This window comes from Ruegeria sp. AWH4_226, assembly GCF_056159225.1.
In genome coordinates, this window is record NZ_JBSWUU010000003.1 from 1 (window position 1) to 110,211 (window position 110,211).

Sequence of the window (110,211 nt, forward strand, 5' to 3'; positions counted from 1 at the left end):
CCAACGCATCCGGCGGGTTCCCCTATACCCCGCCATTGCAACTGATTTACGGTATGCGTGAAAGCCTGAATATGCTGTTCGAGGAAGGCTTGGACAACGTCTATTCACGTCATACCCGACTGGCCGAAGGCGTGCGCAGGGCCACTGCCGCATGGGGCCTGGACCTGGTGGCGCAATCGCCCGAGCTTTACTCGGATACGGTTAGCGCGATTTATGTGCCCGAGGGCTTCGACAGCAATGCCCTGACCGATCACGCCTTTAACACCTACGGCGTCAGTTTTGGCGTCGGCTTGGGTGAAATGAACGGCAAAGCCTTCCGCATCGGTCACTTGGGCAGTCTGACGGATGTCATGGTTCTAAGTGGTCTGGCCACAATCGAGATGGCGATGGCTGATCTGAGCTACCCGATCGACCTCGGCAGCGGTGTTGCGGCGGCGCAGGAGTATTTTCGCTCGGGGCGCACGACCCCCATGAAAACCGCGGCATGAGGAGAAGCCCGATGTTGGACGCACTGACCACAGCCGATAGCCTGACCCTCGCCGATATGCGTGAGGCGCACGACCGTATCCGGCCCCATATCAACCGTACACCCGTGTTGCGCTCGGACTATCTGGACGATCTGACCGGCGCGCGGCTGTTTTTCAAATGCGAAAACTTTCAGGAAGCCGGCGCATTCAAGGTGCGCGGTGCTTGCAACGCGGTCTTTGGCCTGAATGAGGCGGCCGCCAAACGCGGTGTGGCCACTCATTCCTCGGGCAATCACGCGCTCAGCCTGTCTTACGCGGCCAACCGGCGTGGTATTCCCTGCAACGTGGTCATGCCACGCACGGCGCCACAGGCCAAAAAGGACGCTGTGCGCCGCTATGGCGGGATCATCACCGAATGCGAACCATCGACCACCTCGCGCGAGGCGGTATTTGCCGAGGTACAGGCGCGCACGGGTGGTGAATTCATACACCCTTACAACGACCCACGCGTGATCGCAGGTCAAGCGACCTGTTCGGCCGAGTTTCTGGAACAAACCGACGGTCTGGACGCGGTGATTGCGCCTATTGGCGGCGGCGGCATGATCTCGGGCACTTGCCTGACGCTTTCAAACCTCGCGCCCGAGGTTCAGGTTTATGCCGCAGAACCCGAACAGGCTGACGACGCCTATCGCAGCTTCAAGGCCGGTCATATCATCGCCGATGATGCGCCGAACACCATCGCGGATGGCCTTAAGGTGCCGTTAAAGGAAAACACGTGGCACTTCGTGTCAAACTTCGTCAGCGACATCCACACCGCCAGCGAAGACGAGATTGTCGCGGCGATGAAAACCACATGGAAGCACCTGCGCATCGTGATGGAGCCAAGCAGCGCCGTGCCTTTGGCAACGATCCTGAAGCACCCCGAGGTGTTCAAGGGCAAGCGTGTCGGCGTGATCATCACCGGCGGCAACGTGGATCTGGACAAATTGCCCTGGACCCGGGGTTGAGGAGGAAAACATGAACAAGCCCGTAAACATCGAACAGCTTGAGGTCGGCTTTGACATACCCGCCGCCATCGGCATGGACGTATCCGAGATCCAGACACCCGCATTGGTTCTGGATTTGGACGCACTGGAACGCAACATCAAGAAAATGGGCGACTATGCCAAGGCCCACGGCATGCGCCACCGGGTGCACGGCAAGATGCACAAATCCGTCGATGTGGCGCGGCTTCAGGTCGAACTTGGCGGCGCGTGCGGTATCTGCTGTCAGAAAGTGTCAGAGGCCGAAGTTTTTGCCCGTGGTGGTATCAAGGACATTCTGGTCTCGAACCAGGTGCGCGATGCGGTCAAAATCGACAGGCTTGCGCAAATGCCCAAGCTGGGGGCCCGGACGATTTGCTGCGTCGACGATATAGACAATGTGTACGACCTGTCCGAAGCAGCGCAGCGCCATGGCACCAAGATCGAATGTCTTGTGGAAATCGACTGCGGCGCGGGTCGTTGCGGTGTGACCACCACGCCCGACGTCATCGCCATCGCCAAGGCCATCGACGCGGCCCCGGGCCTGAAGTTTGCAGGTATTCAAGCCTATCAGGGGGCGATGCAGCATTTGGATTTGTACGCAGACCGCAAGGCCAAGATCGACATCGCCGTAGCGCAAGTGAAAGACGCTGTAGACGGGTTGAAGACCGAAGGGTTGGATTGCGATATCGTCGGCGGTGGCGGCACCGGGTCCTACTACTTCGAAAGCACCTCGGGTGTTTACAACGAGCTCCAGTGCGGCTCATACGCGTTTATGGATGCCGATTACGGCCGTATTCTGGACAAGGACGGCAACCGGATCGACCGGGGTGAGTGGGAAAACGCCTTCTTTATCCTCACCAGCGTCATGAGCCACGCCAAAGCGGACAAAGCCATCGTGGATGCCGGACTCAAGGCGCAGTCGGTGGACAGTGGGCTACCGGTGGTCTTTGGGCGAACGGATGTGGAATACGTCAAATGCTCGGACGAGCACGGCGTAGTCGCCGACCCCCACGGCGTTCTGAGGATCAATGAAAAGCTGTATTTAGTGCCCGGCCACTGCGACCCGACCGCCAATGTCCATGACTGGTACGTGGGTGTGCGTGACGGCAAGGTCGAAGCCCTCTGGCCTGTTTCTGCGCGCGGCAAAGTCTTCTAGGCGAGGGGAGGATAATGAAAGATATGTCAGATAATGGCCTGCTGATTGTCAGCGAAGACCTGTGTCAGCAGCTGGTTGGCCGCAAAGAGGCGTTCGACGCGGTACAAGACGTATTTGCCGCGATGGCGCGCGGTGACGCGTACAACTTCCCTGTTATCCGCGAGGCGATCGGCTATGCCGATGCCCTCTACGGTTTCAAGTCCGGGTTTGACCGCGCGGGTCAGGTGCTGGGCGTCAAATCCGGTGGATACTGGCCGGGAAACACCGAGAAAGGGTTGACCAACCACCAGTCCACCGTCTTTCTGTTTGACCCCGACACTGGGCGGCTGTCAGCGCTGGTTGGCGGCAACTACTTGACTGCTGTCCGCACAGCGGCGTCTGCGGCCGTGTCCATCGCCCATCTGGCCCGCAGAGACTCCAAAGTGCTGGGGATGGTCGGCGCGGGCCACCAATCCACCTTCCAGCTTCGGGCCGCCGCTGAGCAGCGTGACTTTAAAAAGGTGGTCGCCTGGAACCCACACCCCGAAATGCTGCCGCGTCTGGAAGCCGTCGTGCATGAGGTCGGACTGGAGTTTCAGGCCGTCACCCAAGAAGAGCTTGGCGCACAGGCAGATGTCATCATTACGATCACCTCGGCTTTTGAACCCTTGTTGATGAAGGACTGGATCAAACCCGGCACCCATCTGGCATGTATGGGCACCGATACGAAGGGCAAGCAAGAGGTCGATGCCATGCTGGTGGCCCATGCCACCGTATTCACCGATGAGGTAGCGCAATCCATTACCATCGGAGAGACTCAGCACGCTGTCGCCGACGGTCAGCTGACCAAAGACCAGATTACCCCGATCGGAGCCGTTATCAACGGCGACCACCCGGGGCGTGGGTCAGACGAAGAGATCACCCTCTTCGACGGCACGGGGGTCGGACTGCAAGACCTCGCCGTCGCATCAGTTGCCGCAAAACTCGCGGACAAAGCCGGGTTAGCAGATCGGGCGATTCTGTAAAGCGAATCCCGAAAACGAAAAAGCGCGCCTCAATCGGGCGCGCTTGCTTTACCGGAATAAGCGCTGGTCAACTGCGGATCACTTTGGCGAATTGGTCAAAGATCGGCTCGTTCGAACAGATCACCTCACCATCGTCAATAACGCTTCCTTCCGGATTCAAGGCCTGAACAAGGCCACCGGCTTCTTTCACGATGATGATCCCGGCGGCCAAATCCCATGCGTTCAGGCGACGCTCCCAAAAGCCTTCATAGCGGCCCGCAGCCACGTAGGCCATGTCCAGCGCCGCAGCGCCCCAGCGGCGTACACCGGCACAAACCGGCATCAAACGTGCAAGGTCCTGCAGAGTAGCAGGCAGGTCCGAGCGGCCACCAAAGGGCAATCCGGTCGAGAAAATGGACTCGATCATGCGGTGACGGCCAGAGACGCGAATGCGGGTGTCATTCATCCACGCGCCCTCGCCTTTTTCGGCAAAGAACATCTCATCCTTAGCGGCGTCATAGATCACACCAGCCACGATCTTGCCCTTGTGTTCCAACGCGATAGAGATCGCCCAATGCGGAAGGCCGTGCAGGAAGTTCGTGGTGCCATCCAGCGGGTCAACGATCCAGCGGCGGGTTGGGTCCTCGCCATCGATGGCGCCGCCCTCTTCGGCCAGCCAGCCATAGGTCGGGCGCGCACCAAGCAATTCCTCTTTCAGGATCGCCTCGGCGGCGATATCGGCCTTTGAAACAAAGTCACCCGCACCTTTCATCGACACCTGAAGGTTCTCGACTTCACGAAAATCCTTGACCAAAGAACGCCCCGCCTTGCGCGCGGCTTTGATCATGATGTTGAGGTTTGCACTGCCAACCATTGTCCAAAGGCTCCTGTCCGGTCAAACCGCGCGTATACTGGGGCTATGCGACCTTGCCAAGAGGAATGATGCGCATAGCTGACCGGCGTTTGGCGCCTACTGCGCTTGTAACTTGCGCGCCTCGCTACCGGCCAATTCGATCAACTCTTGCACGTAGGGTTTTTCAAGGTCTTCGGTACGTACCGCTGCGTACAGCCTGCGGGTGATTCCGTTCTTGGTCAGCGGTCGCGTGACATAGTCGGAATTGTACTTGACCTCACGCACTACCCAGTCAGGCAAGACTGATACACCACGGTTTGACGCGACCAGCAACAGGATCACCGCAGTCAGTTCGACCTGACGGATCGCTGCAGGTTCAACCCGAGCAGGGATCAGCAACTGGCTGAACACATCCAGACGTGTACGCTCAACCGGATAGGTGATCAAAGTTTGACCACGGAAATCATCGGCCTCAATGTACTTTTTCTGCGCCAACTTATGTGACGAGGCGGCAACAAAAACCGCTTCGTAATCAAACAGTTCAATGAACTCGACACCCGGAAGGCTTTCAGGGTCGGATGAGATGACAAGGTCAACTTCTTCTTTTTGCAATGCAGGCAGCGCGTCAAATGCAAGGCCGGGACGGATATCAACGTCCACATCCCCCCAGGATTTACGAAAAGCCTCTAGCACGGGGAACAACCACTCAAAACAGGCATGACACTCGATAGCAATGTGCATGCGACCAGTACGACCATCCCGAAGGGACGAAAATTCCTGTTGCGTTGCCTCGACTTGCGGCAAAATCTGCTCGGCCAAACGCAACAGCCGCAACCCTGCCGCTGACAGCTTCATCGGTTTGGACCGGCGCAGGAACAGCTCGACCCCGGCCTGATCTTCCAGCCCCTTGATCTGATGGCTCAGAGCGGATTGGGTGATGTTCAACTGATCCGCGGCGCGGGCTAGGCCACCGCATTCGTGGATGGCCTTGATCGTACGCAGGTGCCGAAATTCAATGTGCATTGCTGTGAGGCTCATGTTGTTCTTGAGTAATATGAGTTTGTCTCACAATGCCCAAACTGGCACAAGGGGTACAGATTGGACCTGTGAGGCTAACATGACGAAACCAGAAATTTCATTCGAGTTTTTCCCGCCGCAAACGCTCGAGGCCTCATTCCGCCTGTGGGATACTGTTCAGACATTGGCTCCGCTTGAGCCGCGCTTTGTGTCCGTTACCTATGGCGCAGGTGGCACGACCCGCGAGCTGACCCGCGATGCTGTGTCCACCTTGCACAAATCTTCCGGCCTGCCAGTGGCCGCGCACCTGACCTGCGTTGATGCCTCGCGCCAGGAAACGCTGGAGATCGCAGAAACTTTCGCAGCCGCCGGCGTGCAGGATATCGTTGCGTTGCGTGGTGATCCGCCGAAAGGTCAGGACCGGTTCGTGCCACATCCCGACGGGTTTGCGCATTCGGTCGAACTGATCGAAGCCCTGGCCGAAACCGGGAAGTTCAACATTCGCATCGGCGCATATCCCGACCGGCACCCCGAGGCGCAGAATTTCGCTGCTGATATCGATTGGCTCAAAGCCAAGTTCGATGCGGGTGCCGACGAAGCCCTGACCCAATTCTTTTTCGAGGCCGAGACTTTTTTCCGCTTTCGTGACGCGTGCGAGAAGGCTGGGATCGACAAACCCATCGTGCCCGGCATCCTGCCGATCGAAAACTGGAAAGGGGCTCGCAACTTTGCCCGCCGCTGCGGGGCGTATATTCCGGCGTGGATTGAGAATGCTTTTGACAAGGCACTTCGAGACGATCGCGAAGACCTGCTGGCCACTGCCTTGTGCACCGAATTATGCTCGGATTTGATCGAGGGCGGTGTGGACAAGCTGCATTTTTACACCCTGAATCGACCGGAACTAACGCGTGACGTCTGCTTTGCCTTGGGCATTACGCCTAGGGCCGCCTTGCAGAACGTCGCCTGAGGTAATCCCCTGTTGGTCACCTTGCCCGGAACCCATTGAGGTTCTGGGCTTTTTGCGACGTCTCACATCATTCTCTCGCACCATGAATATGTAAACAATCCCTCAACCAAAACAGTCACTGTCCCCGTGGGGAGGATAAAAATTCGCTAAAGTTTGACAAATTCAATGGCCTCCGCACACTGAGAGCGTTGTATTTGTTTAACGAGTTATTTGGGTATGGAGCCTGTTGAAAAAATTAATGCCCGCGCTGACGCGCTTGCGGCGCTTGGACTGGACCAGACCGCCGGATCCGATGATATCCGGGATGCCTGGCGACATATCGCCTTTCACGCACATCCCGATCACAAGAATGGTGACTGCACGCATTTTGCCCGCGCCAAGGAAGCCTATGATTTCTTGCGTCGCGAAGGCCTGACGGCCAAAGGCCCGACCACCGGCAAACCGCGACGCCCAAAGCTGCGCAAGCGTGTGATTGAGTTGGAGAGCGAAGATATGAACGCCTGCCGCGTGTTGTTGAACACAGCGCTGGCGCATAGCTCAGATCAATCGGACGTGGCGTCGCCCACGCAAAACGAAACGGACTCGGACCATGTTCCGGAAGCCGTGGGGTTTTATGGCCGTCACCTGACGTATTTCGTTCCCACGCCTGTCTGTGAAGGATCTAATCGGGTGGCGTTGCCGACCTCTTTCCTGGCCTCGGCGCGGCGCACGGAAACCGAGGTGCTGAGCTTTCAGTCCAACGATGCGGGCGCAGGCGAGGTCGTAGTGCCGGAAGCGATTATCACGTCCAAATTTCCGGGCGCAAAAAGCGTCCGCATAAAGTTCGACGCGGATCAGCAGATGCGGGACGAGTTCTGGTTACCGAACTGATACGAAAAACCCGGCCAAGTGGCGGCCGGGTTAATCTATTGGAAAATCTCGATCAATTAGAAACCGGGCCTTCCGAAGTGAATTTGGGGATGACGCTGGTCGATGCGGCATTACTTTCGATTTCAGGCCAGTTGCCTTCGGCAATGTTGATGTTTCCGGGGACATCTTCTTCCCAGAAACCCACAACCACATCTGTGATGTTCAGATAAAGTTTGTCGTCAACGATCCGCCACAGGTTTGGGTTTGCCGGAACCTTTCCGCCTTTCGATACGCCATAAGCGCAGTGGCCATCATACTGAGGCGCATAAAAAGCTGGGTTTTCCAAGAATTTGTCGCGGTTTTCCTCGGTTGCGAAGGCCCAGGTCGCGCCATTGTATTCCGCAGTGATATCAGCGTGGCCGCGCACGCCTTCAGGCTGGGACTGGCCCACAGGTGCCTGATCCAGGCTGCGATAGGCGACAACATCATAGCCCGAAACGGCAAAACCAGTGCCGTCTACATATTGGTCACCGGCAAATGCCGGAACGGCGAGGGTCAGAGCAGTCGCTAGGGTCAGGGCGAAGCGTTTCATTCGGTTAATCCTTTTATCCACTAGGGTTGGCGTCTGCTGGAAGGATAGACTTTTTTATTCTTTTGGGCAGTCCCGCTCGCGCCGGTGTGACCGCTCAAGAGGAAACGTTAGACCTGCGCACCCAATTGTTACAAAACTAACCGAGCGTCCGGGGTTGGACTCAGGGCGTTGCAATATTAGCTGTTTGGTTTGACTGACCTGTAAACCGAACTTTGCTGAGAGAGAGACCAGATGACCGAGCAATCCCAATACGAACCCCCCAAAGTCTGGACATGGGACAGCGAAAGCGGCGGGCAATTTGCCAATATCAACCGTCCCATTGCTGGCGCGACCCACGACAAAGACCTGCCGGTCGGAAAGCACCCGCTGCAGCTCTACTCTCTGGCGACCCCAAATGGCGTCAAAGTGACCGTGATGCTTGAAGAGTTGCTGGCACTGGGGCACGAAGGCGCAGAATATGATGCCTGGCTGGTCAAAATCGGTGACGGTGATCAGTTCAGTTCGGGTTTTGTCGGGGCCAATCCGAACTCAAAAATTCCTGCATTGTGGGACCGTTCAGGCGACACGCCTGTCCGTGTATTTGAAAGCGCATCGATTCTTTTACATCTGGCTGAGAAATTTGGTGCCTTCCTTCCGGAATCCGGACCTGAGCGCACAGAAGTCATGAATTGGGTATTCTGGCAAATGGGCAGTGCGCCTTACCTTGGTGGCGGGTTTGGTCATTTCTACGCTTATGCCCCAGAGAAAATGGAATACCCGATCAACCGCTTCACGATGGAGACCAAGCGGCAGTTGGATGTTTTAGACCGGCAGTTGGCCGATAACACTTACGTCGCGGGCGAAAACTATACGATTGCCGACATGGCAATCTGGTCGTGGTATGGCCAATTGGTTTTGGGTCGCCTCTACAGTGCGGCTGAGTTCCTGGACGTTGAAACCTACAAAAACGTATTGCGGTGGGCCAAAGCGATTGACGAACGGCCCGCCGTAAAAAGGGGCCGGATGGTCAACCGCACGTTTGGTGCGCCTGAAACCCAACTGCACGAGCGTCACGACGCCAGCGATTTCGAAACCCGTACACAGGATAAGCTGGAACCCGCCGCAGAATAACGTGAGCGCCCCGCGGCCCGGAGGAACGCGGGGTTTCTTACTTCAGTACAGGTGGTTTTTCCGGATCACGACCCGGAGCAACCTGTTCCACAACACGCCGCTCAGGCTGTGGCAGGTCGAACCGCAGACCAACCCGCGCCAGTGCTGCTGCCGCCGGGTCATGCGGTTTAAAGAACCCAACATCCATCGCACCCGCTTCGATCCCTGAAAATGTCAGGGCTTCGGAGGCGGCTTTGGCCAAAGCGGGCTCGGCCCCTTCGACCGCGCCGACAAATCCAAGCAAGTGCCCCGATCCCCCGTCTTCTGCCTTGGTTCCCACCAGAAACGCGGTCTCGGCCAGACCAACAGCTGTTGCCAGCTTTGCATCCAGCGCCTGTAGCAGATCTTCCGGCAGGCCAACGGGTGGAAGGAACTGGGCCAAACGCTGTTGAACCTCTTCCGGTGCATGTTTCAGTGTAGACGCGAGCCACCCCAACGCCTCGGCCGGGATCAGCATCGACGACGGCGCGACCTCAAGGTTCAGGCCCAGACCGATCCCCTGCCCCGACAGCATCGACGACAAGATCCGCCCCGACAGGGCCACATAAGGCACGGGTTTTTCGGCGAAACGGGCCAGCCTGTCCTCACGATCGAAGGCCAAAACAAAGCGGCCATCAGCGACATCGAATAACTCGGGCGAGATGCTTTCGCCCTGCGCCTCTTCGGTCAGCATCAAAAACAGCTCGCTATCCGCAAGGCGTTCAAAAAAGCGCAAGCGCGCTGCATCGTCTTGCGGGTTGGCCTCCATGGCGGCATGCGCTGAATCAAGCGCCGTTGTATCAGTCATTCAAAACCTCTTGGACCCGCGCACGCAAAACCGGCAGAAGTTCTGCTTCGAACCACGGGTTTTTCTTCAGCCATGCCGTATTGCGCCAGGATGGATGAGGCAAGGGAAAGACGCGCGGCGCATAGTCCCGCCAGCGTTGCACCGTATTCGTGACCGACCCTTGAACATCCATGTGAAACTTTTGCGCGTGGCCGCCAACCGTTATCGTCAGCGGCACCTCTCCAAGCGTTTGCATAACCCGGTCATGCCACGTCTTGCCACAGATGCGCGGCGGGGGCAGGTCAGCTTTTCGCTCATTATACCCCGGAAAGCAAAAGGCCATCGGAACAATCGACACGCGGGTGCGGTCATAAAAAATGGTTTCGTCAATCCCCAACCAGTCACGCAGGCGATCCCCCGAAGGATCGGTGAACGGACGCCCCGAGGCATGAACGCGTGCGCCCGGCGCTTGGCCGGCAATCAGCAAGCGCGCGCCAGAGCTGAACCAGACCACCGGTCGCGGCTCGTGCGCTGTATGCGTGGCGCGGAACTTTTCTGCACATATTTGGCAGGCCTCTATCTCTTCCTGTAACGAATTCATCAGATCGAAAGACTTCCTGCAGCACGGTGTTTGATGGTTGGAATGAAAGATAGTGAACAGATAGCCAGGGTCCAACAGGTTCAAATGTCACAAAAACGAAAAGGCGGCTTTGCTGGACATTGATCATTTGTTTCAAAATTCGACATAATGTAGCCAACATAAACAAATAAGGTGACCGCGCTTACATCAGCCTGAGCGCTAAACCAAACAAACGTCAGAGCAGCAGGCCGAGAATGCTTGAGTTTGAGAATGTCAGTAAGTCCTTCTGGACCGGGACCCGCCGCAAGGTGATTCTGGACAGGGTCTCGTTCCGGATTGAGCTGGGGCGTTCGATTGGCATTCTTGCGCCAAATGGAACCGGGAAGACAACGCTGATCAACATGATGGCCGGGCTTGAAAAACCGGATGAGGGCGTGATCAGAAAGAATTGCAGGGTTTCTTTTCCGATGGGGTTTTCAGGCGGAGTTGCAAAAAAGCTCTCGGCCCTGGAAAACGCGCGCTACATCGCCAAGATCTACGGGATGGACCCCGACTACGTCGAAGCCTATTGCAAATGGCTGTGCAATCTGGGTGAGTATTTTACCCAACCGCTCGGGACATATTCAACGGGTATGCGGGCGCGTTTCACCTTTGCGCTCATGCTGGCGCTGGATTTCGACATGTATTTGATTGACGAAGGCATGCCCGCATCAACCGATGTTGAATTCAACCAAAAAGCCGGTGACATTCTGAAAGAGCGGCTGCGGACAACGACATTGGTGATTGTGTCCCACAACCCCAAAGTTCTTGAAAAATTTGCACAGGAAGCCGCCGTTCTTCTGGATGGCCATCTTTACATGTTCGACACCTTGGAAGAGGCGAAACAGCTATATGACTACCAAACCCAAGGCTAAAAAATACCGCTGGCGCCACAGCCGAACGGACCCGGCCTCGGCTGATGCCCGTGCTGACGCGATTTCGCGTATCAGAGCGGCGACGCAACCGGCCGAGGCCGCGAATGACTCGGCCCCGGCGACTGACATTGAGACGATCAAAGGCGAAGGGCTGACGGGTCGGCAGTTGCGTGTAGCAAGACGCCTCGCGCAGAAAAATGGGCTTGAGGCGACGTCAGACTACGACGCGGTGCGGCTGTTGCGCCTGAAGGGGATAAATCCTTTCGAAAGGGCCAACCTCTTGGATCTGGGTGCCAATAAGAAAGACCCCGAAGAACAGGCAAAGGACAAGATCACGATCCAGTTGCCGCAAACCGTTTCGGAAAAACCGCAGATCCTACCCGGCCCTAACCTAAGCCCTGCGGAACGCCGAAATCTTGAGATTGGACAGATACAAAAGGACATCGCGCGCCGCCGCAGACGCAAGCTGTTTGCCCTGTTTGCACGACTGACAGCTTTTGTTCTGCTGCCGACGTTGATTGTGGGGTTTTATTTCTACAGGTACGCGACACCTATGTACGCAAGCAAGTCTGCCTTTTCGATCTTGCAGGCAGATGGTGGTGGGGCCGCTTTTGGCGGGTTCCTGGCGGGGACGCAATTCGCCACAGCGCAGGATTCGGTTGCTACACAGGAATTTCTGGAGTCCAAGGATGCGCTTGTACGATTAGAGCAGGACACCAATTTCTCGGAGATCTTCAAGCAAGAGTGGATAGACCCGATTCAGCGCTTGCCGCAGGACGCATCGCTTGAAGAGACCCACAAGCTGTTCAGACGAATGATAACTATCGGTTACGACCCAAGCGACGGGATCATTCGCATGGAAGTCGCGGCGCCAAGCCCTGAGGTCTCAGTCCTACTGTCGGAACGCCTGCTATCTTACGCGGAGGAAACCATAAATGGGCTGAGCGAGCTGAAGCGTGAAGACCAGATGCGTGATGCAATCGCTGCGTTTGAAAACGCACAGACAGAACGCAAGAAGGCGCAGGAAGAACTGATCGAACTGCAACTGCAGGGGGCTGTTCTGGACCCTGAAAACGTAATTGCGGGCCTCCGCATGCGGATCAACGCGATCGAAGTTGAGTTGCAGGAAAAGGAGCTGCAATTGGCAGCGCTGATGGACAACTTGCGCCCGAACCAGGCCAAGGTGGATGGCGTGCGCGCCGATATCCAGAGGCTCGAAGCGGTTCTGGCTGAACTGAACGCCGAAATGGTTGACGTCTCGGCTGGCGAGAACTCGTTGGCGCGGCTGAGTGTTCGTATTCAGATGGCACAGGCCGACCTCGTTGCGCGGGACATGATGATGCAGACCGCCCTTGAGCAAGTGGAAACCACCCGCACCGAGGCGAATCGCAAGGTGCGTTACCTGACGGTGTCCGTGAACCCCGTTGCCAGTGAAGAACCCGCCTACCCGCGCAAGTTCGAAAATACGATTTTGGCTTTCCTGTTGTTTGCTGGTATCTACCTGATGATCTCGCTCACCGCGTCGGTCCTTCGTGAACAGGTATCCTCGTAAGACACATGAAACATGTAAAAATCTCCGACCTCACGGTCGGCAATGATCTGCCTCTGACGATCATTGCCGGCCCCTGCCAGCTTGAAACCGCCGACCATGCCCAGATGATCGCCGGTAAAATGAAAGAGGCCTGCGATGCCGCCGGTGCGCAGTACGTATTCAAAGCTTCGTATGACAAGGCAAACCGAACATCATTGTCCGGCAAACGAGGCATGGGGATAGATGCCGGGCTGAAGGTTCTCGACGACATCCGCAAAGGGATGGGTATTCCGGTCCTGACTGACGTTCATACCGAAGCTCAGTGCGCGCAAGCTGCTGAGTCGGTAGATATTCTGCAAATCCCGGCATTTCTGTGCCGCCAAACGGATATGCTGTTGGCAGCGGGAAACACGGGCAAGGCCGTGAACGTCAAAAAAGGCCAATTCCTCGCCCCGTGGGAAATGCCGAATATTGTTGAGAAAATCGAAAGTACGGGCAACCAGAATATCCTGTTAACGGAACGCGGCACGTCGTTTGGATATAACACACTTGTCGCCGACATGCGGTCGCTGCCGCAGATGGCGCAAACCGGCTATCCGGTTGTGATGGATGCAACCCACTCGGTTCAACAACCCGGCGGCAAAGGTGGGTCATCCGGCGGCCAGCGTGAGTTTGCTCCGGTCATGGCCCGCGCCGCAGTGTCGTTAGGTGTCGGTGCCGTGTTTATCGAAACGCACCAAGACCCGGATAATGCACCATCCGACGGACCCAACATGATCCCCTTGGAACAGATGCCACAATTGGTTGAAACGTTGATGCGTTTTGATGCGCTGGCAAAGGCCAACCCGATTCAGATTTAAGCAGAGCGATAGCATGACCAAACCCATCCCAGAGGTGACCCCAAACACCTGGAGCTTTCTACGCGACCCGATGATCAAGCCCACCGGCTTTCGCGAGTATGACGCCCGCTGGAAATACCCCGACGAGATCAACTTGCCTGGTATGACAGCGCTGGGGCTGGGATTGGGCACGCAGATGCACAAACGCGGGATCGAGCCGGTGATCGCGGTTGGCAACGACTATCGCGACTATTCGCTGGCGATCAAGAACGCGCTGATCCTGGGCCTGATGCAGGCGGGGATTCAGGTCAAGGATATTGGCCCGGCCCTCAGCCCCATGGCCTATTTCGCGCAGTTCCATCTGGATGTTCCAGCGGTCGCCATGGTCACTGCCAGCCACAATCCAAATGGCTGGACCGGTGTAAAGATGGGGTTTGAACGCCCACTGACCCATGGCCCCGATGAAATGTCAGAGCTGCGCGATATCGTGCTGAATGGCGAAGGCGCGCCGCGTGGAGGTGGGTCATACGAATTCGTTGATGGCGTGAAAGAGGCATATCTCGACGATCTTGTAGGCGATTTCAGAATGTCCCGGCCGCTAAAGGTTGTCTGCGCGACCGGCAATGGAACCGCTTCGGCCTTTGCGCCCGAACTTTTCGAAATGATGGGGGTCGAGGTTGTGCCCAGCCACAGTCGTCTTGACTACAGCTTCCCCAACTACAACCCAAACCCCGAAGCGATGGAGATGCTGCACGACATGGCCGACACCCTGAAATCCAGCGGTGCCGATCTGGCACTGGGTTTTGATGGTGATGGTGACCGTTGCGGCGTTGTGGATGATGAGGGTGAAGAGATTTTTGCCGACAAGGTCGGTGTGATCATGGCGCGCGATCTGGCCAAGATTTACCCCAACTCGACATTCGTGGCGGACGTGAAATCGACCGGATTGTTTGCCAGTGACCCCGAACTGAAAGCGCATGGCGCAAAGGCCGATTACTGGAAAACCGGGCACAGCCACATGAAGCGACGGGTCAAGGAAATCAACGCTTTGGCAGGGTTCGAAAAATCGGGCCACTACTTTCTGGCCGAACCGATCGGCCGCGGCTATGATTGCGGCATGCGGGTGGCGGTTGAAATCTGCAAGCTGATGGACCGCAATCCGGACCAAAGCATGTCGGACCTGCGCAAGGCGTTGCCAAAGACATGGTCGACACCCACCATGTCACCCTATGCCGCCGATACTGAGAAATATGACATCCTCAGACGGTTGGTCGATAAGCTGGTTGCCAAGGCCGATGCCGGTGAAAAACTGGCAGGTCGTGCGATCAAAGAGGTTGTCACCGTCAACGGCGCGCGGGTCATTCTGGACAATGGCAGTTGGGGTCTGGTGCGCGCGTCCTCGAATACCCCAAACCTTGTTGTGGTTTGCGAAAGCAGCGAGAGCGAGGATGAAATGCGCGCAATATTTGCGGATATCGACGCGGTTATCCGGACCGAACCCGGCGTTGGGGATTACGACCAGACAATCTGAAGGATTGTTTTAGGGCGCCTTTGGGCGTCCTAATCCGCACCAAGCAGTTTGAGCAGACCTTTCTTCGCCTCTTCCTCGAGCTTCTTCTTCAACGCATCTTCGGCGCTTTCTCTATCAGTCACCACGGCGTCCAATTCCTCGCTGACCTTGTCCAGAACCTTTTGCTTGGCGTCGTCCTCAAGGTCTTTGAGCTCCCCCTCTGCGGCGGCCTCAATCACTTTGGTCAGGTCCGGTTTGATCGAGGGGCTGCTCCACGGTCCGACAATACGAACGGGCACTGACAGGCCCTGTCCGGAATTGGCCCGCAGCGCGGTAGGCGTGAACAGATAGCCAAGTGTACGCTCCCCGATATTGACTGTTCCGGTCCCGTCTGCGCGAAAATTGTCCAGTGACATCAGAAGATCAGTGTTCGTTAACACGCCCTGACCCATCGTGAAACTGGCCGAGAGACTGTTGAAAACCGTGGTCCCGCCTGCCCCCTCGCCACGCCCCATCAAACGATCCAGGTCGAAGCCTGAGATTACGCCCGGACCCACCTTCAGACTGCCCTTGCCGCTGAGGGATCGCATGATCTGGTCTTCGGTTTGCCCAACGCCCAGAAATTCGAACTCACCCGACCCTGTACCGGACAAGCGCTCGACGCCGGCCAGCGCAGTCAGGGCCTGTTGGACATCCATGCCTTGCGCCGTCAGCTTGCCGCCAACCGAAAGACCATTGCGGTTGTTGGCCACCACCTGCCCAGTTACTTTCCCAGAAAACAGCGTGGCCGGGTTCATGCCAAGCACGGCGCGGGACCGATCAAGGCTCAGCGTCAGGTCGCTGGGGCCAAGTTTGATTTCGGGCATAACAATGGATGAGGCCGTCAAGCGAATCTCTCCATTCGCCAACGAAAGGCTTGAAGCATCAATCGGCGTAGTGGACCATCCATCGCTTGGCGTTGACCCGGCGCCTGCGCCCGTGCCAGCCCCAGACGCCGCGGGCGCGGAACTGTATCGGGACAGGTCGATATCGCCACCATTGAGCCGCGCCGTGACTCTCGGTGGGTCCGATATCTCGATATCTGCCTCACCGGTAAAACGGTTGTTGTCCAGCTGCGCCACCATGTTGCGCAGCGAGATACGCCCGGCACTGGTGTAGGTCATCTGCCCGGACACATCGGCCACCCGACCCAATCCCAATGGCACTCCGACGCCTGCCTGCCCAAAAACCGCCAGCATTTGCTCGGTGTTTGTCGTTTTCACCTCTAACGCGCCATCCATTTCACCAGCGAGGTTAACGCGCCCGTCAAAACCAACTTCACCCCCTGGTGCGGTCAGCGCCAATTGCAGCGGCGTAACGGCACCAGAAGCGTAGGCTGGCAGATCCGGGATTTTCAGGTCCACACTTACTTTGCCGCCTGGTACAGCCATCTGAGCCGCCATAATCATCGGCGATGCCGGTCCTGGCCAGCTTGCAGACAGATCGACATTGGCAAAGTCGAATTTGGTTGAACCATTTTCCGTATAAATCAGCCGCGCATTGGTGAGTTCCAGTTGATCCAGAGTCACAGCACGCTGCTGTGATGTTTCAGGCGGTGAGCTACCTGCGCTGTCTGTCACGGCCTTCGGCTCAATCGGCTGAAGCTCCCAATTGCCACGCCCTTCCGACAGCTCCAGCCGCAGCACCGGGTCGTCCGCGACCACACGCCGAATCCTTAGATCGCCGTTCAACAACGCTGCGGCGTCTACACCCAATGCGAGGCTTTCAGCGCTCAACATCGGCTCGGACCCGGCCCAAGGCGCATTTCCAAAAGTCACCGGACCGGCCTCAAGCCCCAATACCGGCCAGAACGACAGTTTTACGTCCCCCGACAACTTTAACTCGCGCCCTGTTTCGTTCTTGACCTGTTCGGCCAGAATCGCAGCTAATTTATCGCCCGGCATCAGCAACAAGGCGCCGATGACCAGCCCGAATGCCGCGACGAAAATAAATAGAATGCGCAATAGCCACTTCATTTAACTGCTCTCCGCTTGTTCGGCATGCGTTGACAAGATCATTCAAACCCTGCGTCGCATTTGCAAGAGGAAGCGTTCCCCACTATATGCCGCGCCATGACCACGAACCCGCCAAACCTCCGCCCAGACCTGGCGCCCGCCGCCCGGATGCCCGAGTCGCCACGTTCGAACCAGCCTATGATTGGTATGGTATCTCTGGGCTGCCCGAAAGCATTGGTCGACAGCGAGCGTATTCTGACCCGCCTGCGTGCAGAAGGATACGGCATTTCACCGGATTATTCCGGGGCCGATGCCGTAATCGTGAACACCTGTGGGTTCCTCGACAGCGCCAAGGCCGAGTCTCTGGAAGCCATCGGTGAGGCATTGGTGGAAAACGGCAAGGTCATCGTAACCGGCTGCCTGGGCGCTGACCCCGACTATATCCGCAAGCACCATCCGCGCATCATGGCTGTGACGGGGCCACATCAGTATGAGCAGGTGTTGGACGCCGTCCATACGGCGGCTCCACCCAATCCCGACCCCTTTGTCGATCTTCTTCCAGCGAGCAGCGTGCAACTTACGCCGCGGCATTACAGCTATCTCAAGATTTCCGAGGGCTGCAATCACAAGTGTAAGTTCTGCATCATCCCAGACATGCGTGGCAAACTGGCCAGTCGTCCGGCGCACGCTGTCCTGCGTGAAGCCGAGAAACTGGTCGACAACGGGGTGCGCGAGCTACTGGTGATCTCGCAGGATACCTCGGCCTACGGGTTGGACCGAAAATATGATGTGAACCCGTGGAAAGACCGCGAAGTGCGCAGCCATATCACCGATCTGGCGCGCGAATTGGGTCAACTCGATGCCTGGGTGCGTTTGCATTATGTCTATCCCTACCCGCATGTGCGCGAGTTGATCCCCCTTATGGCCGACGCAGGTTGCAACGTTTTACCGTACCTGGATATTCCGTTCCAACACGCCCATCCGGATGTTTTGAAACGCATGGCACGCCCTGCCGCCGCCGCCAAAACGCTGGACGAGATTGCCGCGTGGCGCGCAACCTGCCCCGATATCACGCTGCGCTCGACCTTTATTGTCGGCTATCCGGGTGAGACCGAGGCCGAGTTTCAGACCCTCCTCGACTGGATGGATGAGGCACAACTGGATCGCGTCGGTTGCTTTCAATACGAAAACGTCGATGGCGCGCGTTCCAACGACTTGCCGGATCATGTTCCGGCCGAAGTCAAACAAGACCGCTGGGACCGCTTTATGGAAAAAGCGCAGTCGATTTCCGAGGCGAAACTGGCCGCCAAAGTTGGTCAAGTCGTTGATGTGATCGTGGACGAGGTCGATGACGAGGCCGCCACCTGCCGCACCAAATCGGATGCGCCCGAGATCGACGGCAACCTGTTCATTGATGAAGGGCATGAAAACCTGAAGTCCGGCGACATTGTCCGCGTTGAGGTGGACGAGGCCGGTGAATACGATCTGTGGGGTAAGCTGGCCTGACACTGTCACCTTCAATGGCCGAAATCTGACGCAATTTACTGGCATTTTTCAGCGGAAGCGTAGATCATACGGGGGCATTCAACCAACCAGGAAGGAGGGTTCAATGCCCGGTTTGCGCCTCTTTGACCTGAAATATGTAATGGCCATCCTGGCCGCCCAGCTTTGCGCCTTACCCGCAATTGCCGAGTCTTACCGATCGGGCGGATTCATAATCATAGGCTCCACACCGCCAAGCCTTTTGGACCATAGCAAACACAAGGTGCATCGGTACTATGGTGCCCCAAGTGTCTATCACCCGAAACCCCAGCATGAGTACAAGGCCAAGCCGGACCACTACCACCACAGGGCCAAGCCCAAACTCCGCTATTTCAAACCGGTCAGGCGTCACCATCAAACGGTACGCGGCTTCCGCAACAAACACGCCTCACCGTATTTCATTCAAAGACGTTATGGCATTCAGCGCCGCGGGTTACGCTTTGGCGGCGACTGGCGAAAACACTAAGCGTGTTACACCAGACTCAGCAGCCCGATCACCCAAGCCACTGCGGCTGCCACCGCCGTGACAGCAACAGCCGCACTGGCGGTGTCCTTCGCTTGGCCGGCTAACCTGTTGTGATCGGTTGACGTGTGATCGACAGCACGCTCAATCGCGGTGTTGAACAGCTCGGCGACCAAAACAAGCAGTCCCAGAACCAGTATCAAAGCACGCATCCCGTCGCCCAACGGCAGCCAAAAAACCAGCAGTGCCGACAAGATGTTTGCCCAGACCCAAGTACGAAACGAATACTCTTCACGCCACGCGACAACCAGCCCCTGCCAGCTCCAGCGCGTGCGATTCTTGAGGCGGACAAAAAAGGTTCTCATTTGCCGTCGATATCCTGTTGTACTGAGTTCCGGCCCTCAACGCAGTGTATCAGGCACGAAAAAGCCGCCCGACGGCGGCCTGATCTTTGAACGTATGCGAGCGGCCCGGCAGAGCCGCCCGCGTCATTCTTATTGCGAGACCGGGTTACAGACGGTCTGGCCCGCTTCGGTCGTTGCAAGCTCGGTCCCGGCCGGGCAGCTTGGCGTGCCGAATTTGTCATACTCGGGGGTGATGAAAACCGGTGCCGGTTCCTCTTGTTGCGAGCAAGCCGCCAAAACAAGGGCAAATGCACCAACGGCGACAAATTTGAGTTTCATGTCCGTCATTCCTCTATTAATTTTCTGATATTGCCCGAGTATTTGGGGCCGAAGGCAGGATACGACCTGAATGGTATTTTTGCAACGCGCTCTATCACAAAGTCGTGAATAAAGGCGGAACAACGCCGGTAACCCCCTCAGAAACTGCAAGTTTATGAGCAAACGCTACCGTTTTCCGCATGTCGCCCTAAACTGTTGCCATGACATTTGCGAAAGACGGAGTAGCCACATGCCAGACCAACCAGCCATTGCGCAAAAAGGACCCTACGCGGTCGATGTGACCGAAGGGAAAAGCTATTTCTGGTGTGCCTGTGGACTGTCCAAACGCCAGCCTTTCTGCGACGGGTCCCACAAAGATACCGACTTTGAGCCCGTCAAGTACACGGCGGAAAGCAGCAAGAAAGTCTTTTTCTGTGGCTGCAAACGTAGTGCTAGTCCGCCGTTGTGCGACGGGTCACACTCTGGGTTGTAGTCAGGTTTTTAACGGGTTCAAAAGATCGGCGCTGGCACAAAATTCCGGAGCTTCTGCAGCCTCGGACTGCTGCTGTGACAACCATAACGCACACTTATCGCTGCACTGTGCCGCTCGACAACGACCGACCATTTCTGCGTAGCAGTCCGGCGTTAGTCGTCCTGCCGCCATAGCTTCGGTCAGTGAGATATTCATGCATCGCGCCACCGAGCGGGTAAGCCAGAAATGTTGCTCAACGTCCTCTAAACTGTCTTTTGCCATCAGACTTCTTGCCTTGAACGGGTTTGCAACGCCGCAAACCGTTGTCGATTCCTGCAGGTCTGTGGCGCATTTTTCACGATTTCATGCCGATCCAACCAGTCAGGGCATCGATTGGCCCAGTCGCATCCCCGGCACTGATGAACCATCTCAGCCCAGTCCTGCTGTGTCAGATGCCCCTGTTCATGCGCCGCCACGATATCCGTGCCGGTTACCTGCCCCATCCGCAGGACAAGACGAAGATGGGTCATGATCTCACCGAGATGGGGCATGTAACACTCCTGTCGTTAAGGGATCAGTTTGCCGAGCAGCTCTTGATTGCGGCAATACTCCGGCGTTTTGTCCACTTGGCCGGATTGCTTCAGATACCCCTCGCAATGTCCGGGGTTGGCGCATCCGGTGCATCGCAAGACGGCTTCGGAAAGCTCGTCGAGCGAAACGTCGCCATCTATCGCCGACTGTTGCAGGTCCACGCCAAGTTTGGTCGCCATTTGATCGACCAGACCCGCATGGTGTTTCAGAACTTCACGGTTCGGCATTAGCAGATTTCTCCCTGTCGCACGTCCAGAACAGGGTATCGCAACCTTGCGCGCAGGCATTTGACTCAGGTCAAAGCCCGGCCCCGACGTGATCCAGATAGGTGCGGGTGGCATCCTGAACCCGGCGAAAGCGGTCCCCACCCAGTTTTTTGCCACCATACCATCGGGTGACGACCACCACATGCCCGTCCAGTCCGGCCCGCTCCAGCATACGCAGAATTACCATACCGGCACCACTTTCCCCATCATCCGCCTTGAGCGCACCCGTCGGCAAAATGGCTGCCCAGGTGTTATGCGTCGCCTTGGCATAGGCTTTGTCCGATTTAAGATCCTGCAACACCGCGTCAATATCTTCCCGTGTGCGCACCGAGGCGCCAGAAACAGCATATTTCGACCCCCGATCCGTCAGGACCACACCCATCTGTGTTACAGATGTCATTCCGTCAGACCCAGCTGCTTCGCCGTTTCGACAACGATCTGAACACGCTCGGCATTTGGGGGGTGGGTGCTTAGAAACGCATCTCCGGGATCGGCAAGCCGATCAAAATACTTGGCCCCGATCAAAGGGTTGTATCCCGCATTGTAAGCGATGATCGTTCCCAACTGGTCTGCCTCAAGCTCAAACTCCTGAACATTAACCTGCACCCCAACCTCAGCGCCCAGTTTCTGGGACCGTTCAAGCTCTTTCCCGTCCTCGCCATGCAACTTGCCCAGATCATTGAAGATTGCAGCGCTTTCCTGAGCGATTTCGGTCTGTCGGGCAATATGTCCCAACACGTGATGCGCGGCCTCATGCGCCATGACAAAAGCCAGTTCATCCGAATTCTTGGCGGATTGAATCATCGAACGGGTGAAGATGATAACTGGCTGATCCTCTTTATCGAGGGTCTGGAACGCATTGGCAGGCGCACGAGGGTTGAGGTCAACCAGAATTAGAAAATCACAATTCTTTACCCTGGCCTGGCGCAGGCATTCGGCGCGCGCTTCTTTGCCGACGGCGCGGCTGATACCCTGGAACGCTGCGGCATCAACCGCAAATTCATCCGAACCCGGCGACCACTGCTCTGCTGGCTGCACGCGCAGAAAACCGGCGCTACAAGCCGCCAGCACCAGTGGAAACAGCAAAAAGGTCAGACGGCGCATAGATATTCCTTTGAAACGGCTACCCGTTTCAGGAATCATAGCTCTGTCCTGGCGGTTCCGCCACTGCCAGATTGTGCGGCAACGGGTTGCATTGCGGCTCGACACCTTGCACTCTGCCTGCATGTTTTCGATTGAGCATGAATTCGACGCGACGGTTATCACCTTGGTAGACGAAGGCCCTGCGCCTTTGCAGGAAGATGTCGTCATTAACAGCTTTGCCGAATGTGTAACGCTAGAGCAGTTTGACCCACGGACAGAGCAGATACAGAAGATAACCCTGTCGCCCGAACAGGTTCGCGATCTGGCCGCTGCGCTGGATTTGCCGGAAGGGGTATATCAAATTCACGAACGGCCAAGTCAGGGCGCATAGACAAACAGCTTGTCACGCGCGCTATGCCCTTTTTTCAGGATCAGCTCGGACGGGGCAACGCCCATCGCGATCGCGAGTATCCGGCGCACAGCGTCATTGGCTTTGCCGTTTTCGGGCGGCGCGGTCACAGCTATCCGGATCATTCCTTTGTCTGACGCGATACTGTCTCGTGCGGCTTTTGGCGTTACCTTCACACGAAGCGCGGTGCCCGGTGTCGCGTGACTGCTAAGGTCAGGTACATTTCGCAATTTTGGTTTAGCCAAGTTATCCCCCCTGCTTCCGATCACTGTTGCACAGGCGGCAGAGGCGTGAAATTGATCCCGAGCGTCCAGCGTAGTGCACTTGAAACGAGCCAGATGTTCAACCAGATACAGACTGTTCATGTGAAGGAAGTTAACATATGTCCTTGAAGAATCCGGCCGCTCTGGAATTTCTGCACTCGCGTCGGTCGCGCCCTGCGAAGACACTGATTGCCCCGGCGCCCTCACGGGACGAGCTGTTACCCCTGCTGACCGCCGCAGCCCGCAGCCCTGATCACGGCAAGCTGGAACCGTGGCGCTTTATCGTGCTTGAGAAAGGCGCAATGCCGCGCTTGTCTGCGCTGACGCAAGACCGGGGCGTTGCCTTGGGCAAAACCCCTGAGGAGATCACCAAGGCTCAAAGCCAGTTCGAAATGGGTCATCTGGCCGTAGCGGTGATCGAAGTGCAAAAGCCGTCGGAGAAGATTCCCGCAATCGAGCAGACCTATTCCGCAGGTGCTGTTTGTCTGGCTCTTTTGAACGCGGCCCTGGCGGCGGGTTGGGGCGCGAACTGGCTGTCCGGCTGGCAGGTTCACGACCCCGAATTCTGCCATAAGGCGTTTGATTTGCAGGACAATGAACGTGTCGCTGGCCTGATCCACATTGCAACCGAAGGCACGACCCCGCCGGAACGTCCCCGGCCGGATATTGCGGCCCTCACAGAATGGGTCTCTGAGTGATGATACTGAGTGCTTTCTTCGCAGCACTGGGCCAAATCGGCGACCCCAAGTTCCGCGCCGTTCTGTTTCGGGGTGTTGGTCTGACGATCATACTGCTGATCCTCGCCTGCGCCGGGGCAATCTGGCTGATCAATCGGTTGTCGGGGGATGAGATCGCTCTGCCGTGGATCGGCACTGTCCCGTGGTTGAACGACGTCCTGAACTACTCTGGCATCTTTGTTGTGCTGATATTGCCGGTGTTCCTGATGGTGCCGGTTGCCTCGGCGATTACATCCATGTTTTTGGAAGAGGTCGCGCAAGCCGTTGAGGACAAACACTATCCCACCCTTCCCACAGTAGCCGGCATCCCGTTCAGCGAAGGGTTAAGGGATGCGATAGGGTTTATGGGGGTGCTGATCGTGGCCAACCTTCTGGCGCTGATCCTCTATGCGATTTTCACGCCGTTGGCACCATTCATATTCTGGGCCATGAACGGATTCCTGCTGGGCCGTGAATATTTCACGCTGGCTGCCATGCGCCGCGTTGGGCGTGAAGGTGCGCGCAAGTTGCGGGCCAAGCACTCCGCAACTATCTGGTTGGCGGGAACGTTGATGGCTATTCCCTTGTCGGTGCCTTTGGTGAACCTGTTGATCCCAATACTGGGGGCCGCAACCTTCACCCACTTGTATCACAAGCTGTCAGGGTCCACCGCCTGACAGCTACTCGCGCGGTTCCAATTGGTTCAGCCAGTCAAAATCGCGCACCGAAATCACGCCCGAGATGATGATCCCTGCTATAATGGCCCAGAGCACCACCGATATCCCGGTGGTGATCCACATTTTCTTCTTCATGTGATGGACTTCAGGCGCACCCGCATGCGTACCCGGCACGATGTCTCCCAGGTCGCCCTGCGTTTTGATGCGGATCGGCAATACGACCAACAAAGTCATGAACCAAATGACGGCGAACAAAACTAATGCAGCAGTGATCGTCATGACAGCCCCTTTTCAGATTAGACCTGCTCAAGCTCAACCAGGCAGCCGTTGAAATCCTTGGGATGCAGGAACAGCACCGGCTTGCCATGCGCACCGATCTTGGGCTCACCCGACCCCAGAACACGGGCACCGGTTTCCTTCAGATGGTCGCGGGCAGCGATGATGTCGTCAACCTCATAACACACGTGATGAATGCCCCCGGCGGGGTTCTTTTCCAGAAAGCCGTTGATCGGGCTGTCATCGCCCAGCGGATAGAGCAGTTCAATCTTGGTGTTCGGAAGCTCGATGAACACAACCGTCACGCCGTGATCAGGCTCATCCTGCGGCACGCCGACCTTGGCACCCAGCGCATTCCGATACTGCTCAGACGCGGCCTCAAGATCAGGTACGGCAATGGCAACGTGGTTCAGGCGACCAATCATAATACTCTCCTCCGTTCTGCGTTGCAGCGGTTATGAGGGCTGCAGAGACAAAGAACAAGTGCGCCAAATTGCCGTTAACCCTGTGTTAGCCAGAAGTTCCTAGCTTGAGGCATCTGCTGATTAGGAGTTCTGCTATGGATGATTCGAGCCCCTTCGCCTCTCCCGCTCAGCCAACGGCCACGCGGCCGCTGCTGGGTCAAACCATTCTGGTTGTTGAAGACAGCCGTTATGCCTGTGACGCCATCCGGCTGATGTGTTTACACAGCGGCGCGCGCATCCGACGTGCGGATTGTCTGAAATCAGCACGCCGCCACCTGCAGCTTTATCGGCCTTCGGTCATTCTGGTGGATATCGGACTGCCGGACGGCTCTGGCGACGAACTGATCGCTGAACTGTCGCAAGCTACGCCGCGTATCGGCGCCATTTTGGGAATGTCGGGCGATGACCACGCGCAGGATATAGCCCTTCGCGCAGGGGCGGATGGGTTTCTTGCCAAACCGCTAAAGTCGCTATCATATTTTCAGCAACTTATCTTGAACAGTCTGCCCGAGGATCGCCGGCCCAACAGCCTGCACGCCGTTCGGGATGAAGTCATTTGCCCAGATCCAATGGCCTATCAGGATGACATGGCTCACATTGCCGAAGTGCTGACCGAGCCGAATGATCGCAGGACACTGGACTATGCCGCCCAATTCCTTCGGGGGGTTGCCGAACATGCCGAAGACGCCGTGTTGGCGGATGCGGCGCAAAAACTGGCCGAATCCCATGCCAGCAGCACACCCGTGACGGCCTTGACGGCTCAGGTTGCCGGCATCGTCCAGACAAGGTTGCAACAGCGCGAGGCGATTTGAGATGCTAACGGCCTATTTCCTGACGGTCACGATCGTGAGCATTTGGATTTACTTCCAGGTCCGCGCCACGGCACACGGCATCAGGGTTGCGCGAAAGTCGCTCCCATTCTCACAGGACATCCTACTTGAAAACGGACAGGATCAGGGTTTGACACTGACGCGGTTGCGCGCGCTTGAAGGCCACACCCCAGGGAAGAAACCCGCCGCGGGGGATGCGGCGGGTACGTGATCATTCCTGTGGGATGATGCGTAGCCCAAGTTCCATCAACTGATCCGAGGTTGGGTCGGATGGCGCGTCCATCATCAAGTCTTCGGCCCGTTGATTCATCGGGAACATCATGACCTCTCGGATGTTGGCCTCATCAGCCAAAAGCATCACGATCCGATCAATTCCCGCAGCGCAGCCACCATGTGGCGGGGCGCCGTAGTGGAACGCATTATAGAGCGCGCCAAAGCGGCTTTTCACCTCATCCTCACCGTAGCCTGCCAGTTCAAAGGCCTTTAACATGATTTCAGGCTTATGGTTCCGGATCGCACCCGAGACAATCTCATACCCGTTACAGGCAAGGTCATATTGGTAACCCCTAACCTCAAGCGGATCGCCATTCAGCGCATCCATCCCGCCCTGCGGCATTGAAAACGGGTTGTGTTCAAAGTCGATGGCACCGGTTTCTTCGTCCTGCTCGTAAATCGGGAAATCCACGATCCACGCGAAAGCAAAACGGTCTTTTTCCATCAGGCCAAGCTCTTCGCCAATCACATTACGTGCCTTACCGGCGACTTTTTCAAAGGTTTTAGGCTTGCCGCCGAGGAAGAACGCCGCGTCGCCTACGTCCAGACCCAATTGCTGGCGGATCGCCTCGGTGCGCTCAGGGCCGATGTTTTTCGCCAACGGACCTGCGGCTTCCATCCCCTGACCTTGATCCCGCCAGAAGATGTAGCCCATGCCGGGCAGACCCTCTTTCTGGGCAAATGCGTTCATGCGGTCACAGAATTTGCGGCTGCCCCCGGTGGGCGCAGGGATAGCGCGAATTTCGGTGCCCTCCTGCTCAAGCAGCTTTGCGAAAATCGCAAAGCCAGACCCGCGGAAGTGGTCAGAGACCACTTGCATTTTAATGGGATTCCGCAGGTCGGGCTTGTCGCTACCATACCACAGGGCCGCGTCCTTGTAGGAAATCTGCGGCCAGTCCTGATCGACTTTACGACCTCCACCGAATTCCTCGAACACACCGGTCAGAACCGGCTGGATGGTGTCGAACACGTCCTGCTGTTCGACAAACGACATCTCAAGGTCGAGCTGATAGAAATCGGTGGGCGAACGATCCGCACGCGGGTCTTCATCGCGAAAGCAGGGCGCGATCTGGAAATACTTATCGAAGCCCGACACCATGATCAGCTGCTTGAATTGCTGCGGAGCTTGCGGCAGCGCATAGAATTTGCCCGGGTGCAGGCGCGACGGAACCAGAAAGTCGCGCGCACCTTCTGGCGACGACGCGGTAATGATCGGCGTCTGATATTCGCGGAATCCCTGATCCCACATGCGGCGGCGCATTGAGGCGACAACGTCCGAGCGCAAGGTCATGTTGCGCTGCATCCCCTCGCGGCGCAGGTCCAGGTAGCGATGGCGCAGTCGCGTTTCCTCGGGGTATTCCTGATCGCCAAAGACCATCAGAGGCAATTCCTCTGCCGCGCCCAGAACCTCAAGATCGCGCACGTAAACTTCGATCTCACCGGTGGGCAGTTTCGAGTTCACAAGTTCCGCGTCGCGGGCTTTGACGGACCCATCAATGCGGATGCACCATTCAGAGCGCACTTTCTCAAGCTCTGCAAAGGCCGCACTGTCACCGTCGCACAGTATTTGCGTCACGCCGAAATGGTCGCGCAGGTCTATGAACAGGACGCCGCCGTGATCTCGAACACGATGCACCCAACCAGACAGGCGAACGGTTTCGCCAACATTGGCGGCGGTCAAAGCGGCGCAGGTGTGGCTGCGGTAGGCGTGCATGGATCATATCCCTTCGGGCGCAGAATTCGTCGCGCCGATACACCGCGTCAGGCAGCGAAAGTCAAGGCGGGTCTACCGCTCAAAACGGCCTTTGCACGTTACCTGAGTAGAAATAGACACCCAGACCGGCAGCAAAGATGATGTTGCCTGCGATTGCGTGCAGCAGAACCGCGTAGAAAAACGATCCGCGCCTGCGGTAGGCCCAGGTGAACAGCAGCCCTCCGGCAAAGGTCATGGCGGCGACGATCCAGCTCCAGTACATCAAATGCGCCAGAGAAAACACTGCCGCATTCAGCAGATAGGCCGCCCATCCATTCGGCAGGATCGCGTGATAGCGGCGGAAGAACAAAGACCGGAACAACAGCTCTTGCGGCAGGGCCGACAACACAGGGTAGCCAAGCCAGATAACCAGCAGGAATTCCGGCCGGTTGCGTAGCAGGAAAAACGCTGCATCTGGTCGTGTAACCATGACAACGGCGGCACAGAATGCGGTCATGAAAACAGCAAACACGGCGAGTTCGGGCCAGGACCAGTTGCGCCAATTATACCGCAACTCGGCCCAGGCAAAGCCGCGCGTGAAATGCAGCAACACGATGCCAAGGGCTGTGAAGGTGAACAAAGACGGGAACATCCAATTGGGTGGAAAGAACACCGCAATCAGCACTGGGGCAGCAATGAAAAACAACCCAAACTCCAGCCGCAACCGCAATTGCGGCGCCGCGCTGTCGGCCCAATCGGTTTGTTTGCTCACTGTAATGCCAACTCCGCCCGGATCAGACCACGCAACGAATTCCCTACGTAAAGCTTTTCCGCGTTTTTTAGGTCGGTCAAGGTCAGGGTGGCTTCGGTTACCTGTTTGTTATCAAGTAATTCTTGACGCAGTATTCCCGGCAATACGCCACAGGTCAGAGCGGGCGTCAGGCGGCGTCCATCCGGCATGTGTACGAACAGATTGGTGATCGTGCCTTCGCATAGCTCGTTTCTTTCGTTCAGAAACAGCATTTCGTCTATGCCTTCAGGCAGTGCTGCGCGGGCGGTGTCGTAAACTGCGCGTTTCGTTGTCTTGTACCTGAGCCAAACATCTGCCGAGCAAAGCCGCGTTTCGGCAACAGCTAGGCGCCAAACTGGAGGGTTTTCGACTAATTCTCCAGTTGTCAGTTCAAACTTGCCTGACTGGTCCAATGTCAAGCGGCATCGCAATGGTATGTTTCCCCAAGCTGCTTTTAAGGCAGTCAAAGCAGCACGCGGGTCAAAATCTATCCCCAAGGCCTTGGCGCTGCGATCCATGCGGGCCAAATGACGCTTCAAGCGCACAAACCCGTGCTTCGGCCGATACGCAAGCGTTTCGATTATGCGGAAGTCAGGGTCAGTTGGTGGGCAAAGCGGGCTTTCCATAGCGCTTCCTCGTATTCTGATGGGGCCGTGCTGTCCCAGACCACGCCGCCGCCCACGTTAAGGGTGGCCTTGCCATCCTCGACCATCAAGGTTCGGATCGCCACGTTGAACTCGGACCGTCCGTCAGGCGCTGCCCAACCAATCGCTCCGCAATAGATATCGCGGGGCCAGGGTTCGAGGTCAGACAAAATCTCCATCGCGCGAATCTTGGGCGCACCGGTGATCGAGCCGCAAGGAAACAGCGCGGTCAGAATGGTCGAAAGCTCTGCCCCCAGATGCAATTGCGCCCGCACCAATGAGATCATCTGATGCACGGTCGCATAGGTCTCGACCTTGAACAGTTCAGGTACTTTGACCGACCCGGGTAATGCAACGCGACTGATGTCGTTGCGCAGCAGATCGACAATCATCAGGTTCTCGGCCCGGTTTTTCGCGTCGGTCGACAGAAAGGCACGGCGGCGGGCATCTTCGGCCATGTCCTCACTGCGCGGCTGGGTGCCCTTCATCGGACGGGTTTCAATCCCGCGCTCGGCGTCGGTGCGAAAGAACAACTCGGGCGAGCGGCTCAGCAAGTCTGGCAAGCCGTCCTGCTGCACCAACGCGCCATGACCAACCGGCTGACCGGCGGTCAACGCGGCGTAGAGCGACGCGCTGTCGCCCTTGGCGATCAGGTCGATCGGAAAGGTCAGGTTTGCCTGATAAATGTCCCCTGCCCCGATGGCATCATGAACCTGTTGAAAGGCTTCTGTATACCGCGCCTCATCCCAACGCGGGACAAAGCCGCTGACCTCGCCGCGTGCTGGCGGCAAGGCGCGCTGCGTCGGCCCCTGATACACGCCGAAGCACAACAGGGGCAGACGGCGGTTCTTGGGTAAACGTTCGGCAAGGCGCGGTTCCAGGGTATAGCCAAGTTCATAGCTGGCATATCCAGCCAACCATGCCCCGTTCGCGCGCGCGCCGTCCAGCGCCGCCAAGGCCTGGGGCACATCATCCGGCTCATCTGCACGGATCACATCGGCCGGCCGGTCGAAACTGGTTCCCGACCCGACTGGCCCCTGATCGAAACGAATACGCAAGTGCATCCTCATTTGTCGTGCTGCGCGATATAGAGGATACGGCGGCGAGGGAAAGAGGGGAAAGCGGCAATTTCACCGCTGTTTCCGATACCTCTTGAACCTTTTCGCGCGGTCCCTATAACGCAGGACAATTTGGGCGCTTGGGGGTGCCCTGACTCGCGGATAATCGAAGGAACAAGGCCATGCCCAGAAGAACCGACATCCAGTCGATCATGATCATCGGAGCGGGGCCCATTGTTATCGGTCAAGCGTGCGAGTTCGACTATTCCGGCGCTCAGGCCTGCAAGGCGCTGCGTGAGGAAGGATACCGGGTCATTCTGGTGAACTCAAACCCGGCCACCATCATGACCGACCCGGGATTGGCGGACGCCACTTACATCGAACCAATCACCCCCGAGATTGTCGCCAAAATCATCGAAAAAGAACGCCCCGACGCGCTGCTACCCACGATGGGTGGTCAGACCGGCCTTAACACCTCGCTGGCCTTGGAAGAGATGGGCGTACTGGAAAAGTTCGGGGTCGAGATGATTGGCGCCAAACGCGACGCCATCGAAATGGCCGAAGACCGCAAGCTGTTCCGCGAGGCGATGGACCGGCTTGGTCTGGAAAACCCCAAGGCAACCATCGTGACCGCCCCTAAAAAAGCAGACGGCAGCGCAGATTTGGACGTCGGCGTGCAGATCGCTTTGGATGAGCTGGAAGAGATCGGCCTGCCCGCCATCATCCGCCCCGCCTTTACCCTTGGCGGCACTGGCGGTGGCGTTGCCTATAACCGCGAGGATTATATCCATTTCTGCCGTTCGGGCATGGACGCCTCGCCCGTCAACCAGATCCTTGTCGATGAAAGCCTGCTGGGCTGGAAAGAATACGAGATGGAGGTGGTGCGCGACACCGCCGACAACGCCATCATCGTCTGTTCGATTGAAAACGTCGATCCGATGGGTGTGCATACCGGTGACTCGATCACTGTGGCCCCTGCCCTGACGCTGACCGACAAGGAATACCAGATCATGCGCAACGGTTCGATTGCTGTTCTGCGTGAGATTGGGGTCGAAACCGGCGGCTCGAACGTGCAATGGGCGATCAACCCCGATGATGGCCGCATGGTCGTGATCGAAATGAACCCGCGCGTGTCGCGCTCGTCCGCCCTAGCCTCCAAAGCGACCGGTTTCCCGATTGCCAAGATCGCGGCGAAACTGGCCGTGGGCTACACGCTGGACGAGCTGGACAACGACATCACCAAGGTTACCCCTGCCTCTTTCGAGCCCACCATCGACTATGTCGTGACAAAAATCCCGAAATTTGCGTTCGAAAAATTTCCTGGGTCCGAGCCCTACCTGACCACCGCCATGAAATCGGTCGGTGAGGCCATGTCAATCGGGCGCACCATCCACGAATCGATGCAAAAGGCGCTGGCTTCGATGGAGTCGGGGCTTACCGGATTTGATGAGGTCGAAATACCCGGACTGAACGTTGGTGTCTGGGAAGAAGCCGACGACAAGGCCGCCGTGATCAAGGCGATCAGCCAGCAAACGCCCGATCGTCTGCGCACCATCGCGCAAGCCATGCGCCATGGCCTGTCAGACGATGAAATCTTTGGTGTCACAAAGTTTGACCCTTGGTTCCTCGCCCGCATCCGCGAGATTATCGAGGCTGAGCGCGAGGTTCGCAAAAACGGCCTGCCTATGACTGAAGACGGTCTTCGTCGGCTCAAGATGCTGGGCTTTACCGACGCACGTCTGGGCAACCTGACTGGCCGTGACGAAGACAACGTGCGCCGTGCCCGTCGGAACCTCGGCGTTTCTGCCGTCTTCAAACGCATCGACACCTGCGCCGCCGAATTCGAAGCGCAAACGCCCTATATGTATTCGACATATGAAGCCCCGATGATGGGCGAAGTCGAGTGTGAGGCCCGCCCCTCCGACCGCAAAAAGGTTGTCATCCTGGGCGGTGGCCCCAACCGGATCGGTCAGGGTATCGAGTTCGACTATTGCTGCTGTCACGCCTGTTTCGCGCTGACCGACGCCGGGTATGAGACCATCATGGTCAACTGCAACCCCGAGACGGTTTCGACCGACTATGACACATCGGACCGACTGTATTTTGAGCCGCTGACCTTCGAACACGTCATGGAAATCCTGACGAAAGAGCAGGAAAACGGCACGCTGCATGGTGTGATCGTTCAGTTCGGCGGCCAGACCCCGCTGAAACTGGCGAATGCGCTAGAGGCCGAAGGAATTCCGATCCTCGGCACCACCCCAGATGCCATTGACCTTGCCGAAGACCGCGAACGGTTCCAGGCGTTGGTCAATGAGTTGGGATTGAAACAACCCAAGAACGGCATCGCCGCGACGGATGCGCAGGCTCTGGAAATCGCGGAAGAGATTGGCTTCCCGCTCGTGATCCGCCCCTCTTACGTTCTGGGCGGGCGCGCGATGGAAATCGTCCGCGACATGGAGCAGCTAAAGCGCTACATCAACGAAGCTGTGGTGGTTTCTGGCGACAGCCCGGTTCTGCTGGACAGCTACCTTGCCGGTGCTGTGGAATTGGACGTAGATGCTCTGTGTGACGGCACCGACGTCCATGTTGCAGGCATCATGCAGCATATCGAAGAGGCCGGCGTTCATTCTGGCGACTCGGCGTGCTCGCTGCCGCCTTATTCCCTCTCCAAGGAAATCATTGCGGAGATCAAGGAACAGACATTCAAACTGGCCAGAGCACTGAACGTCGTTGGCCTGATGAACGTTCAGTTTGCGATCAAGGATGATGAGATCTATCTGATCGAAGTTAACCCGCGCGCATCGCGCACGGTGCCGTTTGTCGCCAAGGCCACCGACAGCGCGATTGCATCGATTGCCGCGCGCATCATGGCGGGTGAGAAACTGTCGAACTTCCCGCAGCGCCCCCCTTATCAAGAGGGTCAGGATACAAAGATTGCCGACCAGATGACTTTGGCCGACCCAAACATGCCGTGGTTCTCGGTGAAGGAGGCCGTGTTACCCTTTGCCCGTTTCCCCGGCGTCGACACCATCCTGGGGCCGGAAATGCGATCCACCGGCGAAGTCATGGGCTGGGACCGCGACTTTCCGCGCGCTTTCCTGAAGGCACAGATGGGCGCGGGCATGGTGCTGCCGTCCAAAGGTCGGGCGTTTATCTCGATCAAGGATGCCGACAAGACCCCTGCGATGCTTGAGGCCGCCCAAGTCCTTGCGGAACAAGGGTTTTCGTTGGTGGCCACACGCGGCACCCAGTCCTGGTTGGCCAAGCACGGCGTTGCCTGTGATGTGGTCAACAAGGTCTATGAGGGTCGCCCGGACGTGGCCGACATGCTGAAAGACGGTCAGGTGCAGCTATTGATGAACACCACCGAGGGCGCGCAGGCGGTTGAAGACAGCAAGTCCATCCGCTCTATTGCCCTCTATGACAAAATCCCCTACTTCACCACCGCAGCCGCAAGCCATGCCGCAGCACTGGCGATCAAGGCGCAGGCCGAGGGGGATGTTGAGGTAAAGTCGCTGCAGGGCTGAACAGTCCTGCAAATGGCCAGAGTGTCCAAAGCGTTGGTCCGGCCTGATCAGCATCCGGCATTCTCGCTGTCTCGGCATCGTCAGTGCGTGAGAGCGGCATTGGATCAAATTCGGCATATTCCCTTAGGTAACCATCCCTTGATCAAATCCCATTGTGACTGCATTTTAGGCGGATTCGAAACCTTCAGGACCCGCCATGTACACGCCCGCAATCACAGGCACAGGTGTTTTTACGCCCGAAAACATCATCACCAATGCTGAACTCGTCGCAGCCTTCAACGCATATGCAGACAAGCAAAACGCTAAGAATGCAGACAAAATCGCAGCTGGTGAGACTGAGCCGCTGCAGCATTCCTCGGAAGAGTTCATTCTCAAGGCATCGGGCATCGAAAACCGGTACGTGATGGACAAATCCGGCGTGCTGGATCCCGACGTGATGCACCCCCTTTTGCGCCAACGAAGCGATGACGAACCGGGCATCATGACCGAGATGGCGGTAGACGCGTGCAAAAAAGCCTTGGCACAGGCTGGACGCAAGGCCGAAGACGTTGATTTGGTGATTTGCGCAGCCTCGAACCATGAACGGGCCTACCCCGCGATTGCTATCGAAATTCAGCAAGCGCTGGGGATCAACGGTTTTGGATTTGACATGAACGTTGCCTGCTCGTCGGCCACGTTCGGCATTCAGGCCGCAGCGGATATGATCCGCTCGGGCTCGGTCAGATCGGCGCTGGTGGTGAACCCCGAAATCTGCTCGGGCCACTTGGAATGGCGCGACCGCGATTGCCACTTTATCTTCGGGGACGTCGCTACGGCCACCCTGATCGAGCGGATCGAAGACGCGCAAGGGCCACATTTCGAAGTCCTCTCGACCCGCTGCGCCACGTCTTTTTCGAATAACATCCGGAATAACAATGGCTTCCTGCGCCGCTCGCGCCCCGCTGGCGTGGTTGATCGGCGCGATATGCAGTTCATGCAAAACGGCCGCAAGGTGTTCAAGGAAGTGCTGCCGATGGTCAGCAAACACATCTCGGATCACATGGAAGCCGAAGGTGTAACCAGCGGCGACCTAAAACGCCTGTGGCTGCACCAGGCCAACAAAACGATGAACGATTTCATCGGCAAAAAAGTATTGGGGCGCGAACCCGAGGCGGACGAGCAACCCAACATCCTGCAGGATTATGCCAACACATCCTCAGCCGGTTCCATCATCGCGTTTTCCAAGTATTCAGATGATTTGGCAAACGGCGATATCGGGCTGATCTGCTCGTTCGGGGCTGGCTATTCGGTGGGGTCAGTGATTGTAAAGCGGCACGGTTAAACGAACCACAAGCAATCTCAGGAGCTTAGTCGAAACTCTAGAATTAAGACTTCGGATGTGGCAAGCCAGTCTCGATGGCTCGCTCGAATGAAAATACCATATCCAACTATGAAACCGCCGCGCCGCGTTGGCGCGACAAGATGCGCGTCTTGGGGTATTACGACGCCTACCTTGGTTTTCTTTCCACACCCCGTCTAGAACCCCACTCTGACTTGGACGTAGTAGATATCGGTTCAGGTTCAGCTGCGTTCGCCGAAGCTTGGGTCGCGATCTATGGATCGCCCGGCGCACTCACCCTGCTTGATCCAAGCAAATCGATGCTGCAGCGCGGACAGGCCGCTTTGCGAATACGTGGAACTGAACCCCTTTTGGTACAGGATGTCTTAGGCGGCGCCCAACTGAAACCAGCCGATATTGCGCTTGCCGCACACGTCGTCGAACATTGCGATGATCCTTTAGCTGCACTCATCCAAATGCGCGACCTATTGCACCCCGGAGGACGACTGTTTCTTGTTGTATCAAAGCCGCATTGGTGCAACGCGATAATATGGCTGCAATGGCGCCACAGAACGTTTCACAAGGATGAAATAACCGCGTTGTTACATGCGGCTGGGTTCAGCATAGAGCAGTTCTATACTTTTCCTGCAGGCCCACCATCGCGTACAAGCCGCGGGATTGTTGCCGTACGAACAGGTTGAAGGCCGTATACATCGGCACTCTTCCTTGCCGCTCAATGCAATGATTAGCTCACGCTTTCTTCTTCCAGATGTAGCTTCATCTCGATCAACACCTGTTGCAGCAGACTGGTTTCCCGCAGCAGGCGTTTGGCTTCGTTTACAGTGATAATCCCGTCCTCGATAGCGGCTTGGTATTCGGTCATCAGCATCGCAAAGCGCTGGCTCAGCGCGATAACGTCCGAGTTAACCCCCCCGGTACGCGGCGTATTTGAGTTCCGACCGTCATAGGACAATGTGATGTTCTTCAAATCGGCCAATGCCGATGTCACATGCGGGAAATTCGAAACAGCCTCCAGCCGGGCCACGGCGTCGACGGGCATGAACCGGTCAGCGTGTTCGGCATTGTCTGAATAATACCGACCTAAGGTTGCCTTGGACTTGCCGGTAATCTCGCACGCAGACTCTATGCCAACGTCTTTGACCAACGCTTCTGTGTGCTTCTTCAGATAGGCTCCGATATCTGCCATATTTTTACCTTTTCTGCCTGCGTCACCCACAACATCTGCCCGTGTGGGGGAAAGGGACAGGAAAATTCCCATACTCCAGTCATAATTGAAATGCCATAAATTGGCTATCCCTCAGATATGCAGGGGTTTTGTGAGTGAGTGGTGGCCCTTCCGGCCAGTAATGAGTGATTGCGAGGCGCTATTTTTTGGCCCCGCTGTGTGAAGGCCCATGTTGGCCGATGACGTCGCTGGTGTGGGCGCAGGGGATCCATCCCCTTTGAGCGTAAGCTCTGCCTCTGCAACGACAGCGGCGACGTCACTTTTATGCATGGCTGTTATAGCCTTGCCGGGACACGCAAGGCCATTTAGACCCGGGCGCATGGCAAAGCTGTACTTCAACTATTCCACGATGAACGCGGGCAAATCGACCGTGTTGCTGCAAGCCTCGCACAATTATCGCGAACGGGGCATGGAAACTTATCTGATGACCGCAGCGCTGGACGGGCGCGCCGGGATTGGAAAGATTGCGTCACGCATAGGCATTTCCGCTGATGCCGACACGTTTTCTTCAAGCGACGACGTGTTTGCGATGATCCGACAGCGGCTGGACCAAGGTGAAATCGCATGTGTCTTTGTCGACGAAGCGCAGTTTCTTTCAGAAGAGCAGGTCTGGCAGCTGGCGCGCGCCGTGGACGACCTGAGCGTGCCGGTGCTTGCCTATGGTCTTCGGGTAGATTTTCAGGGTCGCCTTTTCCCGGGATCAGCAGCCTTGCTGGCCCTCGCAGACGAGATGCGAGAGGTGCGTACCATCTGCAAATGCGGGCGGAAAGCGACGATGGTGATTCGACAGGATGAAAACGGCAATACCATCACCGAAGGCGCACAGGTACAGATCGGCGGCAATGAAACCTACGTCTCGGTTTGTCGCAGGCACTGGCGCGAGGCGGTTGAATCCTAGACCGGGTTCGGCAGCGGTCGCCCCGCGACGAAAGCCGCAACGTTGTCCAGCGCCATAAGGCCCATAGCGCTACGCACCTCTTCGGTCGCAGTGCCCAGATGCGGCAGCAGGGTCAAATTCTCCATCTCGCGCAGGGCTTGCGGGACAGCAGGTTCAAACTCATAGACATCCAGACCAGCACCGGCGATCTGGTCCGATTGCAAGGCGGCGATCAGGGCGGCTTCGTCGATGACCTCGCCGCGCGCGATGTTGATCAGGATGCCGGAGGGTTTCATGGCCCCCAGCACCTGTGCATTGATCAGATGGCGCGTTTCGGCCCCACCGGGGACAGCAAGGACAAGAAAATCGACGTCTGCTGCCAGAGTGGTCAGGTCAGCGACATACTCGGCAGGGTAGTCCACCTGTTTCGGGCTGCGCGATTGATAGGCCACCTGCATTTCGAACCCAAAGTGGCACCGGCGTGCAATGGCCTGACCAATCCGCCCCATGCCAACAATGCCTACGCGTTTGCCGGTGACGTGATGGCCCAGCATCTGCGTTGGGTGCCAGCCCTGCCAGTGACCTGCACGGACCAAGCGTTCGCCCTCACCCGCGCGGCGGGCGGTCGATAGCAGTAAGGTCATGGCGATATCCGCCGTCGCATCCGTCACGGCACCGGGCGTGTTAGTGACGGCGATACCCACAGCTTGCGCGGCGTCTACGTCGATGTGGTTGTAGCCGACGCCAAAATTCGCCAGCAGCCTACAGCGGGGGTCCGCGATTTCGGTAAAGACCTGAGCCGAAAACTGATCGCCCAAAGTCGGTACAACCACGTCAAACTCCTTCAACGCGCGCAGCATCTCATCACGCGTCATCGGTACGGTCTCCTTGCGGATTTCCACGTCAAACTCAGCGCGGGCGCGGGCCTCAACGGCGGGAGTCATCGGGCGTGAAATCAGCACCTTCATCAATGCATCCGCCCACCGATGGGAACCTCGCCATCCGGGCCGATAAGGACAACCTCACCGTTTTCGTCTGGCAGGCCCAACACCAGAACCTCGGACATGAACCGGCCGATCTGGCGTGGGGGGAAGTTCACGACGGCCATCACTTGTTTTCCAACCAGAGTCTGCGGGTCGTAATGCGCCGTGACCTGAGCCGAGGTCTTCCGCTCGCCAATCTCATCCCCGAAGTCGATCCACATCTTGATTGCGGGTTTGCGGGCCTCGGGGTACGGCTCGGCACGGGTTACTTCGCCTACGCGGATATCGACCTTTAGAAAGTCGTCGAATGTAATCTCACTCACGAGACAGCTCCTTGGATCGGTCTGTTGCAGCTTTGACTGCGCGGCGCAGCAGGTCAGGGAAACCAGTTTCTTCGTGCATTAACACCTCGAGCGCAGCTTGGGTGGTGCCGTTCGGGGAGGTCACGTTGATGCGCAATTGCGAAGGGGCTTCCTCGGCAGCCACGGCCAGCGCACCGGCTCCAGCCACGGTGGATTTGGCCAGTTTCATCGCCAGTTCGCCCGGCAACCCCTGGGCCTGACCCGCCGCCGCCAGCGTTTCGATCAGGTGAAACACATAGGCCGGGCCCGAGCCGCTCAGCCCGGTGACGGCGTCCATCTGTGCCTCATCATCCAGCCGGACGGTCTCACCGATTGCAGATAACAGGTTTTCCGCAAGGGATACGTCTGCATCTGATGCCTGTGTGTTGCCGATCAGAGCAGTGATCCCCTTGCGGATTGCCGCAGGTGTGTTCGGCATGGCGCGCACGATCGGGGTGTCATTTCCCAACACGCTTTTCAATGTTGCAATAGATGTGCCTGCTGCGACCGAAACAAACAGGGTGTCGCCACCGCCCAGCGCCTTGATCGCTGGCAGGGCCTCACCCATCATCTGCGGCTTGACTGCAACCAGCACCACGGCGGGGGCCTCGGGCAATGGTGTGTTGATGTTGACGCCCTGCGCCTTCAGCCAGTCCGAGGGGTTCGGATCAATGACCCAGACAGCGGATGCGGGCAGCCCATGCTCTAACCATCCGGCGAGCATGGCTGATCCCATTTTGCCGCATCCCAGAAGCACAAGCCCCTGCTCGGCGACGCGTGACATGTCCATGATTGCCCCTCTCCTTAGTCGGTTCGGGGCAAAGCATTACGCGCGGCCGTAGGCCTCTGCAATGGCGACTTGCATCGCTTCTTCCGGATCACGGTTGCCCCAAGTGACCAGTTGGATCGCCGGGTAATACCGCTCAGCGCTTAGAACTGCGGCTGTGATCATGGTGTCAATCTGCTCCGGGCTGGCCATCTGGCCGCCGGCCAGAACCAAACCATACCGATAGACCATCAGCTTCTGATTGGCCCAGTACGTGAACGCCCCGGCCCAGCACTGATCATTCATCTTGTTCAGAAGTTCATACAGTTCGGTCTCACGCTCGGCCGGTGGCTCCATTTCAAACGAGCACACCATGCGCAGCGTTTCATCATAGTTGGACCAGGCCAGAGTGATTGAGTATGTGCGCCACTGCCCCTCGACAGCCATGGCGATCTGGTCATCCCCGATCCGGTCAAAATCCCAGTCGTGATGCTCAGCCAAGTGCTCGACTATATCAATCGGATGAAGGTCTTCTTCGAGAAACTGCTCGGAAAGGGCCATAATGCCACCTCACTTTTCTCTAGCATTTTGGGGCTGGCAGTGCCCCATTGCTAGTTGCCTGCTCTACAAGCCGGGCTTCCCCCTTGGGCCTGTACTAAATATGGTGCGATGCGAGACACGGGTCTGGCAACCCTATTTCTTGGGGATGACTGCAATAAGTTGTGGATAGTCAGCAACGGCACTCAAAATATTGGCACAGACCTCAGCTTTGTCTTGATTAAATTCCGTAAGGCGTCAGAATGCACCGCACCGTACAACCCAAGACGGGATTGCGCGGCGCGCTACCTTGCCCTGAAAATCAAGATCGTAAGGAACGGGACGGCTTTACTTGTCCAGCTTCGCCTCAAGCGCGGCGATGCGTGCTTCCAGCGCTGCGTTCTCTTCGCGGGCTTTTTGCGCCATCGCGCGGACGGCGTCGAACTCTTCACGGGTCACGAAGTCACGATCGGCCAGCCAACGATCAATCATTGACTTCATCGCATTCTCGGCCTCTTCCCGCGCGCCCTGAGCCACCCCCATGGCGTTGGTCATCAACTGGGAAACGTCATCCAGGATTTTGTTGCGGGTCTGCATATCTTTACTCCGGTCTGTCGGTTGGTCTTTATATGGGGGACGATTGGCCCGGACTCAAGGTTGACTTGCCCCTCAAACCCCGGGCAATGAGACGCACATGCAGGCTGTTCTGAATTTCCCCGATCTGTCACCCGAGCTTTTCTCGATCTCACTCTTCGGGATGGAGTTTGCCCTTCGGTGGTACGCGCTGGCCTATATCGCCGGTATCCTGATTGCATGGCGGATGGGGGTTATGGCGTTGCGGCGCCCTGCCCTGTGGCCCGAGAAAACGCCGCCGATCAAGCCTGAACAGCTTGAGGACCTCATCACATGGATCATCCTTGGCGTGATTGTAGGTGGGCGACTTGGGTTTGTCCTGTTCTATCAGCCCGCATATTACCTTTCGAACCCCCTTGAGATCTTGAAGATCTGGCAGGGCGGAATGGCATTTCATGGCGGGTTGCTTGGGGTGGTGGTCGCCTCGTATCTCTATGCGCGGCGTCAGCAAAGCCCGGTTCTGTCCTTGGCAGACCTGATTGCGCACACGGTGCCACCCGGATTGCTGCTGGGGCGGCTGGCGAATTTCATCAATGCCGAGTTGTGGGGGCGCCCCAGTGAATTGCCCTGGGCCGTGATTTTCCCCGGTGGAGCCGCGCAGGATTGCCCGGGCGTCCTGGCTGGGATGTGCGCCCGGCATCCATCGCAATTGTATGAGGCTGCATTAGAGGGCTTGCTGCTGGGCCTTCTGCTTTTGTGGCTGGCATATCGGCGCGGAGCATTCCACAAGCCCGGACTGATCACAGGTGTCTTCCTAGCCGGGTACGGCGCCTCGCGGTTCTGCGTCGAATTCTTCCGGCAGCCCGACGCGCAGTTTGTCTCTCCCGGCAATCCGTTGGGGCTGGCATTGCACATCGGCGGGTACGGCCTGACAATGGGACAATTGTTGTCGCTGCCGATGATTGGCCTTGGCCTGTGGCTTGCCCTGCGTGCAAGGCGGGTCGCATGACTTTGATGGATCATCTGCTTGAGCGAATCGCGCAAGATGGCCCAATGAGCGTGGCCGACTTCATGACTGAATGCCTGCTGCATCCGACTTTTGGCTATTACACGACTCGCGATCCGCTTGGCACACAGGGCGATTTCATCACTGCCCCGGAAGTCAGTCAGATGTTTGGAGAGTTGATTGGGCTGTCGCTGGCACAAAGCTGGCTGGATCAGGGCCGCCCAGATCCTTTTGTACTGGCCGAACTTGGCCCGGGTCGTGGCACGTTGATGGCGGATATGCTGCGCGCCACCGCTGGTGTGCCCGGTTTCACGGATGCCGCCCAGATTGTGCTGTTTGAAGCTTCGCCCACATTGCGCGACATCCAGGCACAGACGCTGACAGGCTATCAACCGCGCTGGGTCGACTCAGTTGCAGACCTGCCCGAAGCCCCCTTGTTTCTGGTCGCAAATGAATTTTTTGACGCCCTGCCCATTCGCCAGTTTCTGCGCGATAGCACGGGTTGGCGTGAACGGCTTATTGGCACCGATGGCAATACGTTGACCTGGGGGTTGGGCCCGCAATCAGATCAGGTTGCGCTTACCGATCGGCTGAGCGACACCAAAGATGGGGATTTGGTCGAGCTTTGCCCTGCAGCGATACCCATCATTGCCGTGATCGCCCGGCGGATCGGCACGCATGGCGGGGCTGGGCTGATTGTGGACTATGGTGACTGGCGTTCGCTGGGAGATACATTCCAGGCGCTTCACGGGCACACGCATACAGACCCTTTGGAAAAGCCCGGTCAAGCCGATCTGACAGCGCATGTGGATTTCGAACCTTTGGCGATTGCGGCGCGCGCCGCAGGATGCGCGCATACGCGGCTCACCCCTCAGGGGATGTTTCTGGAACGGCTGGGTATCGCAACCCGTGCGCAATCCCTTGCAGCGAGTCTCGGCGGGTCCGAGCTGGAAGAGCTGGTTGCCGCACATCGCCGGTTGACGCATCCAGACGAAATGGGAAACCTGTTCAAAGTGCTGGGCCTGTACCCCTCGCCCTCCTCGCCGCCACCGGGACTTGAGCCATGACCTTGGAAATATTGACCTCAGACTTGCTCAACCCCGTGCATCACGGATTCTTCAGCCGCCGAGGCGGCGCGTCATCGGGTATTTTCTCGGGCCTCAATTGCGGCTACGGCTCGTCCGATCAAACCGAAGCCGTAACGCTGAATCGAAAGCGGGTCGCACAGGCGATGGAAGTTGCGCCAGACGCCCTGGTCGGAGTCCATCAGGTTCATTCACCAACTGTTCTGACGGTCGACGCGCCGATAAATGGGGATAAGCCAAGGGCAGACGCCGTCGTCACCGCCACGCCGGGATTGGTTTTGACGATTCTGACTGCCGATTGTCAGCCGGTCTTATTTGCCGATACGGACGCACACGTGATTGGAGCTGCACACGCCGGCTGGCGCGGCACTCTGGATGGAGTGTTGGAAGCCACGCTTGACGCAATGGAAGCCCTTGGTGCAACGCGGGAAAACATCACTGCCGTGATTGGTCCTTCGATATCACAATCGGCTTACGAGGTTGGCCCCGAATTTTTGGACGAATTCGCTGCGGACTCACCGGACAACCTAAGGTTTTTTGCAAACGGACAGGGCGATCGGCTGCAATTTGATCTTCCCGCGTTTGGGCTGCACAGATTGCGTCAGGCGGGCGTGGGTCGGGCTGAATGGACACGCCACTGCACCTACTCCGATCCTGAAAGATTCTATTCGTACCGCCGGTCCACCCACACGAAAGAAGCGGACTACGGACGCCTGATTTCCGCCATAAAACTTTAAGCAAAACCCGAATTAAGGCAATTTCGCCGCTTTTTCGCCACAATTGTTTGGCTAGCTAAGTCACTACAATTTGATAATTTTTGTCCGCTCTCAGGTGTTTATCTGTCGGTACCCCCGCAGGGCGCGACTCGCTTAATGAAGAGGAATCGCATTGTCTCGTTTGTCCTGAATTCATCCCGGATCAGCCTTATCGCCGCCGCAATGGCCAAGCAAATTAGGACCCCAGAGGAAAAGGGACGCCGGTCCCATAGCGAGCAGGACAACGAAATGAAGAGGAAATCACGCTTTCTCTGCGCCGTTCTTGCGGCCACCAGAGAGCATCAGCTGGAGATGCCGTGGAAACGGGTTTCCAGCCAATCCGTCAGGGTCGCCCGCCGTATGGCGGCACGTCGCTGAGAATGAAAACCCCGCGAGCCAAGCTGCCGGTTCCGGGACGAGACGCACGTCGGAGGGGTGCTCCGATCCGGTGTGTGGCCTGCCGCCGATATTTTGGGCGGTCCAGGTTAGGAGCCTGTTTGCGTAGGCAATTTCGCCTGCGTTTGTATGAGTTTGCAGGGGGGGTCAATGTGATGACCAACAGCGTTGAGGTTTCTGTCGCGGCTCGCGGTCGAGATGCCTGTGGTGCTGCGATCATCGATTTCTTGCAAGCCAAAAGTGAATCCGATCAGGCGCGGCTGTACGGGGGTTCAGCCTACCTGTTCGTTTCTTAGAGGGGACGGAATTGTAATGACTATCCCAAATTCTTTATCGCGCGCTGCCAGGAATGCCGTTGGAACGTCGGCATTACTGCGCGATGGGCCAAGACCAAAAACACAGAAAAAAGCGCAACTTAGGCGCTATGAAGTCAGTACACTGATGAAAAATGGGGATGTCGTTCAGACACGTCATATCGCCCCTGCCCTGCCAATGTTCGAAGACGCGTTTTGTGCCTTTACGCGTGGAGCTTTGGTCGAAACCGAATCCGGCCCTATGGCCTTTGAAGACCTGTTGCCCGGCGATACTGTCCTGACCCAGACCGGCGCTTCGGAAACGGTCCTTTGGAAAGGGTCGGTCACGTTGATTCCCGGACGCCAGGATTCGCACGGCCGCACGCGACCTTTGACGCGGATCATGGCCGACACATTTGGCATGCAAAAGCCGATGTCTGGCGTGATCGTTGGCCCTTCTGCACGGTTGCTGGGAACGCCTTCCCATTTGCGGCATGTCAACGGAGAAGGACCGGTGCTTACGCCTGTTCATGAGTTCCAGGACGGTATGAGTGTAATCGAAACCCTGCCGCCAACTCCGATTGAGTTGTTTCACATCTGTTTGAAACGGCACGCGGTCATCAATGTGGATGGATTGCAATTCGAAACCTACCATCCGGGCGTCAACGCCGTGCGTAGGGTCAGCCATTCTCTGAGGTCAATCTACCTGAATTTGTTTGCGCATATCGACACGCTCAGTGATTTCGGACCTTTGGTCATGCCGCGGGCTGGCGACGGAGAGGTAGATGCGATAACAGCATAAACTTGAATACAGTCTGCTATTTGGGGGCAATATGCAGCTACTCATCAGTTGGGTGATCTATGTCACGGTGGCAGCCGTTCTGCCACCCGTAAAACCACATCCAAAGCTTGTAGGGATCAGGCCGTCCGACTCATCCGGTCTTCGAGGACGTCGAATGGCACGCCTGGTTCATCTTTTGCGCCGCGAATAACCAACGATGTCTTGACGCTTGCAACATTCGAGGTGGTCAGCAATTCGCCGGTCAGGAACTGCTGAAAACTGCTTAGATCAGGGGCCACGCATTTCAGTATGAAATCCACTTCTCCGTTCAGCATGTGACATTCCCTGACCAAGGGCCACTCGCGGCAGCGTTCCTCGAACGCGCTCAGTTCGGCCTCGGCCTGACTTTCCAGACCGACCATAGCAAAGACCTGAACCTCGAATCCCAGCTCACGCGAGTTGACATCAGCGTGGTAGCCACGGATCAGTCCTGATTCCTCAAGAGTTCGTACGCGCCGCAGGCATGGCGGGGCTGAAATACCCACGCGTTTTGCCAGTTCGACATTGGTCATACGACCGTCTGCCTGCAGTTCCGCCAGAATCTTGCGGTCAATCTCATCCAGCCGTATCGCGACCATCAAATACTCCTGATTTTTCGGTTGTTATATCAGTAGCCAGCGGATGCGCAATAATATTTCACAACTGCGCAATATTGTTTATTCTTCCCTCCCCTCTTCGCGCGGTATTCGCAGCGTGCATAGCGGGTACAAAACACGAAGGGGCTTTAAGGGCGGCTGGTGGGCCGCTATATGCCACCGTCAGGGGCCAGGCGGCCCAATCAGGCAGATCGAGTTGGGGGTACCATGGCCGAAACACGTCACACTAAGGTTCTGATCATCGGATCGGGGCCGGCTGGTTATACCGCGGGCGTCTACGCAAGCCGCGCAATGCTGAATCCCATTCTGGTTCAAGGCATCGAGCCCGGCGGTCAGCTGACCACCACGACCGAGGTCGAAAACTGGCCCGGCGATACCGAGGTTCAGGGCCCGGATTTGATGGTTCGCATGCAAGACCACGCCAAGGCGATGGGATGTGAGGTTATTGGCGAGTTTATCAGCGATCTGGACATCTCGAAACGTCCGTTCACTGCCAAGGGCGACAGCGGCACCACCTATACCGCCGATGCAGTCATTCTGGCCACCGGTGCGCGCGCAAAATGGCTGGGTCTCCCGTCAGAGGACAAGTTCAAGGGTTTTGGAGTTTCAGCCTGCGCCACCTGCGACGGTTTCTTTTACCGCGGGCAGGAGATCGTCGTGATTGGCGGCGGCAACACCGCCGTGGAAGAGGCGCTGTTCCTGACCAATTTCGCCAGCAAAGTCACGCTGATTCATCGCCGCGATGAACTGCGGGCCGAGAAAATTCTGCAGGACCGATTGCTCAAGCACGAAAAGATCGAACCACTTTGGTTTCACGAACTGGAGGAGGTCATCGGCACCGATGCCCCCTTGGGTGTCGAAGGCGTGCGTGTCAAGAACGTAAAAACCGGCGAGATCACCGAGATACCCTGCAAGGGCGTCTTTGTCGCCATTGGCCACGCGCCTGCAAACGAGCTGGTCAAAGACACGCTGGAAACGCACATGGGCGGCTATGTGGTCACCAAGCCGGGATCAACCGAAACATCGGTGCCGGGTGTGTTTGCAGCGGGCGACCTGACCGACCACATCTACAGGCAGGCGGTAACAAGCGCCGGAATGGGCTGCATGGCCGCCCTGGACGCTGAGCGTTTTTTGGCGCAACACGATTAAACGACTACGGAAATTCTCCGAACCCTTCGGGGAATTCCAACGCCTCCTCGGGCACAACCTCAGCTTGACCCATCCGCGCGCACGTATCAGACTCGGGCCAGGATAAGCGAATGCAGGTGGCCTGAGTGAAAAGTGTGTTATGGCAAGGCGGGTGGGCAACCCGACTGCGGATCAGCAGTGGTCTGATCCTGTTCGCATATGCCTTTTTTCACTTCATAAATATTGGGTTGGGCCTGTTCCACACCGATTACCTGCACGGCATGCAGGAAGGCCGCCATGTGGTCACGCGGCACGACATTGGCAGCGTGATCCTGTACCTTGCGCTGTTCATCCATTCCGGGCTTGCGCTCTATTCCATAAGTCAACGCCGCACGATGCGGATGCCGTTCAGCACCGGCTTGCAGATTGTTCTGGGTCTTCTGATCCCACTCCAGCTTATCGCCCATATCGTCCACACGCGCTACGCTCATGAGGTTTATGGCGTCAACGACGAGATGGGCTATATCATCGCGCTAATGTGGCCCAGCACTGCGATCTGGATGCAAAGCGCTCTGCTTCTGGTCGTCTGGGTCCACAGCTGCATCGGTTTGCACATGTGGCTGCGGTTGACTAGCTGGTGGTCAAGGACCGTTCCGTATCTTGTCGGTGCAGCCGTATTTGTGCCTTCGTTTGCATTGGCCGGGTTGCTGACCGAAGGGCGCCGTATCTGGGCCGATTTTGGCGATCCCTTCCTGCGGGATCAATACATCGAGCATTACAATTGGCCCTCGCCCGAGTCTTTTCAGGCTATGGCCAACGTTGAGAACAACGCGCTTATAGCATTCGTGATGACGCTTGGGGCGGCGCTTTTGGTTTTTGTCATACGCAAACTTTGGCGGCGCAGACATTCAGTGCGGATAAACTATGTCGAAGGCCCTGAAGTGGTCGCCGAAAAGGGCATGACGCTTCTGGAAATCTCGCAGGCCAATGGCGTTCCGCACACAGCCCTGTGCGGCGGCAAAGGTCGGTGCACGACGTGTCGCGTGATCGTCGAAGATGGCGCAGACAAGCTGCCTGCGCCCAGCGAGGTCGAGGCCCGCAGCCTGGCCGCCGTTGGCGCCCCTGATGGCGCACGACTGGCTTGCCAGATCCGTCCGACCGACCCGCTGACCGCGTTTCGCATGTTTCGACCCGACGGCGGACGCAAGCGCGCCCATGCCAGCCACGGACAAGAGCGGAAACTGGCAGTGCTGTTCCTTGACATGCGCGGATTCACCTCGCGGACAACTGGTCAGTTGCCGTACGACATTGTGTTCCTTTTGAACCGGTTCTTCGACGCGATTGTTCCGGCGATTACTGCGCATGGTGGTGTGGTCGACAAATACATGGGGGATGGCCTGCTGGCTGTATTTGAAAAGCCCGACGCGGAACGATCAGCCAAGGCAGGGCTTGCCGCCGCCGCTGATATCAGTCTTGACCTTGCGCGCTTTAACCAGCAACTCAAAAGCGAGTCCAGCCCCGGGATACGCATCGGGATGGGGCTGCATCTGGGTGATCTGGTTCTGGGTGAAATCGGCGCTGTGGGCAGTTCATCACGTACAATTATCGGGGATGCGGTCAACGTGGCCAGCCGGCTTGAGAGCGAAACCAAAGCCTTAAAGGTTGAGCTTTTGGTTTCGACCGATTTGCTGCAAGCTGCCGGATACGAAAGCGACCCGGCTGACCTTCAATCTTTTGACCTGCGCGGCGTTGCAAAGACGATTCTCGCCCTGCCCGTGGCAAAAGCATCCGATCTTTTTAAGCATAAAGCGACCTTGGAACAGACGTACTAAATCCGCGCGAGGACAGCGCATCCATGGGAATAAAGTCGGGATATGTCCGCGCTGACGAAAAAATCTTCTAATCCGGTCAAAAACCGCGCATATCGTCCTTTATTTCATGAATCAATATGGACTTCGACAAGCGCTCGGGGCACATGCCCCAGCAAACACCCCTGAACCACCGGTAAAACCGCACTTCGACAAGAGTATTCCCATGACGATGTTAAGCAATCTTGCTCCGATCCCAGAACTGTATGTGTCATATGACTCGGCGCAAAAGCTGAAAGTGGAAGCCGCCGACCTGACCAGTTGGGACCTGAGCCCCCGTCAGATCTGCGATCTGGAACTGCTGATGAATGGCGGTTTCAATCCGCTCAAGGGCTTCCTGAGCGAGGCCGACTATGACAACGTCGTCGAAAACATGCGTCTTGCCGACGGCACCTTGTGGCCAATACCCATCACCCTGGACGTCAGCGAAGATTTTGCCGACACAATCGAACTGGGTCAGGATATCGCCCTGCGCGATCAGGAAGGTGTCATCCTTGGCACCATGACAGTCACCGACCGCTGGACCCCGGACAAAGCGCACGAAGCCGAAAAGGTGTTCGGTGCTGATGATGACGCGCACCCGGCAGTGAATTACCTGCACAATGTCGCCGGAAAAGTTTACTTAGGCGGCCCGGTTACAGGTATCCAGCAGCCGGTTCACTATGACTTCCGCGGCCGCCGTGACACTCCGAACGAGCTGCGCGCCTATTTCCGTAAGCTGGGCTGGCGGCGCATCGTGGCCTTCCAGACCCGCAACCCGCTGCACCGCGCGCACCAGGAATTGACCTTCCGCGCTGCGAAAGAAGCGCAAGCCAACCTGCTGATCCACCCGGTTGTCGGCATGACCAAGCCGGGCGACGTGGATCATTTTACCCGTGTTCGCTGCTACGAGGCGGTGCTGGACAAATACCCGGCCTCGACCACTTCGATGTCGCTGCTGAACCTTGCGATGCGCATGGGTGGCCCGCGCGAGGCGGTCTGGCACGGCCTGATCCGCGCCAACCACGGCTGCACCCACTTCATCGTTGGCCGCGACCACGCCGGCCCGGGCAAAAACAGTAAGGGCGAGGATTTCTATGGCCCTTACGACGCACAGGATCTGTTCCGCAAATACCAGGACGAGATCGGCGTCGAAATGGTCGATTTCAAGCACATGGTCTATGTACAGGAACGCGCCCAGTATGAGCCAAATGACGAGATTCTGGACAAAGAGAACGTCACGATCCTGAATATCTCGGGCACCGAACTGCGCCGTCGTCTGGCGGAAGGTCTGGAAATCCCTGAATGGTTCAGCTTTCCCGAAGTTGTGGCCGAGTTGCGTAAAACCAAGCCGCCGCGCAGCCAGCAGGGCTTTACAGTGTTTTTCACCGGTTTTTCAGGTTCGGGCAAATCCACCATCGCCAACGCGCTTATGGTCAAGCTGATGGAGATGGGTGGCCGTCCAGTGACCTTGTTGGACGGGGACATCGTGCGTAAGAACCTGTCCTCTGAACTTGGCTTCTCGAAAGAGCACCGAGACCTCAACATCCGTCGCATCGGCTACGTGGCCTCTGAGATCACCAAGAATGGTGGGATCGCCATCTGTGCTCCAATCGCGCCCTATGCCACGACCCGCCGCGCGGTTCGGGAAGAGATCGAGCAGTTCGGCGCCTTCTGCGAGGTGCATGTTGCGACCTCGATCGAAGAATGCGAACGTCGCGACCGTAAAGGTCTTTACAAGCTGGCGCGCGAGGGCAAGATCAAGGAATTTACCGGCATCTCCGACCCTTATGACGTGCCGCAGAACCCTGAACTGAGCGTCGAGACTGAGAATGTCGATGTCGACAATTGCGCCCACCAGGTGCTGCTCAAACTGGAAAGCATGGGCTTGATCGCCGCGTCCTAAAATCTGGCAAATGGGAATAGACGGCTCCCGGTATCCGGGGGCCGTTTTTCTTTGGAAGCATTATATAAGCTCCCGTTGGCGCAGTTCCCCACAGCAACACTGGCTTACCATCAATAGCCCCCTGCCCTTACACTCGGGGCAGGCGTTGAGTTGCTACCCTCTGGCGCGCTGTTCAACCGGCCCAAGGGTCAGCCCGGGGTCGCGTCCAGTTCCGCGCGCAGCAACCGCGCGGCCCTGCTTTCGAAATCGCCGTACTCGGCTGCTTGCTGCTGGATGGACTGCAGGTGCGGCAGGCGTGCGGCAAAGTCCTCAACCGAAGCGGACTGGATCGCGCGGCGGATATCGGCCTCGGACTCGCACAGGATCATACCGGACGTATCGAAGAAATCGCCAATATTCGGGCACCCCCAATAAATTGGAACCGTCGAACAAAGGATCGCGTCGATCAGCTTTTCCGAAAAGTAGTTCCTCTCGCGCACATTCTCGATAACCACAGAATGACGGTAGGGCGCCAGCCCGTCTGATTTTCGCTCGAACGGTGTATATCCCCGGCCCATGATGTCCACGTCCGCGCCGGTGTCCCGAACCCAGTCGATCACTGCATGGCGCAGCCTGTGCCCTTCAAGATCGCGTTTGGCCGAGGCGATCAGCGAGCAGGCCTTGGTTTTCTCAACGCCAATATCTCGCCAGTCGGGCACCATCGTCACGCCATAGGGCAGGAACACCGCGTTCGGTATGGTTTCAAGCAACACGTCATGAAAGGTGAAAACGCGGAAAAATCGCCGCCAAGTATACCGCAGCATTCGGTCGTGTTTGCCGTGGATGGCCGACGGCTCACCCATCATCAGAGAAATGCGTGCGCGCGTGCCACGACGCAGGCGAAGATGCACAGTCGAGTTCGGGTACATGATCAGGTGATCGGTACGCTCCAGATCACCGACCGTCTTGCCGACCAGGCGGTCGGGGCACCCCTCGGGCCAGATCAAATCGGCCAAAGGGACCGAGGCAAGTTTTGGTCCAAGACGGTGCCCATAGGGCAATATTGCGATGGCAGGCCGGGTCACTTGGCGACCTCGGGCAGGTCAACCTGGCCGCGCATCAGAACATATCCGCGCCCCGCAACCTTTATGCCGGTCATTGCCTCAACTGGCCCTACACGCGTCACGGTTGCCTGACCCGGGCGGCCCATGTCATGGCCTTGTTCGGCAGTAAAGCTGTCCTTGGTCATCAGCCGATTTTTCCAAAGATAGGCCGCCATCGCACCGGTCGCCGATCCGGTAAATGGGTCCTCGGGCGGGCTGGGCAGTGCCATCAGTAGGCGCGAGAAGGTATCACCTGCGTCTGTTGCGCCTTTGAGCGTCACCAAGAAAGGCTCTGCCATGTCTATACCGGAATAGCCCGCCTTTGCAGTAAGCTCGCGCAACGCGTCGACGTTCAGCTTTGCGGCGCGAAGTGCATCGTGATCCCGCAGAACCGTAATGCAAAATGGCAAACCGGTGGACACAAACTGAGGTGGGGCAACTATCGCGTCCTTGGGCAGACTGACGGTGGCAGCAACCATACCGGCAGGTATGACCTTGCCGAATTGCGGCGCGACCTGCGTCATCTCAATCTCGTCGCCATTCAGGCAGATTGAAACAAGGCCCGCGCCGGTTTCCAAAGTCAGCGTATCGACCGTGACCAGGCCGCGAGACTTCATAGCCGCAACTGTTGCAATGGTGGGATGTCCGGCAAACGGAATTTCCCGGCTGGCCAGAAAGTATCGCACGCGAAAATCGGCAACATTGGATGGCCCGGTGAACGTACATTCGACCAAAGACGTCTCGCGCACATAGGCGGTGCATATTTCTTTCGACAAAACCGCGCCGCCGTGGACAACGGCGCACCCGTTGCCACCAAAGGCGCGGTCGGTAAAGGCGTCTACCCAGTCGAAGTCAAACCAGCTCATGTCGCGCGCCCTCCGTTTTGCGCCCCACTACAGAGTCGCATGTCTGGCTTTAAGGGCACCAGATGTCACGGAGAAAATAGTGCGCGCTGGCGCTGTATCAGTGCACGGCCACCGGTGAAAAGTCATGCTCGCGTGCCAGAACGAAGGCCAGCTTGCGATCTGCGACCAGCGCCAGTTGCTGACCGTCAGAATTGTGGACGGCATATAACTGATCCAGATCACCGGCCTGCTCTCTGACTTCTTGCGGCAGATCGGCAACTTCGACCGTTTTCACATAGGCGATCCTGTCGCCCCCGGTGTTCAACTCGATCGGTGTATTCATAGCTCTTACCCCTTTCTTATGTTGATCTTTTGCACCACCGTTTCAGGCACGGCTCGGCTTAGATCCACGTGCAGCAGACCGTTTTCGATGATCGCCTCGCCCACCTCAACACCATCTGCCAGCACGAACATGCGCTGGAACTGACGTGCGGCAATACCACGGTGCAGGAATATGCGCCCTTCGCTGTCGTCATGTTGGCGACCCCGGATCACCAATTGGCGATCCTCGATGGTGATAGACAGGTCCTCTTCCGCAAACCCGGCCACGGCCAGAGTGATCCGGTACGAAAAATCCGAGGTCTGTTCGATGTTATAGGGCGGGTAACCTTCGTTGCCAGCCTTTGCAGACCGCTCCAGAAGGCGTTCCAACTGCTCGAACCCCAAAAGATGCGGGTATGAGCCAAGAGTAAGTTTTGACACGTATTTTCGTCCTTTTTTGTCAAAGCGACGTATGTTGCGGCCCCTTTCCGGCAACCGCATGTAATAGAATATGGGATTGTTCAGCGATGTCCACAAGGTCTGGCGATATAAACCCTGACGCACTATCTTGTGTGGAAAGCACCACAACAGCCATTGAGTCGCCAATGAATGCGCCCACCGATCTATCGATGAAAACAGACGAGGTTTTGCGGGTTGAACTCGAGGTTTTCCGCCGCCAGCACCGAGATCTGGATGAGGCGATCGAGGCGCTGCAATCCACTGGTACGGCTGATCAGCTTACGATCAAGCGCCTGAAAAAGCAGAAATTGCGGCTGAAGGACATTATTCGCCTGATTGAAGACCGTTTGACCCCTGATATCATTGCCTGACGCATTGCCACGAAGGTCGATTTGGATATAGTGCGCGCTCTTTCGAAAGGCAGGGACGCAAGCGGATGAGCGACGTGAAAGTGGGGATCATCATGGGCAGCCAATCAGACTGGCCCACGATGAAAGAAGCCGCAACCATTCTGGATGAGTTGGGCATTGCTTACGAAAAACACATCGTCTCGGCACATCGGACGCCGGACCGTTTGTGGGAGTATGGCAAAACCGCCGTGTCGCGCGGGCTGCATGTCATCATTGCCGGGGCCGGAGGGGCGGCACACCTGCCGGGCATGATGGCGTCAAAAACGCGGGTACCGGTGATCGGTGTTCCGGTGCAGACACGCGCGCTTTCGGGTGTCGACTCTCTCTATTCCATCGTTCAGATGCCCAAGGGGTTTCCGGTTGCGACCATGGCGATCGGCGCCGCCGGGGGCGCGAATGCTGGTTTGATGGCCGCAGGTATCCTGGCCTTGCAGGACAGCGCTTTGGCCAGTCGTCTGGACGCGTGGCGCGAAGCACTGTCCGCTTCGATCCCAGAGGAGCCCGTTGATGACTGATGCACTTAAACCCGGCGCAAGAATCGGGATTCTGGGCGGTGGTCAATTGGGTCGGATGCTGTCCGTCGCGGCGTCTCGACTGGGGTTCGTGACGCATATTTTCGAACCCGGCCGCAACCCGCCCGCCGGGCAGGTGGCCGACAGGGTGACAACCGCAGCCTATGACGATGTCGAAGCGCTCAAAGCCTTTGCCGAGTCCGTTGATGTCATCACCTATGAATTCGAAAACATCCCGACCGAAGCGCTGGACCTGTTGGAAGCCCATCGCCCGATCCGTCCGGGGCGCGAGGCTTTGCGGGTTAGTCAAGACCGGCTAACCGAAAAGACTTTCCTGCAGGGGCTTGGTCTGAAGACTGCGCCATTCGCCGATATCACGGACATGGACAGTCTGAACGCCGCAATTGAGCAAATCGGCACCCCGGCTATCCTGAAAACCCGTCGCTTTGGCTATGACGGCAAAGGCCAAGCGCGATTGCGCACGCCCGAGGACGCAAAGGCCGCTTTGGCCGACATGGCAGGCGCGCCCGCGATCCTCGAAGGGTTCGTGGACTTTACGCATGAAGTGTCGATCATTGCCGCGCGCGGCGTGGACGGTCAGGTCGCCTGTTTTGATCCTGGCGAGAATGTTCACCGCGATGGCATACTTCATACAACGACGGTTCCGGCCCGGCTGCGCCCTGCACAGCGTACGGACGCGGTTCTGCTGGCCGCCAACATCCTCAACGCGCTGAACTATGTCGGAGTGATGGGGGTTGAGCTGTTCGTAACACCCGCAGGCCTGATCGTGAATGAGATCGCCCCACGTGTTCATAACTCAGGCCATTGGACACAGAATGGCTGCGCGGTGGATCAATTTGAACAGCATATTCGCGCCGTGACAGGTTGGCCTTTGGGCGACGGGCAGCGGCATTCGGATGTGGTCATGCAAAACCTGATCGGTTTCGATATGGATCGTGTTCCTGAACTGGCGCAAGAGCGCGATGTGGCCCTGCATCTTTATGGCAAGGCCGAGGTTAAGGCCGGTCGCAAAATGGGACATTTCAACCGCATTTCGCGATGATCAGTCGACGAACCGCGCTGCGATATCCCCCGACATATAGCTGACCCGCCCACCAGCCAGCGTGGCTGCAACACGCTGGGTATCAGCGTCAAGAATGACCAGATCGGCGCGTTGGCCCGGTGCCAGCGTGCCACGATCCTGCAACCCAAGTACGCGCGCCGGACCCGACGATACCAGTGCCCAAGCCCCGGCCATATCCAACAAGCCAGTTTTGGCCAGCATCAAAGCCGCCCGTCTGGGGCTGGGATAGTGGTAGTCCGAGGCCAGCGCGTCGCAATAGCCCATCGTGATCAGGTCCACCGCACTGACATTGCCCTTGTGCGAGCCACCGCGAACGACATTGGGCGAGCCCAGAACAATATGGTCCCCCGCCGCACGGGCGGCTTCGGCCGCCTCGAGTGTTTCCGGGAATTCAGCAATGCGCGCACCGCGCGCGCGCCATTCGGCACGGTCTTGCGCCGTGGCATCGTCATGGCTACCCATAAGCACACCCTGCGTGGCCAGCACTGCGCACAACGCATCCAGCGCTTCTGACACTTCTCCCCTGCGGTCATGCATGGACAGCAACATCTCAAAGTGCTTGTCCGGATTTCTTCCGGCCTTGAGCGCCTGCCCCGTCAGCCGCGGCGGTTTACGTCGTTCCGCCAGCCGATCATGCGGTAGGTGGTCGTTGAACACCACGTAGGGCACCTGCCAGTCGGCAATACGTTCCGGCAGTCCCGCATAATCGTCCAACATATGCGTTTCGAACCGAAGCTGCGGCATAATATCAGTCACGACACGATCCTTGACCAAGGCGATGGCCTCAAACACCTGCCCCGCGAATTCGGGACCGCGCACGCCGCCCTCCCAACTGTGGAATTGGGCCAGAACCGCAGTGGTGATGCCGTTGGCAGCCAGTTCAGCCTCAACCGAGATGATTCCTTCGTCCATCTGCTTCATCGCCCCGCGACGCGGCGCGATGTGGCGCTCAAACCCGTCGCCATGCAGGTCAATGATCCCCGGCAAGACGAGATAACCAGACAGATCAACCTGTCGCTTTGCGTGATCAGCCTGTATGACGCCCTCAGCCAAGGACAAGTCGGCAGGCACAAGACCCTCCTCCGGCAGCAGCACCTCTGCGCCGGTGAACGTCAGATTTAATGAGGTCATTGCGATGGCTCCGACTCGGGTTCCGAACAATCCTGTCCAAGGCAGATTTCGTCGATGACATGCGTCACCCAGTCCAACCAGGTTATTTCTGGATCGAAGCGTCCGAACTCGATGAAATGCAGCGCCTGCGCCATCACGAGCGGATTGTTCATCATGAATGTGTGGGTGACGGGCAAGACGATATGTTCCTTCATGCCCTCAACCTTTGTGGTTTCGATCGACACCTTGCCATCGTCCCTGCCCTCAATCATCGAGGATGACAGAGGGTTCAGGGAATTCTCACCAGCGATCACGCCAAGCTCGAAATCCACCGCTGGCAGCTGGCCCGGAATACCCTCGGGGCCGGTACCCAACGCCAATCCCGCAGGCCCGTGCAGCATACCAAAAACCTCGAATGCGCCCAGTTCATCAACCAACTGGCTTCCCTGGTTCGGCGGGCCAAGCATGACCACGCGCCCCAGATTGTCAGGGTGATGGTCCTGCAACCAATAGCGCAATAGGATGCCGCCCATCGAATGCGCCACCACGTTCACGGTATCATCGCCGCAGGCGGCAAAGGCTTCCGGAAGGGTCTGATCGGCCAGCTCGGGAATCGGCAGGTCGGTCGAGGGGTATCCCGGGCGCACCACGGTGTAGTCATGGGCCTGAAACAACTGCTCCATAACTGCAAAGGACGCTTCGGTCCGCGCAAGCCCATGCAACAAAACCACGCATTTCGCATGGGTCACAGCAGGAACGAGAAGCAAGAACAGCGCGAGCAAATATCTCATAGCCGCCAGATAAGCCCTAACGGCACACGATGAAACCCCTAGCGCGGCCTCAGGCGCAGAACGGCCAGTGCGATGCCGCCCAGAACCAAAGTTGCGCCCAGGATCAGGCGCAGGCTGGCAACCTCTCCCAGCAAAAGCACCCCGCCCAAGATGGCAATGATCGGAACGCTCAGTTGGACCACGGCCGCTGTGGTCGGCGCCAGCTGCGGCAGAACGCGGTACCAAAGCGCATATCCCATACCCGAGGTAACCGCACCGGAGACTATGGCCAGACCGTACCCAGAGCCTGTCATGCGCCACTCGCCCCCTGCCACAATCAAGGCCAAAGCCGTCAGAGGCAGTGCGACGACGAAATTCGCCGCCGTACCAGCCAGCGCGTCCGGTTCCGAGCGCCCGACCAGCGAGTAGGCTGCCCAGCCGATCCCGGCAGCGGTCATCAACAGCGCTCCGTTTAGATCAACCTGAACCGCGCCGACTGGCCACAGAACATAGGCAAGCCCCGCAAGGGCAATGACCGCACCCGCGATCTGACGGCGCGTCGGCGCAATCCCGGTCACGGATGTCACCGCGAACATGGTGATCTGCACCACTCCGAACAGAATTAGCGCACCCAACCCGGCATCCAGCGTCAGATAGGCGATGGAAAACCCGATCATGTAGATCGACAACGCCCCTGCCCCCGCGATCCGGCGACGATTGCGCAGCGGTAGGTGCCCAGCCCGGAACCAGACCAAGATGCTTAGAACCAAAGCCCCAGACAGCACGCGAATAACGGCAAAACCAGCGGGATCACCGGCGCCGCTGTCAATCGCCAGTCGGTTCAGGATCGAATTGGCCGCAAAAGCGCACATTGTCAGGGTAGTGAGTAGAAACAATCGCATAGCAACCGCATAGCGGTATCGCGCGTGTTTGCACACTCACATTTCTGCACAACGGTTCGCGAAACGAAACGGGGCCGCCCAAAGGCGACCCCATCCCTTAGCTTTTTGGCGGACCCGTTCTGCAGCTTGGCCTCTTGGCCAAGCGCCTGTCGGGGTCGTCAGAATTCGCAGGGCGAATTCGACGTGCTTACATCATGCCGCCCATGCCGCCCATGTCGGGCATGCCACCGGCAGGTGCCGCGCCTTCTTTGGCGGGTTTGTCGGCAACCATCGCTTCGGTGGTGACAAGCAGGCCAGCAACCGATGCCGCATCTTCCAGAGCGGTACGGACAACTTTGGCCGGGTCGATCACGCCAAACGAGAACATGTCGCCATACTCTTCGGTTTGAGCGTTGAAGCCGAATGCTGCGTCGGAGGATTCACGGACTTTGCCCGCAACAACCGCACCGTCAACACCTGCGTTTTCGGCGATCTGGCGCAGCGGCGCTTCGATTGCCTTGCGAACGATGTTGATACCTGCGTTCTGGTCAGCATTTGCGCCTTCCAGCTCCAGCAGTGCTTTGCCGGCCTGAACCAGAGCAACACCACCGCCGACAACAACGCCTTCCTGTACGGCTGCGCGGGTCGCGTTCAGAGCATCGTCCACACGGTCCTTACGCTCTTTCACTTCAACCTCGGTCATGCCGCCGACGCGGATAACGGCAACACCGCCTGCCAGTTTGGCAACGCGCTCTTGCAGCTTTTCACGGTCGTAGTCCGACGAGGTCTCTTCGATCTGGGTGCGGATCTGAGCAACGCGTGCTTCGATCTCGGCCTTCTCGCCAGCACCGTCGACGATGGTGGTTTCGTCTTTGGTGATTTCGATTTTCTTGGCGGTGCCCAGCATGTCCATGGTGACGGACTCGAGCTTCATGCCCAGATCTTCGGAGATGACCTGACCACCAGTCAGGATCGCGATGTCCTGCAGCATGGCCTTACGGCGATCGCCGAAGCCCGGTGCCTTTACAGCAGCAATTTTCAGGCCACCGCGCAGTTTGTTGACCACGAGAGTCGCCAGCGCTTCGCCTTCAACGTCTTCAGCAATGATCAGCAGCGGCTTTTGCGACTGGATCACCTGCTCCAACAGCGGAACCATCGGCTGTAGCGACGACAGTTTCTTTTCGTGCAGCAGGATCATGCAGTCTTCAAGCTCTGCAACCATCTTGTCTGCGTTGGTGACGAAGTAGGGCGACAGGTAGCCGCGGTCGAACTGCATACCCTCGACAACGTCGGTCTCGGTTTCCAGACCTTTGTTTTCTTCGACGGTGATAACACCTTCGTTGCCAACCTTCTGCATCGCGTCTGCGATCTGCTGGCCGATTTCGGCTTCGCCGTTGGCCGAGATGGTGCCAACTTGCGCAACCTCTGCCGAGTCTTTGACTTCACGCGCCGCGGCTTTGATGCCTTCAACAACCTTGGCGGTCGCCAGGTCGATGCCGCGCTTCAGGTCCATCGGGTTCAGGCCAGCGGCAACCTGCTTCAGACCTTCGCGAACGATGGCTTGAGCCAGAACGGTTGCGGTGGTGGTACCGTCGCCGGCTTCGTCATTGGTGCGGCTGGCGACTTCTTTCACCATCTGCGCGCCCATGTTTTCGAACTTGTCCTCCAGTTCGATATCCTTGGCAACGGTCACACCGTCTTTGGTGATGCGCGGTGCGCCAAAGGATTTGTCGATCACCACGTTCCGGCCTTTGGGGCCCAGCGTTACTTTCACCGCGTCGGCCAGGATGTTCACACCCTTCAGCATGCGATTACGGGCATCGGTGTCGAACTTGACGTCCTTAGCAGCCATGTCTTTTCTCCTTGAGAAATTTGTTGAAAATGAAGATCAGAGAAAGCGCGCGGGCTTACTCGATGATCCCCATGATGTCGCTTTCTTTCATCATCAGCAGCTCTTCGCCGTTGACTTGAACCTCGGTGCCCGACCATTTGCCGAACAAGATCTTGTCACCAGCTTTAACAGCCATTGCGATCAGTTCGCCGCTGTCCTTGCGCGCGCCTTCGCCGGTTGCGACGACTTCGCCTTCGCTGGGCTTTTCTTTTGCGCTGTCAGGAATGATCAGGCCGCCTGCGGTTTTCTCGTCGCTTTCGGTACGGCGAACCAGCACGCGGTCATGAAGCGGTTTTAATGCCATCTTTGCAGCTCCTTGGGCTCAAAGTTTATTTATCCTCCCCTCACCGGCTGGCGAGGCGTTAGCACTCGACCCTTGCGAGTGATAACGACGCATAGCTAGGAGGTCTAAAACGCCGAGTCAACAAGCTGTGATATTTTTTTTGACAGCAGGGCTCAGTCGGGCTGTTCCCAGCTATAGGCCCAATGTTCAAGGCCTTTCTCTCCGGCCTCGGTGAGGCTGTAGATGCCCTTTTGAACCTTGTCGAACCAACCATAGTGGTTGTCACGCATTAACCGGGTTGCCGATGAAACGCCAGTGGCCTTCGCCACATCCGATCCTTTCGTCGCACCACATTCAGCCAGATGTGCGGCGCATTTCAGTGCATCTTGCCGATATGCCGTCACGATCCCGTGCCGGGTTGCGCCACCTGCATTCGGATCGCCCTCAAGCCGGTCGAACGCCCGCAGCAATTGCGCGACCTTGGCCTTGTTTTTGCGCGGCGCATATGGGCCCGGATCTGCGTGCACCTCAACCGCTCTGTCTGAGCGCACCGTGATCAGACCCAAGCCCAACCGTCGGCAAAGCGCCAAATTGTCTTTCAAAGCGCGTCTGGCAGACCGCCCTGTTGGTTTGCAGACCGCGATATAGACGCAATCTGTAACCTTGAGGCGCGTGATAGCCTGGTGAAACAATGCCAACGAAAACCTCAGTTTTAGCTCGACGATCACCAGCTCATCCCCATCACGTACGGCCACGATATCGGCTGCACCCACCTCGCCTTTGACGATATAACCCTGACGCTCAAGCAGCGCTTTGATCGGGGGATAGAGGTCTTGCTCACGCTTCATGGATGCATGCTATGCGATTTGCATTGGATTGCCAGCCTGCACCCGCGCAGCAAGCGGAAGTAATGTACAGACACGCCAAAAGGCTTACCATGCTTGCCGTATTGCAGACCAACCGTCGCAGCGGGACCCATGCCGGGTGACAACCCCGGCAGAGCGCCCTATAAGGCGCGCAAATTTATCATCCTCAGGACACTGACATGACAACCCTTGTATTTGGCCACAAATCCCCCGACACCGACTCGACAGGATCACCGATCCTATGGGCGTGGTACCTAAACGAAGTTAAAGGTGAAAAGGCCGAAGCGGTACTGTTGGGCGAACCCAACACCGAGGCCGCTTTCCTGCTCCAACGCTGGGACCTGCCCAAACCACGCATCATTGACGATGTCGAGGCGGACGCTCCGGTTGTAATCGTCGACACGAACAATCCGGCCGAGCTGCCCACCAGCATCAACAGCGCCGACATCCGCGCCATTATTGACCACCACAAGCTTGTCGGTGGGTTGGAAACCAAAGGTCCGATCGACATCACCGTACGCCCGCTGGCCTGCACCGCAACGATCATTGTCGACCTGATGGGTGTTGACGCGGCCAAGATGCCGGACTGGGCAAAAGGGACGGCGCTGACCTGCATTCTGTCGGATACGCTGGAATTCCGCTCGCCCACAACCACGCCGCATGACCGAGATGTGGCCGAGAAGCTGGCCGCCGATCTGGGTCTGGACATCGCGGCCTATGCTGCCGACATGTTCGCGGCCAAGTCGGATGTCTCGTCCTTCTCAGACGCCGAACTGATCCGCATGGACAGTAAAGAATACGAGGTGGACGGCACCAAGTTCCGCGTTTCGGTTCTCGAAACCACCGCTCCGGGCGTTGTCCTGGACCGCAAGGCCAGCTTGGCAGAATCGATGGTAGAGGTCGCCAAGGAAGACGGCGTCGATCAGGTTCTGCTATTCGTCGTCGACATCCTGAACGAAGAGGCCACCCTGCTGGTTCCCAACGATCTGGTTAAAGGCGTGGCTGAGAAAAGCTTTGGCGCATCGGTCGAAGGTGACGCGGTAGTCCTGCCCGGCATCATGAGCCGCAAAAAGCAGATCATTCCAAACCTAAAGGTCTAAGCGCAGCCTAGTCAAAAAAAGGCGTCCTTTCGGACGCCTTTATTACATGGGTGGCATGCCCTCAAAGCTGGGAATGCCGTCCGGGATCACGTGGAAATCCTGCTTCTCCGCAACAAAGACCGCAGCACTTGCCCCACCGAAAACAGATGGGTCATCCAGAGTTCCGATCTTCAGGATCACCGGGTCCACGCCCGGACGAAGCGTGGTGAGGTGTGTTCCGCACTCCGCGCAGAACTCACGCGTGACCGCCAAGGCGCGATCAGTACGCGTGTAATGTTTGGGTGCCCCGGCAGTGTACTTGAACCCGTCGCGCGGTAAAAGCACGAACAGGTTGGGACCTCCACCCGAAACATGCTGGCACGCCCGGCAATGGCACTGGCCTTTGAAGATCGGCTCGCCCTCGGCCCGATACCGCACTGCGCCGCAATAGCATCCACCTTCCACAATCATAAGAGATCTCCTTTTTTGACGACTATGGACAAGGTTCCGCAAATCGGGCAGTGTCATAATTGACATTATTAGGACCAATTTGGACAAATGCAGACTGTTCAGGTCGTGATCCTGCACCCCACCCCGTGCCAGATGTCGAGCTTGTTCATCACGAGCGAGATGCTGGACACCGCAAACCGGGTCGCCCGCTTTCATGGGGCCGAAACGCGGTTCCACGCCATTGTTCTCACGCCTGAGAACTGTGGTCCGGTTTCAGAGCCCCCGGATCTTGTCATCCTGCCCGGCCTCGGCACCGCCACCGAACCCGAGGTCAGGGCGACAATGGGTCTGAGCAGTTTTGCAACCTTGGTTGACGCGTTAAAAAACCTTGCAGGGCCGGAAACGATCGTTGCAGGGGCCTGCTCGGGCTGCTTTGCGCTCGGGGCTGCAGGCTTGTTGGACAGGCGTAGAGTCACGACAACGTGGTGGCTGGCCCCCCTGCTGCAATCCCTGTTTCCTTTGGCGCGCCTTCAGTCCGGCGAGTTGGTTGTTCAAGATGGCAAACTTGTCACCGCGGGCGCGTCTTTTTCACAAATCGACCTCATGTTGTCGCTTATCGAGTGGTTTGCTGGACTGGCCATCGCAGAAGACTGCCGGCGGTTTCTGTTGGCGGACAACCGGCCCAGCCAGCTTCCATACATATCCGTCGCGACGCTGGTCGCGGGCCACCCTGCCCTGCAAAAGGCCGAACTATATGTCAGGCGCAACCTGATGCGACAGATAAGCCTTGCCGAGTTATCTGCGGCGGCCGGACTGACACCCAGAACCTTTTCGCGCAGGTTATCGAAGGCTACGGCGTTGACCCCATCAGGTTTCATGCAAACCATTCGGGTGACAGAGGCGATCCGCCTTGCGCGCTCGGGCAAACGCACTCACGAGGAAATTGCGGAACGTGTGGGATATGCGGATAGCACAGCATTGCGCAGAATCGTCCGTAAGCGAACCGGTCAGACCCTGGAAAGTTTTCGCCGCTGAAGACTTTCCTTTTCGATGGTCAATACATGGGGGTTGATGCATATAACGCAGGACTCAGTTTACCCGGACCGTGCATCATGACCCAAATCCTCTCGTCGCTCTCTGAAATCTCTGACCGTTACAAAGCGTTGTTCGTTGATCTTTGGGGGTGCGTCCATAATGGCATCACGGCCTTCCCCGAAGCCGTCGCTGCCTTGCAGGATTACCGCGCAAGGGGTGGAGTTGTGGTACTGCTCACAAACTCTCCCAAACCCCGTGCGGGCGTGGCGGGGCAATTGGTGCAGTTCAAGGTTCCTGCCGATGCCTATGACACAATCGCGACCAGCGGAGATTCAGCACGGTCCGCGATGTTCCGCGGCGCTGTCGGGCACAAGGTTTACTTCATGGGGGAATGGGAACGCGACGCCGGATTCTTTGACCCGTTGAAGCTGCTGCATCACCCGATCCACATTGAGCGTGTGCCGCTGGATCAAGCCGAGGGGATTGTGTGCTGCGGTCCGTTTGATCCGATGGCTGACCCATCAGTGAACCGTCCGGATTTTCTGTATGCCAAGACGAAAGGCATGAAACTGCTTTGCGCTAACCCCGATATCGTCGTCGATCGGGGCGAGGTGCGGGAATGGTGCGCCGGGGCGCTGGCAAGGCTTTACACAGAAATGGGCGGTGAGAGCCTTTATTTCGGCAAGCCCCACCCGCCGATCTACGATCTGGCCCGCCGCCGGTTGCAGGAACTTGGCCACGACATCCCGAATGGCGACATTCTGGCGATTGGCGACGGTCCGCATACCGACATTCTGGGCGCTATGGGAGAGGGGATTGATTCCCTGTTTATTTCGGGTGGATTGGCCGCCGCCGAGACAAAAACCGAGCATCACCCACACCATGATTCCTTAAGTGAATATATCCAAAAGGAAAAAATTAACCCTACCTATACAATCGGCCGCTTGAGGTAATCAGAAAAAGCTTGATTTTCTGCGACTGCGAAGTAATAAAGTTACCGAACTAGGGTAGCTTGTGTTTTTTTGTTGCCCGAAGAACGAAAGCGAGGGTGACATGTTGGACAATCTTCCACGCGGCACAATCTGTATTGAAGACATCGAAATGGGAATGAGCCGCCACCTGCGCAAAGTGGTGACAGACGAAGATATCGAGATGTTCGCGCAGGTGTCGACAGACCGGAATCCGGTGCATCTGGATGACGACTACGCCCGCGACACGATCTTCGAGGGGCGCATCGCACATGGGATGCTCACTGCGGGTTTGATCTCGGCTGTGATTGGCGAACAGCTTCCCGGACACGGTACGGTCTATTTGGGCCAGTCTTTGAAATTCCTCGCACCAGTTCGGCCCGGCGATATGGTCTATGCCGAGGTCAAGGTGACCGATATCGACTTTTCCAAACGTCGGGTGAAGCTGGATTGTCACTGCGCTGTGGACGGCAAAAAGGTGCTGATTGGAGAGGCAATGGTGCTGGCCCCTTCGCGCAAGTTCGACTGATCGAACACAAGTATTCCGCTGTCATATCACTTGACCTGCGTCATGTAGTTTGAACCTTCATGCGTTAATCTCCGATCCCGACAGGTCTGCATCGGAGGTTACCCTTGCCCGCAACAAGCAAATCAGAACTGCTGGCGATCACAGAAAAAGAGTATTCCAAACTTCGAACTTTGATCGCCGATGTAAGCGAAGCTCAGGCTCTTGCGAAGGATGAAGACGACACGTCAGTGAAGGATATCATTGGTCACAGGGCGCATTGGATAGATTTGTTTCTGGGCTGGTATACCGACGGACAAGCCGGAAAAGAGGTTCACTTCCCGGCAAAAGGCTACAAGTGGAACGAACTGCCCCGCTATAACGCGAATCTGCGCAATCTGCAGGCGGACCTGTCTTGGCAAGACGCAATGCAGGCGCTGGACCTTGGCTACAGAAAGCTGATCTCATTTCTGGAAAACCACACAGATACGGAACTGTATGTTGGCCCGATGAAGGGCGCGAAAAACAACTGGACAACCGGACGCTGGGCCGAAGCCGCGGGCCCAAGCCATTTCAGGTCGGCCACGAAGTATATCCGTAGCCGCTTGCGCTGAGCCCAGCGCGTCTTCCGACCACTTCGGGCCCTAAAGAAACTCAAAACGCATTTTTGCCCCGGCACAAAAATGAGGTGCTTGAATATGCATGAGAGGAACAGTACCCACACCTCATGCATATCATCCGGGACTATCAATTTATCGAACCTCAGGACCGTGGCGCCAGCGTGGCGATCGGGAATTTTGACGGCGTCCATCTTGGTCATCAGTCGGTGATTGACCTGGCGCGCAATGCGGACCCGGATGCTCCTCTTGGCGTGTTGACGTTCGAACCGCATCCCAGGGAATACTTCGCGCCAGATGCCCCTCCGTTTCGCCTGATGCGTGGCAACACACGCGCGCACCGGTTGGAAAAGCTGGGTGTTCAGAAACTCTATGAACTGCCCTTCAATGCGGCTTTGGCAGGGCTGACCCCCGAAGACTTTGCCCGCATCGTGATCTGCGACGGGCTGGGTCTGTCACATGTTGTGGTGGGCGCGGATTTCTGCTTCGGCAAAGGTCGCAGCGGGACGGCTGACGACATCCTGCGATTTGGCCAGCAAATGGGCTTTGGCGTCACCATTGCACCCTTGATGCAGCGATCCGAAAACGTCGTTTCGTCCACCGCAATCCGCACCGCACTGACCGAAGGCCGCCCCCGCGATGCGGCCACAATGCTGGGCCACTGGCACCGGATCGAAGGTGAAGTGATCGGCGGAGAGCAGCGTGGACGCGAGCTGGGTTTTCCCACCGCAAACATGTCCATCGATGGGCTGCACCCACCGAAATTCGGTGTCTACGCGGTGCTGGTCGATGTGTTGGACGGCCCTCATCAGGGCAGCTACCACGGGGCGGCCTCGGTCGGGGTGCGGCCAATGTTCAACGGCGAAGTGCCCAATATCGAAACTTTCTTGTTCGATTTCTCTGGCGACCTTTACGGCTCAACCCTGTCGGTAGCGTTGGTCGAGTATCTGCGACCTGAGATGAAATTTGACGGCTTGAACGGTCTGATCGCACAGATGGATACCGATTGCGATCAAGCCCGCACCCATCTGGCGACGCTATGACGACAGACCCTATTGATCGCAATGGTCTGGGTCACCGGTTCTGGGAACGCAAACCACTGACCAAGATGAACCAGCGCGAATGGGAGGCGCTGTGCGATGGCTGTGGCAAGTGCTGCCTGAACAAGCTGGAGGACGAAGATACTGGCGAGGTCGCTCTGACCTGCGTTGCCTGTCGTCTGCTGGATGATGAGACGTGCCGCTGCACGCAATATGACATCCGCCACCAGTTTGTGCCGGAATGCATCGTGATGAAGCCTAACAACATCGACGACCATGCCTATTGGCTGCCGCAAACCTGCGCTTACCGTCTGCTGTGGGAGGGCAAACCCCTATACGACTGGCACCCTTTGATCTCCGGTACGCCAGACAGCGTGCACGCCGCCGGAGTCTCGGTCAAGGATCGCACGGTATCCGAGTTCGAAACACCGCTTGAAGAGTGGGAAGATTATATCATTGAGGAGCCCAGCTGATGTATTTCGCATCTGACAACTCTGGCCCGGTCCATCCCAAGGTCTTGGCCGCATTGAACGAAGCCAACCAGGGCTATCAAATGGCGTATGGGGCGGACACTCTGATGAACGAGGTGCGCGATCGCATTCGCGGCATCTTTGAAGCTCCGGGCGCGGCGGTTTATCTGGTGGCCACCGGGACGGCGGCGAATTCGCTGGCGCTGGCGACTTTGGCAAACCCTTGGGATACAATCTTCTGCTCGCCGGTGGCGCATATCCACGAAGATGAGTGCAACGCGCCGGAGTTTTACACCGGAGCCAAGCTGACGCTTGTGCCAGGCGGCGACAAGATGGACCCCGGGGCCCTGCGTCGATCAATTCTGGCCGAAGAAACACGTGGCGTACATGGCCCACAGCGTGGGCCGGTGTCGATCACGCAAGTCACCGAGCGCGGCTCGGTCTATTCGCTGGCGGAGTTACAGGCGCTGTGCGGTGTGGCCAAGGAATACAACCTTCCGGTGCACCTCGACGGTGCCCGTTTTACCAACGCGCTGGTGGCGCTGAATTGTTCCCCGGCCGAGATGACATGGAAATCAGGTGTGGACGCGGTCAGCTTTGGCGGTACCAAAAACGGATTGATGGGGGTCGAGGCGGTTGTTTTTTTCGACGAAGCCAAAGCTTGGGAATTCGAACTGCGGCGCAAACGCGGGGCGCATCTGTTCTCGAAACATCGGTATCTTTCGGCGCAGATGGCGGCCTATCTGCGGGACGACCTTTGGCTGACCTTGGCGCGTCAGGCCAATGCCAACTGTGCGCGTCTGGCTGAAGGGCTGCGCGCCAAAGGCGCAACCTTCCTGCACGAACCGCAGGCCAATATGATCTTCGCCCAGTTTTCCCGCGCCCGACACAAGCAACTACATGAGGCCGGGGCGGTCTATCACCTGTGGGGGGTCGACCTGAACGGCGCAGATGACGAAGAAATCCTCACCTGCCGCCTTGTTTGTGACTGGTCGATCGGTGACGACGATATCGACCGATTCCTTGCCCTGCTTTGACGGTCGCGCCCCTCAGCCTTTCATCTCGGCAAGGTGCCGGTCCAGATCGCTCAGACTGTCCTGACCCCAGAAACGCTGATCGTCTTCGGTGATATAAAATGGCGCGCCGAACACGCCGCGATCAACGGCTTCTTCCAGATTGGCGGCATAAGTCTCGGCACCGACCAGCAGGCCGCTGTCTGCAAGACTTGGATCGAAGCCCGCCTGTGACAAGCAATCGCGGATCACATCATCCTGCGCGATGTCTTTTTCTTCGGCCCAGCAGGCGCGCAGGAAAGCCTGAACCAGTTTGCCAACGTCTCCAGACCCGTCTTTTACCGCTGCGATCACCGCGTAAGACGAAGGTGCCATATTCGTCGGCCAATGTGCCGGCTTAAGATTAAAATCCATTCCAAGGTTCTTTGACTGCCGCAGCAAGTCCTGCGCACGGTATTCGACTCGCGACCGATGCCGATCTTTCGGCGGCGTCCCTCCGGTACGACCGAACAGCGCCATGATATCCAGCGGCTTGTAGTTGATGGTGGCGCCGTGTTTGGCCGCGATCTCTTCCAACCGCGCGCCGGCCAAGTAGGTGAAGGGCGAGAGTGTCGCAAAAAAGTAGTCAATTTGAGCCATGTGCACTTTCTCCGCTGCGTTATCTTTGCTGGACCGTAAGGCCGTGCTAAGCGGTGTTAAAATCACGAATCTGTCACATTTGCCATTGCTGCCCGGGGATATCAGCCGATGCCGACACTCAACGAACCCAAGCTGATCGCTGGGAACGCTAATCTTCCGCTTGCCGATTCAATTGCTCGCCGCATGAGCCTGTATCGCGGGGTCGACCAGGGCCTGGTCGATGCACGCGTTGAACGTTTTAACGATGGTGAAATATTCGTCGAAGTGTTCGAAAACGTCCGTGGTGAGGATATGTTTATCGTCCAGCCGACCTCAAACCCGGCCAACGATAACCTGATGGAACTGCTGATTATCGCTGACGCGCTGCGCCGTTCGTCGGCCCAGCGGATCACCGCAGTGATCCCCTATTTCGGATATGCCCGTCAGGATCGACGCACCAAGGCCCGCACCCCCATCAGCGCCAAGCTTGTCGCCAATATGCTGACCGGCGCCGGGATCGAGAGGGTACTGACAATGGATCTGCACGCTGCGCAGATTCAGGGCTTTTTCGACATCCCGGTGGATAACCTTTATGCCTCGCCGATCTTTGCGCTGGACGTCATGCACCAATTCAAGGACAGCCTGGATGAGATTATGGTGGTCTCGCCCGACGTGGGCGGCGTGGCCCGCGCACGCGAGTTGGCCAAGCGCATAAACGCCCCGCTGTCGATCGTGGACAAACGCCGTGAGAAAGCGGGCGAAGTGGCTGAAATGACCGTAATTGGAGACGTCAAAGACAAGATTTGCCTGATCGTGGACGATATGTGCGACACAGCCGGGACATTGTGCAAAGCGGCGCAGGTTCTGATGGATAACGGCGCCAAGGAAGTTCATTCCTACATCACCCACGGCGTGATGAGCGGCCCAGCGGTGGAGCGTGTGACGAATTCGGTAATGAAATCTCTGGTTTTGACGGATACAATCCAGCCAACCAAAGAGGTCGCCAAGGCCAAGAACATCCGCATTGTCCCAACCGCGCCTATCTTTACGCAGGCGATCCTGAATATCTGGAACGGCACCAGCGTATCATCCCTGTTTGAGGACAAGACACTGCGGCCGATCTACGAGTCGATGTACCATATGGATTGATAACCCATAGGTTGCAGCACCACATCTTCGAATTATGAAGAATGGAACTGACTTTTTACTCAAGTAAGCGTGGCGCAAGAGTTTTAGCAAAACGGTATGCAAAGACCAAAGAAGCGAGAGTATCTCTATGACAGTAACACCAGACCATCCAGCGCCGCACAAGAAAGTTTTTGATAACTTCATCTTTCTGGAAGAGCAAAATCTGGTTTTTGGGTATGTCCCAAAGGTCGCATGTACGAATTGGAAAATCCTGATCAGACGGCTACAGGGGCACTCTGATTATCAGGACAAGAGAATTGCACATGACAGGAAATTATCCGGCTTTAGGTTTTTAGATCATAAGTCTGAAACGGACAACGAAATCCTGAAGGACAAGAACGTGCGAAAAATTGCTTTTGTCCGCAATCCGTATACTCGTGTTTTGTCAGCTTATCTCGACAAAATTGATAGAATAAACAAGAAGGCAAACACAGCTGAGCACAACAGCCACTTCGTACGAGTACACACAGAGATCCGAAAGTTTCGTGACGCTTCCTTGAAACGGTCTTGGAAATATAAAGTTTTCGGCCGGATCACTCTTCCAAAAGATGACTACGTTGATTTTATCACTTTTCTTACATGGATTAAGGAAACAAGATCGTTTTCTGTTTTCTCTCAGGATGAGCATTGGACGCCCCAATCTGAGATTCTGAAATACCCAAGCGTAAATTTTGATTTTCTGGGCCGCTTTGAAAACCTCGAAAATGATGCGAAAGTCGCTTTGGAAATGATGGGGGCGAATTTTAGCTTTCCAAGCCAAAGCGAAATAGGGTTTAAGTCAACCGGAGCCTCCTCCCAAATCAGCCAGTATTTTCGTAAAAAACACATTCAATTGGTTGATGAAATGTTTTCATCGGATTTCGATGCGTATGGATACAAGCGCGGGGAACTTACCTAAGAATTTTTCCAATCGGTGGTTTGTTTGGGATCGTATTTGTTCAAGTTGGCAAACAAGAACGCCAGTCCCCTTACCGCAAGGCTCGGCGTCCTCTGGCATGCTTGACCAAAATCCCAAACTCAAGCACCTACCTGCGCCTAGGTCCAAATCTGTTTTGACGCAGCACTGTCGGTGCTTTAAGGGCTTCTTGAAGACAGTTTCTTTATCAACCGATAACGCTAGTTTACAGTTTTCTCTGGCCGGCTGATTGCCGAAATCATCAACAAGGCCTTAGGAACGCGGACATCAGTAGGAAGAAGCCGTCAGGAAATATCCCAATCGTCCTCATGTGCGAGTTCCCCGATTGCCGTCCACACCACGCGGATACGGGCAATTTTGGTGTCTGACCAGGTTCGAAAAATCGCTTTGAAGCCGTCCTCGGTAATGTCTTCGGCCTTGACCTCGGCGCGTAGCGCGGATGAGGTGTCTACATCCCAAAGCGCCACGCCTATTTGCACAACCGGGACCGAGCGGAAGGCCTCACTAAACCGAATTTCCGCAGAACGTTCGCGTGGTCCTTCACCGGTCCACATGCCCCCACCCTCAGCAAACTCTGAGAACAAAATTTTTTCGCCCTGATCGACACCGATGGGATGGGAGTTAAACTTCTTCATTTCACTATCAGTTTGATTGAATTCCCGTAAGCTATCTAATCCATTGGGCAAAATCACGACAAAAAAACGGCCCCGAAACATCGGGGCCGCTTCACAAAGACAATTACGCTTTGGCCTTAAAGGCTCATATGGGTTCCAAGGGCTTCCATATCGGCCAGCAGCTTGGCAGCCTCGTCGACGATGGTCTGATCGTCGCCGTTTTTTGCCTTTTCATGCGAGGCGCGCGCCTCGGCAATCAACTCATCCAGATGGGCGCGGGTTACTTCATCCACCGGAATGGCCTTTTCAGCCAATACCGACAACCCGTCGCCGTTGATCTGAGCAAAGCCGCCGGTCACCAGGTATTCGCTGGACCCTTCGGGCGCGTCGACTTTCAGGACGCCCGGGCGCAACGTGGTAATGGTTGGGGCATGGTCAGGCATCGCCGTCATGTCCCCGTCCGCGCCGGGAATCTGGACCGCTGTCGCGCTGAGCGAAGCAAGGCTCCGCTCAGGGCTGACAAGGTCGAATTGCATCGTGTTTGCCATCAGGGATACTCCTTAGGCGGCCGCCGCAGCCATCTTTTCGGCCTTGGCGATCACTTCATCGATGCCGCCAACCATCAGGAAGGCCGCCTCGGGCAGGTGATCGTATTCGCCGGCGACAACGGCCTTGAACGACGAGATGGTGACATCCAGCGGAACCTGAACGCCAGGGCTGCCGGTGAAGACTTCGGCCACGTCGAACGGCTGCGACAGGAAGCGTTCGATCTTACGGGCACGGGCCACGGTCAGCTTGTCCTCTTCCGACAGTTCGTCCATGCCGAGGATGGCGATGATGTCCTGCAGCGACTTGTAGCGCTGGAGGATCTGCTGAACGTCGGTCGCAACCTTGTAGTGCTCTTCGCCGACAATCGCCGGGTCAAGCAGACGCGAAGTCGAGTCGAGCGGGTCCACGGCCGGGTAGATACCCTTTTCCGAGATCGCACGGTTAAGAACGGTGGTCGCGTCCAAGTGCGCAAACGAGGTTGCCGGCGCAGGGTCGGTCAGGTCGTCCGCAGGCACGTAGATCGCCTGCACCGAGGTGATCGAACCAGCCTTGGTCGAAGTGATACGCTCCTGCAAGGCACCCATGTCTGTGGCCAGCGTCGGCTGGTAGCCCACGGCTGACGGAATACGACCCAGCAGAGCCGAAACCTCAGAACCCGCCTGTGTGAAGCGGAAGATGTTGTCGACGAAGAACAGAACGTCAGTACCCGACTGGTCGCGGAACTGTTCCGCCAGGGTCAGGCCAGTCAGAGCAACACGCGCACGCGCTCCCGGAGGTTCGTTCATCTGACCGTAAACCAGCGCCACCTGCGATTCAGACAGGTTGTCCGGCTTGATCACGTTCGATTCGATCATCTCGTGGTACAGGTCGTTCCCTTCACGGGTCCGTTCGCCAACACCCGCGAACACGGAAAAGCCCGAGTGCACTTTTGCGATGTTGTTGATCAGCTCCATGATCAGAACGGTTTTTCCCACGCCGGCACCGCCGAACAGGCCGATCTTACCGCCCTTGGCGTAAGGGGCCAGCAGGTCGACAACTTTGATGCCGGTGACCAGAACTTCCGACTCGGTCGACTGTTCGTCAAAGGTCGGTGCGGGCTGGTGGATCGCGCGGGCCTCAGATGCTTCAACCGGGCCTTTTTCGTCGATCGGCTCACCAACCACGTTCAGAATACGGCCCAGGGTGGCGTTGCCAACCGGAACCGAGATCGGCGCGCCGGTGTCGGTCACCTCTTCGCCACGGACAAGACCCTCGGTCGCGTCCATCGCGATGGTGCGGACAGTATTTTCACCCAGGTGCTGAGCAACTTCCAGCACCAGGCGCTTGCCGTTGTTGGTGGTTTCCAGCGCGTTCAGAATTTCAGGCAGTTGATCTTCAAAGTGCACGTCGACGACGGCCCCGATGATCTGTGTGACTTTGCCTTTTGCATTCGCCATGTTTCGTCTCCGGTTAGTCTCTACAGCGCTTCGGCGCCGGAAATAATTTCAATCAGCTCGTTGGTGATCACGGCCTGACGCGAGCGGTTGAACTGGATCGTCAGCTTGTCGATCATCTCACCCGCGTTACGTGTCGCGTTGTCCATCGCGGACATCCGTGCACCCTGTTCCGAGGCCCCGTTTTCAAGCAGAGCCGAGAAGATCGCGGTCGCAACCCCCTTTGGCAGCAGGTCGGCCAGAATGGCCTCTTCGCTGGGCTCGTAATCGAAGACCGCACCGCTATCGTCATCCTCGGTGTCCTCAAACGAGGCGGGGATGATCTGCTGTGCCGTCGGGATTTGCGTCACAACGTTCTGGAACTTCGAGTAGAAGATCGTGGCAACGTCGAACTCTCCATCGTCAAAGCGGGTCAGGATATCCTTTGCGACGTCCTGCGCATTTGCATAGCCGATGCGCTTGACCTCGCTCAGGTCGATATGTCCAACAAACAGATCGCCAAAATCACGCTTGAGCGCGTCGCGGCCTTTCTTGCCAACGGTCAGAATCTTGACCGTTTTGCCCTTGCCGCGCAGCTCTTCCGCCTTGGCGCGGGCCAGCTTGGCTATGTTCGCGTTGAAACCGCCACACAGGCCGCGTTCTGCCGTCATGACGACCAGCAGGTGGACATCCTCACTGCCCGTTCCGCGGAGCAGCTTGGGGGCGCTGTCGCTGCCCCCGACCGACGCGGCCAGTCCCGCCATCACGGCATTGAACCGCTCGGCATAGGGACGTGACTGTTCGGCAGCTTCCTGAGCGCGGCGCAGTTTTGCTGCCGCGACCATCTGCATGGCCTTGGTGATCTTGCGGGTCGATTTGACCGACTCGATCCTGTTTTTAAGGTCCTTAAGATTTGGCATGTGCCCGCCTCTCCCTTAAGCGAAGGTTGCGGCGTATTCGTCCAGCGCAGCCTTGATCTTGTCAGAAGCGTCACCCTTGATCTTGGGATCTTCGTCCGTGATCCACTTAAGCAGGTCGGCGTGCTTTCCGCGCAGGTGCGACAGCAGACCAGCTTCGTAACGACCGACATCCGAGACGCTGATCTTGTCGAGGTACCCATTGGTTCCCGCGAAGATGACACAGACGATTTCCGCGTTGGTCAGCGGCGAGTACTGCGGCTGCTTCATCAGCTCAGTCAGACGCGCACCACGGTTCAGCAGCTGCTGGGTTGCGGCGTCGAGGTCCGAGCCGAACTGCGCAAACGCAGCCATTTCGCGGTACTGCGCCAGTTCCAGTTTGACCGGACCGGCAACCGATTTCATCGCATCGGTCTGGGCGGACGAGCCCACACGCGAAACCGACAGACCGGTGTTCACAGCAGGACGGATGCCTTGATAGAACAGTTCGGTTTCGAGGAAGATCTGGCCGTCGGTGATCGAAATCACGTTGGTCGGAATAAACGCCGAAACGTCACCACCCTGAGTTTCGATAACCGGCAGAGCGGTCAACGAGCCCGCACCGAAGTCTTCGTTCAGCTTCGCCGAACGCTCCAGCAGACGGGAGTGAAGGTAGAAAACGTCACCCGGATACGCTTCACGTCCGGGCGGACGGCGCAGCAGCAGCGACATCTGACGATAGGACACAGCCTGTTTCGACAGGTCATCATAGATGATCAGCGCGTGGCGGCCGTTATCGCGGAAGTATTCGGCCATCGCGGTCGCGGCATAAGGTGCCAAGAACTGCATCGGCGCCGGGTCGGACGCGGTCGCGGCAACAACGATCGAGTATTCAATCGCACCGGACTCTTCCAGTTTCTTCACCAGCTGCGCAACGGTCGAACGCTTTTGACCAACCGCAACGTAAACGCAGTACAGTTTCTTGGACTCGTCGTCGCCTGCTGCGTCGTTGTAAACCTTCTGGTTCAGGATGGTGTCCAGAGCAACGGCGGTCTTACCGGTCTGACGGTCACCAATGATCAGTTCCCGCTGGCCACGGCCGATCGGGATCATCGCGTCAACCGATTTCAGTCCGGTTGCCATCGGCTCATGCACCGATTTACGCGGGATGATACCTGGGGCTTTAACGTCTGCAACGCCACGCTTGGAGGCGTTGATCGGGCCTTTGCCATCCAGTGGGTTGCCCAGACCGTCAACAACACGGCCAAGCAGCTCATCACCGATCGGAACGTCCACGATCGAGTTGGTGCGCTTAACAGTGTCGCCTTCTTTGATGTCACGGTCGGAGCCAAAGATAACGACACCAACGTTGTCGCTTTCCAGGTTCAGCGCCATGCCCATGATGCCGCCGGGGAATTCGACCATCTCACCGGCTTGTACATTGTCCAGACCGTATACACGGGCAATCCCGTCACCGACGCTCAGCACGCGGCCGATTTCGGCTACTTCGGCTTCCTGACCAAAATTCTTGATCTGGTCCTTCAGGATTGCAGAAATCTCTGCAGCTTGGATTCCCATTTATCCGACCTCTTTCATTGCATTCTGTAGGGAGTTGAGCTTCGAGCGGATCGAGCTATCGATCATCTTCGAGCCCACTTTAACGACAAGACCGCCGATGAGGCTTTCATCAACGGTCGCATTGATTGTCACGGTCTTGCCCACACGCTCGGACAGCGTTTTGGACAGTTTTTCCATCTGAGTTTTGGTCAGCGCTTTGGCCGAAGCGACATCGGCGGTCACTTCGCCACGCTCTTCGGCCAGCATGTCACGCAGAACCTGCACCAGTTGCGGCACAACAAACAGGCGGCGCTTTTGAGCCATCAGGCCCAGCGTGTTGCGCAGGATTGCGTGAAGACCCATTTTGTCGGCAATGGCAGTGATCGCGCCTTCCTGTTCAGCGCGCGAAACCAGAGGCGAGGCGATCAGGTCGCGCAAGTCGGCGCTTTCGCTCAAGGCCGCTGCCAGATCATTGATGCCGGTTTCCAGACCTGCAAGGTCATTATTCTCTTTTGCAATCTCAAAGATTGCGGTGGCATAGCGCTCGGCAATGCCAGTGGAAATCGAAGCTGGTTCGGACACGTCCACCCTTCCGATACTTTAGGCCCCGAATTCGCGTTGCGGCAGCTACCCCGGGGGCGTGAAGACACCCCGTCCATTTAGGGCGGGGATCAAAATCACCGGGGATGTAGCAGAGCCTATCCAACCAAGCAATACGCTATAGCGGTAACAGAATTATCCACAAATTATTTATTTTCATACACTTACGCAAAGTGCGACGGTTTGGACCCGTTGACGCAGTTGAAAAATGTTACGAATATTCAGGTTTTAGCGATTCCTGTGACTTATTTCCCGCATTTTTCCGCAGTGATTGCGAGGATCGATCATGCAGGTTTCAACAAACCGTCCAACGCCTTCAGAGGCCGCCGTGCTGCATCTTTCGTGACGCTGCCACTGGGTGGTTGAATATGCTTGCTGGCTTCAATCATCAGGACACCGCCTGCCATAACCGTGGGCACTCGTTGTCCGGTTTTCTCGATCAGGCTTCCCGATTTAAGCCAGAAGCGCCGAAACGACGGCGGCATGTAAAGCGCAGAGCAATGGCTTTCGGGAAGAAAGTAATGGGCTTTTAGTTGGCTTTCCAATTGCGACGCTGAATACGGACGCCCAAAGCCAAACGGTGTCCGGTCTGTGCGCGACCAAAGCCCGGCCCGATTCGGCACAATAAACAGCGCCCGCCCGCCCGGCCCAAGAACGCGCCAGCATTCATTCAGCAAGTCGCTTGGCCGGCCCGACGTTTCCAGCCCATGCATCACCACCAGCTTATCTACATGGCCGGTTTCAAGAGGCCAGAGAGTTTCTTCGGCCAAAACTGATACATTTGGCAATCCAGCGGGCCAAGGCATGACACCTTGGGGTCCGGGCATAAGCCCAATCACCCGCCGCGCATCCGTGAGATAAGGTCGCAGCAAGGGTACGGCGAACCCGAAGCCGACCACCGTCTGCCCTTTGGCCTCGGGCCACAGCTCAGTCAACCGCCCGCGAATAGCCGCCTGCGCCGCGCGACCCAGCGTGCTGCGATAGTAAAAATTCCTTAAATCCTGCACATCAAGATGCATTGCAGACACCCGGTCAATCGGCTTAGCTGCCCGCAGTCTAGCAACGAAAGGGCAAAAGACCATGCCTCTTGAGATCGTAACCGTCCCATGTCTCAGCGATAACTATGCTTTTCTGGCGCATGACGCCGCAAGCGGTCAAACCGCTCTTATCGACGCGCCCGAGGCGGGCCCGATTCTGGCCGAGTTGGATGGACGAGGTTGGAAGCTGAGCCACGTTTTGCTGACCCATCATCACTGGGACCACGTAGACGGGCTGGCCGGTATCCTGGAAAAACATCAGGCCAAGGTTATCGGCGCTGCGGCTGATGCCCACCGCCTGCCCCCGTTGGATCAGCAAGTGGCCGAGGGCGACAGTTTCGACCTTGGCGGCGAACCCGTGCAGGTGCTGGACGTGTCGGGCCACACGGTTGGCCACGTGGCATATTACCTGCCGAAAAGCGCGGCTGTCTTTACCGCCGACAGCCTGATGGCCCTCGGCTGTGGACGCCTGTTCGAAGGGACCGCACCGCAAATGTGGGCGTCTCTGTCCAAACTGGCGGCCTTGCCCGACGAAACAATCGTGTATTCTGGTCACGAATATACACAATCGAATGCCAAGTTTGCGATTACAGTTGATCCGGACAACGCTGCGTTGCAACAGCGCATGGCCGAAATCAACCATGCCCGTACTGCCGGGCAGCCGACGGTTCCGTCCTCGCTGGCGCTGGAAAAAGCCACAAATCCCTTTTTACGCGCCGCAGATCCGGCGATTCAGGCACATTTGGGCATGAAAAACGCAGACCCGGCTGAGGTTTTTGCGGAAATCAGGGCTAGAAAAGATCGCTTCTAGTGCCTATTTCACGCTCTTCGCGGCAACGGTCACATTAAATGTGACTGTCAAGTGAAAGAAAACCCTTGAAGCCGGGCCACGATCAACCAAACTCTAATAGTATGAGGACATGGTCGGATCGGGGCCGAAGCCCGCCCCCATGCGACCCAAGACAAGAAGAGGAGCACCCACGTGCCTTCATTCTCGAGCACATTAGAACAAGCCATTCACGCGGCCTTGGCGGCTGCGAACGAAAGGCGACATGAATTCGCCACGCTGGAGCATTTGCTGCTGGCGCTTCTGGAAGAGCCTGACGCCATCCGCGTCATGAAGGCATGCAGCGTTGACCTGGATGAGTTGCGCAGCACGCTTGTCGAATTCATCGACGAGGACCTGTCAAACCTCGTCACTGATATCGACGGATCTGAGGCTGTTCCGACGGCCGCGTTCCAGCGCGTGATCCAACGTGCGGCAATCCACGTGCAAAGTTCAGGCCGGACAGAAGTCACCGGGGCCAACGTTCTGGTTGCCATTTTTGCCGAACGCGAAAGCAATGCCGCCTACTTCCTGCAAGAACAGGATATGACCCGCTATGACGCTGTGAACTTCATCGCGCATGGCGTGGCCAAAGACCCTGCTTATGGCGAAAACCGCTCAGTCTCAGGCGCGGATCAAGTGGAAGAAGAAGCACAGTCCAGCACTGCTGAAGGCGACCAGAAAGAAAGTGCGCTGGGGAAATACTGTATTGATCTGAACGCGAAATCGCGCGCTGGTGACGTTGATCCCCTGATCGGCCGGGCAGATGAGGTTGAGCGCTGTATTCAGGTGCTGTGCCGCCGCCGCAAGAACAATCCGCTGTTGGTGGGTGATCCGGGCGTGGGCAAAACCGCTATCGCCGAAGGCTTGGCGCACAAGATTGTCGCGGGTGAGGCTCCCGACGTGCTGGCAAACACCACGATCTATTCGCTGGACATGGGCGCCCTGCTGGCCGGAACCCGTTATCGCGGTGATTTCGAGGAACGGTTGAAGGCCGTTGTGACCGAGTTGGAAGATCACCCGGACGCAGTCTTGTTCATTGACGAGATTCACACTGTGATCGGTGCCGGTGCCACCTCTGGCGGCGCAATGGACGCGTCAAACCTGCTGAAACCAGCCCTGCAGGGTGGCAAGCTGCGGACCATGGGATCGACCACGTACAAAGAATTCCGCCAGCATTTTGAAAAGGACCGCGCGCTTAGCCGCCGGTTCCAGAAAATCGATGTGAACGAACCATCGGTCGAAGACAGCGTGAAGATTCTGCGCGGTCTGAAGCCTTATTTCGAACAGCATCACGAGATCAAATATACTGCGGACGCGATCAAAACCGCGGTGGAATTGTCGGCGCGCTACATCAATGATCGCAAACTGCCGGACAAAGCCATCGACGTGATTGATGAGGCCGGTGCCGCACAGCATCTGGTTGCTGAAAGCAAGCGCCGGAAGACCATCGGAGTGAAAGAGATTGAGGCCGTCGTCGCCAAAATCGCGCGTATTCCGCCCAAAAACGTCACCAAGGACGATGCCGAGGTTCTGAAAGACCTCGAAGCCTCGCTGAAACGGGTGGTGTTTGGTCAGGATGAAGCGATCGAGGCGTTGGCCAGTGCTATCAAGCTGGCGCGTGCGGGTCTGCGTGAACCTGAGAAGCCCATCGGTAACTACCTGTTCGCTGGTCCGACCGGTGTTGGTAAGACCGAAGTGGCAAAGCAACTCGCGGATAATCTGGGCGTTGAACTGCTGCGGTTCGACATGTCTGAATACATGGAGAAACATGCCGTCAGCCGTCTGATCGGTGCGCCTCCGGGCTATGTCGGGTTTGACCAAGGTGGTCTCTTGACCGACGGCGTCGACCAGCACCCGCATTGTGTGCTGCTGCTGGACGAGATTGAAAAAGCCCATCCGGACGTCTTCAACATCCTGTTGCAGGTGATGGACCACGGAGAGCTGACCGATCACAACGGCCGTACCGTGAATTTCCGCAACGTGGTCTTGATCATGACCTCGAACGCGGGTGCGCAGGAACAGGCCAAGGCAGCGATCGGCTTCGCCCGTGACCGCCGCGAAGGGGAAGATACGGCCGCCATCGAGCGCACCTTTACGCCGGAGTTCCGCAACCGTCTGGACGCTGTTATCTCGTTCGCGCCACTGCCGAAGAGCGTTATTCTGCAAGTGGTCGAGAAATTCGTGCTACAGCTTGAGGCTCAGTTGCTGGACCGAAACGTGACAATTGATCTGACACCCAAGGCTGCCGAATGGCTGGCGGACAAAGGGTATGACGACAAGATGGGCGCACGTCCATTGGGTCGCGTGATCCAAGAGCATATCAAGAAGCCGCTGGCCGAAGAACTTCTGTTCGGCAAACTGGCCAAGGGCGGAGTCGTCCGTGTCTCGGTCAAGAAAGGCGAACTGAATCTTGAGATTTTTGGTCCGGATCAGCCGCGCATTCCAGGTGACAAGCCACCGCTTCTGACAGCGGACTGACCTACGGCGAAAGATAATTCTAGAAAGCCCGGTTGATCATCCAACCGGGCTTTTTTTTGTGCCACAGTCTCGTGGCCATTCTTCTTTCTTAGGGCGCTCGGCCCAACTTTGCGTAGTCTGACTCTTGGTTCTAGTTGGTAGTTCAAACACCAAAGCTGACTCTGGCTGGGGCGTTGTTCTCGCAATTTCAACCTATGCCCAATCTGCCACCGCTTGAAAGGCAAGAGACAGCTCACGCGCCAAAGTGTGACAGTTTGGGTTCTGCGGACCCGCTCAGCGCGTAAATAGAACTCCCATCGCAACGGACCGCATCTATGTCATGCATAGGCAGCGTTTAGCGCTCGGTCAGCTTCAATTCGATCCGACGGTTCTGGGCACGGGCTTCGGGTGTGTCTGCGGGGTTGACGGGCTGAAACTCTCCGAACCCATTGGCGGCTAGCCGGTTTGGCGGAATACCCAGCGCCTCGACCATATATCGTACGACGGACAGCGCCCGACCTTGGCTAAGCTCCCAGTTGTCGCGATATCGCCCAGTCCCGGCTAAGGGTACGTTGTCCGTGTGACCATCAACCCGGATCACCCAATTCAACCCCTCAGGAATTTCCGCAGCTACGCTTCGCAGGATATTGGCCACCTTGGCGACCTCTTGCTGCCCGATTGGTGACAGAACAGCGGACCCAGTGTCGAAAAGAACCTCGGACGAGAATACGAAACGGTCGCCTTCGATCCGTACGCCCTCTTCATCGCCCAGAACATCGCGCAGACGGCCAAAAAACTCTGATCGATACCTTTGCAAATCCTCGGCCTGCGCCACCAGGTCTTCGGCTTCGGCTTCGAGACGGGCGCGCTCAGCCTCTTCCAATATGCGGCGACGGCGCTCTTCCGAGGCCGCACGGGCCAAGGCAGCGTTCAAATCCTGCCCCAGCGTCTGGATGCGGATATCTGCCGCGGCGTTTCGATCCGCGTAATCGTCCAACAAGGCCTGAAGCCCGCCCAGTTGTTCACGCAGTGCCGCCATTTGCTGGTTGAGCAAAGCAGTTTCGCGCTGCGCTTTTTCGGAAATCGCCTGTTCTACTGACAACGTTTCACGGGCGACGGACAGCAGCGCCGCGCGTTCTTCGGCTAGCGTGCGTTGTTCCTGCGCTTCGGCCTGCGCCTCTGTTTGCGCAGCCAATGCCGCCTCAAGCTGGGCCCGCAGGTCCTGCGCGTTCAGGTCGCCAAATTGCCGTTCCAATTCTGCCTTCGCAGCTTGCGCCGCTGCCAGCAGGGTCAACGTTTCCTCGGCTTCTTTGCGCTGCGCTTCCAGGGCAAGTGTCATGGCTGTCAGTTCCGCATCAGCATTCTGTAACCGGTTGCGCAAGTTTTCAGCAGCGGCGGCTTCGGCCAGTTTGGCGGCCTCTTCTGCGCTCAATTCTTCCTCAAGCTCAGATATGCGGATCGACTGCGCAGCCTCGTTTTGCTCCAGGTCAGCGACCAGAGCTTCGAGCGCTTCTCGCTGGGCTGCGGCCAGTCGCGCGGCCTCAGTTTGCTCATCGATCTCAGCCCGGCTTTGCGCCAAGGCAAGGTTCAAAGCATCCTGTTCGTCCTGCAAGTCGGCGATTTCGCCCTGCGCGCGCTCTTGTTCAAGCAGCATGGCCGCGACCTGATCCTCAAAATCGGTCAGTTGGATCTGTGCTTGCACCAGCTCTGTCTCAACCTGGGTCAGCGTTGAGTTCAGTACACCCAAGCGCGCCTGCAACCGGCTGTTTTCGCGTTCTTCCAAACCCAACGCGCCGGCCAGTGCGGCGACCTCATCCGACAGGGCGGTCAACTCATCCTCTTGCCCCGAGATCGTTTCACGCAACACGAACTGGACCACCATGAAGATGGTCAGCACAAAGGTCAGCACCATCAGAAGCCCGGTGATCGCATCCACAAAGCCGGGCCAGACCGAACCCTGGAACCGCTGACCTGTACGACGCGAAAGGGCCATACCTTACTCTCTTTCCGGCGCGGTCCGAACAGCGCCGCGGGGCAATGTCAGAGCTTTGACCAACAGTTCGATATCCTTGCGAATTTCGCTCATGCTTTCCTGACGACCAGCCGAGATTTCTTCGAGGATACGCAACAATTGCACATCCATCGACCGCAGGCGCATGCGGCTTTCGGCATCGATTCCGTCTCCGGTGCCCTGTTCACGCATGTGATCCAACAAGGCATCTTGTCCAAGGGCTACCCGCTCAAGGGCGGCCGTCACACCCTCGTTGTTTTCCTGCCGCTGGTTCATCTCGCCAATCGCATCCGTCAACTGGCCCAGCTTGGACGACACGGCGGCGCGATCGGCCTCTTGCGCTGAAAACAGGTCTTGCAAGGCGTTCATCTGTTCTGACATCGCATCCAAAACCGGGGTCAGAACGGCAAGTTCAGCACCGCCTTCGTCGCTGGCACCGAACCCTACCCGCGTGATCGAGGAAAGCCATTCTTCAAGCTCGCGGTAGAAGCGGTTTTGGCCGTGTCCTGCAAAAAGCTCCAGCAAGCCGACGATCAACGATCCGGCAAGACCCAGCAGCGACGAGCCAAACGCCACGCCCATTCCCTGCAATTGCGATTCAAGCCCGACCATTAGTCGGTTGAAGACAGCCAACCCTTCTTCGCCCTCTTGCGGGTTAAGGCTGCGGATGGTGTCAACAATGGCCGGAACCGTTGTGGCCAGCCCGAAAAACGTTCCCAATAGACCAAGATAAATCAGGACATTGGTGATATAGCGGGTGATCTCTCGTTCTTCTTCGACACGTTCGGCCACGGAATCCAGGATGGACCGCGTCGAAGTTGAACTGATCTGAGACCGCGCGCCCCGTTCGCGCAGCAGCGACGCCAGCGGCGCCAACAATTGCGGTGTACGGGCATCTTCACGAACCACACCGCCCACAAAGGCTTCGATCCAGCGCACCGACCCGATGAGCTGTGCCACCTGATAGAAACAAGCGAACACACCGATCACAAAGACCAGAATGATAAAGCCGTTCAGATAAGGGTTTGCGTAAAAAACCGGCAGAACATAGGGCAGCGCCATGAAGACCCCGAACCCTGCCAACGCGATCGCGACCAGCATCGTAACGATCTGACGAATGGGTTGCGAGAAATGCGGTCTCGCGCCCTGATGTGCCTGCGCCATGCGCGTGGTTCCTGGTTTTTGCCTGCTTTTGCGTGAATCTAGCGAAATTGCGTCGGTGACGCCAAGGGTTTATGCAGTGATGGTCCGCACCCGTTGCGCTAACCACTCAAGATCAGGATCGCGCAGGCCGATCTCGGCCAGATGTTCAGCAGTGTTGTAAAGATATTCGGTGTTCGGCCCTCGCCCACCAACGGCATGAGCGATAATCCGGGCTTGATCTTCGAGTGGCATGCCACCGCAATACTGCACGTGGTCGGCATCAATCACGTAGGTCACGGCATTGACTGTCTCACCCGAGTCGAGATGTACATCCAGCATCGCCTCGACATAAGCCGATGAAATCAGCTCACGTTCACGCAGTTCCTGAAGGGTGCGATCCTCATGGCCTGCTTCAACCGCCAGGGCCAAGCCTTTGCAGTTGGCTTCGGCCTGTTCATCCAAGGCCAAAACCAGTCCGGGATGTTCTTCGGTGCCTCGATGATGGATCGAGCTCATGCAGAAAGACCGGGCGTAGCCATGCAATGTGGCGCGTTCGCTGCGCGAAACCGGGAATCCCGGGTTCCACAGCAGCGATCCATATCCGAAAACCCACATCGTCATAGCTCTGGCCCTTGCCCGTTTGCACCTATAAACATCAATTCCGAGGTGGGAAAAAGGGCGAACTGCCATGCGCGGTCTGATACGAGCAGTCATTTTCATAGTTGTGATCTGGAGCGCCTATTGGTTCGTCGCCGGTTTCGGTCTGCGCAACGCAATCACCGCGTGGTTCGATGCACAGCAGGCGCGCGGCTGGCAAGCCGAATTCTCGGACGTTGAAACCGACGGGTACCCGTTTCACCACATGACGCGTCTGAATAACCCCGCGCTGGCCGATCCGGGCACCGGCACAGCATGGAGCGCAGACTGGATCGAATTCCAAAGCCCCGCGATCTGGCCCGGTCGACAGGTTCTTCGGTTTGCGGATACGCCTCAGCGCCTGTCCTACTTCGACCAGACCGCAACCATTCAAGCCAGTGACCTGCAAGCCGAATTGCAACTTCAGCCCGGCGTAGCCTTGGTTCTTGAAAAAATGGCGCTGACTGCGGGCCCGTGGACAATCACCGACGACACCGAGGCGCTGGCCGGCGGCAACACATTGGCCCTGGTGATGGAGCAGAGCGCAATACCCGAGGCATACTTAATTCGCGCCCAAGTCGACGGTTTTACACCCGGAGATGACCTGCGCGAGTTGATGCGCTCGGCCACGACGTTGCCGCAGGCTTTTGAGACGCTCGAACTGGACCTGACCGCCACGTTCGACAAACCGTGGGACCGCTCTGCCCTGGAAGAAAGCAGACCGCAGCCGGTAAAAATCGACCTGCGGTTGGCCGAGATGAAGTGGGGTGCCTTACGCCTGTTCGCAGCTGGCGAGTTGGATGTTGATGCGCAAGGCATTCCAACCGGCGAAATTGCAATCCGGGCTGAGAATTGGCGCGACATGATCGCCATGGCCAACGCCGCCGGAGCTTTGCCGGATCAGGCGGTTGATACGGTGACGCGCGCGCTGAACTTCATGGCGGGTCTGGGCGGCAATCCGAATACGCTGGATATGCAGCTGAACCTCAGGGATGGTTTTGTGGCCTTGGGCCCTCTGCCTCTTGGTCCTGCCCCTCGTTTAATCTTGCGCTAGCGGCAGTATGGACCACGCCGATGGCGTGCCGTATCCAAGTGAAAATGGTCCCGGTGATACCGGTCCGAGTTCGGCCCCAACACGGTGCCAAACGGTCCACATGCACCACGCCAGACCTTGGTGAGTTGGCGTTTTGACGGGTTCTTGCGCCAGCCATTCAAGACCGTCACAACCTCACCATCCGCCATTTTAAAGCCCGAGATATCAATCGCCCGACCTTTGCCGTGCTCTGAGATCCTTGCACCTTTTTGGTTATTCCGGGTGCGGCACGCATAGTGGGCGGCGACCTGCAACTCAACCACCGGCCCGCGCCGTTTAAAGGTTGGTATAACGGACTTGTCGACCCATTCGTTCAGGGCAATCGCCGTACCACAATCCATTGTCGACGGACGGCTAAGAGTCACACCAGAAACCGAGGTGATCTGAACCGCCTCTTTGATCCCACACGCCTTGATCCTGCCGGGCACACGACCGACCGGCTTACCCTGAATGGCGATATCCCCACAAACCGAGCTTTTACGCAGCTTTCGCTTTTTGAACAGCGCCTCTTGCTCTAACGCCTTGGGCCGCAAATAGGGCATCAGCGAGGTATCCGGCCCCAGCAAGGGCAAATCTGCGGGACGTGCAGCAACTGCCAGGGTTTGCGGAGACACCGGGCGCAGCGCCGGGCGAACCTTGACGTTTGGTACGGAGGACGCGAAAGCAAAGGATGTCCGCGCGACGGGAATGAGCGACTGTTCCGGAGGGGAGGCGTTGGACACAGTGGCGCTGACGGCCACACATCCGATCACCAACATCCTCCAGAGGTGTCTCATGTGCTCGCCTTTCCCCTTCCGAAATCCGGCGCATCCGTATCCTGCCCCGCGTCGATGATCCCACGGCGTATCGCGCGCGTGCGGGTGAAATAGTCGAACAGATGCTCGCCATCACCTGTACGGATAGCACGTTGCAGCGCAAAAAGCTCTTCGGTGAAGCGGCCCAGAATTTCCAGCGTCGCATCCTTGTTCGACAGGAACACATCCCGCCACATGGTCGGGTCCGAGGCGGCAATCCGCGTGAAATCCCGGAAACCGGCAGCCGAGTATTTGATGACCTCGCTGTCTGTCACCCGGCGCAGGTCGTCTGCCACACCTACCATCGTATAGGCGATCAGGTGCGGTGCGTGCGAGGTGACGGCCAGAACCAAATCATGATGCTCTGCGTCCATCTCGTCCACATAAGACCCCATGCCCTCCCACAGTGCACGCAGGCGGGCAATGGCGTCGGGGTCTGAATCTGCAACTGGCACCAACAAGCACCAGCGGTTGTCGAAAAGCGCGGCAAAACCTGACTCGGGGCCGGAATGCTCGGTCCCGGCCAATGGATGGGCCGGAACGAAATGCACGCCATCAGGAACATGGGGTGAGACCGCCTGAATCACATGCCCTTTGACAGACCCCACATCAGTGATGGTCGCCCCTGGCTTTAAAGATGGCGCGATTTCCTCGGCCACTGCGCCCATCACCCCGACGGGAATACACAGAACCACCAGATCGGCGCCCTCGACCGCCTCTTGCGCTGTCTCACAGACCCGGTCACACAGGCCGATCCGCCGTGCAGTCTCACGGGTCGCCTTGGACCGTGCGTAACCGGTGACCTCATTGGCAAGGCCCGCGCGTTTGATAGCCCAGAACATGGATGACGCAATCAGACCCAGCCCGATCAGAGCGACGCGGTCATATACCTGACTCATACGGCACCCCTTTTGAACGCGGCAATGGCCGCGACGACACGGCGGCAGGCCTCTTCGTCGCCCACTGTGATGCGCAGTGCATTCGGCAAGTTGTACCCTGCGACGCGCCGCACGATCAAACCTTGGGTCTTGAGAAAGTCATCGCAGGCCTCCGCCTCGGCCTGATCGGCAAACCGCGCGAGGATAAAGTTGGTGCACGAGGCATCCGACGCAACGCCAATCTTGGCCAGCTCATCTGACAACCACACGCGCAGGCGCGCGTTCTCGGCCTGACAAAAGGACAGAAAATCCTGATCAGCCAACGCCGCCTCGGCCGCAGCCAACGCCGTCAGAGACAGGTTGAAAGGCTGGCGCACCCGGTTCAGCACATCGATGATTGCCTGAGCGGCATAGCCCCAGCCGACACGCATTCCGCCCAGCCCATAGACCTTTGAAAACGTCCGGGTCATGATCACATTCTCGAACCGATCCACCAGCGATGCGCCGCCGTCAAAACCGTCGACAAATTCGGCATAGGCCCCGTCAATCACCATCAGGCAGGTCTGCGGCAAAGCCTCGGCCAGTCTTATCAGTTCAGCCTCGGCAATCATGGTCGAGGTCGGATTGCCCGGATTGGTCACGAACACGATCCGCGTTTGGTCGGTGAGGGCGGCAAGAATATTGTCCACGTCCACGCGACGCTCACGCTCTGGCACCATGACAGGCGTCGCCCCGGCCATGCGGGCGATGATCGGATACATCGAGAAACCATGCTCGGTATAAATGACCTCATCCCCCGGCCCGGCATACGCCTGAGCGACGAACTGAAGCACCTCATCGCTGCCAACACCGCAGACGATCCGCGCGGGGTCCAGCCCGTGACGCTTTCCAATCGCTGCCCGAAGGCTGGCGTGGTCCGTACTTGGATAGCGGTGCAGCGTCGCCGCACTGTTTCGCACGGCTTCAATCGCTTTGGGGCTGGGACCGAAAGGGTTTTCGTTCGAGCTGAGTTTGATCACATGCTCAACCCCGGCCAGATGCGACTGGCCGCCCTGATACAGCGCGATGTCCATAATGCCGGGTTGAGGTGTGATCTTGTTCATAAGAAGCTCCGTTTATTGAAGCCTCTCATACCTGTCTCAACGGGGTGAGAAAAGCGGCAATTCCGTCACGCCGCCCGGAAACGGGCTGTCGCCGGGTCAGCGCTGTAAAACGGTGCAAATTCTTCGGTTCGGCGCGACAGGTCGTTAACGCTGTCGATGATGAACTGAACGGTATCCTCATGCATCAGATACGAAAAGTTCAGCCGCACCCAACCGGGCTTTTTCATCTCTTCCCCCGCAGATAGAGATGCATGCAGCTTGTCTGACGCTGCACGGTCAATCCCCAGCAGACGGTGTGCATAAGGCCCGGCACAGGCGCACCCGCCCCGTGCCTGTATGCCATAAACATCGCTAAGCATTCGGGTGAACAGTTGCTGGTGTACGGGCTGACCTGAATTGTCGCGTACAAGAAAGGAAAATATCGGCAGGCGATGCGGGTTGCCCGCACCCAACAGGGTCAGGTTCGGGTTTCCGCGCCAACCTTCCAACGCCATATGGTTGTATTGCGCCTCGCGACGGGCGATCTCATCGGTGCCGACAACATCCTTGACGATGAAAGCAAGCGCTGCACGAATGTCTCCGATCACATTGGGCGTACCAGCCTCTTCCCGCGTGGCCAGATCTTTGCTGTAGTCATGCCTCCAGGGCGAGACAAAGCTGACCGTGCCGCCACCGGGCCAACTGGGGCACGTCCGCTTTACGGCCTTCTGGTTGACGATCAGGACACCTGACGCCCCTGGTCCGCCCGGAAACTTATGCGGTGAAACAACGATGGCGTCCTTGCGCGCATCCTCGGGGCCCATGTCCATCGGCAGGTAGGGGCCGCCACCTGCGTAATCCCACACCGAAACAGCCCCATGCGCCTTGAGCAACCGCGTTATCGGGTCCGGATCGGTGATGGTTCCCGTCACGTTTGAAGCCACCGAAAAAGATCCGACGACCAGATCCGACGCGGCATTCTCGACCAGGGCTTGTTCCAGTACAGCCAGATCAACGCCGCCATCAGCCGCCTCGGGCACCTCGATCACACGCGCCTTGCTTTCACGCCAAGGCAGAATGTTCGAATGATGCTCATACGGTCCGATCAAGACGACCGGCCGGTCAGCTGTATTTACATCCAATAAACTGACCAGCCGGTTCAGGCCCGCGGTGGCACCGGACCCGGTGAAAATCACCGCATCCTCTCCCCGTGTCGCACCAACGATGCGGGCTATTTCTGAACGCGCCTCGCGGCGTAAGCGCGTCATGTATGATCCGCAATAGGAGGCCTCGGTGTGGCTGTTCGCATAGAAAGGCAGCACCTGTTCGGCAACAAACCTTTCAACCTGGCGCAGCGCACGCCCTGATGCGACGTAATCCGCATAAACCAGCGGCACGTCCCCGTGCAAACCCGGGATCAGAACATTTTCTCCGATCAACCCATCACGCAGGCTAGCAATGCGAGTGGTGGTTTGGATATCTGCGCGAAACTTGGACAGGGTCATGGTGTGGGCTCCGTATTGCACCACTCAATATGATTGAGGTGCAGCGCAGATACTTCCCAATATTTTGCTGAATTTCTCCATATTTTGTGTCATATGACTTCATATGAGTGAAAAATTAGATCAGATTGACACACGTATCCTGAAAGAGCTTCAACAGGACGCCACCCTGTCCCAACGCGAGCTGGCTGACCGAGTCGGCCTGTCACAGAACGCCTGCTGGCGGCGGTTAAAGTCACTGAACGAAAACGGCGTACTGATTGGGTCAACCGCGAGAATCGCGCGTGAGAAACTTGGATTAAGCCTTGTGGTTTTCGTCATGCTACGCACGCGGCATCATTCGGCCGAGTGGCTGCAGGCCTTTCGCCGCCACGTTCTGACTATCCCCGAGGTGGTGGATTTTCACAGGATCGGTGGTGACTACGATTATCAGCTGAAAGTTGTCACTCAGGATATGACGTCATACGATAAGGTCTACCAGCGCCTGATCGAAAAGGTCGAACTGGACAGCGTGACCTCTTACTTCGCAATGGAAGCAATCGCCGAAGGGCGACCGCTGCCACTCTGAACCGCTCTTCATCTGGCCGAAAATATCCCGGGGGAATCGCGGCCTGACGCGATGGGGGCAGCGCCCCCTCCTTTAACAAAAAAAGGCCGCGCCTTTTGGCGCGGCCTTTCGGAATTCAATATCGGCGAAGATTAATTCTTCGCGTAGAATTCGACGACCAGGTTCGGCTCCATAACAACCGGGTAAGGCACATCACCCAGGCCCGGTGCGCGGACGAAAGTTGCCGTCATTTTCGAGTGGTCGGCATCGATATAATCAGGAACATCGCGCTCGGCCAAAGCGGCAGCTTCCAGAACAACGGCCAGTTGCTTGGATTTGTCACGCACTTCGATAACGTCGCCTTCCTTCACACGGTAGGACGGGATGTTGACCCGCTTACCGTTTACTTTGACGTGACCGTGGTTCACGAACTGACGTGCAGCGAAGACAGTCGCTACGAACTTGGCGCGGTAAACAACGGCGTCCAGGCGGCGTTCCAGCAGACCGATCAGGTTTTCACCGGTGTCGCCTTTGACACGCTCAGCTTCGGCGTAGATGCGGCGAAACTGCTTCTCGGTCAGGTCGCCGTAGTAACCTTTCAGCTTCTGCTTGGCGCGCAGCTGCAGACCAAAGTCCGACAGTTTGCCCTTGCGGCGCTGACCGTGTTGGCCGGGGCCGTATTCACGGCGGTTGATCGGGGATTTCGGACGACCCCAGATGTTTTCACCCATCCGGCGGTCGATTTTGTACTTGGCAGACGTGCGTTTGGTCACGGCTGATCTCCTTCTTTAGTGGCATTGCAGCTTGATCCGAAAACCGGTTCCCACTTTTCGGGCTGCAATAGCGTCTCCGCTCAACCCGATGCGAGATAGTTTCGGCCGCACCGCAACAATGAAGGGCGTTGTCCTCTTGAGGTCTCCCCCATGACAGGCATCCCCTTGCGGGGGCCACCAACACCAATGAAGCCGCGCTTATATATGCGAAACCGGCGGAGTCAACAGAGCAAACCACGCATCTTAGGATTTACCGTGAAAACGAGCGTCCATCAGGGCTTCAATCGACCCTTTGACCAACGAAAACCGCTTTTCTCGAATCCTGTTCGCCCGAACCCGGCATTGATCTGAACGGAAACGCAACGATGGTCCGGTCTTGTTCTGCCGCATCGTCACTTAGGGATTCGATTTCGATAAATTCACTGATCCAGAATTCCTGATCACGCCCCGGACATGCATCTTCGAAGACCAGTATCGGAGAGGGTTCACCCGAAACAAGGAAGACATGCGCCGTGAAAGTCTGGGCACCGTTTGTCAAAGCGATAAGTCCACGCGCTGTGTCCGGCAGGTTTGTTATCTGATCATTCCGACCATATTTTGCTGCTTGGATGCCGGCACCTTTACCCAATTCCACCGGCTGCACACTGGACTCTGCCAGATATAGAGCCTGACCGCGCCACGACCAAGCCGCCCCAACACAAAGAAAGGACAAGGGCGCAGCCTCAAGCCCATCGATTTCCGTCTGCGTCCAGAAAATGGCAACTCGACCGTTTGCTCCGGTTCTCATGTGACCGCCTGTACCGTTCAACTTATCAATGCTCACCTTTTTCATCCTTATCAGCGCAAAATGAGGCGGAAAAGGGACATCATTACAGCGATCGTTAAACTGTTGCTTAAGAGATTCAATTCACGTTCCGTTGTGGATCGGTAACGCACAGGAGTGATATCAACACATTTTCGTGCCCGGCACAGATCTCGCGGGTTTCACGACAGAAAAACCGTTTGTTCCGCTTTGGTCATGTGCAGCAATGGAACTTGCTGCCCTCACCTGATACCGCGGGCACTATGGGACAGAGAAACCTCAGTCGGGTCCGCAAAGCGGTTCTGCAGTCGGTATGTCTAAGCTTCGCAACTACCCACACTTAGAGTGACCGCAGCTTCGGCAGGTCATGCAGCCTTCAATCATCACCATGTCGTACTGGCCACAAGACGGGCAGGCCTTTCCGCGCGGTGCATCCATGTTTACAACCTGCGCTTGAGGGTCGGACTTGAGGCCCATACCCTCACCTTCAAGAAAGCCTATGGCGACCATATGTTGCTCGATCACGCCACCAATTGCCGCCAAGATCGACGGGATGTACTTGCCTTGCACCCATGCACCACCGCGCGGGTCAAAAACGGCTTTCAATTCTTCGACCACAAACGAGACGTCACCCCCACGCCGGAACACGGCCGAGATCATGCGGGTCAGCGCAACGGTCCAGGCGAAGTGCTCCATATTTTTCGAATTGATGAAAACCTCGAACGGGCGGCGACGTCCACCGATGATTATATCGTTAATCGTCAGATAGATGGCGTGCTCACTGTCGGGCCATTTCAGTTTGTAAGTCGAACCTTCAAGTGACTGCGGCCGGTCCAGCGGTTCAGACATATAAATGACGTCGCCGCCTTCGACTTCTTGCGGGGCATCCGCGCTTTCACCCGGCGCTTTGTCCGAGTTTTCCGACACACTCAAAACGCTTCCGGTCACATCATTCGGGCGATAGGTGGTGCAACCTTTGCAGCCCTGATCCCATGCCTGCATGTAGACATCCTTGAAGTCATCAAAACCGATATCTTCCGGGCAGTTGATCGTCTTCGAGATCGAACTGTCGATCCATTTCTGCGCTGCGGCCTGCATCTTGACGTGATCTGCAGGCGTCAAAGTCTGAGCGTTGACAAAATAGTCAGGCAGGTCCACGTCGCCGAATTTGTTGCGCCACATTTGCACGGCATAGTCCACGACCTCCTCCTCGGTGCGTGATCCGTCTTTCTGCAGCACTTTCCGCGTATAAGCATAGGCAAAGACCGGCTCGATCCCGGACGAGACATTCCCCGCGTAGAGCGAAATCGTTCCCGTCGGCGCGATCGAGGTCAGCAGCGCATTACGAATGCCATGCTCCCGGATCGCGTCGCGCACGTCTTCGTCCATCTGCTGCATCGTGCCACTGGCGAGGTATTTCTCTGTATCGAACAGGGGAAACGCCCCCTTTTCCTTGGCCAAGTCAACCGACGCCAGATACGCGGCGCGGGCGATCGCGTGCAACCAGCGCTCGGTCTGACGCGCCGCCTCGTCGGAACCATAGCGCAGCCCAAGCATCAACAGGGCATCGGCCAGACCTGTAACGCCCAAACCGATGCGGCGTTTGTCCTGCGCTTCGGCCTCTTGCTCGGCCAGCGGAAATTTCGACACATCAACCACGTTGTCCATCATTCGGACCGCTGTGGCGACAAGCTCTTGCAGGGCATCTTCATCCAGATGCGCCGCTTCTTCGAACGGCTCTGCTACCAGCCGAGCAAGGTTGATCGATCCCAGCAGGCATGCGCCGTAGGGCGGCAGGGGCTGCTCGCCACATGGATTGGTCGCCGCAATGGTTTCTACATAGCTCAGGTTGTTTGCGGCATTGATCCGGTCGATAAAGATCACGCCGGGTTCGGCGTAGTCATACGTCGCCTGCATGATCTTGTTCCACAGGTCACGCGCCTGCACTGTGTGGTAGATCTTGCCGTCAAAGACCAACTCCCACGGCCCGTCCGCCTTGACCGCCTCCATAAAGGCGTCGGTCACCAAAACCGACATGTTAAACATGCGCAGTCGGGCCGGATCAGATTTGGCTGTGATAAAGTGTTCGATGTCCGGGTGATCGCAGCGCATGGTCGCCATCATCGCCCCGCGACGGGATCCTGCGGACATGATGGTGCGGCACATCGCGTCCCACACATCCATGAAAGACAGCGGCCCCGATGCATCAGCGGCCACCCCATGCACGTCAGCACCCCTTGGCCGGATGGTCGAGAAATCATACCCGATCCCACCCCCCTGCTGCATGGTCAGCGCGGCCTCTTTCAACATGTCGAAAATGCCGCCCATACTGTCTGGAATCGTTCCCATGACAAAGCAGTTAAACAGCGTCACCTGCCGTGCCGTACCTGCCCCGGCTGTGATGCGCCCAGCGGGAAGGTATTTGAAATCCTCCAGTGCCGCGTAGAACTTATCCTCCCAATGGGCCGGGTCCTGTTCGACCCGCGCCAGATCGCGGGCGATGCGTCGCCAGCTATCTTCAACCGTAAGGTCGATGGGCGTCCCATCCGCTTGTTTAAAGCGGTATTTCATATCCCAGATCTGTTCGGCGATGGGGGCAGCAAAGCGGCTCATTAGCGATTCCCTGAGTAGAAAGAGACCGACAGCTTACCCTAGATCACACTCTTGCCACAACACCTTGATGGCAGCGCCCAGCAGTCTACAATATGAAGACGGTCTTTGGGACGACTCTGTGGGAAAGCTGTGGATAAGTACGTTAATCTCATAAAACTTTCGGTTGGCTCAGAAAGCGTTGACAGCCTGATTGCGTGGCAGGACAGCTATCGCCAGCGGTTCGATGACGGTCTGCCCCGCCACGTCACCCGCATGTGGCCGAAACGAGAGGCCGAGATACTGAATGGCGGATCAATCTACTGGGTGATCAAAGGCGTCGTTCAATGCCGTCAGCGCATCCTTCGTTTGGATGAGGTGCGGGGTGAGGACGGAATCCGCCGCTGCGCCATCGTTTTGGACCCAAATGTTGTCCGCACCCAAAACGCCCTAAAGCGCCCATTCCAGGGGTGGCGCTACTTGCAGCCCGAAGACACACCAGCCGATTTGCCAAAAAGTCGCGCGCAAGACGACGCCCTGCCCGACGATCTGAATCGCGCGCTCGCGGAAATCGGTGTGTTGTAATTAGCCAAGACGATCCAACAGCTCGGATAGCACGGCCTTGTCCTCCGCCTCATAGCTGGCCACGCGACTGCGCCACAGCGTTGCCTGAGACCGCAGGATCAACCCATCTGACAAAATCTTCAGGTGATTGGCGCGCAAAGTCTCACCCGTCGATGTGATATCCGCAACCGCCTCAGCCGTTTCATTCATCACTGTGCCCTCGGTCGCACCCTGACTGTCGACCAGAGTGTAATCGGCCACGCCCGCATCTGTCAGGAACTCGCGCACCAGCCGGTGGTACTTCGTGGCAATCCGCAACCGATGGCCGTGTGCTTTGCGGAATGCTGCGGCAACGGCATCAAGATCGTCCAGCGTATCGACGTCTACCCAGCAGGCCGGTGTTGCGATGATTAGATCGGCCTTGCCGAATCCAAGTTGCGAGACTTCTTCGACCTGCTGTTCCCAACGCGGCAGTTTCTCTTGCACCAAATCAATACCGGTGACACCCAGATGTACGCGCCCTGCGGCCAGTTCGCGCGGCATTTCCCCCGCGGACAGCAAGATCAGAGAAACGCCGTCTATACCTTCAACCTTGCCGGCATATTCCCGATCCGATCCGCTGCGCGACAGAACAATCCCGCGCTTTTCGAACCACGCAAAGGTCTTTTCCATTAACCGGCCCTTGGAAGGCACGCCCAGTTTCAAACTCATTGCGCGGCCTCCTCGATTTCCAGCATCAGATCGGGGCGCAGCACGCCGCCCACAGCTGGGATTTCGGCACCGTTACCCAATTGCCGGGTCAGCGCATCATAGCGCCCACCAGTGGCAATCGGCGGCAGATCGGGGCGACCCTCGGCGTAAAAACCGAAGACAAACCCGTCATAGTACTCCATCGAAGTACGTCCGTAGGCGGCCTCAAAATCCAGGCGTGCGACGTCCACACCGCGTGCTTGCAGCGCGGCTACTCGCGCCTCAAGCCGATCAAGCGCCTGCGTAATCTGCGGCAGGTCTACAGCCACGTCGCGCAATTGCTCTAACGCAAAGGGCATGGTTTCGCGCACGTTCAATAGGGTCTCCAACCCTGCCAATTCGCTGTCGGCGATCGGCGGCGTATCGCGGTCCTCGCACAGGGCTTCGATCCGCGCCTCTATCTCGGCGACGCGGCGTTTGCCGATTATTGGAGCGTCCGTTGCCAGCGGATCGTCAGCATCCAGCAGAGCGTCCCGCCCCTCGGGCGCTGGTTTACGCCCGGCAAACCGATCCAGCAGTGTTCGAAAGCGACGCGGCCGCCACAGGTGCCGCATCAACGCCGCCTTACGTCGGTCCGTGGTACGCAGCCCCTGAACCGCTGCCGTCAGAATGCCAATATCCCCGGTTGCAGCGCGCAGCGGTAGGCCGCGCAACTGGAGCGCAAAAAGCGAGAACACCTCGGCATCCGCGCCCGAAGGATCGTCACGGTCAAAGACCTCGTACCCGACCTGAATATATTCGTTGGACCGATCCGGATCGTGCTCCTGCCGGCGGAACACCTCGCCGGAATAGGTATAGCGCGCGGGCTCGGCCCCGTCTGCCATGTGCATTTGCACCACCGGCAGGGTGAAGTCGGGACGCAACATCTGCTCACCCCGCAGCGCGTCCGACGTCACATAAGCGCGGGCCCGGATGTCTTCTCCGTATAGGTCCAGCAACGTCTCTGCCGGTTGCAGCAGGGGCGGATCGACGACCTGTGCGCCCGCGGCCTCGAACCGGACGCGCATCATGGCCGCGCGGGCCTGAATCTGAGAGCGATTGGCCATGATCTAGACCTGACTGTCCAGAATTTCACGCACTTTGGCGACCAGATCACCACGTGGTACTTCGAACTGACTGGGGCGTTCTTTCCATTCCTCAAGCGTCGCGCTTTCGGCGATCTTGGCACCGAGGATCAGGTCTTTTATTTGAACGATCCCGTTGGCCTTTTCGTCGCCGCCTTCGATCACGGCAATCGGAGAGTTTCGCTTATCCGCATATTTCAGCTGATTGCCAAAGTTCTTGGGGTTGCCCAGATAAACTTCAGCGCGAATGCCAGCATTGCGTAGCTCGGCCACCATAGCCTGATAGTCCGCCATGCGGTCGCGGTCCATGACAGTAACAACGACGGGCCCCTCGGCCTGCGCGCTGATCCGTCCTTTTTCACGCAGAGCAGCCAGCAAGCGGTCAACCCCGATTGAAATTCCAGTCGCAGGTACTTCCTGCCCGGTGAAGCGTTTGACCAGATCGTCATAGCGCCCACCACCTGCAACAGACCCGAACTGCCGCTTGCGGCCTTTATCGTCGAAGATCTCGAAGGTCAGTTCGGCCTCGTAGACTGGTCCAGTGTAATAGCCGAGGCCACGCACGACCGATGGGTCGATGACGATGCGGTCCGCACCATAGCCGCCCGCATCAAGCAGCGCGCCGATCTGCTCCAGCTCGGCGATACCATCTGCGCCGATCTTGCTGTCGCCCACAGCAGCGCGAAGGTTGGCCAACGTTCCTGCGGTTTCGGCAGCCTTGGACGTCAGGAACGCAATCACCGGTTCGGCTTGGTCATCGCTGAGACCAACGCCATCAATAAACGCGCCCGAGGCGTCGAGCCGACCCTTGGTCAGCAATTCCCGCACACCGGCCTCACCGACCTTGTCGAACTTATCAATCGTGCGCAGAACAGCATCACGCTGCCCTTCGTCTGACAAGCCCATTGCCTCAAGCACACCGTTCAGAACTTTGCGGTTGTTGACGCGTACCTGATAGTCACCGCGTGGAATCCCCACCGTCTCGAGCGTGTCAGCCAGCATCGCGCAAATCTCGGTATCCGCCGCCATAGAAGCGGTGCCTACGGTATCCGCATCACATTGATAAAACTGGCGATACCGCCCCGGCCCGGGCTTTTCATTCCGCCAAACCGGCCCCATCGCATAGCGGCGATAGGGCGTAGGCAGATCATTGCGATGTTGCGCATAGACACGGGCCAAAGGCGCGGTCAGGTCATAGCGCAGGGCCATCCAATCGCCGTTGCCGCCCTCATCGAACTCCTGCCATGCAAACACGCCTTCGTTCGGGCGGTCCACGTCCGGCAGGAACTTACCCAGCGCCTCAACCGTTTCGACCGCGCTGCTCTCAAGCGCGTCAAAGCCGTAGCGATGATAGACGTCCGCAATAGCCCGCAGCATTTCAGTGCGCTGCGTGACTTCCTGGCCGAAATAGTCACGGAACCCTTTCGGCGTTACGGCCTTGGGGCGGGGCTGTTTCTTGGGCTTGGCCATGTGGGGCGTCCTTGGGAGTATCCTTGTTCCGCGCGCGGTCTATCCCATGCCCCGCATCGGGGCAAGGTACGCTTTCGCTGGCCTTGGACTGCCGGGGTCGCTATGACCGGCTCAAGACAGGAGATCCCAATGCAGCATCTGGAAGAGCAGATCGCCCACCTGACCCGCACAGTCGACGAACTGAACACGGTTGTTACCCGCCAACAAAGCGACATCGACCGCCTGTCCCGCCGGGTCGATATGCTGCTTCAGCGCGAAGCTGATCGTGCACAGGAAGGTTCGGGCGGGGTCGTGTTCGGAGACGAACGCCCGCCGCATTACTGAACGTCTTTCAGCCCCAGCGTGGTTTTCACCGCGTTGTCGATGAGGCAAGCTCTTGGCCAGAGCTAGTCAATCCCGGCACCAATCCAGCGCGTTAGATTTCCTCGACCAAGCTCACGCCGTCCAGCGATTTGATCGCGCCCTTTATCTGCGGGTTGATCGGAAACTCCTGCCCCAGATCGATTTCAACATCGCCCGGCAAACCAGGGTCCAGCAGGCAGATGTGGATCGGCCCTTTGGCGGCCCGCTTGGCTGCCCCGGCGGCGTCTTCCAGCACTTTGGCGACCGTCGACAGAACCTCGGGGGCATCTACGAAAATCCGTAGCCCTGTCGCGCCCGCCTCGGCCACGACCGAATCCGCCGGGCCCACCGACCGCGCCAGCAACTTCAACTGATCGGATTCCATGGTTGCCTCGGCCGACAAAACAACCTGCGCCCCTGTTTCAAGGAACTCGCGCGACTTCTCAAGCGTTTCCGAGAACAGCGTAACCTCATACGCACCTGTCGGGTCGGACAATTGCGCAAAGGCAAAGCGGTTGCCCTTGGCCGATTTCCGTTCTTGCCGCCCAGCGACAACACCCGCCATTTTGGCAATGAACGGACCCGAGCGCGCTTTTTCTGTTACATCGTCGAGCGTCATGACCTGCTTGCGCTTCAGCGCGGGCATGTAATCATCCAGCGGGTGACCGGACAGATAAAACCCGATAGCCTTGAACTCTTCGCTGAGGCGCTCTGCCGGCAGCCAGTCCGCCGTGGGCGACAGGCGCGGTTCGGGCAGATCATCACCCGCCTCACCAAACAGCGACACCTGGTTCGAATTCTTCTGGTCATGAATTGCCGCCGAATACTGCACCAACGAATCGAGGCTTTCGAAAACGCGGCGGCGGTTCTTGTCCAGTTCATCGAACGCCCCGGCCCGTGCCAGCATCTCCAACGGGCGTTTGCCAACTTTCTTAAGATCGACCCGACGGGCAAAGTCGAACAGGTTAACAAAGGGTTTGTCCCCACGCCCCTCGACGACAAGGTTCATTGCCTCGACGCCCACATTTTTCAAAGCGCCCAGCGCATAGACAAGTTGCCCGGCTACCACGTCAAACGTTGCCATTGACCGATTCACGCAGGGCGGCACATAGGGCAGCTCGAGCCCCTTGCGCACCTCTTCGAAATACACCGCCAGTTTTTCGGTCAGGTGGATATCGCAGTTCATGACACCGGCCATGAACTCGACCGGGTGGTTCGCCTTTAACCAGCCGGTCTGATAGCTGACCACCGCATAAGCCGCCGCGTGGGATTTGTTGAAGCCATAATTGGCGAATTTCTCAAGCAGGTCGAACACCTCGGACGCCTTCTTGGCATCTACGCCGTTCTCTGCCGCGCCCTTTTCGAATTTGGGGCGCTCGGCATCCATCGCCTCTTTGATCTTTTTGCCCATTGCACGACGCAGAAGGTCAGCGCCGCCAAGGCTATACCCCGCCATGACCTGAGCGATCTGCATCACCTGTTCCTGGTAGACGATGATGCCTTGGGTTTCCTCAAGGATATGGTCGATCAGGGGATGGACCGAAGTAATCTTGCGCTGGCCGTTCTTGACCTCGCAATAGGTCGGGATGTTCTCCATCGGGCCGGGACGGTACAGCGCCACAAGGGCGACGATGTCTTCGATACAGGTTGGTTTCATGCGCTTGAGCGCATCCATCATGCCCGAGCTTTCAACCTGGAACACCGCCACCGTCTTGGCTGCGGAATAGAGCTTATACGTCGCCTCATCATCCAGCGGGATGGCGTTGATCTGATTTTCGGCCCCCTCAGCCGGTTCATACAGCTCGGTCCCATCCGCCGCGATGTGCAGAGGCCGCCCGGATTTGAAGATCAGATTCATCGCGTTCTGGATCACAGTCAGCGTCTTAAGGCCCAGAAAGTCGAACTTCACGAGCCCCGCCTGTTCCACCCATTTCATGTTGAACTGGGTCGCGGGCATGTCTGAGCGTGGGTCTTGATACAGTGGCACCAAAGCATCCAAAGGACGGTCCCCGATCACCACACCCGCCGCGTGGGTTGAGGCATTTCGCAGCAAGCCCTCAACCTGTTGGCCGTAGGTGAGCAGACGATCGACCACCTCTTCATTCCGTGCCTCTTCGCGCAGACGCGGCTCGTCCTTAAGCGCTTTTTCGATCGAAACCGGCTTGACGCCTTCTACCGGGATCATCTTGGACAGGCGATCCACCTGCCCGTATGGCATTTGCAAAACCCGCCCGATATCACGCACGGCGGCTTTCGATAGCAAGGCACCAAAGGTGATGATCTGCCCCACCTTGTCGCGTCCGTATTTCTTTTGAACATAACGGATCACTTCCTCACGGCGATCCATACAGAAGTCGATATCGAAGTCGGGCATCGAGACCCGTTCCGGGTTCAGAAAGCGTTCGAACAGCAGGGAATAGCGCAGCGGATCAAGGTCGGTGATTGTCAACGCATAGGCCACCAGCGACCCCGCACCAGACCCGCGCCCCGGACCCACCGGAATATCCTCATCCTTGGCCCATTGGATAAAATCGGCAACAATCAGGAAATAGCCGGGAAAACCCATCCCCTCGATGATGCCGAGTTCGAAATCCAATCGCTCCTGATACTCCTCGGGCGTCACTGCATGCGGGATGACGGCCAGACGTTTCTGCAAGCCTTCATTGGCGATGCGGCGCAGTTCGGCGACCTCGTCATCGGCAAATTTTGGCAGGATCGGGTCGCGGCGATAGGCCATGAAGGCGCAGCGCTTGGCGATCTCAACCGTGTTTTCGATCGCTTCGGGCAGGTCGGCGAACAGCGTCGCCATCTCTTGTTGGGACTTGAAATAATGCTGCGCCGTCAGGCGGCGGCGACCTTGCTGCTGATCGACATAGGCCCCTTCGGCAATACAGATCAGCGCATCATGCGCCTCGTACATATCCGAGGTCGGAAAATAGACATCGTTTGTTGCGACCAACGGCAGGTTCTTGGCGTAGGCCATCTCGACATGGCCACGCTCGGTCAGGCGTTCTGCTTCGGGCTGGCCATCCTCTCCCGGATGGCGTTGCAGTTCGATATACAAACGATCCGGGAACATTGCTGCCAGCCGATCCACCAGCACCTCGGCCGCCGGGCGTTGGCCTTGTTGCAGCAAGCGGCCCACCGGACCGTCCGGCCCGCCAGTCAGGCAAATCAAACCATCCGAGCGTTCGGCCAGCTCCTCAAGCGTGACCTGCGGCAACTGCCCGCCCTTGTCTACGTATAGACACGAGCTGAGCTTCATCAGGTTCTCATACCCCGTCTCGGATTGCGCCAATAACACCAGCGGCGCAGGTGCCTTGGGCTTTTCACCGGGCTGGGCCCGCACAAAACACAGATCCACCTGACAACCCATGATCGGCTGCACCCCCGCCCCGCTTGCGGTGACCGAGAATTCCAGCGCCGAGAACATGCTGTTGGTATCCGTGACGGCGACGGCGGGCATCTCCATCTGCTCGCACAGGGCAGGCAGCTTTTTCAGCCGCACGGCCCCTTCTAACAGGGAATATTCAGTATGAACGCGAAGGTGGATGAATCGAGGTGTACTGCTCATAGCGCCTACGCTACCCCAGCCTTCAACGCGGCAAAAGCGGGAACCGACGCTTTTGGATGTTTAAAAAATCAACACCGATTGTTCGGCTTTTTCAGAAGGTGCTTCGGCAAGGGCTGCTAGGTTAGAACGGAAAACGCATTGATTTCAAATGGCTGAATGGTTCGGAAAACAGGCATTACCCTATCGATTGGTCGTAATCATGCATAACATAATCAGTTTTTCTTGCCAGATAACCTGCCCTGTTTCTAACATCGAACGGCAAGCTATACGCCCGCCACTCTTTCTACGTCGCATCGAAGGAGGGCACCGCAGGGCGCAACCGGGTAAGGCGACGGGTTTCTCGAATGAATATCACGTTTCTTCTGAACGGAGAGACAGTTGAGCTGGCGGATGTCGATCCAACGGCCACACTGCTGGACTGGCTGCGCGAGGACCGCGGCCTGACCGGCACAAAGGAAGGCTGCAACGAGGGCGACTGCGGCGCCTGCACCGTAATGGTGACCGACACTGACGGGGCCAAGGCACTGAATTCCTGCATCCTGTTTCTGCCGCAGTTGCACGGCAAAGCAGTCCGCACCGTCGAGGGGGCCAGCGGCCCGAACAATGAACCCCATCCGGTACAACAAGCAATGGTTGACCTTCACGGCTCGCAATGCGGGTTTTGCACGCCCGGTTTCGTGATGTCGATGGTTGCAAGCCACGCAAATGGCGCAACAGATCACGATACGCAGCTTGCCGGGAACCTGTGCCGCTGCACCGGCTACGCGCCGATCATCCGCGCAGCGGAAGCGGCTGAGGCGCAGCTTGTTCCGGTCTGGGTCAAGGACAAGCCCGTCGCTACGTCAACCGCACCAACCATGTTGCCCGGTTCGTCTGACGAATTGGCCGCCTTATATGCAAACCTCCCGGATGCCACTCTGGTCGCAGGTGCGACCGATGTAGGCCTGTGGGTCACCAAGCAGCTGCGCGATCTGGCCCCGGTGATCTTTCTGAACCGCTGCGAGGATCTGAAGGAGATCACGATCACCGAAGACGAAATCCGCTTTGGCGCCATGGTGGACATGAACCGAATGGGCGAGGCGCTGGCCGATATGCACCCCTCCTATGCTGAAATGATCCGCCGCTACGCCAGCGTTCAGGTCAGGCACGCCGCGACACTCGGCGGGAATATCGCCAATGGCTCACCCATCGGGGACAATCCGCCTGCGTTGATCGCGCTTGGCGCAACTCTCCACTTGCGCCATGGGGATAGGCGCCGGTCTATCCCGCTGGAGGATTTCTTTATCGACTACGGCAAGCAAGATCGCAGCCACGGTGAATTCGTCGAAGCCGTCAGCTTCCCGCGCCAACCTGATCGTCTGAAGTGTTACAAACTCAGCAAAAGGTTCGATCAGGATATCTCGGCCGTATGCGGGTGTTTCAACATCACAATTGCAGAGGGCACCGTTACTGATGCGCGCATCGCGTTTGGCGGTATGGCCGGTATTCCAAAACGCGCCTCAAACGTTGAGGCCGCTTTGATCGGCCAACAGTGGACGCCCCAGACCATTCAGGCGGCATTACCTGCCTTCGGAACGGATTATGCCCCGCTTTCGGATATGCGTGCCTCGGCCACCTATCGGCTAGAGACGGCCAAAGCGATGCTGGACAGATACTTCCTTGAAGATCAGGGTGAGGTAACAAACGTGCTGGAGGTGTCAGCATGAGCGTGACCAAGGCTCTGCCTCATGACGCGGCCCCCCTGCATGTCTCTGGTGTGGCGCGATACGTGGATGACATCCCCACGCCAAAAGGAACGCTGCACCTGGCGTTTGGCCTCAGTCCGATTGCCAAAGGCAGAATAAACGCGATGGATTTGTCTGCTGTAGAGGCCGCGGACGGCGTGGTCATGGTCATGACCGCCAGCGACCTGCCTTTTGCAAACGATGTCTCACCTTCGATCCACGATGAACCGCTGTTATCAGATGGCACCGTTCATTATATCGGCCAGCCCGTATTTCTGGTCGTTGCGACGAGTCATTTAGCCGCGCGCAAGGCCGCGCGTCTGGGCAAGATCGACTATGACAAAGAGACGCCGATCCTGACGATCGAAGACGCGCTTGCCGCTGATAGCCGGTTCGAAGACGGTCCGCGAATCTATGCCAAGGGCGATGCGGATGCCGCCATTGCCGGCGCGGCGCACGTGATCGAAGGCTCGTTTGAGCTTGGCGGGCAAGAGCATTTCTATTTGGAAGGACAGGCCGCCTTGGCGGTTCCGAATGAAGGTGCGGATATGCTGGTGCATTCCTCGACCCAGCATCCAACCGAGATTCAGCACAAGGTGGCTGATGCTTTGGGCGTTCCGATGAACGCTGTCCGGGTCGAGACCCGTCGCATGGGCGGGGGCTTTGGCGGCAAGGAAAGCCAAGGCAACGCTTTGGCCGTCGCTTGCGCCGTTGCAGCGCGGGCCACCGGCAAGACCTGCAAAATGCGCTATGACCGCGATGATGACATGATCATCACCGGTAAACGCCACGCCTTCCGCATCGCCTACAAGGCTGGGTTTGATGAGAATGGCCATATTGAGGGCGTCTCGTTCCACCACTATGCCATTTGCGGCTGGGCACAGGACCTGTCCCTACCCGTCGCCGACCGCGCGATGCTGCACTCGGACAATGCCTATTTGCTACCGAATGCCCGGATCGAAAGCCACCGTTTAAAGACCAATACCCAATCCGCCACCGCCTATCGCGGGTTCGGCGGCCCTCAGGGAATGGTTGGGATTGAGCGGGTCATGGACCACGCGGCCTATGAATTGGGGCTGGACCCCGTCGAATTGCGTCGTCGCAACTATTATGAGCCCGCACACGCAGTGACCGAACATGCACCCGCTGAGAAACCGCTGGGTCATCCCAATCCGCATGAAGACCTGACCAGCCGTGGCGCTGTTGAAACCGGGAACGCTCCGGTGCGTCCTTTGCCTGCCGGTGGCAATACCACGCCCTACGGCATGGAGGTTAGCGACTTTGAGCTGCACGGTATGACCGAGGCGCTTTTGAAGTCCAGCGACTATGCCGTGCGCAAATCGGCCATCCAGAAATGGAATGCCGCGAACCGCGTGATCAAGAAGGGTATCGCCTTTTCCCCGGTCAAGTTCGGTATTTCCTTCACGCTGACCCATCTGAATCAGGCGGGCGCCTTGGTGCACGTTTATCAGGACGGCTCGGTTCACCTGAACCACGGCGGCACCGAGATGGGCCAAGGGCTGTTCCAAAAAGTCGCGCAGGTCGCTGCGTCGCGCTTTGGCGTCCCGTTGGAGATGGTGAAGATCACCGCCACGGACACCGCGAAGGTGCCCAACACATCAGCCACCGCGGCATCATCCGGCAGTGACCTCAACGGAATGGCAGTGAAAGCTGCGTGCGACACGATCCGCGACCGAATGGCCGAGTATCTCGCTGAACGCCATCAGGCCGATCCATCGACTGTCATCTTCACCGACGGAACCGTTTCGGTCGGTGAAGAACGCCATACATTTGCCGAAGCCGCAGCCCTTGCCTATCAGGGCCGGATCAGCCTGTCGGCGACCGGGTTCTACAAAACCCCGAAGATCGAGTGGGACCGGATCAAGGGGCGCGGCCGCCCGTTCTTTTACTTCGCCTATGGCGCGGCTGTGACCGAGGTCGCGATCGACACCCTGACCGGGGAAAACCGCATCCTGCGAACGGATATCCTGCATGACGCGGGCGCCTCGCTGAACCCCGCGCTGGACATCGGGCAGGTCGAAGGCGGCTATGTGCAAGGTGCCGGCTGGCTGACGACCGAGGAACTGGTCTGGGACGATACCGGCAACCTGCGCACACATGCGCCGTCGACTTACAAAATCCCCGCCTGCTCGGACCGGCCGGATGTCTTCAACGTTGCGCTGTGGGAGGGTGAAAATCGCGAGAACACGATCTATCGCTCGAAAGCGGTGGGTGAGCCGCCCTTCATGCTGGGCATTTCGGCTTGGTTGGCGCTGTCAGATGCGGTAGCGGCCTGTGGCGACAGCTATCCGGCGTTGAACGCGCCCGCGACGGCCGAAGAAATCTGGCACGGCATCCAAAGAGTTAAGGGAGGCATCTGATGGGATTTGACCTGGAGGCTTTGAGGGAGGCGGTCAAAACCCACGGGACGGTCACCCGGGTGGTCATCGCTGCAATCAAGGGATCGTCCCCGCGTGAGGTTGGTGCTGCAATGCTGGTTTGGGAGGACGGGCAAAGCGGCACAATCGGGGGTGGCACCCTTGAGTTTCAGGCGACCGAAGCCGCGCGGTTGCAAACATCGCAAATTAAGCTGACCCACCACGCGCTTGGGCCCGAGATGGGACAATGCTGCGGTGGCGCGGTGTCCCTGCTCAGTGAGGTCTACGACCTTGAGGCCGTGAACGCATTGGACAGCACTATTGTTGCACGGTCTGCATCGGACGGTGACATGCCTTTATCCGTCAAACGCCTGCTGGCGTCCGCCCGCAATCAAGGCATCGCACCTGAGCCGCAACTGATTGAAGGCTGGATGGTTGAACCGGTACACCAACCCACGCGCAATCTGTGGATCTGGGGCGCAGGCCACGTTGGCCGCGCGCTGGTGGATGTCCTGTCCCCACTGCCCGATCTGGCGATTACCTGGGTCGATACTACGCAAGATCGGTTCCCGGACAGCATTCCACCCGGTGTGACCGCGATTCCGGCTGCCAAACCGGCGGCGCTGGTCCATCATGCACCACGTAGTGCCGAGCATCTTGTGCTCACTTATTCCCATAATCTGGACCTAGAACTGTGCAACAGGCTGCTTTCGCACGATTTCCGCTTTGCTGGCCTGATCGGCTCGGCTACGAAATGGGCGCGATTCCGGTCACGGCTGGCGGCCCTTGGGCATTCACCCGACCGGATTAGCCGGATCACCTGCCCAATCGGTGATCCGTCACTGGGAAAACACCCGCAAATGATCGCCGTTGGCGTCGCCGCGCAGCTCTTGCGCACGGCCCGGCAGAATGAGTTGAAGAAGGACCTGAGCGCGTGACCACTCCACTCTTGAGTTTGCAGGGGCTGACCAAGGCCTATCCCGGTGTCGTGGCCAATGATCAGGTGTCCTTTGACATTGGCGAGGGCGAAGTCCACGCCCTGCTGGGCGAAAACGGCGCGGGCAAATCAACGCTGGTCAAGATGATTTATGGTTTGGTCAAGCCCGACAGCGGCACCATGGCGCTACGTGGCCAGCCTTTTGCGCCGGCTGAACCCAGGGCTGCGCGCGCGGATGGGATCGCGATGGTGTTTCAACACTTCTCGCTGTTCGACGCGCTGAACGTGGCCGAAAACATCGCCTTGGGAATGGAAAACCCGCCCCCGATGGGCGATCTCGCCTCGCGCATTCGTGAAGTGTCCGAGACCTATGGCCTGCCTTTGGACCCTTACCGTACGGTTGGCGATCTGTCCGCCGGTGAGCGTCAGCGGGTTGAGATCATCCGATGCCTTCTTCAAGACCCCAAGCTGTTGATCATGGATGAACCAACCTCGGTTCTGACGCCGCAAGAGGTCAACATCTTGTTCGAAACACTGAACAAGTTGCGGTCCGAGGGGACATCCATATTGTATATCTCGCACAAGCTCGAAGAAATTCGCACGTTGTGTGACCATGCGACAATCCTGCGGCTGGGCAAAAACGTGGGCGAGTGTGTCCCCTCACAGACCTCGGCCCGTGATATGGCCGAGTTGATGGTGGGTTCAACTCTGCAAACGCCCGAACGAGCAGGACGTGATTTCGGTGAAACCGCGCTGGATGTCAGCGGATTGTCGGTGCCCTCGCCTTCGGAATTCGGAACCGCGTTGAAAAATGTGCACATGACAGTTCGAAAGGGTGAAGTCCTTGGTATTGGTGGGGTTGCCGGGAACGGGCAGGATGAACTGCTGGGCGTGCTGTCCGGTGAAATCCTGACCACCGCGGACGCGATCAAGTTCAACGGACAGCCCATCGGTAAACTTGGCCCAACAGCACGCCGCAAGCTGGGCGTTCTAACCGCCCCAGAAGAACGGCTTGGACACGCCGCAGCCCCGGATATGAGCCTGACCGAAAACGCGCTGCTGACCGGGTCGGTCCGCGAGAGTCTTGAGAACAACGGTTTTCTCAAATGGGCCGAAACGAAGAACTTTGCCGAGAAAATCATAAAGGCTTTCGATGTCCGAACCCCCGGCCCCGAGAACGCGGCCCGATCGCTGTCGGGTGGCAATCTGCAAAAATTCGTCATTGGCCGCGAAGTCATGCAAGACCCGGACGTTCTGGTGGTGAACCAGCCAACCTGGGGCGTTGACGCCGCTGCGGCGGCGGCAATCCGGCAGGCCATTCTGGATCTGGCCGCCAAGGGAACCGCGGTTGTCTGCATCTCGCAGGATTTGGATGAACTGATGGAAATCTCGGACAGTTTTGCCGCCCTGAACGAAGGCCGGCTAAGCGCACCGCGTCCGACCTCCGGCCTGACCGTGGATGAGATCGGCCTGATGATGGGTGGCGCGCATGGCATGGAGGTAGCCCATGTCTGAAATACAACAAAAGAGAACAAAAACAGGGGGATGAGCGGATGATTGTGTTGGAGAAACGGCCCCAGCCGTCCAAGGCGTGGTCTTATGCCACCCCTTTAGTCGCGGTGGTGGCAACGATGATTTTTGGCGGCGTTCTGTTCGCCATCCTGGGAAAGAACCCGATCGAAGCCATCGGTACCATTTTCTGGGAGCCGCTGTTTGGTGAGTTTGCCTTCTACTACCGTCCGCAAATGCTGGTGAAAGGCGCGCCGCTGGTGTTGATCGCGATCGGCCTGTCGCTGGGTTTTCGCGCGGGCATCTGGAATATCGGCGCCGAAGGCCAGTACATCATGGGCGCCATCTTCGGGGCGGGGGCCGGGCTGGCTTTTTATCCGCTGGAGGCCTGGTACATCTTTCCGATCATGGTGATCGCCGGGGCGTTCGGCGGCTGGCTTTGGGCCATGATCCCGGCCTTTCTGAAGGTTCGCTTTGGCACTAACGAAATTCTTGTGTCGCTGATGTTGGTCTATGTGGCCGAGCAGATGCTGGCCTCGGTCTCACTTGGTCTGCTGAAGAACCCCGAAGGCTTTGGCTTTCCGGGCTCGCGCAACCTGCAATCCTATGACAGCGCGCATAATGCCGAACTGATCGCCGGATCAGGGATGCACTGGGGCGTCGTAACGGCACTGATCGCCGTGATCTTCGCCTATATCCTGCTGAATCGGCATATGCTGGGGTTCCACATTCGCCTGACGGGTGAGGCTCCTCGGGCGGCGAAATTCGCCGGCGTGAACCCTGCCCGGTTGATCCTGTTCTGTCTGGGTTTGTCCGGCGCTCTGGCAGGTCTGGCGGGGATGTTCGAAGTCTCAGGTCCCTCGGGCGTGGTTAGCATCGACTTTAACGTGGGCTACGGCTTTACCGCGATCATTGTGGCCTTTCTGGGCCGGTTGCATCCGGTGGGCATTCTGCTGGCCGGCGGCCTGATGGCGCTGACCTATATCGGCGGCGAGATCGCACAGTCTCAATTGGGTCTGCCTGCCGCTGCTATCCAAGTGTTCCAGGGGATGCTGTTGTTCTTCCTGCTGGCTTTCGATCTTCTGACAAATTACCGCATTCGTGTGGCCCGTAGCGAGGTAGCGTAACATGGACCTTGGTGAAATTAACCCCGTCCTTCTGATCGCCTCACTGATGGTGGCCGCAACCCCCCTTCTGCTTGCCGCGATCGGAGAGCTGGTTGTTGAAAAAGCAGGCGTTCTTAACCTCGGTGTCGAAGGCATGATGATCGTCGGCGCAATCAGCGGCTTTTCGATCTCGG

General features: G+C 57.6%; 116 protein-coding genes and 1 pseudogene (1 of these 117 only partly in view). 57 read left to right on the forward strand and 60 right to left on the reverse strand.

Features of this window, described 5'->3' with window-relative positions:
- The 4 genes and pseudogenes from ACXAET_RS18355 to bhcD all read left to right on the forward strand — a co-directional run.
- Positions 1-488 (forward strand): annotated as a pseudogene (locus ACXAET_RS18355) (serine--glyoxylate aminotransferase); the annotation flags it as partial.
- Between the two features lie 11 nt (positions 489-499).
- Positions 500-1,474 (forward strand): beta-hydroxyaspartate dehydratase BhcB, encoded by a 975-nt coding sequence (bhcB, locus tag ACXAET_RS18360; RefSeq protein ID WP_475188463.1) that lies wholly within the window; start codon positions 500-502, stop codon positions 1,472-1,474.
- 10 nt (positions 1,475-1,484) lie between these two features.
- Positions 1,485-2,648, forward strand: coding sequence for a 3-hydroxy-D-aspartate aldolase BhcC (gene bhcC / locus ACXAET_RS18365; RefSeq protein WP_475188466.1), 1,164 nt, complete (start codon positions 1,485-1,487; stop codon positions 2,646-2,648).
- Positions 2,649-2,662: 14 nt separating this feature from the next.
- A complete protein-coding gene (bhcD, locus tag ACXAET_RS18370) occupies positions 2,663-3,652 on the forward strand; it encodes an iminosuccinate reductase BhcD (protein WP_475188468.1) in 990 nt (329 codons plus the stop codon).
- Between the two features lie 67 nt (positions 3,653-3,719).
- On the opposite strand, the gene ACXAET_RS18375 is transcribed toward bhcD, so the two are convergent.
- Positions 3,720-4,505 (reverse strand): inositol monophosphatase family protein, encoded by a 786-nt coding sequence (locus ACXAET_RS18375; protein ID WP_475188473.1) that lies wholly within the window; start codon positions 4,503-4,505, stop codon positions 3,720-3,722.
- A gap of 96 nt (positions 4,506-4,601) precedes the next feature.
- The gene (locus ACXAET_RS18380) at positions 4,602-5,507 is read right to left on the reverse strand and encodes a LysR family transcriptional regulator (protein WP_475188477.1); all 906 of its coding nucleotides are present in this window, start codon (positions 5,505-5,507) and stop codon (positions 4,602-4,604) included.
- A 94-nt stretch (positions 5,508-5,601) separates the two neighbouring features.
- Here ACXAET_RS18380 and metF point away from each other — a divergent pair, with 94 nt between their 5' ends.
- On the forward strand, positions 5,602-6,468 hold the full coding sequence (gene metF / locus ACXAET_RS18385) for a methylenetetrahydrofolate reductase [NAD(P)H] (RefSeq protein WP_475188480.1): 867 nt from the start codon (positions 5,602-5,604) through the stop codon (positions 6,466-6,468).
- 216 nt (positions 6,469-6,684) lie between these two features.
- Entirely contained in the window at positions 6,685-7,338 is a 654-nt protein-coding gene (locus ACXAET_RS18390; RefSeq protein ID WP_475188485.1) for a DnaJ domain-containing protein, read from the forward strand.
- Positions 7,339-7,390: 52 nt separating this feature from the next.
- On the opposite strand, the gene ACXAET_RS18395 is transcribed toward ACXAET_RS18390, so the two are convergent.
- Entirely contained in the window at positions 7,391-7,909 is a 519-nt protein-coding gene (locus tag ACXAET_RS18395) for a YHS domain-containing (seleno)protein (RefSeq protein ID WP_475188490.1), read from the reverse strand.
- Between the two features lie 231 nt (positions 7,910-8,140).
- Between ACXAET_RS18395 and yghU the strand changes: the two genes are divergently transcribed.
- Positions 8,141-9,019: a glutathione-dependent disulfide-bond oxidoreductase gene (gene yghU / locus ACXAET_RS18400; RefSeq protein WP_475188494.1), complete on the forward strand. Its 879-nt coding sequence runs from the start codon at positions 8,141-8,143 to the stop codon at positions 9,017-9,019.
- 37 nt (positions 9,020-9,056) lie between these two features.
- Here yghU and ACXAET_RS18405 read toward each other — a convergent pair whose 3' ends face one another.
- The gene (locus tag ACXAET_RS18405) at positions 9,057-9,845 is read right to left on the reverse strand and encodes an SseB family protein (RefSeq protein WP_475188497.1); all 789 of its coding nucleotides are present in this window, start codon (positions 9,843-9,845) and stop codon (positions 9,057-9,059) included.
- Positions 9,838-10,425 carry a uracil-DNA glycosylase family protein gene (locus tag ACXAET_RS18410; protein ID WP_475188500.1) on the reverse strand — a complete coding sequence of 196 codons (588 nt, stop codon included), beginning with the start codon at positions 10,423-10,425 and terminating at the stop codon, positions 9,838-9,840. The genes ACXAET_RS18405 and ACXAET_RS18410 overlap by 8 nt, the downstream gene beginning before the upstream one ends.
- Positions 10,426-10,658: 233 nt before the next feature.
- Here ACXAET_RS18410 and ACXAET_RS18415 point away from each other — a divergent pair, with 233 nt between their 5' ends.
- Genes ACXAET_RS18415 through ACXAET_RS18430 form a run of 4 tightly spaced genes read left to right on the forward strand, consistent with a single transcriptional unit; the run spans position 10,659 to position 15,219 of the window.
- The gene (locus ACXAET_RS18415) at positions 10,659-11,318 is read left to right on the forward strand and encodes an ABC transporter ATP-binding protein (protein WP_475188502.1); all 660 of its coding nucleotides are present in this window, start codon (positions 10,659-10,661) and stop codon (positions 11,316-11,318) included.
- A complete protein-coding gene (locus ACXAET_RS18420; protein ID WP_475188504.1) occupies positions 11,296-12,870 on the forward strand; it encodes a KpsE/RkpR family capsule polysaccharide export protein in 1,575 nt (524 codons plus the stop codon). The genes ACXAET_RS18415 and ACXAET_RS18420 overlap by 23 nt, the downstream gene beginning before the upstream one ends.
- Positions 12,871-12,875: 5 nt before the next feature.
- Positions 12,876-13,709 (forward strand): 3-deoxy-8-phosphooctulonate synthase, encoded by an 834-nt coding sequence (gene kdsA / locus ACXAET_RS18425; protein ID WP_475188510.1) that lies wholly within the window; start codon positions 12,876-12,878, stop codon positions 13,707-13,709.
- A gap of 13 nt (positions 13,710-13,722) precedes the next feature.
- A complete protein-coding gene (locus tag ACXAET_RS18430; protein WP_475188514.1) occupies positions 13,723-15,219 on the forward strand; it encodes a phosphomannomutase/phosphoglucomutase in 1,497 nt (498 codons plus the stop codon).
- Between the two features lie 29 nt (positions 15,220-15,248).
- On the opposite strand, the gene ACXAET_RS18435 is transcribed toward ACXAET_RS18430, so the two are convergent.
- Positions 15,249-17,213, reverse strand: coding sequence for an AsmA family protein (locus tag ACXAET_RS18435; RefSeq protein ID WP_475188517.1), 1,965 nt, complete (start codon positions 17,211-17,213; stop codon positions 15,249-15,251).
- 96 nt (positions 17,214-17,309) lie between these two features.
- Between ACXAET_RS18435 and rimO the strand changes: the two genes are divergently transcribed.
- Positions 17,310-18,698, forward strand: a complete 1,389-nt coding sequence (gene rimO, locus ACXAET_RS18440) for a 30S ribosomal protein S12 methylthiotransferase RimO (RefSeq protein WP_475188522.1) — start codon at positions 17,310-17,312, stop codon at positions 18,696-18,698.
- Between the two features lie 103 nt (positions 18,699-18,801).
- A complete protein-coding gene (locus tag ACXAET_RS18445) occupies positions 18,802-19,200 on the forward strand; it encodes a hypothetical protein (protein WP_475188525.1) in 399 nt (132 codons plus the stop codon).
- A 5-nt stretch (positions 19,201-19,205) separates the two neighbouring features.
- Here ACXAET_RS18445 and ACXAET_RS18450 read toward each other — a convergent pair whose 3' ends face one another.
- Positions 19,206-19,562, reverse strand: coding sequence for a diacylglycerol kinase (locus ACXAET_RS18450; RefSeq protein WP_475188527.1), 357 nt, complete (start codon positions 19,560-19,562; stop codon positions 19,206-19,208).
- Positions 19,563-19,691: 129 nt separating this feature from the next.
- On the reverse strand, positions 19,692-19,880 hold the full coding sequence (locus ACXAET_RS18455; RefSeq protein WP_068336397.1) for a hypothetical protein: 189 nt from the start codon (positions 19,878-19,880) through the stop codon (positions 19,692-19,694).
- A 229-nt stretch (positions 19,881-20,109) separates the two neighbouring features.
- Here ACXAET_RS18455 and ACXAET_RS18460 point away from each other — a divergent pair, with 229 nt between their 5' ends.
- Entirely contained in the window at positions 20,110-20,352 is a 243-nt protein-coding gene (locus ACXAET_RS18460) for a CDGSH iron-sulfur domain-containing protein (RefSeq protein WP_475188531.1), read from the forward strand.
- On the opposite strand, the gene ACXAET_RS18465 is transcribed toward ACXAET_RS18460, so the two are convergent.
- The 5 genes from ACXAET_RS18465 to ACXAET_RS18485 form a co-directional block, all read right to left on the reverse strand.
- Positions 20,353-20,613 (reverse strand): DUF6455 family protein, encoded by a 261-nt coding sequence (locus ACXAET_RS18465; RefSeq protein WP_475188532.1) that lies wholly within the window; start codon positions 20,611-20,613, stop codon positions 20,353-20,355.
- On the reverse strand, positions 20,613-20,882 hold the full coding sequence (locus tag ACXAET_RS18470; RefSeq protein ID WP_475188534.1) for a DUF6455 family protein: 270 nt from the start codon (positions 20,880-20,882) through the stop codon (positions 20,613-20,615). Before ACXAET_RS18470 ends, ACXAET_RS18465 begins: the two co-directional genes overlap by 1 nt.
- Before the next feature lie 15 nt (positions 20,883-20,897).
- Entirely contained in the window at positions 20,898-21,149 is a 252-nt protein-coding gene (locus tag ACXAET_RS18475; protein ID WP_475188536.1) for a DUF6455 family protein, read from the reverse strand.
- Positions 21,150-21,219: 70 nt separating this feature from the next.
- Entirely contained in the window at positions 21,220-21,588 is a 369-nt protein-coding gene (locus ACXAET_RS18480) for a YigZ family protein (protein WP_475188539.1), read from the reverse strand.
- Positions 21,585-22,292 carry a M48 family metallopeptidase gene (locus tag ACXAET_RS18485; RefSeq protein WP_475188543.1) on the reverse strand — a complete coding sequence of 236 codons (708 nt, stop codon included), beginning with the start codon at positions 22,290-22,292 and terminating at the stop codon, positions 21,585-21,587. The genes ACXAET_RS18480 and ACXAET_RS18485 overlap by 4 nt, the downstream gene beginning before the upstream one ends.
- A 121-nt stretch (positions 22,293-22,413) precedes the next feature.
- Between ACXAET_RS18485 and ACXAET_RS18490 the strand changes: the two genes are divergently transcribed.
- On the forward strand, positions 22,414-22,662 hold the full coding sequence (locus ACXAET_RS18490; protein WP_068336401.1) for a phosphomannomutase: 249 nt from the start codon (positions 22,414-22,416) through the stop codon (positions 22,660-22,662).
- Here ACXAET_RS18490 and ACXAET_RS18495 read toward each other — a convergent pair.
- Positions 22,650-22,925, reverse strand: coding sequence for a DUF167 domain-containing protein (locus ACXAET_RS18495; protein WP_475188547.1), 276 nt, complete (start codon positions 22,923-22,925; stop codon positions 22,650-22,652). The genes ACXAET_RS18490 and ACXAET_RS18495 overlap by 13 nt on opposite strands.
- Before the next feature lie 137 nt (positions 22,926-23,062).
- On the opposite strand from ACXAET_RS18495, the gene ACXAET_RS18500 reads away from it, so the two are divergent.
- Complete coding sequence (locus tag ACXAET_RS18500) at positions 23,063-23,641, forward strand: nitroreductase family protein (RefSeq protein WP_475188552.1); 579 nt, start codon at positions 23,063-23,065, stop codon at positions 23,639-23,641.
- Positions 23,641-24,336 (forward strand): EI24 domain-containing protein, encoded by a 696-nt coding sequence (locus ACXAET_RS18505; RefSeq protein ID WP_475188555.1) that lies wholly within the window; start codon positions 23,641-23,643, stop codon positions 24,334-24,336. The genes ACXAET_RS18500 and ACXAET_RS18505 overlap by 1 nt, the downstream gene beginning before the upstream one ends.
- A gap of 3 nt (positions 24,337-24,339) precedes the next feature.
- On the opposite strand, the gene ACXAET_RS18510 is transcribed toward ACXAET_RS18505, so the two are convergent.
- The gene (locus ACXAET_RS18510; protein ID WP_475188557.1) at positions 24,340-24,615 is read right to left on the reverse strand and encodes a DUF1467 family protein; all 276 of its coding nucleotides are present in this window, start codon (positions 24,613-24,615) and stop codon (positions 24,340-24,342) included.
- Positions 24,616-24,632: 17 nt separating this feature from the next.
- Complete coding sequence (mce, locus tag ACXAET_RS18515) at positions 24,633-25,037, reverse strand: methylmalonyl-CoA epimerase (RefSeq protein ID WP_475188558.1); 405 nt, start codon at positions 25,035-25,037, stop codon at positions 24,633-24,635.
- A 134-nt stretch (positions 25,038-25,171) separates the two neighbouring features.
- On the opposite strand from mce, the gene ACXAET_RS18520 reads away from it, so the two are divergent.
- Positions 25,172-25,888: a response regulator gene (locus ACXAET_RS18520; protein ID WP_475188561.1), complete on the forward strand. Its 717-nt coding sequence runs from the start codon at positions 25,172-25,174 to the stop codon at positions 25,886-25,888.
- 1 nt (position 25,889) lies between these two features.
- Complete coding sequence (locus ACXAET_RS18525; RefSeq protein ID WP_475188566.1) at positions 25,890-26,117, forward strand: hypothetical protein; 228 nt, start codon at positions 25,890-25,892, stop codon at positions 26,115-26,117.
- On the opposite strand, the gene aspS is transcribed toward ACXAET_RS18525, so the two are convergent.
- The 4 genes from aspS to ACXAET_RS18545 form a co-directional block, all read right to left on the reverse strand.
- The gene (gene aspS, locus ACXAET_RS18530; RefSeq protein WP_475188570.1) at positions 26,118-27,893 is read right to left on the reverse strand and encodes an aspartate--tRNA ligase; all 1,776 of its coding nucleotides are present in this window, start codon (positions 27,891-27,893) and stop codon (positions 26,118-26,120) included.
- Positions 27,894-27,972: 79 nt separating this feature from the next.
- Positions 27,973-28,644 (reverse strand): lysostaphin resistance A-like protein, encoded by a 672-nt coding sequence (locus ACXAET_RS18535; protein WP_475188574.1) that lies wholly within the window; start codon positions 28,642-28,644, stop codon positions 27,973-27,975.
- Positions 28,641-29,288: an aminotransferase class IV family protein gene (locus tag ACXAET_RS18540; RefSeq protein WP_475188578.1), complete on the reverse strand. Its 648-nt coding sequence runs from the start codon at positions 29,286-29,288 to the stop codon at positions 28,641-28,643. Before ACXAET_RS18540 ends, ACXAET_RS18535 begins: the two co-directional genes overlap by 4 nt.
- Positions 29,243-30,370 carry an aminodeoxychorismate synthase component I gene (locus tag ACXAET_RS18545; RefSeq protein ID WP_475188582.1) on the reverse strand — a complete coding sequence of 376 codons (1,128 nt, stop codon included), beginning with the start codon at positions 30,368-30,370 and terminating at the stop codon, positions 29,243-29,245. Before ACXAET_RS18545 ends, ACXAET_RS18540 begins: the two co-directional genes overlap by 46 nt.
- Positions 30,371-30,546: 176 nt before the next feature.
- Here ACXAET_RS18545 and carB point away from each other — a divergent pair, with 176 nt between their 5' ends.
- The 3 genes from carB (at position 30,547) to ACXAET_RS18560 (ending at position 35,910) form a co-directional block, all read left to right on the forward strand.
- Positions 30,547-33,891, forward strand: a complete 3,345-nt coding sequence (gene carB / locus ACXAET_RS18550; protein ID WP_475188586.1) for a carbamoyl-phosphate synthase large subunit — start codon at positions 30,547-30,549, stop codon at positions 33,889-33,891.
- 196 nt (positions 33,892-34,087) lie between these two features.
- Positions 34,088-35,212 (forward strand): beta-ketoacyl-ACP synthase III, encoded by a 1,125-nt coding sequence (locus ACXAET_RS18555; RefSeq protein WP_475188590.1) that lies wholly within the window; start codon positions 34,088-34,090, stop codon positions 35,210-35,212.
- Positions 35,213-35,286: 74 nt separating this feature from the next.
- A complete protein-coding gene (locus tag ACXAET_RS18560) occupies positions 35,287-35,910 on the forward strand; it encodes a class I SAM-dependent methyltransferase (RefSeq protein WP_475188594.1) in 624 nt (207 codons plus the stop codon).
- 44 nt (positions 35,911-35,954) lie between these two features.
- On the opposite strand, the gene ACXAET_RS18565 is transcribed toward ACXAET_RS18560, so the two are convergent.
- Positions 35,955-36,416 (reverse strand): hypothetical protein, encoded by a 462-nt coding sequence (locus ACXAET_RS18565; RefSeq protein ID WP_475190159.1) that lies wholly within the window; start codon positions 36,414-36,416, stop codon positions 35,955-35,957.
- Between the two features lie 358 nt (positions 36,417-36,774).
- On the opposite strand from ACXAET_RS18565, the gene ACXAET_RS18570 reads away from it, so the two are divergent.
- On the forward strand, positions 36,775-37,353 hold the full coding sequence (locus tag ACXAET_RS18570; protein ID WP_475188596.1) for a thymidine kinase: 579 nt from the start codon (positions 36,775-36,777) through the stop codon (positions 37,351-37,353).
- Here the strand turns inward: ACXAET_RS18570 and ACXAET_RS18575 are convergent.
- From ACXAET_RS18575 to ACXAET_RS18595, 5 genes are all read right to left on the reverse strand, one after another.
- Positions 37,350-38,300 (reverse strand): 2-hydroxyacid dehydrogenase, encoded by a 951-nt coding sequence (locus ACXAET_RS18575; protein ID WP_475188600.1) that lies wholly within the window; start codon positions 38,298-38,300, stop codon positions 37,350-37,352. The genes ACXAET_RS18570 and ACXAET_RS18575 overlap by 4 nt on opposite strands.
- A complete protein-coding gene (locus ACXAET_RS18580) occupies positions 38,300-38,638 on the reverse strand; it encodes a tRNA-binding protein (protein WP_475188603.1) in 339 nt (112 codons plus the stop codon). The genes ACXAET_RS18575 and ACXAET_RS18580 overlap by 1 nt, the downstream gene beginning before the upstream one ends.
- The gene (proC, locus tag ACXAET_RS18585) at positions 38,631-39,446 is read right to left on the reverse strand and encodes a pyrroline-5-carboxylate reductase (protein ID WP_475188607.1); all 816 of its coding nucleotides are present in this window, start codon (positions 39,444-39,446) and stop codon (positions 38,631-38,633) included. The genes ACXAET_RS18580 and proC overlap by 8 nt, the downstream gene beginning before the upstream one ends.
- 36 nt (positions 39,447-39,482) lie before the next feature.
- A complete protein-coding gene (locus tag ACXAET_RS18590; RefSeq protein ID WP_475188613.1) occupies positions 39,483-39,983 on the reverse strand; it encodes a type III secretion system chaperone family protein in 501 nt (166 codons plus the stop codon).
- A gap of 324 nt (positions 39,984-40,307) precedes the next feature.
- Entirely contained in the window at positions 40,308-40,556 is a 249-nt protein-coding gene (locus tag ACXAET_RS18595; RefSeq protein ID WP_050604795.1) for an accessory factor UbiK family protein, read from the reverse strand.
- A gap of 97 nt (positions 40,557-40,653) precedes the next feature.
- Between ACXAET_RS18595 and lgt the strand changes: the two genes are divergently transcribed.
- The 6 genes from lgt (at position 40,654) to ACXAET_RS18625 (ending at position 44,869) form a co-directional block, all read left to right on the forward strand.
- A complete protein-coding gene (lgt, locus tag ACXAET_RS18600) occupies positions 40,654-41,541 on the forward strand; it encodes a prolipoprotein diacylglyceryl transferase (RefSeq protein WP_475188619.1) in 888 nt (295 codons plus the stop codon).
- Positions 41,538-42,605, forward strand: a complete 1,068-nt coding sequence (locus tag ACXAET_RS18605) for a class I SAM-dependent methyltransferase (RefSeq protein WP_475188623.1) — start codon at positions 41,538-41,540, stop codon at positions 42,603-42,605. The genes lgt and ACXAET_RS18605 overlap by 4 nt, the downstream gene beginning before the upstream one ends.
- Positions 42,602-43,360, forward strand: coding sequence for a peptidoglycan editing factor PgeF (gene pgeF, locus ACXAET_RS18610; RefSeq protein ID WP_475188626.1), 759 nt, complete (start codon positions 42,602-42,604; stop codon positions 43,358-43,360). Before ACXAET_RS18605 ends, pgeF begins: the two co-directional genes overlap by 4 nt.
- Positions 43,361-43,627: 267 nt before the next feature.
- Positions 43,628-43,756: a hypothetical protein gene (locus ACXAET_RS18615; RefSeq protein WP_475188628.1), complete on the forward strand. Its 129-nt coding sequence runs from the start codon at positions 43,628-43,630 to the stop codon at positions 43,754-43,756.
- A gap of 173 nt (positions 43,757-43,929) precedes the next feature.
- Positions 43,930-44,070 (forward strand): hypothetical protein, encoded by a 141-nt coding sequence (locus ACXAET_RS18620; RefSeq protein WP_475188631.1) that lies wholly within the window; start codon positions 43,930-43,932, stop codon positions 44,068-44,070.
- A 16-nt stretch (positions 44,071-44,086) separates the two neighbouring features.
- Positions 44,087-44,869 carry a Hint domain-containing protein gene (locus ACXAET_RS18625; protein WP_475188637.1) on the forward strand — a complete coding sequence of 261 codons (783 nt, stop codon included), beginning with the start codon at positions 44,087-44,089 and terminating at the stop codon, positions 44,867-44,869.
- A 116-nt stretch (positions 44,870-44,985) separates the two neighbouring features.
- Here ACXAET_RS18625 and ACXAET_RS18630 read toward each other — a convergent pair whose 3' ends face one another.
- Positions 44,986-45,486, reverse strand: a complete 501-nt coding sequence (locus ACXAET_RS18630; RefSeq protein WP_475188640.1) for an Lrp/AsnC family transcriptional regulator — start codon at positions 45,484-45,486, stop codon at positions 44,986-44,988.
- Positions 45,487-45,711: 225 nt separating this feature from the next.
- Here ACXAET_RS18630 and trxB point away from each other — a divergent pair, with 225 nt between their 5' ends.
- From trxB to ACXAET_RS18645, 3 genes are all read left to right on the forward strand, one after another.
- Entirely contained in the window at positions 45,712-46,653 is a 942-nt protein-coding gene (trxB, locus tag ACXAET_RS18635) for a thioredoxin-disulfide reductase (protein WP_475188642.1), read from the forward strand.
- A gap of 125 nt (positions 46,654-46,778) precedes the next feature.
- On the forward strand, positions 46,779-48,464 hold the full coding sequence (locus ACXAET_RS18640; RefSeq protein WP_475188644.1) for an adenylate/guanylate cyclase domain-containing protein: 1,686 nt from the start codon (positions 46,779-46,781) through the stop codon (positions 48,462-48,464).
- A gap of 202 nt (positions 48,465-48,666) precedes the next feature.
- Positions 48,667-50,385: a bifunctional sulfate adenylyltransferase/adenylylsulfate kinase gene (locus ACXAET_RS18645; RefSeq protein ID WP_475188646.1), complete on the forward strand. Its 1,719-nt coding sequence runs from the start codon at positions 48,667-48,669 to the stop codon at positions 50,383-50,385.
- A gap of 188 nt (positions 50,386-50,573) precedes the next feature.
- On the opposite strand, the gene ACXAET_RS18650 is transcribed toward ACXAET_RS18645, so the two are convergent.
- From ACXAET_RS18650 to ACXAET_RS18665, 4 genes are all read right to left on the reverse strand, one after another.
- Positions 50,574-51,449 carry a hypothetical protein gene (locus tag ACXAET_RS18650; protein ID WP_475188651.1) on the reverse strand — a complete coding sequence of 292 codons (876 nt, stop codon included), beginning with the start codon at positions 51,447-51,449 and terminating at the stop codon, positions 50,574-50,576.
- Positions 51,446-52,333 (reverse strand): PhzF family phenazine biosynthesis protein, encoded by an 888-nt coding sequence (locus ACXAET_RS18655; RefSeq protein ID WP_475188653.1) that lies wholly within the window; start codon positions 52,331-52,333, stop codon positions 51,446-51,448. The genes ACXAET_RS18650 and ACXAET_RS18655 overlap by 4 nt, the downstream gene beginning before the upstream one ends.
- Positions 52,334-52,430: 97 nt before the next feature.
- Positions 52,431-52,655, reverse strand: a complete 225-nt coding sequence (locus ACXAET_RS18660; RefSeq protein ID WP_068336200.1) for a DUF1150 family protein — start codon at positions 52,653-52,655, stop codon at positions 52,431-52,433.
- A 5-nt stretch (positions 52,656-52,660) separates the two neighbouring features.
- Entirely contained in the window at positions 52,661-53,074 is a 414-nt protein-coding gene (locus ACXAET_RS18665) for an Hsp20 family protein (RefSeq protein WP_475188655.1), read from the reverse strand.
- 164 nt (positions 53,075-53,238) lie between these two features.
- Between ACXAET_RS18665 and ACXAET_RS18670 the strand changes: the two genes are divergently transcribed.
- The 3 genes from ACXAET_RS18670 (at position 53,239) to ACXAET_RS18680 (ending at position 55,077) form a co-directional block, all read left to right on the forward strand.
- Positions 53,239-53,463 (forward strand): YdcH family protein, encoded by a 225-nt coding sequence (locus tag ACXAET_RS18670; protein ID WP_058280035.1) that lies wholly within the window; start codon positions 53,239-53,241, stop codon positions 53,461-53,463.
- Between the two features lie 65 nt (positions 53,464-53,528).
- Positions 53,529-54,017, forward strand: a complete 489-nt coding sequence (gene purE, locus ACXAET_RS18675) for a 5-(carboxyamino)imidazole ribonucleotide mutase (RefSeq protein WP_068336204.1) — start codon at positions 53,529-53,531, stop codon at positions 54,015-54,017.
- A complete protein-coding gene (locus ACXAET_RS18680; protein ID WP_475188659.1) occupies positions 54,010-55,077 on the forward strand; it encodes a 5-(carboxyamino)imidazole ribonucleotide synthase in 1,068 nt (355 codons plus the stop codon). The genes purE and ACXAET_RS18680 overlap by 8 nt, the downstream gene beginning before the upstream one ends.
- Here ACXAET_RS18680 and ACXAET_RS18685 read toward each other — a convergent pair whose 3' ends face one another.
- From ACXAET_RS18685 to ACXAET_RS18710, 6 genes are all read right to left on the reverse strand, one after another.
- Positions 55,078-56,229, reverse strand: coding sequence for an alpha-D-ribose 1-methylphosphonate 5-triphosphate diphosphatase (locus ACXAET_RS18685; RefSeq protein ID WP_475188663.1), 1,152 nt, complete (start codon positions 56,227-56,229; stop codon positions 55,078-55,080).
- Complete coding sequence (locus ACXAET_RS18690; RefSeq protein ID WP_475188666.1) at positions 56,226-56,999, reverse strand: esterase/lipase family protein; 774 nt, start codon at positions 56,997-56,999, stop codon at positions 56,226-56,228. The genes ACXAET_RS18685 and ACXAET_RS18690 overlap by 4 nt, the downstream gene beginning before the upstream one ends.
- A 38-nt stretch (positions 57,000-57,037) precedes the next feature.
- On the reverse strand, positions 57,038-57,880 hold the full coding sequence (locus tag ACXAET_RS18695) for a DMT family transporter (RefSeq protein WP_475188672.1): 843 nt from the start codon (positions 57,878-57,880) through the stop codon (positions 57,038-57,040).
- A 187-nt stretch (positions 57,881-58,067) separates the two neighbouring features.
- Entirely contained in the window at positions 58,068-59,711 is a 1,644-nt protein-coding gene (gene groL / locus ACXAET_RS18700) for a chaperonin GroEL (protein WP_475188678.1), read from the reverse strand.
- A 55-nt stretch (positions 59,712-59,766) separates the two neighbouring features.
- Positions 59,767-60,054 (reverse strand): co-chaperone GroES, encoded by a 288-nt coding sequence (locus ACXAET_RS18705; RefSeq protein WP_120632017.1) that lies wholly within the window; start codon positions 60,052-60,054, stop codon positions 59,767-59,769.
- Positions 60,055-60,206: 152 nt separating this feature from the next.
- The gene (locus tag ACXAET_RS18710; protein WP_475188689.1) at positions 60,207-60,881 is read right to left on the reverse strand and encodes a DUF2161 domain-containing phosphodiesterase; all 675 of its coding nucleotides are present in this window, start codon (positions 60,879-60,881) and stop codon (positions 60,207-60,209) included.
- A 197-nt stretch (positions 60,882-61,078) separates the two neighbouring features.
- On the opposite strand from ACXAET_RS18710, the gene ACXAET_RS18715 reads away from it, so the two are divergent.
- On the forward strand, positions 61,079-61,999 hold the full coding sequence (locus ACXAET_RS18715) for a manganese-dependent inorganic pyrophosphatase (protein WP_475188691.1): 921 nt from the start codon (positions 61,079-61,081) through the stop codon (positions 61,997-61,999).
- Between the two features lie 42 nt (positions 62,000-62,041).
- Here the strand turns inward: ACXAET_RS18715 and ACXAET_RS18720 are convergent, their stop codons facing one another.
- A complete protein-coding gene (locus tag ACXAET_RS18720) occupies positions 62,042-62,449 on the reverse strand; it encodes a GFA family protein (RefSeq protein ID WP_475188696.1) in 408 nt (135 codons plus the stop codon).
- Between the two features lie 87 nt (positions 62,450-62,536).
- On the opposite strand from ACXAET_RS18720, the gene ACXAET_RS18725 reads away from it, so the two are divergent.
- The 7 genes from ACXAET_RS18725 (at position 62,537) to ACXAET_RS18755 (ending at position 68,100) form a co-directional block, all read left to right on the forward strand.
- Positions 62,537-63,463, forward strand: a complete 927-nt coding sequence (locus tag ACXAET_RS18725) for a GlxA family transcriptional regulator (RefSeq protein WP_475188699.1) — start codon at positions 62,537-62,539, stop codon at positions 63,461-63,463.
- 77 nt (positions 63,464-63,540) lie between these two features.
- Positions 63,541-64,416, forward strand: coding sequence for an HAD family hydrolase (locus ACXAET_RS18730; RefSeq protein WP_475188701.1), 876 nt, complete (start codon positions 63,541-63,543; stop codon positions 64,414-64,416).
- A gap of 100 nt (positions 64,417-64,516) precedes the next feature.
- On the forward strand, positions 64,517-64,960 hold the full coding sequence (locus tag ACXAET_RS18735; protein WP_068336412.1) for a MaoC family dehydratase: 444 nt from the start codon (positions 64,517-64,519) through the stop codon (positions 64,958-64,960).
- 104 nt (positions 64,961-65,064) lie between these two features.
- Positions 65,065-65,550, forward strand: a complete 486-nt coding sequence (locus ACXAET_RS18740) for a ClbS/DfsB family four-helix bundle protein (protein WP_475188710.1) — start codon at positions 65,065-65,067, stop codon at positions 65,548-65,550.
- A gap of 113 nt (positions 65,551-65,663) precedes the next feature.
- A complete protein-coding gene (locus ACXAET_RS18745) occupies positions 65,664-66,596 on the forward strand; it encodes a bifunctional riboflavin kinase/FAD synthetase (protein WP_475188714.1) in 933 nt (310 codons plus the stop codon).
- Positions 66,593-67,066, forward strand: coding sequence for a YcgN family cysteine cluster protein (locus ACXAET_RS18750; protein ID WP_475188719.1), 474 nt, complete (start codon positions 66,593-66,595; stop codon positions 67,064-67,066). Before ACXAET_RS18745 ends, ACXAET_RS18750 begins: the two co-directional genes overlap by 4 nt.
- Positions 67,066-68,100, forward strand: a complete 1,035-nt coding sequence (locus ACXAET_RS18755; RefSeq protein WP_475188721.1) for a threonine aldolase family protein — start codon at positions 67,066-67,068, stop codon at positions 68,098-68,100. The genes ACXAET_RS18750 and ACXAET_RS18755 overlap by 1 nt, the downstream gene beginning before the upstream one ends.
- A 12-nt stretch (positions 68,101-68,112) precedes the next feature.
- Here ACXAET_RS18755 and ACXAET_RS18760 read toward each other — a convergent pair whose 3' ends face one another.
- Positions 68,113-68,715, reverse strand: a complete 603-nt coding sequence (locus ACXAET_RS18760; RefSeq protein ID WP_475188722.1) for a DsbA family protein — start codon at positions 68,713-68,715, stop codon at positions 68,113-68,115.
- A gap of 108 nt (positions 68,716-68,823) precedes the next feature.
- Between ACXAET_RS18760 and ACXAET_RS18765 the strand changes: the two genes are divergently transcribed.
- Together ACXAET_RS18765 and ACXAET_RS18770 are read left to right on the forward strand one after the other, a co-directional pair.
- The gene (locus ACXAET_RS18765; RefSeq protein WP_068336255.1) at positions 68,824-69,843 is read left to right on the forward strand and encodes a ribose-phosphate pyrophosphokinase; all 1,020 of its coding nucleotides are present in this window, start codon (positions 68,824-68,826) and stop codon (positions 69,841-69,843) included.
- Between the two features lie 127 nt (positions 69,844-69,970).
- Positions 69,971-70,780, forward strand: coding sequence for a sulfotransferase family protein (locus ACXAET_RS18770; protein WP_475188724.1), 810 nt, complete (start codon positions 69,971-69,973; stop codon positions 70,778-70,780).
- 302 nt (positions 70,781-71,082) lie between these two features.
- On the opposite strand, the gene ACXAET_RS18775 is transcribed toward ACXAET_RS18770, so the two are convergent.
- The 7 genes from ACXAET_RS18775 to ACXAET_RS18805 form a co-directional block, all read right to left on the reverse strand.
- Positions 71,083-71,433, reverse strand: a complete 351-nt coding sequence (locus ACXAET_RS18775; protein ID WP_475188727.1) for an H-type lectin domain-containing protein — start codon at positions 71,431-71,433, stop codon at positions 71,083-71,085.
- Positions 71,434-71,549: 116 nt separating this feature from the next.
- Positions 71,550-71,960 (reverse strand): F0F1 ATP synthase subunit epsilon, encoded by a 411-nt coding sequence (locus ACXAET_RS18780; protein ID WP_068336258.1) that lies wholly within the window; start codon positions 71,958-71,960, stop codon positions 71,550-71,552.
- Between the two features lie 12 nt (positions 71,961-71,972).
- A complete protein-coding gene (gene atpD, locus ACXAET_RS18785; RefSeq protein WP_475188732.1) occupies positions 71,973-73,397 on the reverse strand; it encodes a F0F1 ATP synthase subunit beta in 1,425 nt (474 codons plus the stop codon).
- Positions 73,398-73,417: 20 nt separating this feature from the next.
- On the reverse strand, positions 73,418-74,293 hold the full coding sequence (locus tag ACXAET_RS18790; protein ID WP_475188734.1) for a F0F1 ATP synthase subunit gamma: 876 nt from the start codon (positions 74,291-74,293) through the stop codon (positions 73,418-73,420).
- 15 nt (positions 74,294-74,308) lie between these two features.
- On the reverse strand, positions 74,309-75,847 hold the full coding sequence (gene atpA, locus ACXAET_RS18795; RefSeq protein ID WP_068336267.1) for a F0F1 ATP synthase subunit alpha: 1,539 nt from the start codon (positions 75,845-75,847) through the stop codon (positions 74,309-74,311).
- Entirely contained in the window at positions 75,848-76,408 is a 561-nt protein-coding gene (locus ACXAET_RS18800; RefSeq protein ID WP_068336269.1) for a F0F1 ATP synthase subunit delta, read from the reverse strand.
- A 302-nt stretch (positions 76,409-76,710) separates the two neighbouring features.
- The gene (locus ACXAET_RS18805) at positions 76,711-77,445 is read right to left on the reverse strand and encodes a methyltransferase domain-containing protein (RefSeq protein WP_475188740.1); all 735 of its coding nucleotides are present in this window, start codon (positions 77,443-77,445) and stop codon (positions 76,711-76,713) included.
- A 61-nt stretch (positions 77,446-77,506) separates the two neighbouring features.
- Between ACXAET_RS18805 and gloB the strand changes: the two genes are divergently transcribed.
- Positions 77,507-78,274, forward strand: coding sequence for a hydroxyacylglutathione hydrolase (gene gloB, locus ACXAET_RS18810; RefSeq protein ID WP_475188743.1), 768 nt, complete (start codon positions 77,507-77,509; stop codon positions 78,272-78,274).
- Between the two features lie 171 nt (positions 78,275-78,445).
- A complete protein-coding gene (clpA, locus tag ACXAET_RS18815; protein WP_475188746.1) occupies positions 78,446-80,770 on the forward strand; it encodes an ATP-dependent Clp protease ATP-binding subunit ClpA in 2,325 nt (774 codons plus the stop codon).
- 334 nt (positions 80,771-81,104) lie between these two features.
- Here the strand turns inward: clpA and ACXAET_RS18820 are convergent, their stop codons facing one another.
- From ACXAET_RS18820 to ACXAET_RS18830, 3 genes are all read right to left on the reverse strand, one after another.
- The gene (locus tag ACXAET_RS18820; protein WP_475188749.1) at positions 81,105-82,742 is read right to left on the reverse strand and encodes a peptidoglycan -binding protein; all 1,638 of its coding nucleotides are present in this window, start codon (positions 82,740-82,742) and stop codon (positions 81,105-81,107) included.
- Positions 82,743-82,745: 3 nt separating this feature from the next.
- Positions 82,746-83,924 (reverse strand): biopolymer transporter ExbB, encoded by a 1,179-nt coding sequence (locus ACXAET_RS18825; protein ID WP_068336283.1) that lies wholly within the window; start codon positions 83,922-83,924, stop codon positions 82,746-82,748.
- Positions 83,925-83,993: 69 nt separating this feature from the next.
- A complete protein-coding gene (locus ACXAET_RS18830) occupies positions 83,994-84,524 on the reverse strand; it encodes a gamma-glutamylcyclotransferase (RefSeq protein WP_068336285.1) in 531 nt (176 codons plus the stop codon).
- Positions 84,525-84,591: 67 nt separating this feature from the next.
- On the opposite strand from ACXAET_RS18830, the gene ACXAET_RS18835 reads away from it, so the two are divergent.
- Entirely contained in the window at positions 84,592-85,593 is a 1,002-nt protein-coding gene (locus tag ACXAET_RS18835; RefSeq protein ID WP_475188757.1) for a DUF2125 domain-containing protein, read from the forward strand.
- On the opposite strand, the gene ACXAET_RS18840 is transcribed toward ACXAET_RS18835, so the two are convergent.
- The 4 genes from ACXAET_RS18840 to ACXAET_RS18855 form a co-directional block, all read right to left on the reverse strand.
- Entirely contained in the window at positions 85,590-86,408 is an 819-nt protein-coding gene (locus ACXAET_RS18840; RefSeq protein WP_475188759.1) for an extensin-like domain-containing protein, read from the reverse strand. The two genes, ACXAET_RS18835 and ACXAET_RS18840, sit on opposite strands and share 4 nt — an antisense overlap.
- On the reverse strand, positions 86,405-87,325 hold the full coding sequence (locus ACXAET_RS18845) for a prephenate/arogenate dehydrogenase family protein (protein ID WP_475188760.1): 921 nt from the start codon (positions 87,323-87,325) through the stop codon (positions 86,405-86,407). Before ACXAET_RS18845 ends, ACXAET_RS18840 begins: the two co-directional genes overlap by 4 nt.
- Complete coding sequence (gene hisC, locus ACXAET_RS18850) at positions 87,322-88,407, reverse strand: histidinol-phosphate transaminase (protein ID WP_475188762.1); 1,086 nt, start codon at positions 88,405-88,407, stop codon at positions 87,322-87,324. Before hisC ends, ACXAET_RS18845 begins: the two co-directional genes overlap by 4 nt.
- Before the next feature lie 65 nt (positions 88,408-88,472).
- Positions 88,473-89,891: an aminotransferase class V-fold PLP-dependent enzyme gene (locus ACXAET_RS18855; RefSeq protein ID WP_475188765.1), complete on the reverse strand. Its 1,419-nt coding sequence runs from the start codon at positions 89,889-89,891 to the stop codon at positions 88,473-88,475.
- A 103-nt stretch (positions 89,892-89,994) separates the two neighbouring features.
- Between ACXAET_RS18855 and ACXAET_RS18860 the strand changes: the two genes are divergently transcribed.
- Positions 89,995-90,456, forward strand: coding sequence for an Lrp/AsnC family transcriptional regulator (locus ACXAET_RS18860; RefSeq protein WP_475188770.1), 462 nt, complete (start codon positions 89,995-89,997; stop codon positions 90,454-90,456).
- Between the two features lie 131 nt (positions 90,457-90,587).
- On the opposite strand, the gene rpsD is transcribed toward ACXAET_RS18860, so the two are convergent.
- From rpsD to ACXAET_RS18875, 3 genes are all read right to left on the reverse strand, one after another.
- On the reverse strand, positions 90,588-91,208 hold the full coding sequence (gene rpsD / locus ACXAET_RS18865) for a 30S ribosomal protein S4 (protein ID WP_068336304.1): 621 nt from the start codon (positions 91,206-91,208) through the stop codon (positions 90,588-90,590).
- A gap of 280 nt (positions 91,209-91,488) precedes the next feature.
- Positions 91,489-91,965: a hypothetical protein gene (locus ACXAET_RS18870; protein WP_475190161.1), complete on the reverse strand. Its 477-nt coding sequence runs from the start codon at positions 91,963-91,965 to the stop codon at positions 91,489-91,491.
- A gap of 375 nt (positions 91,966-92,340) precedes the next feature.
- Entirely contained in the window at positions 92,341-94,623 is a 2,283-nt protein-coding gene (locus ACXAET_RS18875; RefSeq protein WP_475188776.1) for an adenosylcobalamin-dependent ribonucleoside-diphosphate reductase, read from the reverse strand.
- Positions 94,624-94,752: 129 nt separating this feature from the next.
- Here ACXAET_RS18875 and ACXAET_RS18880 point away from each other — a divergent pair, with 129 nt between their 5' ends.
- The gene (locus ACXAET_RS18880) at positions 94,753-95,184 is read left to right on the forward strand and encodes a DUF1489 family protein (RefSeq protein WP_475188780.1); all 432 of its coding nucleotides are present in this window, start codon (positions 94,753-94,755) and stop codon (positions 95,182-95,184) included.
- Here the strand turns inward: ACXAET_RS18880 and hisG are convergent, their stop codons facing one another.
- The 3 genes from hisG to hisS are packed head-to-tail and all read right to left on the reverse strand — an operon-like array spanning position 95,185 to position 98,447.
- Positions 95,185-95,874: an ATP phosphoribosyltransferase gene (gene hisG / locus ACXAET_RS18885; RefSeq protein WP_475188784.1), complete on the reverse strand. Its 690-nt coding sequence runs from the start codon at positions 95,872-95,874 to the stop codon at positions 95,185-95,187. It abuts the gene before it with no gap.
- On the reverse strand, positions 95,871-96,959 hold the full coding sequence (locus ACXAET_RS18890) for an ATP phosphoribosyltransferase regulatory subunit (RefSeq protein ID WP_475188786.1): 1,089 nt from the start codon (positions 96,957-96,959) through the stop codon (positions 95,871-95,873). The genes hisG and ACXAET_RS18890 overlap by 4 nt, the downstream gene beginning before the upstream one ends.
- Positions 96,960-96,962: 3 nt before the next feature.
- Positions 96,963-98,447, reverse strand: coding sequence for a histidine--tRNA ligase (hisS, locus tag ACXAET_RS18895; RefSeq protein ID WP_475188789.1), 1,485 nt, complete (start codon positions 98,445-98,447; stop codon positions 96,963-96,965).
- Positions 98,448-98,576: 129 nt separating this feature from the next.
- Between hisS and ACXAET_RS18900 the strand changes: the two genes are divergently transcribed.
- Positions 98,577-98,771: a SlyX family protein gene (locus ACXAET_RS18900; protein WP_475188792.1), complete on the forward strand. Its 195-nt coding sequence runs from the start codon at positions 98,577-98,579 to the stop codon at positions 98,769-98,771.
- Positions 98,772-98,862: 91 nt separating this feature from the next.
- Here the strand turns inward: ACXAET_RS18900 and dnaE are convergent, their stop codons facing one another.
- Positions 98,863-102,363 (reverse strand): DNA polymerase III subunit alpha, encoded by a 3,501-nt coding sequence (gene dnaE, locus ACXAET_RS18905; RefSeq protein ID WP_475188795.1) that lies wholly within the window; start codon positions 102,361-102,363, stop codon positions 98,863-98,865.
- Positions 102,364-102,707: 344 nt separating this feature from the next.
- Here dnaE and xdhA point away from each other — a divergent pair, with 344 nt between their 5' ends.
- The 6 genes in view from xdhA to ACXAET_RS18935 are tightly spaced (at most 38 nt apart) and all read left to right on the forward strand, a layout consistent with a single transcriptional unit that may run on beyond the window.
- Positions 102,708-104,069: a xanthine dehydrogenase small subunit gene (gene xdhA / locus ACXAET_RS18910; RefSeq protein WP_475188799.1), complete on the forward strand. Its 1,362-nt coding sequence runs from the start codon at positions 102,708-102,710 to the stop codon at positions 104,067-104,069.
- Positions 104,066-106,468 carry a xanthine dehydrogenase molybdopterin binding subunit gene (gene xdhB / locus ACXAET_RS18915; protein WP_475188801.1) on the forward strand — a complete coding sequence of 801 codons (2,403 nt, stop codon included), beginning with the start codon at positions 104,066-104,068 and terminating at the stop codon, positions 106,466-106,468. The genes xdhA and xdhB overlap by 4 nt, the downstream gene beginning before the upstream one ends.
- Positions 106,468-107,403 carry a xanthine dehydrogenase accessory protein XdhC gene (xdhC, locus tag ACXAET_RS18920; protein ID WP_475188806.1) on the forward strand — a complete coding sequence of 312 codons (936 nt, stop codon included), beginning with the start codon at positions 106,468-106,470 and terminating at the stop codon, positions 107,401-107,403. The genes xdhB and xdhC overlap by 1 nt, the downstream gene beginning before the upstream one ends.
- A complete protein-coding gene (locus ACXAET_RS18925; protein WP_475188810.1) occupies positions 107,400-108,917 on the forward strand; it encodes an ABC transporter ATP-binding protein in 1,518 nt (505 codons plus the stop codon). The genes xdhC and ACXAET_RS18925 overlap by 4 nt, the downstream gene beginning before the upstream one ends.
- A 38-nt stretch (positions 108,918-108,955) precedes the next feature.
- On the forward strand, positions 108,956-110,038 hold the full coding sequence (locus ACXAET_RS18930) for an ABC transporter permease (protein WP_475188813.1): 1,083 nt from the start codon (positions 108,956-108,958) through the stop codon (positions 110,036-110,038).
- 1 nt (position 110,039) lies between these two features.
- Positions 110,040-110,211, forward strand: partial view of an ABC transporter permease gene (locus ACXAET_RS18935; RefSeq protein WP_475188815.1) — the 5' portion only. It continues 749 nt past the right edge of the window; the window shows 172 of its 921 coding nt (coding positions 1-172); it begins with the start codon at positions 110,040-110,042; the stop codon falls past the right edge of the window.

What these genes read in the sequence shown, in the direction of transcription:
- mce (WP_475188558.1), bottom strand. Translation starts at nt 25,037, where the DNA reads ATGATTGGTCGCCTGAACCACGTTGCCATTGCCGTACCTGATCTTGAG.
- ACXAET_RS18505 (WP_475188555.1), top strand. Translation starts at nt 23,641, where the DNA reads ATGATACTGAGTGCTTTCTTCGCAGCACTGGGCCAAATCGGCGACCCC.
- bhcD (WP_475188468.1), top strand. Translation starts at nt 2,663, where the DNA reads ATGAAAGATATGTCAGATAATGGCCTGCTGATTGTCAGCGAAGACCTG.
- ACXAET_RS18450 (WP_475188527.1), bottom strand. Translation starts at nt 19,562, where the DNA reads ATGAGAACCTTTTTTGTCCGCCTCAAGAATCGCACGCGCTGGAGCTGG.
- ACXAET_RS18825 (WP_068336283.1), bottom strand. Translation starts at nt 83,924, where the DNA reads ATGGCGCAGGCACATCAGGGCGCGAGACCGCATTTCTCGCAACCCATT.
- ACXAET_RS18820 (WP_475188749.1), bottom strand. Translation starts at nt 82,742, where the DNA reads ATGGCCCTTTCGCGTCGTACAGGTCAGCGGTTCCAGGGTTCGGTCTGG.
- xdhA (WP_475188799.1), top strand. Translation starts at nt 102,708, where the DNA reads ATGAATATCACGTTTCTTCTGAACGGAGAGACAGTTGAGCTGGCGGAT.
- ACXAET_RS18475 (WP_475188536.1), bottom strand. Translation starts at nt 21,149, where the DNA reads ATGCCGAACCGTGAAGTTCTGAAACACCATGCGGGTCTGGTCGATCAA.
- xdhC (WP_475188806.1), top strand. Translation starts at nt 106,468, where the DNA reads ATGGGATTTGACCTGGAGGCTTTGAGGGAGGCGGTCAAAACCCACGGG.
- pgeF (WP_475188626.1), top strand. Translation starts at nt 42,602, where the DNA reads ATGACCTTGGAAATATTGACCTCAGACTTGCTCAACCCCGTGCATCAC.
- ACXAET_RS18555 (WP_475188590.1), top strand. Translation starts at nt 34,088, where the DNA reads ATGTACACGCCCGCAATCACAGGCACAGGTGTTTTTACGCCCGAAAAC.
- ACXAET_RS18695 (WP_475188672.1), bottom strand. Translation starts at nt 57,880, where the DNA reads ATGCGATTGTTTCTACTCACTACCCTGACAATGTGCGCTTTTGCGGCC.
- ACXAET_RS18575 (WP_475188600.1), bottom strand. Translation starts at nt 38,300, where the DNA reads ATGAAGGTGCTGATTTCACGCCCGATGACTCCCGCCGTTGAGGCCCGC.
- ACXAET_RS18845 (WP_475188760.1), bottom strand. Translation starts at nt 87,325, where the DNA reads ATGAGTCAGGTATATGACCGCGTCGCTCTGATCGGGCTGGGTCTGATT.
- ACXAET_RS18380 (WP_475188477.1), bottom strand. Translation starts at nt 5,507, where the DNA reads ATGCACATTGAATTTCGGCACCTGCGTACGATCAAGGCCATCCACGAA.
- rimO (WP_475188522.1), top strand. Translation starts at nt 17,310, where the DNA reads ATGACCACGAACCCGCCAAACCTCCGCCCAGACCTGGCGCCCGCCGCC.
- dnaE (WP_475188795.1), bottom strand. Translation starts at nt 102,363, where the DNA reads ATGAGCAGTACACCTCGATTCATCCACCTTCGCGTTCATACTGAATAT.
- ACXAET_RS18860 (WP_475188770.1), top strand. Translation starts at nt 89,995, where the DNA reads ATGAGTGAAAAATTAGATCAGATTGACACACGTATCCTGAAAGAGCTT.
- ACXAET_RS18680 (WP_475188659.1), top strand. Translation starts at nt 54,010, where the DNA reads ATGACTGATGCACTTAAACCCGGCGCAAGAATCGGGATTCTGGGCGGT.
- ACXAET_RS18760 (WP_475188722.1), bottom strand. Translation starts at nt 68,715, where the DNA reads ATGGCTCAAATTGACTACTTTTTTGCGACACTCTCGCCCTTCACCTAC.
- ACXAET_RS18630 (WP_475188640.1), bottom strand. Translation starts at nt 45,486, where the DNA reads ATGGTCGCGATACGGCTGGATGAGATTGACCGCAAGATTCTGGCGGAA.
- ACXAET_RS18460 (WP_475188531.1), top strand. Translation starts at nt 20,110, where the DNA reads ATGCCAGACCAACCAGCCATTGCGCAAAAAGGACCCTACGCGGTCGAT.
- ACXAET_RS18615 (WP_475188628.1), top strand. Translation starts at nt 43,628, where the DNA reads ATGAAGAGGAAATCACGCTTTCTCTGCGCCGTTCTTGCGGCCACCAGA.
- gloB (WP_475188743.1), top strand. Translation starts at nt 77,507, where the DNA reads ATGCCTCTTGAGATCGTAACCGTCCCATGTCTCAGCGATAACTATGCT.
- ACXAET_RS18560 (WP_475188594.1), top strand. Translation starts at nt 35,287, where the DNA reads ATGGCTCGCTCGAATGAAAATACCATATCCAACTATGAAACCGCCGCG.
- ACXAET_RS18775 (WP_475188727.1), bottom strand. Translation starts at nt 71,433, where the DNA reads ATGAAGAAGTTTAACTCCCATCCCATCGGTGTCGATCAGGGCGAAAAA.
- ACXAET_RS18765 (WP_068336255.1), top strand. Translation starts at nt 68,824, where the DNA reads ATGCCGACACTCAACGAACCCAAGCTGATCGCTGGGAACGCTAATCTT.
- ACXAET_RS18390 (WP_475188485.1), top strand. Translation starts at nt 6,685, where the DNA reads ATGGAGCCTGTTGAAAAAATTAATGCCCGCGCTGACGCGCTTGCGGCG.
- ACXAET_RS18395 (WP_475188490.1), bottom strand. Translation starts at nt 7,909, where the DNA reads ATGAAACGCTTCGCCCTGACCCTAGCGACTGCTCTGACCCTCGCCGTT.
- ACXAET_RS18375 (WP_475188473.1), bottom strand. Translation starts at nt 4,505, where the DNA reads ATGGTTGGCAGTGCAAACCTCAACATCATGATCAAAGCCGCGCGCAAG.
- ACXAET_RS18410 (WP_475188500.1), bottom strand. Translation starts at nt 10,425, where the DNA reads ATGAATTCGTTACAGGAAGAGATAGAGGCCTGCCAAATATGTGCAGAA.
- hisC (WP_475188762.1), bottom strand. Translation starts at nt 88,407, where the DNA reads ATGAACAAGATCACACCTCAACCCGGCATTATGGACATCGCGCTGTAT.
- aspS (WP_475188570.1), bottom strand. Translation starts at nt 27,893, where the DNA reads ATGCACGCCTACCGCAGCCACACCTGCGCCGCTTTGACCGCCGCCAAT.
- ACXAET_RS18490 (WP_068336401.1), top strand. Translation starts at nt 22,414, where the DNA reads ATGTTTTCGATTGAGCATGAATTCGACGCGACGGTTATCACCTTGGTA.
- ACXAET_RS18750 (WP_475188719.1), top strand. Translation starts at nt 66,593, where the DNA reads ATGACGACAGACCCTATTGATCGCAATGGTCTGGGTCACCGGTTCTGG.
- lgt (WP_475188619.1), top strand. Translation starts at nt 40,654, where the DNA reads ATGCAGGCTGTTCTGAATTTCCCCGATCTGTCACCCGAGCTTTTCTCG.
- ACXAET_RS18715 (WP_475188691.1), top strand. Translation starts at nt 61,079, where the DNA reads ATGACAACCCTTGTATTTGGCCACAAATCCCCCGACACCGACTCGACA.
- ACXAET_RS18735 (WP_068336412.1), top strand. Translation starts at nt 64,517, where the DNA reads ATGTTGGACAATCTTCCACGCGGCACAATCTGTATTGAAGACATCGAA.
- proC (WP_475188607.1), bottom strand. Translation starts at nt 39,446, where the DNA reads ATGGACATGTCACGCGTCGCCGAGCAGGGGCTTGTGCTTCTGGGATGC.
- groL (WP_475188678.1), bottom strand. Translation starts at nt 59,711, where the DNA reads ATGGCTGCTAAGGACGTCAAGTTCGACACCGATGCCCGTAATCGCATG.
- ACXAET_RS18470 (WP_475188534.1), bottom strand. Translation starts at nt 20,882, where the DNA reads ATGCCCCATCTCGGTGAGATCATGACCCATCTTCGTCTTGTCCTGCGG.
- ACXAET_RS18485 (WP_475188543.1), bottom strand. Translation starts at nt 22,292, where the DNA reads ATGCGCCGTCTGACCTTTTTGCTGTTTCCACTGGTGCTGGCGGCTTGT.
- ACXAET_RS18780 (WP_068336258.1), bottom strand. Translation starts at nt 71,960, where the DNA reads ATGGCAAACACGATGCAATTCGACCTTGTCAGCCCTGAGCGGAGCCTT.
- ACXAET_RS18545 (WP_475188582.1), bottom strand. Translation starts at nt 30,370, where the DNA reads ATGCACTTGCGTATTCGTTTCGATCAGGGGCCAGTCGGGTCGGGAACC.
- ACXAET_RS18755 (WP_475188721.1), top strand. Translation starts at nt 67,066, where the DNA reads ATGTATTTCGCATCTGACAACTCTGGCCCGGTCCATCCCAAGGTCTTG.
- ACXAET_RS18510 (WP_475188557.1), bottom strand. Translation starts at nt 24,615, where the DNA reads ATGACGATCACTGCTGCATTAGTTTTGTTCGCCGTCATTTGGTTCATG.
- ACXAET_RS18720 (WP_475188696.1), bottom strand. Translation starts at nt 62,449, where the DNA reads ATGATTGTGGAAGGTGGATGCTATTGCGGCGCAGTGCGGTATCGGGCC.
- ACXAET_RS18930 (WP_475188813.1), top strand. Translation starts at nt 108,956, where the DNA reads ATGATTGTGTTGGAGAAACGGCCCCAGCCGTCCAAGGCGTGGTCTTAT.
- ACXAET_RS18690 (WP_475188666.1), bottom strand. Translation starts at nt 56,999, where the DNA reads ATGAGATATTTGCTCGCGCTGTTCTTGCTTCTCGTTCCTGCTGTGACC.
- ACXAET_RS18405 (WP_475188497.1), bottom strand. Translation starts at nt 9,845, where the DNA reads ATGACTGATACAACGGCGCTTGATTCAGCGCATGCCGCCATGGAGGCC.
- ACXAET_RS18605 (WP_475188623.1), top strand. Translation starts at nt 41,538, where the DNA reads ATGACTTTGATGGATCATCTGCTTGAGCGAATCGCGCAAGATGGCCCA.
- trxB (WP_475188642.1), top strand. Translation starts at nt 45,712, where the DNA reads ATGGCCGAAACACGTCACACTAAGGTTCTGATCATCGGATCGGGGCCG.
- ACXAET_RS18595 (WP_050604795.1), bottom strand. Translation starts at nt 40,556, where the DNA reads ATGCAGACCCGCAACAAAATCCTGGATGACGTTTCCCAGTTGATGACC.
- atpD (WP_475188732.1), bottom strand. Translation starts at nt 73,397, where the DNA reads ATGGCGAATGCAAAAGGCAAAGTCACACAGATCATCGGGGCCGTCGTC.
- yghU (WP_475188494.1), top strand. Translation starts at nt 8,141, where the DNA reads ATGACCGAGCAATCCCAATACGAACCCCCCAAAGTCTGGACATGGGAC.
- ACXAET_RS18745 (WP_475188714.1), top strand. Translation starts at nt 65,664, where the DNA reads ATGCATATCATCCGGGACTATCAATTTATCGAACCTCAGGACCGTGGC.
- ACXAET_RS18520 (WP_475188561.1), top strand. Translation starts at nt 25,172, where the DNA reads ATGGATGATTCGAGCCCCTTCGCCTCTCCCGCTCAGCCAACGGCCACG.
- ACXAET_RS18730 (WP_475188701.1), top strand. Translation starts at nt 63,541, where the DNA reads ATGACCCAAATCCTCTCGTCGCTCTCTGAAATCTCTGACCGTTACAAA.
- hisG (WP_475188784.1), bottom strand. Translation starts at nt 95,874, where the DNA reads ATGAGTTTGAAACTGGGCGTGCCTTCCAAGGGCCGGTTAATGGAAAAG.
- ACXAET_RS18445 (WP_475188525.1), top strand. Translation starts at nt 18,802, where the DNA reads ATGCCCGGTTTGCGCCTCTTTGACCTGAAATATGTAATGGCCATCCTG.
- bhcB (WP_475188463.1), top strand. Translation starts at nt 500, where the DNA reads ATGTTGGACGCACTGACCACAGCCGATAGCCTGACCCTCGCCGATATG.
- ACXAET_RS18830 (WP_068336285.1), bottom strand. Translation starts at nt 84,524, where the DNA reads ATGACGATGTGGGTTTTCGGATATGGATCGCTGCTGTGGAACCCGGGA.
- ACXAET_RS18500 (WP_475188552.1), top strand. Translation starts at nt 23,063, where the DNA reads ATGTCCTTGAAGAATCCGGCCGCTCTGGAATTTCTGCACTCGCGTCGG.
- ACXAET_RS18590 (WP_475188613.1), bottom strand. Translation starts at nt 39,983, where the DNA reads ATGGCCCTTTCCGAGCAGTTTCTCGAAGAAGACCTTCATCCGATTGAT.
- kdsA (WP_475188510.1), top strand. Translation starts at nt 12,876, where the DNA reads ATGAAACATGTAAAAATCTCCGACCTCACGGTCGGCAATGATCTGCCT.
- ACXAET_RS18480 (WP_475188539.1), bottom strand. Translation starts at nt 21,588, where the DNA reads ATGACATCTGTAACACAGATGGGTGTGGTCCTGACGGATCGGGGGTCG.
- bhcC (WP_475188466.1), top strand. Translation starts at nt 1,485, where the DNA reads ATGAACAAGCCCGTAAACATCGAACAGCTTGAGGTCGGCTTTGACATA.
- ACXAET_RS18835 (WP_475188757.1), top strand. Translation starts at nt 84,592, where the DNA reads ATGCGCGGTCTGATACGAGCAGTCATTTTCATAGTTGTGATCTGGAGC.
- ACXAET_RS18655 (WP_475188653.1), bottom strand. Translation starts at nt 52,333, where the DNA reads ATGAGCTGGTTTGACTTCGACTGGGTAGACGCCTTTACCGACCGCGCC.
- xdhB (WP_475188801.1), top strand. Translation starts at nt 104,066, where the DNA reads ATGAGCGTGACCAAGGCTCTGCCTCATGACGCGGCCCCCCTGCATGTC.
- ACXAET_RS18710 (WP_475188689.1), bottom strand. Translation starts at nt 60,881, where the DNA reads ATGAAGCGTGAGCAAGACCTCTATCCCCCGATCAAAGCGCTGCTTGAG.
- ACXAET_RS18625 (WP_475188637.1), top strand. Translation starts at nt 44,087, where the DNA reads ATGACTATCCCAAATTCTTTATCGCGCGCTGCCAGGAATGCCGTTGGA.
- ACXAET_RS18770 (WP_475188724.1), top strand. Translation starts at nt 69,971, where the DNA reads ATGACAGTAACACCAGACCATCCAGCGCCGCACAAGAAAGTTTTTGAT.
- ACXAET_RS18670 (WP_058280035.1), top strand. Translation starts at nt 53,239, where the DNA reads ATGAATGCGCCCACCGATCTATCGATGAAAACAGACGAGGTTTTGCGG.
- ACXAET_RS18685 (WP_475188663.1), bottom strand. Translation starts at nt 56,229, where the DNA reads ATGACCTCATTAAATCTGACGTTCACCGGCGCAGAGGTGCTGCTGCCG.
- ACXAET_RS18725 (WP_475188699.1), top strand. Translation starts at nt 62,537, where the DNA reads ATGCAGACTGTTCAGGTCGTGATCCTGCACCCCACCCCGTGCCAGATG.
- metF (WP_475188480.1), top strand. Translation starts at nt 5,602, where the DNA reads ATGACGAAACCAGAAATTTCATTCGAGTTTTTCCCGCCGCAAACGCTC.
- ACXAET_RS18620 (WP_475188631.1), top strand. Translation starts at nt 43,930, where the DNA reads ATGACCAACAGCGTTGAGGTTTCTGTCGCGGCTCGCGGTCGAGATGCC.
- ACXAET_RS18435 (WP_475188517.1), bottom strand. Translation starts at nt 17,213, where the DNA reads ATGAAGTGGCTATTGCGCATTCTATTTATTTTCGTCGCGGCATTCGGG.
- carB (WP_475188586.1), top strand. Translation starts at nt 30,547, where the DNA reads ATGCCCAGAAGAACCGACATCCAGTCGATCATGATCATCGGAGCGGGG.
- hisS (WP_475188789.1), bottom strand. Translation starts at nt 98,447, where the DNA reads ATGGCCAAGCCCAAGAAACAGCCCCGCCCCAAGGCCGTAACGCCGAAA.
- purE (WP_068336204.1), top strand. Translation starts at nt 53,529, where the DNA reads ATGAGCGACGTGAAAGTGGGGATCATCATGGGCAGCCAATCAGACTGG.
- ACXAET_RS18875 (WP_475188776.1), bottom strand. Translation starts at nt 94,623, where the DNA reads ATGAGCCGCTTTGCTGCCCCCATCGCCGAACAGATCTGGGATATGAAA.
- ACXAET_RS18570 (WP_475188596.1), top strand. Translation starts at nt 36,775, where the DNA reads ATGGCAAAGCTGTACTTCAACTATTCCACGATGAACGCGGGCAAATCG.
- ACXAET_RS18705 (WP_120632017.1), bottom strand. Translation starts at nt 60,054, where the DNA reads ATGGCATTAAAACCGCTTCATGACCGCGTGCTGGTTCGCCGTACCGAA.
- ACXAET_RS18900 (WP_475188792.1), top strand. Translation starts at nt 98,577, where the DNA reads ATGCAGCATCTGGAAGAGCAGATCGCCCACCTGACCCGCACAGTCGAC.
- ACXAET_RS18840 (WP_475188759.1), bottom strand. Translation starts at nt 86,408, where the DNA reads ATGAGACACCTCTGGAGGATGTTGGTGATCGGATGTGTGGCCGTCAGC.
- ACXAET_RS18420 (WP_475188504.1), top strand. Translation starts at nt 11,296, where the DNA reads ATGACTACCAAACCCAAGGCTAAAAAATACCGCTGGCGCCACAGCCGA.
- ACXAET_RS18465 (WP_475188532.1), bottom strand. Translation starts at nt 20,613, where the DNA reads ATGGCAAAAGACAGTTTAGAGGACGTTGAGCAACATTTCTGGCTTACC.
- ACXAET_RS18540 (WP_475188578.1), bottom strand. Translation starts at nt 29,288, where the DNA reads ATGGAAAGCCCGCTTTGCCCACCAACTGACCCTGACTTCCGCATAATC.
- ACXAET_RS18430 (WP_475188514.1), top strand. Translation starts at nt 13,723, where the DNA reads ATGACCAAACCCATCCCAGAGGTGACCCCAAACACCTGGAGCTTTCTA.
- ACXAET_RS18525 (WP_475188566.1), top strand. Translation starts at nt 25,890, where the DNA reads ATGCTAACGGCCTATTTCCTGACGGTCACGATCGTGAGCATTTGGATT.
- ACXAET_RS18645 (WP_475188646.1), top strand. Translation starts at nt 48,667, where the DNA reads ATGACGATGTTAAGCAATCTTGCTCCGATCCCAGAACTGTATGTGTCA.
- ACXAET_RS18455 (WP_068336397.1), bottom strand. Translation starts at nt 19,880, where the DNA reads ATGAAACTCAAATTTGTCGCCGTTGGTGCATTTGCCCTTGTTTTGGCG.
- ACXAET_RS18890 (WP_475188786.1), bottom strand. Translation starts at nt 96,959, where the DNA reads ATGGCCAATCGCTCTCAGATTCAGGCCCGCGCGGCCATGATGCGCGTC.
- atpA (WP_068336267.1), bottom strand. Translation starts at nt 75,847, where the DNA reads ATGGGAATCCAAGCTGCAGAGATTTCTGCAATCCTGAAGGACCAGATC.
- ACXAET_RS18805 (WP_475188740.1), bottom strand. Translation starts at nt 77,445, where the DNA reads ATGCATCTTGATGTGCAGGATTTAAGGAATTTTTACTATCGCAGCACG.
- ACXAET_RS18790 (WP_475188734.1), bottom strand. Translation starts at nt 74,293, where the DNA reads ATGCCAAATCTTAAGGACCTTAAAAACAGGATCGAGTCGGTCAAATCG.
- ACXAET_RS18565 (WP_475190159.1), bottom strand. Translation starts at nt 36,416, where the DNA reads ATGGCAGATATCGGAGCCTATCTGAAGAAGCACACAGAAGCGTTGGTC.
- ACXAET_RS18855 (WP_475188765.1), bottom strand. Translation starts at nt 89,891, where the DNA reads ATGACCCTGTCCAAGTTTCGCGCAGATATCCAAACCACCACTCGCATT.
- ACXAET_RS18415 (WP_475188502.1), top strand. Translation starts at nt 10,659, where the DNA reads ATGCTTGAGTTTGAGAATGTCAGTAAGTCCTTCTGGACCGGGACCCGC.
- ACXAET_RS18660 (WP_068336200.1), bottom strand. Translation starts at nt 52,655, where the DNA reads ATGAATACACCGATCGAGTTGAACACCGGGGGCGACAGGATCGCCTAT.